The sequence below is a fragment of the Enterococcus malodoratus ATCC 43197 genome (assembly GCF_000407185.1).
Classification (GTDB): domain Bacteria; phylum Bacillota; class Bacilli; order Lactobacillales; family Enterococcaceae; genus Enterococcus_A; species Enterococcus_A malodoratus.
In genome coordinates this window covers 1,076,320-1,190,898 of record NZ_KE136481.1, presented here as the reverse complement: position 1 = coordinate 1,190,898, position 114,579 = coordinate 1,076,320, and the positions used below count along the sequence as shown (strand labels likewise).

At 40.2% G+C, this 114,579-nt stretch carries 132 protein-coding genes, 2 tRNA genes and 2 pseudogenes (2 of these 136 cut by a window edge); 120 read left to right on the top strand and 16 right to left on the bottom strand.

Annotated elements, in window-relative coordinates; genetic code table 11:
* From I585_RS05985 to I585_RS05945, 9 genes are all read left to right on the top strand, one after another.
* Positions 1-250: the end of a branched-chain amino acid ABC transporter permease gene (locus I585_RS05985; RefSeq protein ID WP_010743285.1), read on the top strand. 725 nt of this gene lie to the left of the window's left edge; 250 of the gene's 975 nt are visible here — the last part of the coding sequence; its start codon lies beyond the left edge, outside the window; its stop codon occupies positions 248-250.
* Complete coding sequence (locus I585_RS05980) at positions 231-1,007, top strand: ABC transporter ATP-binding protein (RefSeq protein WP_010743286.1); 777 nt, start codon at positions 231-233, stop codon at positions 1,005-1,007. Before I585_RS05985 ends, I585_RS05980 begins: the two co-directional genes overlap by 20 nt.
* Positions 1,007-1,708, top strand: coding sequence for an ABC transporter ATP-binding protein (locus tag I585_RS05975; protein ID WP_010743287.1), 702 nt, complete (start codon positions 1,007-1,009; stop codon positions 1,706-1,708). The genes I585_RS05980 and I585_RS05975 overlap by 1 nt, the downstream gene beginning before the upstream one ends.
* Positions 1,709-1,711: 3 nt before the next feature.
* A complete protein-coding gene (locus I585_RS05970) occupies positions 1,712-2,356 on the top strand; it encodes a CBS and ACT domain-containing protein (protein ID WP_010743288.1) in 645 nt (214 codons plus the stop codon).
* Positions 2,357-2,431: 75 nt separating this feature from the next.
* The gene (locus tag I585_RS05965) at positions 2,432-2,662 is read left to right on the top strand and encodes a DUF2969 domain-containing protein (protein WP_010743289.1); all 231 of its coding nucleotides are present in this window, start codon (positions 2,432-2,434) and stop codon (positions 2,660-2,662) included.
* Positions 2,663-2,745: 83 nt separating this feature from the next.
* Positions 2,746-2,829: transfer RNA gene (locus tag I585_RS05960), tRNA-Tyr, on the top strand.
* Between the two features lie 4 nt (positions 2,830-2,833).
* Positions 2,834-2,905: transfer RNA gene (locus tag I585_RS05955), tRNA-Gln, on the top strand.
* A 330-nt stretch (positions 2,906-3,235) separates the two neighbouring features.
* Entirely contained in the window at positions 3,236-3,619 is a 384-nt protein-coding gene (locus I585_RS05950) for a hypothetical protein (protein WP_010743290.1), read from the top strand.
* Between the two features lie 48 nt (positions 3,620-3,667).
* Positions 3,668-4,354: a DUF2922 domain-containing protein gene (locus tag I585_RS05945; protein ID WP_010743291.1), complete on the top strand. Its 687-nt coding sequence runs from the start codon at positions 3,668-3,670 to the stop codon at positions 4,352-4,354.
* A gap of 214 nt (positions 4,355-4,568) precedes the next feature.
* Here I585_RS05945 and I585_RS05940 read toward each other — a convergent pair whose 3' ends face one another.
* Positions 4,569-5,444, bottom strand: a complete 876-nt coding sequence (locus tag I585_RS05940; protein WP_010743292.1) for a helix-turn-helix domain-containing protein — start codon at positions 5,442-5,444, stop codon at positions 4,569-4,571.
* A 308-nt stretch (positions 5,445-5,752) separates the two neighbouring features.
* On the opposite strand from I585_RS05940, the gene I585_RS23350 reads away from it, so the two are divergent.
* Complete coding sequence (locus tag I585_RS23350) at positions 5,753-5,923, top strand: hypothetical protein (protein WP_010743293.1); 171 nt, start codon at positions 5,753-5,755, stop codon at positions 5,921-5,923.
* 33 nt (positions 5,924-5,956) lie between these two features.
* Here I585_RS23350 and I585_RS05935 read toward each other — a convergent pair whose 3' ends face one another.
* Entirely contained in the window at positions 5,957-6,565 is a 609-nt protein-coding gene (locus I585_RS05935) for a TetR/AcrR family transcriptional regulator (protein WP_010743294.1), read from the bottom strand.
* A 178-nt stretch (positions 6,566-6,743) separates the two neighbouring features.
* On the opposite strand from I585_RS05935, the gene I585_RS05930 reads away from it, so the two are divergent.
* Both I585_RS05930 and I585_RS05925 read left to right on the top strand, forming a co-directional pair.
* On the top strand, positions 6,744-10,985 hold the full coding sequence (locus I585_RS05930; protein WP_010743295.1) for a 2-hydroxyacyl-CoA dehydratase: 4,242 nt from the start codon (positions 6,744-6,746) through the stop codon (positions 10,983-10,985).
* A 359-nt stretch (positions 10,986-11,344) separates the two neighbouring features.
* A complete protein-coding gene (locus I585_RS05925) occupies positions 11,345-12,049 on the top strand; it encodes a GntR family transcriptional regulator (RefSeq protein ID WP_034708418.1) in 705 nt (234 codons plus the stop codon).
* A gap of 9 nt (positions 12,050-12,058) precedes the next feature.
* Here I585_RS05925 and I585_RS05920 read toward each other — a convergent pair whose 3' ends face one another.
* A complete protein-coding gene (locus tag I585_RS05920; protein WP_010743297.1) occupies positions 12,059-12,700 on the bottom strand; it encodes a YigZ family protein in 642 nt (213 codons plus the stop codon).
* 108 nt (positions 12,701-12,808) lie between these two features.
* Between I585_RS05920 and I585_RS05915 the strand changes: the two genes are divergently transcribed.
* Positions 12,809-13,090: a DUF7662 domain-containing protein gene (locus I585_RS05915; RefSeq protein WP_010743298.1), complete on the top strand. Its 282-nt coding sequence runs from the start codon at positions 12,809-12,811 to the stop codon at positions 13,088-13,090.
* 284 nt (positions 13,091-13,374) lie between these two features.
* Complete coding sequence (locus I585_RS05910; RefSeq protein WP_010743299.1) at positions 13,375-14,454, top strand: DEAD/DEAH box helicase family protein; 1,080 nt, start codon at positions 13,375-13,377, stop codon at positions 14,452-14,454.
* 10 nt (positions 14,455-14,464) lie between these two features.
* On the opposite strand, the gene I585_RS05905 is transcribed toward I585_RS05910, so the two are convergent.
* From I585_RS05905 to I585_RS05895, 3 genes are all read right to left on the bottom strand, one after another.
* A complete protein-coding gene (locus tag I585_RS05905; protein ID WP_010743300.1) occupies positions 14,465-15,838 on the bottom strand; it encodes a recombinase family protein in 1,374 nt (457 codons plus the stop codon).
* Positions 15,839-15,910: 72 nt separating this feature from the next.
* Positions 15,911-16,453 carry a DUF5067 domain-containing protein gene (locus I585_RS05900; RefSeq protein WP_010743301.1) on the bottom strand — a complete coding sequence of 181 codons (543 nt, stop codon included), beginning with the start codon at positions 16,451-16,453 and terminating at the stop codon, positions 15,911-15,913.
* A 73-nt stretch (positions 16,454-16,526) separates the two neighbouring features.
* A complete protein-coding gene (locus I585_RS05895) occupies positions 16,527-17,183 on the bottom strand; it encodes a LexA family protein (protein ID WP_010743302.1) in 657 nt (218 codons plus the stop codon).
* Between the two features lie 184 nt (positions 17,184-17,367).
* Here I585_RS05895 and I585_RS05890 point away from each other — a divergent pair, with 184 nt between their 5' ends.
* From I585_RS05890 to I585_RS05875, 4 genes are read left to right on the top strand one after another with little or no spacing between them, the layout of a single operon-like run.
* A complete protein-coding gene (locus I585_RS05890) occupies positions 17,368-17,598 on the top strand; it encodes a helix-turn-helix transcriptional regulator (RefSeq protein ID WP_034708677.1) in 231 nt (76 codons plus the stop codon).
* Position 17,599: 1 nt separating this feature from the next.
* A complete protein-coding gene (locus I585_RS05885) occupies positions 17,600-18,325 on the top strand; it encodes a phage antirepressor KilAC domain-containing protein (protein ID WP_010743304.1) in 726 nt (241 codons plus the stop codon).
* Positions 18,326-18,337: 12 nt separating this feature from the next.
* Entirely contained in the window at positions 18,338-18,529 is a 192-nt protein-coding gene (locus I585_RS05880; RefSeq protein WP_010743305.1) for a hypothetical protein, read from the top strand.
* 13 nt (positions 18,530-18,542) lie between these two features.
* The gene (locus I585_RS05875) at positions 18,543-18,758 is read left to right on the top strand and encodes a hypothetical protein (RefSeq protein ID WP_010743306.1); all 216 of its coding nucleotides are present in this window, start codon (positions 18,543-18,545) and stop codon (positions 18,756-18,758) included.
* Here the strand turns inward: I585_RS05875 and I585_RS05870 are convergent.
* Positions 18,732-19,118, bottom strand: coding sequence for a hypothetical protein (locus tag I585_RS05870; protein WP_010743307.1), 387 nt, complete (start codon positions 19,116-19,118; stop codon positions 18,732-18,734). The two genes, I585_RS05875 and I585_RS05870, sit on opposite strands and share 27 nt — an antisense overlap.
* 78 nt (positions 19,119-19,196) lie before the next feature.
* Here I585_RS05870 and I585_RS05865 point away from each other — a divergent pair, with 78 nt between their 5' ends.
* From I585_RS05865 to I585_RS05495, 77 genes and pseudogenes are all read left to right on the top strand, one after another.
* Complete coding sequence (locus I585_RS05865) at positions 19,197-19,658, top strand: hypothetical protein (RefSeq protein ID WP_010743308.1); 462 nt, start codon at positions 19,197-19,199, stop codon at positions 19,656-19,658.
* An 11-nt stretch (positions 19,659-19,669) separates the two neighbouring features.
* Positions 19,670-19,852, top strand: a complete 183-nt coding sequence (locus I585_RS05860) for a hypothetical protein (RefSeq protein ID WP_034708415.1) — start codon at positions 19,670-19,672, stop codon at positions 19,850-19,852.
* A gap of 5 nt (positions 19,853-19,857) precedes the next feature.
* A complete protein-coding gene (locus I585_RS05855; RefSeq protein WP_010743310.1) occupies positions 19,858-20,661 on the top strand; it encodes a COG3415 family protein in 804 nt (267 codons plus the stop codon).
* A 30-nt stretch (positions 20,662-20,691) separates the two neighbouring features.
* The gene (locus tag I585_RS05850) at positions 20,692-22,638 is read left to right on the top strand and encodes an AAA family ATPase (protein ID WP_010743311.1); all 1,947 of its coding nucleotides are present in this window, start codon (positions 20,692-20,694) and stop codon (positions 22,636-22,638) included.
* A 2-nt stretch (positions 22,639-22,640) separates the two neighbouring features.
* Complete coding sequence (locus I585_RS05845) at positions 22,641-22,847, top strand: hypothetical protein (RefSeq protein WP_010743312.1); 207 nt, start codon at positions 22,641-22,643, stop codon at positions 22,845-22,847.
* Positions 22,847-23,725 (top strand): recombinase RecT, encoded by an 879-nt coding sequence (locus tag I585_RS05840; RefSeq protein WP_010743313.1) that lies wholly within the window; start codon positions 22,847-22,849, stop codon positions 23,723-23,725. The genes I585_RS05845 and I585_RS05840 overlap by 1 nt, the downstream gene beginning before the upstream one ends.
* Complete coding sequence (locus tag I585_RS05835) at positions 23,718-24,446, top strand: MBL fold metallo-hydrolase (protein ID WP_010743314.1); 729 nt, start codon at positions 23,718-23,720, stop codon at positions 24,444-24,446. Before I585_RS05840 ends, I585_RS05835 begins: the two co-directional genes overlap by 8 nt.
* Positions 24,447-24,457: 11 nt before the next feature.
* A complete protein-coding gene (locus tag I585_RS05830; RefSeq protein WP_010743315.1) occupies positions 24,458-25,216 on the top strand; it encodes a DnaD domain-containing protein in 759 nt (252 codons plus the stop codon).
* Positions 25,213-26,061 (top strand): ATP-binding protein, encoded by an 849-nt coding sequence (locus I585_RS05825; RefSeq protein ID WP_111945227.1) that lies wholly within the window; start codon positions 25,213-25,215, stop codon positions 26,059-26,061. Before I585_RS05830 ends, I585_RS05825 begins: the two co-directional genes overlap by 4 nt.
* Complete coding sequence (locus I585_RS05820) at positions 26,058-26,309, top strand: hypothetical protein (protein WP_010743317.1); 252 nt, start codon at positions 26,058-26,060, stop codon at positions 26,307-26,309. The genes I585_RS05825 and I585_RS05820 overlap by 4 nt, the downstream gene beginning before the upstream one ends.
* Complete coding sequence (locus I585_RS05815) at positions 26,299-26,787, top strand: DUF1064 domain-containing protein (protein WP_010743318.1); 489 nt, start codon at positions 26,299-26,301, stop codon at positions 26,785-26,787. Before I585_RS05820 ends, I585_RS05815 begins: the two co-directional genes overlap by 11 nt.
* Positions 26,780-27,124 (top strand): hypothetical protein, encoded by a 345-nt coding sequence (locus I585_RS05810; protein WP_010743319.1) that lies wholly within the window; start codon positions 26,780-26,782, stop codon positions 27,122-27,124. Before I585_RS05815 ends, I585_RS05810 begins: the two co-directional genes overlap by 8 nt.
* 19 nt (positions 27,125-27,143) lie before the next feature.
* Positions 27,144-27,332 carry a hypothetical protein gene (locus tag I585_RS05805; protein WP_010743320.1) on the top strand — a complete coding sequence of 63 codons (189 nt, stop codon included), beginning with the start codon at positions 27,144-27,146 and terminating at the stop codon, positions 27,330-27,332.
* The gene (locus I585_RS05800) at positions 27,333-28,169 is read left to right on the top strand and encodes a hypothetical protein (protein ID WP_010743321.1); all 837 of its coding nucleotides are present in this window, start codon (positions 27,333-27,335) and stop codon (positions 28,167-28,169) included.
* 194 nt (positions 28,170-28,363) lie between these two features.
* Positions 28,364-28,561, top strand: coding sequence for a hypothetical protein (locus I585_RS05790; RefSeq protein ID WP_010743322.1), 198 nt, complete (start codon positions 28,364-28,366; stop codon positions 28,559-28,561).
* Between the two features lie 40 nt (positions 28,562-28,601).
* Positions 28,602-28,904 carry an NUDIX hydrolase gene (locus tag I585_RS05785; protein WP_445013155.1) on the top strand — a complete coding sequence of 101 codons (303 nt, stop codon included), beginning with the start codon at positions 28,602-28,604 and terminating at the stop codon, positions 28,902-28,904.
* A gap of 23 nt (positions 28,905-28,927) precedes the next feature.
* Positions 28,928-29,236, top strand: coding sequence for a hypothetical protein (locus I585_RS05780; protein ID WP_010743324.1), 309 nt, complete (start codon positions 28,928-28,930; stop codon positions 29,234-29,236).
* A gap of 34 nt (positions 29,237-29,270) precedes the next feature.
* Entirely contained in the window at positions 29,271-29,552 is a 282-nt protein-coding gene (locus tag I585_RS05775; protein WP_010739657.1) for a hypothetical protein, read from the top strand.
* On the top strand, positions 29,549-29,770 hold the full coding sequence (locus tag I585_RS05770) for a hypothetical protein (protein WP_010739656.1): 222 nt from the start codon (positions 29,549-29,551) through the stop codon (positions 29,768-29,770). The genes I585_RS05775 and I585_RS05770 overlap by 4 nt, the downstream gene beginning before the upstream one ends.
* A gap of 143 nt (positions 29,771-29,913) precedes the next feature.
* The gene (locus I585_RS05765) at positions 29,914-30,144 is read left to right on the top strand and encodes a hypothetical protein (RefSeq protein WP_010742530.1); all 231 of its coding nucleotides are present in this window, start codon (positions 29,914-29,916) and stop codon (positions 30,142-30,144) included.
* 10 nt (positions 30,145-30,154) lie between these two features.
* A complete protein-coding gene (locus I585_RS23180) occupies positions 30,155-30,316 on the top strand; it encodes a hypothetical protein (protein WP_010742529.1) in 162 nt (53 codons plus the stop codon).
* An 88-nt stretch (positions 30,317-30,404) separates the two neighbouring features.
* Positions 30,405-30,575, top strand: a complete 171-nt coding sequence (locus I585_RS23935) for a DUF6877 family protein (protein ID WP_010742527.1) — start codon at positions 30,405-30,407, stop codon at positions 30,573-30,575.
* Positions 30,576-30,645: 70 nt separating this feature from the next.
* Complete coding sequence (locus tag I585_RS05760; RefSeq protein ID WP_010742526.1) at positions 30,646-31,116, top strand: ArpU family phage packaging/lysis transcriptional regulator; 471 nt, start codon at positions 30,646-30,648, stop codon at positions 31,114-31,116.
* Positions 31,117-31,734: 618 nt separating this feature from the next.
* Positions 31,735-31,893 (top strand): hypothetical protein, encoded by a 159-nt coding sequence (locus tag I585_RS23175; RefSeq protein WP_010743339.1) that lies wholly within the window; start codon positions 31,735-31,737, stop codon positions 31,891-31,893.
* A 155-nt stretch (positions 31,894-32,048) separates the two neighbouring features.
* Positions 32,049-32,273: a hypothetical protein gene (locus I585_RS05755; protein WP_010743338.1), complete on the top strand. Its 225-nt coding sequence runs from the start codon at positions 32,049-32,051 to the stop codon at positions 32,271-32,273.
* Positions 32,274-32,291: 18 nt separating this feature from the next.
* Positions 32,292-32,828, top strand: coding sequence for a terminase small subunit (locus I585_RS05750; protein WP_010743337.1), 537 nt, complete (start codon positions 32,292-32,294; stop codon positions 32,826-32,828).
* Positions 32,812-34,104 (top strand): PBSX family phage terminase large subunit, encoded by a 1,293-nt coding sequence (locus I585_RS05745; RefSeq protein WP_010743336.1) that lies wholly within the window; start codon positions 32,812-32,814, stop codon positions 34,102-34,104. Before I585_RS05750 ends, I585_RS05745 begins: the two co-directional genes overlap by 17 nt.
* Positions 34,105-34,115: 11 nt before the next feature.
* Complete coding sequence (locus I585_RS05740) at positions 34,116-35,615, top strand: phage portal protein (protein ID WP_010743335.1); 1,500 nt, start codon at positions 34,116-34,118, stop codon at positions 35,613-35,615.
* Positions 35,615-35,875: a hypothetical protein gene (locus I585_RS05735; protein ID WP_010743334.1), complete on the top strand. Its 261-nt coding sequence runs from the start codon at positions 35,615-35,617 to the stop codon at positions 35,873-35,875. The genes I585_RS05740 and I585_RS05735 overlap by 1 nt, the downstream gene beginning before the upstream one ends.
* A gap of 4 nt (positions 35,876-35,879) precedes the next feature.
* Positions 35,880-37,037 carry a phage minor capsid protein gene (locus I585_RS05730; protein ID WP_010743333.1) on the top strand — a complete coding sequence of 386 codons (1,158 nt, stop codon included), beginning with the start codon at positions 35,880-35,882 and terminating at the stop codon, positions 37,035-37,037.
* 85 nt (positions 37,038-37,122) lie between these two features.
* On the top strand, positions 37,123-37,698 hold the full coding sequence (locus tag I585_RS05725) for a phage scaffolding protein (protein WP_010743332.1): 576 nt from the start codon (positions 37,123-37,125) through the stop codon (positions 37,696-37,698).
* A gap of 2 nt (positions 37,699-37,700) precedes the next feature.
* Positions 37,701-38,561 carry a hypothetical protein gene (locus I585_RS05720; RefSeq protein ID WP_010743331.1) on the top strand — a complete coding sequence of 287 codons (861 nt, stop codon included), beginning with the start codon at positions 37,701-37,703 and terminating at the stop codon, positions 38,559-38,561.
* 44 nt (positions 38,562-38,605) lie between these two features.
* Positions 38,606-38,824 carry an Ig-like domain-containing protein gene (locus I585_RS05715; RefSeq protein ID WP_034708405.1) on the top strand — a complete coding sequence of 73 codons (219 nt, stop codon included), beginning with the start codon at positions 38,606-38,608 and terminating at the stop codon, positions 38,822-38,824.
* A 38-nt stretch (positions 38,825-38,862) separates the two neighbouring features.
* Positions 38,863-39,267 carry a head-tail connector protein gene (locus I585_RS05710; RefSeq protein ID WP_010743330.1) on the top strand — a complete coding sequence of 135 codons (405 nt, stop codon included), beginning with the start codon at positions 38,863-38,865 and terminating at the stop codon, positions 39,265-39,267.
* Positions 39,261-39,603 (top strand): annotated as a pseudogene (locus I585_RS05705) (putative minor capsid protein). Before I585_RS05710 ends, I585_RS05705 begins: the two are co-directional and overlap by 7 nt.
* Positions 39,603-39,929, top strand: a complete 327-nt coding sequence (locus I585_RS05700) for a minor capsid protein (RefSeq protein WP_010743328.1) — start codon at positions 39,603-39,605, stop codon at positions 39,927-39,929. Before I585_RS05705 ends, I585_RS05700 begins: the two are co-directional and overlap by 1 nt.
* Entirely contained in the window at positions 39,929-40,327 is a 399-nt protein-coding gene (locus I585_RS05695; RefSeq protein WP_010743327.1) for a minor capsid protein, read from the top strand. Before I585_RS05700 ends, I585_RS05695 begins: the two co-directional genes overlap by 1 nt.
* A complete protein-coding gene (locus I585_RS05690) occupies positions 40,327-40,809 on the top strand; it encodes a phage tail tube protein (RefSeq protein WP_010743326.1) in 483 nt (160 codons plus the stop codon). Before I585_RS05695 ends, I585_RS05690 begins: the two co-directional genes overlap by 1 nt.
* Positions 40,806-41,081 carry a fibronectin type III domain-containing protein gene (locus I585_RS22850; RefSeq protein WP_081631799.1) on the top strand — a complete coding sequence of 92 codons (276 nt, stop codon included), beginning with the start codon at positions 40,806-40,808 and terminating at the stop codon, positions 41,079-41,081. Before I585_RS05690 ends, I585_RS22850 begins: the two co-directional genes overlap by 4 nt.
* 12 nt (positions 41,082-41,093) lie before the next feature.
* On the top strand, positions 41,094-41,483 hold the full coding sequence (locus I585_RS05680) for a hypothetical protein (protein WP_010738977.1): 390 nt from the start codon (positions 41,094-41,096) through the stop codon (positions 41,481-41,483).
* A 5-nt stretch (positions 41,484-41,488) separates the two neighbouring features.
* The gene (locus I585_RS05675; protein ID WP_010738976.1) at positions 41,489-42,058 is read left to right on the top strand and encodes a Gp15 family bacteriophage protein; all 570 of its coding nucleotides are present in this window, start codon (positions 41,489-41,491) and stop codon (positions 42,056-42,058) included.
* Positions 42,051-45,236: a tape measure protein gene (locus I585_RS05670; protein ID WP_010738975.1), complete on the top strand. Its 3,186-nt coding sequence runs from the start codon at positions 42,051-42,053 to the stop codon at positions 45,234-45,236. The genes I585_RS05675 and I585_RS05670 overlap by 8 nt, the downstream gene beginning before the upstream one ends.
* A gap of 74 nt (positions 45,237-45,310) precedes the next feature.
* Entirely contained in the window at positions 45,311-45,994 is a 684-nt protein-coding gene (locus I585_RS05665; protein ID WP_010738974.1) for a hypothetical protein, read from the top strand.
* Positions 45,991-48,192: a phage tail spike protein gene (locus I585_RS05660; RefSeq protein ID WP_010738973.1), complete on the top strand. Its 2,202-nt coding sequence runs from the start codon at positions 45,991-45,993 to the stop codon at positions 48,190-48,192. The genes I585_RS05665 and I585_RS05660 overlap by 4 nt, the downstream gene beginning before the upstream one ends.
* Entirely contained in the window at positions 48,192-50,318 is a 2,127-nt protein-coding gene (locus I585_RS22590) for a BppU family phage baseplate upper protein (protein WP_010738972.1), read from the top strand. The genes I585_RS05660 and I585_RS22590 overlap by 1 nt, the downstream gene beginning before the upstream one ends.
* Before the next feature lie 60 nt (positions 50,319-50,378).
* Positions 50,379-50,765 carry a hypothetical protein gene (locus tag I585_RS05650; RefSeq protein WP_010738971.1) on the top strand — a complete coding sequence of 129 codons (387 nt, stop codon included), beginning with the start codon at positions 50,379-50,381 and terminating at the stop codon, positions 50,763-50,765.
* Positions 50,766-50,767: 2 nt separating this feature from the next.
* Complete coding sequence (locus I585_RS05645; protein ID WP_010738970.1) at positions 50,768-51,037, top strand: phage holin family protein; 270 nt, start codon at positions 50,768-50,770, stop codon at positions 51,035-51,037.
* Positions 51,038-51,142: 105 nt separating this feature from the next.
* Positions 51,143-52,156, top strand: a complete 1,014-nt coding sequence (locus I585_RS05640; protein ID WP_010738968.1) for a peptidoglycan amidohydrolase family protein — start codon at positions 51,143-51,145, stop codon at positions 52,154-52,156.
* A 171-nt stretch (positions 52,157-52,327) separates the two neighbouring features.
* Positions 52,328-52,576 (top strand): annotated as a pseudogene (locus tag I585_RS05635) (hypothetical protein); the annotation flags it as partial.
* On the top strand, positions 52,566-53,231 hold the full coding sequence (locus I585_RS05630; protein ID WP_010738966.1) for a ComF family protein: 666 nt from the start codon (positions 52,566-52,568) through the stop codon (positions 53,229-53,231). The pseudogene I585_RS05635 and the gene I585_RS05630, both read left to right, overlap by 11 nt.
* Positions 53,232-53,371: 140 nt before the next feature.
* The gene (gene hpf, locus I585_RS05625) at positions 53,372-53,917 is read left to right on the top strand and encodes a ribosome hibernation-promoting factor, HPF/YfiA family (RefSeq protein ID WP_010738965.1); all 546 of its coding nucleotides are present in this window, start codon (positions 53,372-53,374) and stop codon (positions 53,915-53,917) included.
* A gap of 266 nt (positions 53,918-54,183) precedes the next feature.
* A complete protein-coding gene (gene secA / locus I585_RS05620; protein WP_010738964.1) occupies positions 54,184-56,715 on the top strand; it encodes a preprotein translocase subunit SecA in 2,532 nt (843 codons plus the stop codon).
* 490 nt (positions 56,716-57,205) lie between these two features.
* A protein-coding gene (gene prfB / locus I585_RS05615; protein ID WP_099050634.1) for a peptide chain release factor 2 occupies positions 57,206-58,316 on the top strand; the annotation gives its coding sequence in 2 pieces (ribosomal slippage) (positions 57,206-57,277 and positions 57,279-58,316; 1,110 coding nt in all).
* A 97-nt stretch (positions 58,317-58,413) separates the two neighbouring features.
* Positions 58,414-59,103, top strand: coding sequence for a cell division ATP-binding protein FtsE (gene ftsE, locus I585_RS05610; protein WP_010738962.1), 690 nt, complete (start codon positions 58,414-58,416; stop codon positions 59,101-59,103).
* The gene (gene ftsX, locus I585_RS05605; RefSeq protein ID WP_010738961.1) at positions 59,096-59,980 is read left to right on the top strand and encodes a permease-like cell division protein FtsX; all 885 of its coding nucleotides are present in this window, start codon (positions 59,096-59,098) and stop codon (positions 59,978-59,980) included. Before ftsE ends, ftsX begins: the two co-directional genes overlap by 8 nt.
* A gap of 204 nt (positions 59,981-60,184) precedes the next feature.
* On the top strand, positions 60,185-60,505 hold the full coding sequence (locus I585_RS05600; protein WP_010738960.1) for a DMT family transporter: 321 nt from the start codon (positions 60,185-60,187) through the stop codon (positions 60,503-60,505).
* A gap of 48 nt (positions 60,506-60,553) precedes the next feature.
* Positions 60,554-60,991 carry a GNAT family N-acetyltransferase gene (locus tag I585_RS05595; protein ID WP_010738959.1) on the top strand — a complete coding sequence of 146 codons (438 nt, stop codon included), beginning with the start codon at positions 60,554-60,556 and terminating at the stop codon, positions 60,989-60,991.
* A 60-nt stretch (positions 60,992-61,051) separates the two neighbouring features.
* Entirely contained in the window at positions 61,052-62,500 is a 1,449-nt protein-coding gene (gene cls / locus I585_RS05590; protein WP_010738958.1) for a cardiolipin synthase, read from the top strand.
* A gap of 91 nt (positions 62,501-62,591) precedes the next feature.
* Complete coding sequence (locus I585_RS05585; RefSeq protein ID WP_010738957.1) at positions 62,592-63,440, top strand: phosphate ABC transporter substrate-binding protein PstS; 849 nt, start codon at positions 62,592-62,594, stop codon at positions 63,438-63,440.
* A 790-nt stretch (positions 63,441-64,230) separates the two neighbouring features.
* Positions 64,231-65,007, top strand: coding sequence for a helix-turn-helix domain-containing protein (locus I585_RS05580; protein WP_010740065.1), 777 nt, complete (start codon positions 64,231-64,233; stop codon positions 65,005-65,007).
* 67 nt (positions 65,008-65,074) lie between these two features.
* On the top strand, positions 65,075-65,467 hold the full coding sequence (locus I585_RS05575) for a VOC family protein (protein WP_010740064.1): 393 nt from the start codon (positions 65,075-65,077) through the stop codon (positions 65,465-65,467).
* Positions 65,468-65,922: 455 nt separating this feature from the next.
* Positions 65,923-66,855, top strand: a complete 933-nt coding sequence (gene pstC, locus I585_RS05570) for a phosphate ABC transporter permease subunit PstC (protein WP_010740063.1) — start codon at positions 65,923-65,925, stop codon at positions 66,853-66,855.
* A complete protein-coding gene (pstA, locus tag I585_RS05565) occupies positions 66,848-67,735 on the top strand; it encodes a phosphate ABC transporter permease PstA (protein ID WP_010740062.1) in 888 nt (295 codons plus the stop codon). The genes pstC and pstA overlap by 8 nt, the downstream gene beginning before the upstream one ends.
* Positions 67,736-67,814: 79 nt before the next feature.
* Positions 67,815-68,615 carry a phosphate ABC transporter ATP-binding protein PstB gene (gene pstB, locus I585_RS05560; RefSeq protein WP_010740061.1) on the top strand — a complete coding sequence of 267 codons (801 nt, stop codon included), beginning with the start codon at positions 67,815-67,817 and terminating at the stop codon, positions 68,613-68,615.
* Positions 68,616-68,632: 17 nt separating this feature from the next.
* A complete protein-coding gene (gene pstB / locus I585_RS05555; RefSeq protein ID WP_010740060.1) occupies positions 68,633-69,388 on the top strand; it encodes a phosphate ABC transporter ATP-binding protein PstB in 756 nt (251 codons plus the stop codon).
* A 92-nt stretch (positions 69,389-69,480) separates the two neighbouring features.
* Positions 69,481-70,158 carry a phosphate signaling complex protein PhoU gene (gene phoU / locus I585_RS05550; protein WP_010740059.1) on the top strand — a complete coding sequence of 226 codons (678 nt, stop codon included), beginning with the start codon at positions 69,481-69,483 and terminating at the stop codon, positions 70,156-70,158.
* Between the two features lie 181 nt (positions 70,159-70,339).
* On the top strand, positions 70,340-71,890 hold the full coding sequence (gene liaX, locus I585_RS05545; RefSeq protein ID WP_010740058.1) for a daptomycin-sensing surface protein LiaX: 1,551 nt from the start codon (positions 70,340-70,342) through the stop codon (positions 71,888-71,890).
* A 25-nt stretch (positions 71,891-71,915) separates the two neighbouring features.
* A complete protein-coding gene (locus I585_RS05540; protein WP_010740057.1) occupies positions 71,916-72,233 on the top strand; it encodes a PspC domain-containing protein in 318 nt (105 codons plus the stop codon).
* Positions 72,233-72,595, top strand: coding sequence for a phage holin family protein (locus I585_RS05535; RefSeq protein WP_010740056.1), 363 nt, complete (start codon positions 72,233-72,235; stop codon positions 72,593-72,595). The genes I585_RS05540 and I585_RS05535 overlap by 1 nt, the downstream gene beginning before the upstream one ends.
* A 203-nt stretch (positions 72,596-72,798) precedes the next feature.
* Entirely contained in the window at positions 72,799-73,734 is a 936-nt protein-coding gene (hprK, locus tag I585_RS05530; RefSeq protein WP_010740055.1) for an HPr(Ser) kinase/phosphatase, read from the top strand.
* A 1-nt stretch (position 73,735) separates the two neighbouring features.
* Positions 73,736-74,566: a prolipoprotein diacylglyceryl transferase gene (lgt, locus tag I585_RS05525; RefSeq protein ID WP_010740054.1), complete on the top strand. Its 831-nt coding sequence runs from the start codon at positions 73,736-73,738 to the stop codon at positions 74,564-74,566.
* A 138-nt stretch (positions 74,567-74,704) separates the two neighbouring features.
* Entirely contained in the window at positions 74,705-75,724 is a 1,020-nt protein-coding gene (locus tag I585_RS05520) for an NAD(P)H-dependent glycerol-3-phosphate dehydrogenase (protein ID WP_010740053.1), read from the top strand.
* A gap of 19 nt (positions 75,725-75,743) precedes the next feature.
* On the top strand, positions 75,744-76,637 hold the full coding sequence (gene galU, locus I585_RS05515; RefSeq protein WP_010740052.1) for a UTP--glucose-1-phosphate uridylyltransferase GalU: 894 nt from the start codon (positions 75,744-75,746) through the stop codon (positions 76,635-76,637).
* Between the two features lie 165 nt (positions 76,638-76,802).
* Entirely contained in the window at positions 76,803-77,369 is a 567-nt protein-coding gene (locus tag I585_RS05510; protein ID WP_010740051.1) for a TetR/AcrR family transcriptional regulator, read from the top strand.
* A 112-nt stretch (positions 77,370-77,481) separates the two neighbouring features.
* Positions 77,482-77,919 carry a DUF948 domain-containing protein gene (locus I585_RS05505; RefSeq protein WP_010740050.1) on the top strand — a complete coding sequence of 146 codons (438 nt, stop codon included), beginning with the start codon at positions 77,482-77,484 and terminating at the stop codon, positions 77,917-77,919.
* Between the two features lie 2 nt (positions 77,920-77,921).
* Entirely contained in the window at positions 77,922-78,488 is a 567-nt protein-coding gene (locus tag I585_RS05500; RefSeq protein WP_010740049.1) for a YtxH domain-containing protein, read from the top strand.
* 108 nt (positions 78,489-78,596) lie between these two features.
* Entirely contained in the window at positions 78,597-79,079 is a 483-nt protein-coding gene (locus I585_RS05495; protein ID WP_010740048.1) for a helix-turn-helix domain-containing protein, read from the top strand.
* Positions 79,080-79,122: 43 nt separating this feature from the next.
* Here I585_RS05495 and I585_RS05490 read toward each other — a convergent pair whose 3' ends face one another.
* Complete coding sequence (locus I585_RS05490; RefSeq protein WP_010740047.1) at positions 79,123-80,223, bottom strand: M24 family metallopeptidase; 1,101 nt, start codon at positions 80,221-80,223, stop codon at positions 79,123-79,125.
* Positions 80,224-80,418: 195 nt separating this feature from the next.
* On the opposite strand from I585_RS05490, the gene ccpA reads away from it, so the two are divergent.
* On the top strand, positions 80,419-81,423 hold the full coding sequence (gene ccpA / locus I585_RS05485; protein WP_010740046.1) for a catabolite control protein A: 1,005 nt from the start codon (positions 80,419-80,421) through the stop codon (positions 81,421-81,423).
* Between the two features lie 55 nt (positions 81,424-81,478).
* Here ccpA and treR read toward each other — a convergent pair whose 3' ends face one another.
* A complete protein-coding gene (gene treR, locus I585_RS05480) occupies positions 81,479-82,201 on the bottom strand; it encodes a trehalose operon repressor (RefSeq protein WP_010740045.1) in 723 nt (240 codons plus the stop codon).
* 422 nt (positions 82,202-82,623) lie between these two features.
* Here treR and treP point away from each other — a divergent pair, with 422 nt between their 5' ends.
* Complete coding sequence (gene treP, locus I585_RS05475; protein ID WP_010740044.1) at positions 82,624-84,570, top strand: PTS system trehalose-specific EIIBC component; 1,947 nt, start codon at positions 82,624-82,626, stop codon at positions 84,568-84,570.
* Between the two features lie 15 nt (positions 84,571-84,585).
* Positions 84,586-86,208 (top strand): alpha,alpha-phosphotrehalase, encoded by a 1,623-nt coding sequence (gene treC, locus I585_RS05470; protein ID WP_010740043.1) that lies wholly within the window; start codon positions 84,586-84,588, stop codon positions 86,206-86,208.
* A 28-nt stretch (positions 86,209-86,236) separates the two neighbouring features.
* Here treC and I585_RS05465 read toward each other — a convergent pair whose 3' ends face one another.
* The 4 genes from I585_RS05465 to I585_RS05450 all read right to left on the bottom strand — a co-directional run bounded on the left by I585_RS05465 (position 86,237) and on the right by I585_RS05450 (position 90,342).
* Complete coding sequence (locus I585_RS05465) at positions 86,237-86,743, bottom strand: QueT transporter family protein (RefSeq protein ID WP_010740042.1); 507 nt, start codon at positions 86,741-86,743, stop codon at positions 86,237-86,239.
* Between the two features lie 117 nt (positions 86,744-86,860).
* Complete coding sequence (locus I585_RS05460; protein ID WP_010740041.1) at positions 86,861-87,613, bottom strand: 3-oxoacyl-ACP reductase; 753 nt, start codon at positions 87,611-87,613, stop codon at positions 86,861-86,863.
* The gene (locus I585_RS05455) at positions 87,610-87,831 is read right to left on the bottom strand and encodes a DUF2829 domain-containing protein (RefSeq protein ID WP_010740040.1); all 222 of its coding nucleotides are present in this window, start codon (positions 87,829-87,831) and stop codon (positions 87,610-87,612) included. Before I585_RS05455 ends, I585_RS05460 begins: the two co-directional genes overlap by 4 nt.
* Before the next feature lie 141 nt (positions 87,832-87,972).
* Positions 87,973-90,342, bottom strand: coding sequence for a transglycosylase domain-containing protein (locus tag I585_RS05450; protein WP_010740039.1), 2,370 nt, complete (start codon positions 90,340-90,342; stop codon positions 87,973-87,975).
* Between the two features lie 331 nt (positions 90,343-90,673).
* Here I585_RS05450 and tyrS point away from each other — a divergent pair, with 331 nt between their 5' ends.
* From tyrS to I585_RS05435, 3 genes are all read left to right on the top strand, one after another.
* Complete coding sequence (tyrS, locus tag I585_RS05445) at positions 90,674-91,936, top strand: tyrosine--tRNA ligase (RefSeq protein ID WP_010740038.1); 1,263 nt, start codon at positions 90,674-90,676, stop codon at positions 91,934-91,936.
* A 96-nt stretch (positions 91,937-92,032) separates the two neighbouring features.
* A complete protein-coding gene (locus tag I585_RS05440) occupies positions 92,033-92,938 on the top strand; it encodes an AEC family transporter (protein WP_010740037.1) in 906 nt (301 codons plus the stop codon).
* A gap of 21 nt (positions 92,939-92,959) precedes the next feature.
* Positions 92,960-93,850, top strand: a complete 891-nt coding sequence (locus I585_RS05435; protein WP_010740036.1) for a deoxyribonuclease IV — start codon at positions 92,960-92,962, stop codon at positions 93,848-93,850.
* A 126-nt stretch (positions 93,851-93,976) separates the two neighbouring features.
* On the opposite strand, the gene I585_RS05430 is transcribed toward I585_RS05435, so the two are convergent.
* Positions 93,977-95,227, bottom strand: a complete 1,251-nt coding sequence (locus I585_RS05430; protein WP_010740035.1) for a glutamate-5-semialdehyde dehydrogenase — start codon at positions 95,225-95,227, stop codon at positions 93,977-93,979.
* Positions 95,220-96,029, bottom strand: coding sequence for a glutamate 5-kinase (gene proB / locus I585_RS05425; protein WP_010740034.1), 810 nt, complete (start codon positions 96,027-96,029; stop codon positions 95,220-95,222). The genes I585_RS05430 and proB overlap by 8 nt, the downstream gene beginning before the upstream one ends.
* 289 nt (positions 96,030-96,318) lie before the next feature.
* Here proB and I585_RS05420 point away from each other — a divergent pair, with 289 nt between their 5' ends.
* The 10 genes from I585_RS05420 (at position 96,319) to I585_RS05375 (ending at position 107,032) form a co-directional block, all read left to right on the top strand.
* Complete coding sequence (locus I585_RS05420) at positions 96,319-96,537, top strand: YneF family protein (RefSeq protein ID WP_010740033.1); 219 nt, start codon at positions 96,319-96,321, stop codon at positions 96,535-96,537.
* A 257-nt stretch (positions 96,538-96,794) separates the two neighbouring features.
* Complete coding sequence (gene trxB / locus I585_RS05415; protein WP_010740032.1) at positions 96,795-97,709, top strand: thioredoxin-disulfide reductase; 915 nt, start codon at positions 96,795-96,797, stop codon at positions 97,707-97,709.
* Positions 97,710-97,963: 254 nt separating this feature from the next.
* Positions 97,964-99,688, top strand: coding sequence for a phospho-sugar mutase (locus I585_RS05410; protein ID WP_010740031.1), 1,725 nt, complete (start codon positions 97,964-97,966; stop codon positions 99,686-99,688).
* A 13-nt stretch (positions 99,689-99,701) separates the two neighbouring features.
* Positions 99,702-99,989, top strand: coding sequence for an ArsR/SmtB family transcription factor (locus I585_RS05405; protein WP_010740030.1), 288 nt, complete (start codon positions 99,702-99,704; stop codon positions 99,987-99,989).
* Positions 99,990-100,116: 127 nt separating this feature from the next.
* Positions 100,117-101,406 (top strand): homoserine dehydrogenase, encoded by a 1,290-nt coding sequence (locus I585_RS05400; protein ID WP_010740029.1) that lies wholly within the window; start codon positions 100,117-100,119, stop codon positions 101,404-101,406.
* Between the two features lie 2 nt (positions 101,407-101,408).
* A complete protein-coding gene (thrC, locus tag I585_RS05395) occupies positions 101,409-102,467 on the top strand; it encodes a threonine synthase (RefSeq protein ID WP_010740028.1) in 1,059 nt (352 codons plus the stop codon).
* Positions 102,464-103,327 carry a homoserine kinase gene (gene thrB, locus I585_RS05390; protein WP_010740027.1) on the top strand — a complete coding sequence of 288 codons (864 nt, stop codon included), beginning with the start codon at positions 102,464-102,466 and terminating at the stop codon, positions 103,325-103,327. Before thrC ends, thrB begins: the two co-directional genes overlap by 4 nt.
* A 412-nt stretch (positions 103,328-103,739) precedes the next feature.
* Positions 103,740-104,699: an IS30 family transposase gene (locus I585_RS05385; RefSeq protein ID WP_002330482.1), complete on the top strand. Its 960-nt coding sequence runs from the start codon at positions 103,740-103,742 to the stop codon at positions 104,697-104,699.
* Between the two features lie 127 nt (positions 104,700-104,826).
* Complete coding sequence (locus I585_RS05380; protein ID WP_010740026.1) at positions 104,827-106,098, top strand: O-acetylhomoserine aminocarboxypropyltransferase/cysteine synthase family protein; 1,272 nt, start codon at positions 104,827-104,829, stop codon at positions 106,096-106,098.
* 4 nt (positions 106,099-106,102) lie between these two features.
* Positions 106,103-107,032 (top strand): homoserine O-succinyltransferase, encoded by a 930-nt coding sequence (locus I585_RS05375; RefSeq protein WP_010740025.1) that lies wholly within the window; start codon positions 106,103-106,105, stop codon positions 107,030-107,032.
* 2 nt (positions 107,033-107,034) lie between these two features.
* Here I585_RS05375 and I585_RS05370 read toward each other — a convergent pair whose 3' ends face one another.
* Entirely contained in the window at positions 107,035-107,889 is an 855-nt protein-coding gene (locus tag I585_RS05370; RefSeq protein ID WP_010740024.1) for a pyruvate, water dikinase regulatory protein, read from the bottom strand.
* 85 nt (positions 107,890-107,974) lie between these two features.
* Here I585_RS05370 and I585_RS05365 point away from each other — a divergent pair, with 85 nt between their 5' ends.
* The 9 genes from I585_RS05365 to recO all read left to right on the top strand — a co-directional run.
* A complete protein-coding gene (locus tag I585_RS05365; protein WP_010740023.1) occupies positions 107,975-108,412 on the top strand; it encodes a Fur family transcriptional regulator in 438 nt (145 codons plus the stop codon).
* 138 nt (positions 108,413-108,550) lie between these two features.
* Positions 108,551-108,727 carry a 30S ribosomal protein S21 gene (rpsU, locus tag I585_RS05360; protein WP_002356740.1) on the top strand — a complete coding sequence of 59 codons (177 nt, stop codon included), beginning with the start codon at positions 108,551-108,553 and terminating at the stop codon, positions 108,725-108,727.
* A 21-nt stretch (positions 108,728-108,748) separates the two neighbouring features.
* Positions 108,749-109,195, top strand: coding sequence for a GatB/YqeY domain-containing protein (locus I585_RS05355; protein ID WP_010740022.1), 447 nt, complete (start codon positions 108,749-108,751; stop codon positions 109,193-109,195).
* A 333-nt stretch (positions 109,196-109,528) separates the two neighbouring features.
* The gene (locus I585_RS05350) at positions 109,529-110,449 is read left to right on the top strand and encodes a PhoH family protein (RefSeq protein ID WP_051104511.1); all 921 of its coding nucleotides are present in this window, start codon (positions 109,529-109,531) and stop codon (positions 110,447-110,449) included.
* A gap of 15 nt (positions 110,450-110,464) precedes the next feature.
* Entirely contained in the window at positions 110,465-112,669 is a 2,205-nt protein-coding gene (locus I585_RS05345) for an HD family phosphohydrolase (protein WP_010740020.1), read from the top strand.
* Entirely contained in the window at positions 112,669-113,142 is a 474-nt protein-coding gene (ybeY, locus tag I585_RS05340) for an rRNA maturation RNase YbeY (protein WP_010740019.1), read from the top strand. The genes I585_RS05345 and ybeY overlap by 1 nt, the downstream gene beginning before the upstream one ends.
* Positions 113,120-113,515, top strand: a complete 396-nt coding sequence (locus I585_RS05335) for a diacylglycerol kinase family protein (RefSeq protein WP_010740018.1) — start codon at positions 113,120-113,122, stop codon at positions 113,513-113,515. The genes ybeY and I585_RS05335 overlap by 23 nt, the downstream gene beginning before the upstream one ends.
* A gap of 61 nt (positions 113,516-113,576) precedes the next feature.
* The gene (gene era, locus I585_RS05330) at positions 113,577-114,476 is read left to right on the top strand and encodes a GTPase Era (protein ID WP_010740017.1); all 900 of its coding nucleotides are present in this window, start codon (positions 113,577-113,579) and stop codon (positions 114,474-114,476) included.
* A 62-nt stretch (positions 114,477-114,538) separates the two neighbouring features.
* Positions 114,539-114,579: the 5' end (the start) of a DNA repair protein RecO gene (gene recO / locus I585_RS05325; protein ID WP_010740016.1), read on the top strand. It continues 739 nt past the right edge of the window; 41 of the gene's 780 nt are visible here — the first part of the coding sequence; the start codon lies at positions 114,539-114,541; its stop codon lies off the right edge, out of view.

Genomic DNA, 114,579 nt, shown 5'->3' with positions numbered 1-114,579 from the left:
TTTGATCTTAGTCGTATTAGGCGGGATCGGCAGTGTTACAGGGACCTTTATCGCAGCGATACTTTTAGGAATCATCAATATGTATCTGCAAGATTTCGGAACCTTACGGATGATTATCTACGCGTTGGCATTGATCATCTTGATGATCTTCAAGCCAGGCGGATTATTAGGAACGAAAGAATTATCTGTGAAGAAAATTGTTGATAAGTTTAAAAAGGGAGATGACCAGAATGCCTCTGTTGGAAATTAAAGAGTTAACCAAAAACTTTGGCGGTTTGGCGGCGGTCTCCAATGTCAATATCGCATTAGAAGAGAATCAATTAGTCGGTCTGATCGGGCCGAATGGTGCCGGAAAAACAACCCTATTCAATTTGATTACCGGTGTTTATGAGCCTAGTGAAGGGGACGTGCTGTTAGAAGTCGATGGGAAAAATCATCGCCTGAATGGTCAGAAACCTTACGCGATCGCTGATTTAGGCCTGAGTAGAACGTTTCAGAATATTCGTTTGTTTAAAGATTTAACGGTTTTGGACAATGTTTTGATCGCTATGAATAGTAAAAACAAAGAGGGCTTCTTTTCCAGTGTTCTGCGTTTACCTGCTTTTTATAGTAAGGAAGCAGAATTAAAGGAAGAAGCGTTGAAATTATTAACGATTTTTGATTTGCAGGACAAAGCGGAAAACTTAGCTCGCAACTTGCCGTATGGCGAACAACGACGTTTAGAAATCGTACGGGCGTTGGCGACAAAACCGAAAATTCTCTTCTTGGACGAACCGGCAGCAGGGATGAACCCGCAAGAAACGGCGGCGTTGACCTTGTTGATCAGAAAGATCCAAAAGGAGTTTCAAATCACGATTCTATTAATTGAACACGATATGAGCTTAGTTATGGATGTCTGCGAACGGATCTATGTTTTAGAATATGGTCGGATTTTAGCAGAAGGTGTTCCTGAAGAAATTAAGAACAATCCAGAAGTTATTAAAGCCTACCTTGGAGGTGACCTATAATGCTGAAAATTGAAAATCTTTCGGTTCATTACGGCATGATCCAAGCGGTACGCGATGTTAGTTTTGAAGTCAATCAAGGCGAGATCGTTTCATTGATCGGGGCGAATGGTGCGGGAAAAACAACCATTTTACGGACGATCTCTGGACTGAATCAGCCCTCAAAAGGGACAATCACCTTTGAAGGGGTACCGATCCAAAAGAAGGCGCCAAGAAAAATTGTTGCTCAAGGAATCTCTCAAGTGCCTGAAGGCCGTCATGTCTTTTCTGGCTTGACTGTTTTAGAAAACTTAGAGATGGGGGCTTATTTACGAAAAGATGACGCCATCAAAAAGGATTATGAACACGTTTATGAAAAATTCCCGATCTTGAAAGAACGCTTAAATCAAGATGCTTCAACGTTATCTGGGGGAGAACAACAGATGCTGGCGATGGGGCGGGCATTGATGTCTAAACCGCGCTTGTTGCTGTTAGATGAACCTTCTATGGGCTTAGCACCAATCTTTATTCAGGAAATTTTCAACATCATTCAAGAAATTCAAAAGCAAGGAACGACGGTTTTATTGATCGAGCAGAATGCCAAAATGGCGTTATCAATCGCGGATCGCGGATACGTATTAGAGACTGGAAAAGTGGTCTTGTCAGGAACGGGTCAAGAGTTGCTAGAAAGTGAAGAAGTGAAGAAAGCTTATCTAGGAGGGTAAAGAATGAGTGTAAAAGATTTTATGACAGAAAAGTTAATCACGGTCACATCTCAAACCAAAATATTTGATGCCGTTGATTTGATGAAAAAATATGATATCCACCGTCTTCCGGTGATTGATAATGATCGATTGGTGGGACTGATCACGGAAGGAACGATTCAAGAGGCGCTGCCTTCAAAAGCAACTAGTCTGAGTGTGCATGAAGTCAATTATCTATTGAACAAAACCGTTGTAGCCGATGTGATGATCAAGGATGTTAAGACTGTCGCTCCCGATGCAGAACTAGAAGACGGTATTTACCTGATGCGTCAAAACAAGATCAATGTGCTTCCAGTACTAGAAGGTGAAAAGCTAGTCGGAATCATCACCAACAATGATATTTTTGATGCCTTCCTTAAATTAACCGGGTACTATGAAGGTGGAACTCGTGTTCAATTGAAGATTTTAGAAGACAAAAAAGGTGTATTGGCTAGAGTAACGAAAATTTTAGCAGATCATGATTTTAGTATTCTAACGGTCATCGTAGACCACAAAACAGAGGCAACGATCGTGGAGATTCAATTATCCAGCAAAGAAACCGAAGAGATTAAGCAGCTGCTGACCGATAATGGCTATGAAGTACTGCGAGCGGTAGTAACACAGCCTTAACCCTAGAGACAACTGAGTGATCAGTTGTCCTTTTCTTTTGGAGTATGATAAACTATTCAGGGTGGAGGGAAATATATGTCTAAAAAAAACAAAGATATCCAAGTTCAGATCAATGAAGAAGAACGTCTGATTAACGGAGAAAAACAAACCGTCACTCAATTAGTGATCGGTAAAAAAAATATCGGTGAGATTATTCCCGAAAATAAAAATTTTCAAGCCTATAATGACGGGCATTTACTAGGGAATTACAAGACCCTAGATGATGGTATTGAGGCGTTAATTCGAAATTGGAATTTACATGAATAATTTTTGAAAAAAGTACTTGCATTTTTTTTGAAGATTAGGTATTATAACTGAGTCGGGTTTTTAAATAATAAAAAAACCTAGCTGGAGGAGTAGCGAAGTGGCTAAACGCGACGGACTGTAAATCCGTTCCTTAGGGTTCAGTGGTTCGAATCCACTCTCCTCCACCATTTTTGGGGTATAGCCAAGCGGTAAGGCAAGGGACTTTGACTCCCTCATGCGTTGGTTCGAATCCAGCTACCCCAGTTGTTAAGTGAGTTGCATAAGCAGCTCACTTTTTTTGTGTTTTGAAAGCGGGAATAAGCCGGACTTAGAACGAACAATCAAGAAAGTGGTCAAAAAAAAAGGATTTCTTCTTTCTGTTTTTAGGATAATTGACTAAAAAATAGAAAACGATTTCATTATTTATTGCCCGACTTTTCGTTGCTGTGATCAGAAAGAGTGTTTGATAATCATTATCTTTAAAATATTATAAAAAAAGCGGAGGGTAATTCCCGGCAAAAAGAGGTATTTTAGTTTTGTAGATGAAAACATCTATCAACAAAGAAAATTATTAATTAGGAGGGAGGCAGTGAGATGGAAGAATATGGCCTAAGCAAACGGCAGATTTTCACTTTAAAGCGTCGAAGTCTTGAAAAAAGAATCAATAAATACTATCAACAAACCAATGATGGCGAGGGCACAATCGAACTGCTGATTACGCTCCAAGTGCGTGATGAACTGTGTGATCTAGACTTTTCATTTATGTTGAGTCAACTGGTCAAAAGAATTTTTACACGGACTCGTTCGACAGCCGCGCTGCGCCGTTATTATGTTTATTTCGCAGAATACTTTGATAAAAAGGAATGGCGTTTGTTATTAGTCAAACTATTTCCTGCTAAAACCTTTATCGCTGAGAAGCTTGAGCAATTATATACGCAATACATTAAAGCACCTTTAGCCAGATTGGCTGGATCATGACGAAGAATGATGACGAGTTAAAAAATGCAGAGGAAAGGAAGAGAGAGCATGTTCACATTAGATGCGGAATTTGAGAAAAGCAATGGAAAACACCATCATTTGCGGTTAAGCGATTTTGATCCGACAAAAACGGCAGAAGAGATCAAATCATCATTAGAGAAGTTAACGAAATTGAATTTGTTTGAAAAGGAAGGCACTGGTCTATTTAAAAAGGTGCTGCACGCAACCGTGATCGAGAAAAAGGTGACAACAATTTTCGATGACAGCAAGAAGAAAAAGAAACGTGGGAAAGATCCATTATCCCAATTAATGGAAGCAGCAAGCCACTCGGTCGTAGAACCAGCAGCAGTAAAAGAAGTACCAGTACTAGAACCAGAGTCTGTAAAAGCAGTGGTTGATTTAGCGACTCTGCGTATCCCGCAAGATTTGCGCATCACAGAGGAAAGAATAGAACCTGATAGACTGATCCAGACGATCGAACTGCCTAGAGGGATCGATCCATGGAAAATGAACGAAAGTCAAGCTTTTGGGCTGGTAGTGGCTTGTATGCCAGCGAAGGCGAAGCTGATAAATGTAGAGGTCGATGATAAATCCATTCCGGCCAGACTGATTGTAACTGAATCAGTCGCGGAATCAGGATTGCCGCCTGAGTTGCCGGTGAATACCAAGTCACCGCCAGAAAAGCCGAAGAAAAAACGAACGCGATTATTAGATCGAATCCGAAAACGAGAATAAGCGACGGTGTTCGTCTCATCAGAAAATCCAACGTTGGTATGAGACTTCTCTGTCACTGATAATAAGAATATACCGCGCAATGATCCCGATTAAGCAGAGGGCTATTTGTCATGGCCTTTGCAGGTATCATTCGCAGGTTTATTTTACCCTGGCGTTCAGAGATGTTCGCTCCCCTATTGAAAAAGCGCCCGTGACGAAATCGCGGACGCTTTTTTTAGTGATTAATTAATCGGCTGCGTAGTTTGAGCGCCCCGTAAAAACCGGCTGCGCAAAAGACGAATACTAGGAAAAGAATGAAGGAGATCAAGGCATAAGGGAAAATTGGTGCAGCAGTGACTGATAAGATTGGTTCGACAATCAGTTGCCGAATAATGGTCGGAACTTCCTGCTGTAGGTCACTCAACGCGCGAGTGATCTCCGGAAGATTGCTGTGTTCAGGTAAAATACTGGCGTGAGGTCCAAAAGCTTTATTCCCAATAGCGAGATAACCTAAGGCAAAGTTGCCTAAACTGAAGAAGCCGACCACCAAATTGCCTAAAGCAAACAATCCGATGGCGAGGTTTCCAAGACCAATCGTTCCCAAGGCTACATTCCCCGCTGAAAAAATCCCCAAAGATAAAAATCCTGCGGAAAGGATTCCTAAAGAAAAGAAGCCCACCGAAAGAAAGCCTTTAGCAAAAACGCCTAAAGCAAAAATTCCTGAGGAGAAAAAGCCGATACTGAAAAAACCGTGTGCTGTCGGAATCAGCTGCTGCTTATGGCGTAATGTACTGAGTGCGAATTGTCGATTGTGCCATAAGAGTTCCGAGAGATTCGGAATAATAATATGCAGCAGCGGCAGGTTGAATAAAAGTGTCGCCGAACGGTATTCAAAATATAATTCCGGCTCGCGTTCATTTAATAAATTGTCTAAAGAAATATCCAGCAATTGCGCAATTTTTTTTAATGTATCGATATCAGGGTACCCAGCCCCGCGCTCCCATTTTGAAACGGTGCGATCCGATACATATAAAATATTTGCCAGTTGTTTTTGTGTCAGTTCATTACGCTGCCGATAGTTTCTTAATTGTACCCCTAAAAAATTATTCATTTGATTTCCTCTTTCTTATTGATACTTTAAGCATAGCGGATTCGCAGTAAGATGAATAGGAAATCCAGTGAAAAAGCGACTCTACTTTGCGTAGAGTCTTGTCAAATCAAGCTTACTGCAAAAATTGGTCGAATCAAGGGTCTCTCACTTGAAGCCATTTAAAATTTAGGCTACATTTAAGAGGAAGATGTGAATGATGTATTTTGCTAATGCAAATGTTTGTGCCGGGGCTAATTTTTTGAAAGGTTGAAGGCCAGACTGCTTAGCAAGGTGCAGCGATAAATGAAATCAGAAGGGAGTCTAAGATCATGAGTAAAGTTGAGGAAGTCAAAGAAATGCTGACCGATACGGTGGCTAAAATTTATACCACGATTAAGGACAATTCAATCGAGGTAACGAAAGAAAAAGGACAAGCGCCGCGTGTACGGAATGTTCGTCCAACTCGTCACACCATTAAATGGAAAGCAAAAAATCATTAAGAAAAGCGCTCAGAAAATCTGGGCGCTTTTTTTTTAATGATCAATTTCAATCCCTAAAATAGTTAAGTGGCCGTTACCGATTAGTTTGACCACAAGTTTTGAGAGGCTGTCGGCACTCATGTCTGTATCGCTGGTGATCCACCAATGCAGGGTACCAACGAAAATCGAGGTCATGTACTCAATAATGAAATCCAAGGGAACTTCGATATCGTTTTCGGTGATTTTCAAGCGTTTGAAGATATGGGCATATTTCTCATCCAAAATCTCCGCAATCTTTTTTCGCAGAATTTCATTGCCGGAAGCATCCATGATCGTTAAAAAGAATTTTCGATTCGCTTGGATTTGTTCGTAAATATTTTTCAATACCATTTCGACTTTCCAAACCTTTAGGCGATTGCCTTGGACAATCTGGTCGGGATCGAGAACGGAGGCAAAGGCATCAATCGCCTGTTTGAAAATGCAATCGTAAAGATCTTGCTTGTCTTTGAAATGGGCATAGAAGGTCGCACGATTAATCATTGCTTCGTCAGCGATCTCTTGTATGGTGATATTATCGTATCCTTTTACTTCTACTAAATGAATAAAAGATTCCATAATCATTTTATTCGTTCGCTTAACCCGCAGGTCAATTTTTTTTGCCATAGGAATTTCCTCTCATTTTCACAACATATTCCAATAAATTGTTGCTTATCACACGAATGAAATGGTTTTGAGTATTGCATAACGTTCGAATTGTTTTTAGAATATACGTGAGTAGTATAACAAACACTTTGTAAGTTAATCAACATGTGTTGTTAAAAATGGAAGGTAGGAAATAAGTATGACATTACGAGCGGGGATTGATGTTGGCTCTACAACCGTCAAGTTGGTCATTTTGAATGAAAAAAACGAAAGCCTATTTGCGAAGTATGAACGGCATTTTTCTGATGTGAAAACTGCCACAGAACGTGTGCTGCGCGAGGCTGAAGCATTAATCGGCAATCAAGAAATGACAATGAGCATCACAGGTTCCGGTGGGATGGGCCTGGCAGATGTTTTAGAGATTCCTTTTGTTCAAGAGGTGATCGCGTGTACACGCACGGTTGAAGAAGTTATTCCAGAAACAGATGTTGCAATTGAACTTGGCGGAGAAGATGCGAAAATCACCTTCTTTGAGGGTTCTTTAGAGCAGCGAATGAACGGAAGCTGTGCCGGTGGAACGGGAGCGTTTATTGACCAGATGGCTGTCTTATTAAAGACCGATGCCAATGGTGTGAATGAACTAGCCCAAAATTATAAAACGATTTATCCGATCGCTTCACGTTGTGGGGTGTTCGCGAAAACAGATGTACAGCCGTTGATCAATGAAGGCGCGGCAAAAGAAGATATCGCGGCGAGTATTTTTCAGGCGGTAGTCAATCAAACGATCGCTGGTTTAGCAGCGGGTCGCAAGATCAAAGGGAAGATCGCTTTTCTAGGCGGCCCTTTATTCTTTATGTCCGAATTGCGCCAGCGTTTTATCGAAACGTTGAACATTACACCGGAAAATGTTGTTTTTCCAGAAAATCCGCAGCTCTTTGTAGCGATGGGAGCGGCTTTTTATTCAGAAGAAGCAGATGCCTCTTCCTTAGAAGAATTGCTGCATCGTTTAACGACGGCAGAAGAGGGGCATCTATCGCCTTCTGATACGTTAGAACCGTTGTTTAAAGACGAGGCGGACTTGGCCGAATTTCGGATGCGCCATGGACAGGCACAAGCTAGTGAAAAGAGTCTATCCGACCATGATGGCGTAGCCTTTTTAGGAATTGATGCTGGATCGACTACAACGAAGGTTGCGTTGATCGATGACAGCGGCAATTTGATGTATTCTTTTTATGGCAATAATCAAGGACAGCCGTTGGAAACAACGATGACTGTGTTAAAAGATCTTTATAAACAATTACCGGAAAACGTGTTTATCGGTAAAGCGGCCGTGACCGGTTATGGCGAACAATTAATCAAAAATGCGTTGAAGGTTGATATTGGTGAAGTGGAAACGATGGCTCACTATAAAGCGGCGAACCATTTTCAACCGGGCGTAGATTTCATTCTGGATATCGGCGGACAAGATATGAAAGCCATGACGATCAAAGACGGTGCTCTGTCTTCGATCCAATTGAATGAAGCCTGTTCTTCAGGCTGCGGTTCATTTATCGAAACCTTCGCGAAATCGTTGAATTATAAAGTAGAGGATTTTGCGCAAGCTGCCTTGAAATCTAAAGGACCTGTCGATTTAGGTTCACGTTGTACCGTCTTTATGAATTCAAAAGTGAAGCAGGTGCAAAAAGAAGGTGCTTCTGTCGGAGATATCTCTGCAGGACTTTCTTATTCAGTTATTAAGAATGCGATTTATAAAGTCATCAAAGTTCGACGGCCAGAAGAGCTTGGCGAAAAAATCGTCTGTCAGGGCGGCACGTTCTATAACGAAGCTGTTTTGCGGGCTTTCGAGCTGGTGGCGGGACGCGAAGTGGTTCGTCCATCGATCGCGGGTCTGATGGGCGCTTTCGGAGCGGCGTTGATCGCTTTGGAAAATTATGAAGTGGGTGAACGGACCGAAACACTTTCGTTAGCTGAAATCGATGCGTTTACCGCTGAAAAAGAATTTACTCACTGCGGCTTATGTGAAAACAACTGTATGCTGACAGTGACCCTATTCTCAGATGGTCGTCAATTCATCACAGGCAATCGTTGTGAACGCGGCGCTCGAATCAAAGTGAAGCGGGAAGATAAAAAAGTCAATCTGGTGGATTACAAATACCGCCGCTTGTTCAAATATCGCCCATTACGTAAAAAAGAAGCCGTTCGCGGTGAGATCGGTATTCCACGGGTCTTGAACATGTATGAAAACTATCCATTGTGGCATACCTTTTTCAGTGATTTAGGCTTTCGCGTGAAATTATCACCGCGCTCAAACAAGGAATTGTATGAACAAGGGATGGAAACAATCCCAAGTGATACGGCTTGTTATCCTGCCAAAATTGTTCACGGCCATATCCAAGCCTTGATCGATGGCGGTGTGCCGATGATCTTTTATCCAGGGGTCGTTTTTGAACGGGAAGAATCAAAAGAGGCGGACAATCACTTCAACTGTCCAATCGTTCAAAGCTATCCTGACGTAATCCGCAACAATGTCGATGACATTCGTGACGGGAAAGTTGACTATCGCAATCCTTATCTAAACTTGGCCAATGAAGCCTCTGTCGCAAAAGTTTTAGGACGCTGCTTCGAGGATTTGGGCATTACCCAAGAAGAAATTAATAATGCGCTGCACCATGCGTATGAAGAATTGGAAACCTTTAAAGATGATATTCGTCAAAAAGGGGAAGAGACGTTATTAATGCTCAACCAAAAGGGCGAACGAGGAGTAGTTCTTTCTGGCCGTCCTTATCATTTGGACCCTGAAATCAATCACGGAATCGCTGAGGTTATTACCCAAGAAGGCTTCCATGTATTAACGGAAGACAGTGTTTCTCATTTAAGCGATGTGGGTAACCTGCGGGTAGTTAACCAATGGGTCTACCATTCTCGTTTGTATGCGGCAGCACGTGTCGTGGCAAAATCGAAAAATCTTGAGCTTGTTCAATTGAACTCATTTGGCTGCGGCCTTGATGCGGTAACTACCGATCAAGTTGAAGAAATCATGGAGCAATATGGCAAAATCTATACGGTCTTGAAAATTGATGAAGGCTCGAATTTAGGCGCTATCCGAATTCGATTGCGGTCATTAAAAGCGGCCGTCAATGAACGGGAAAAATCAAACTTTGAACCCGTTAGACGTTTTGAAGAACCAGAAAAAATCGTCTTCACTAAAGAAATGCGTAAAAAGCACACGTTGCTGTTACCAATGCTTAGTCCGATCCATCAATCTGGTTTGTTTGATATCGCTTTGGAAGCTTCTGGCTACAACGTGGTTTGTTTACCAGCCATGGACCGCGAGGCGATCAATGTTGGTTTGAAATTCGTCAACAATGATTCTTGCTACCCTGCGATTATTTCGATTGGTCAATTAGTCGAGGCTCTGCAAAGCGGCGACTATGACTTAAACAATACAAGTGTAATGATGAGTCAGACCGGCGGCGGCTGTCGTGCGACCAACTATATTCCTTTGTTGCGCAAAGCCTTGAACGATGCCGGGTTCCCGCAAGTTCCTGTTGTTTCTGTTTCACTTGGAAATAAAGGGGTAGAAAGCAACCCAGGCTTCAAATATACCTTGCCGATGCTGAAACGAATTGTTGTCGCCATTCTTTACGGCGATCTTTTCGAACGAATGGTTTATCGGACACGTCCGTACGAATTGGAAAAAGGCCAGATCGATGCTTTACATGAAGAATGGTTGAAAAAGGTGGAGAGCAATGTTCGCAATGGCTCGCTGACGATCTTTAATCGAAACATGAAGAAAATCGTTAAGGACTTTGATACCGTACCGATCTCAAATGAGGTCAAACCAAAAGTCGGTGTCGTAGGCGAAATCTTAGTGAAGTATTCTCCAACCGCCAATAACGATATTGTTCGTCTGCTGGAATCTGAAGGTGCTGAAGCGGTTGTGCCGGACTTGATCGGCTTCATGAACTATTCCTTGTACAACCAGATTTGGAAATATGACAACATGGGCATGCCGAAGAAGAATAAGACTATCGCGGAAATGGCGATCAAATTGATTGAAGTCGTGGAAAAACCAATGGATAAAGCGTTGCGAGCTTCTGAACGTTTCACTGGTATTCATTCGATCTATCAGTTGGCTGAAGATGCGGGCAAGATTCTTTCTATCGGGAATCATACCGGTGAGGGCTGGTTCTTGACTGGTGAAATGATCGATCTATTGAAGACCGGTGTCAATAACATCGTCTGCATGCAGCCATTTGGTTGTTTGCCAAACCATGTGGTTGGTAAAGGTGTGATCAAAGAGCTGCGCCATCAATATCCAAAATCAAATATCGCCGCGATTGATTATGATCCAGGTGTTTCGATCGTTAACCAATTGAATCGAATTCGTCTGATGATGGCAACAGCCAACAAACAGTTAAAAGAAGAAGTGAAAAATTAAGCGGAAGAGTAGACCAATTAAAACCGGTCTGCTCTTTTCTTTTGTCCGGTTTTTGTGAGTGCTTGGTGGAAAAAAACGTGATTTATTTGAAAAAGTAAAGGAATGGTATGTGTAAAAAAATTTGATTCTGCCATTATTTGAACCAGATTTCTAACTTGTATGTAAGTAGTCAGTTTATCTATTCTTGCGGCCATTTTCAAGATGTCTGCAGAATGGTATGTATCAGGAAAAATACGTGATAGTTTAGCGTAATCTTCATTAAAAGGGCGGTTCGAATGAGGGGCAACAAAGGATTATTGTTGTACATTAGGTATATACCAGTTATAATAAGGGTAGAAAATTGAACGGGGTGACGGAACGTGGCGAATCAAGTGCCAGTTTATATTCAAATACATGATCAGTTAAAACATGAAATTGAAAACGGTGTATGGAAGGTCGGGGCGCGCCTGCCTTCTGAGCGAGAGCTATCGCTGAGATTTAATGTCAGCCGAATGACTCTGCGTCAAGCGATCCAAACATTGTCAGATGAAGGGATCTTGGAACGAAAGATCGGTTCAGGAACGTATGTAGCAAGTAAAAAAGTACAAGAAAAAATGAGCGGTACCACAAGCTTTACCGATATTATGGAGTCGTTGGGCAAGGTGCCTTCAAGCAAAACAATTTCTTTCTTCCATTCACGGGCAAGTTCTAGTGAAGCGGAAAAATTGGGCTTGGAAAAAGGCGAGCAGGTCTTGCGGATGGAGCGGATTCGTTATGCGGATGAGGTGCCGATTTGTTTTGAAGTCGCAAGTATTCCAGCAAAATTAGTCGAAGGTTTCAGCAAGGTAGAAATCACTGATTCTTTTTACCACAGCCTGCAAGAAAAAGGCTTTGAAATCGGTCGTGCCAATCAAACAGTATCGGCGATTTTAGCTTCCGAACAAATCGCTGATTATTTAGCGGTGAAACGCGGCGATGCAATTTTACGTTTGCGCCAAATCTCATATTTAGCGGATGAACGCCCATTTGAATATGTGCGGACTCAATATGTCGGCAGCCGCTTTGAATTTTATTTAGAAAAATAATCCAAGAAGTCAGCCTTCTTGGATCAGTTGTTCATGATAGGCAACTTCGCCAGTAGTGAAGCTGGCTTGCCCATTTAATAAATCGGTAACTTGCGCTTCGAAGGTATCCAGCTGGTCTTCATCAACCATGCAGGTCACAACGACCTGATCGGTAAATTGAGTATCTTTGAAAGCTAGATTTTCGGTAGTAATGAAGTTTTCCATTTTTCCCCAATTGGGATAATCCATGCGGACGAAAACTTCTTGCTGCAGCCGGCCTTCAACGATACCGACAGCGGCGACCGCTTGAGCTACAGAACCAGAGTAAGCCCGGATCAATCCGCCAGCACCGAGTTTCGTTCCGCCAAAGTAGCGGGTAACGACAGCACAAACATTGATCAGCTCATTTTTTTTCAATACCTCCAGCATGGGAACGCCGGCTGTACCGCTGGGCTCACCATCATCTGAGGAGCGTTGAATCTCGTTGCGGTCGCCTAGAACGAAGGCGCTGCAATTATGATTGGCTTTCCAATGTTCTTTTTTAAGCTGCTGAATGAAGCTTTTCGCCTCTTCTTCCGATTCGATTCGTTTTAAAAAACAAATGAAACGTGATTTTTTGATCTCGATTTCATGTTGATAGTCTTCTTTGATGGTTCGATAATTTTGCAGCATACTTTTGCCTCACTTTAGTTTTCTCTTTCTAGTATAGGAGAAAAGCGGGGCAGGTTTCAACTAAAGGCTGTTTGTCAGTCTGATTTTGTTTGAAGGTGAGGGATACGCATGACACGTGTAAAAAAATACGATGGGATTACCCATTATTTAAAAAGCAATAATGGCTCCCAAGTGACGCTGACCTTTACGCAATTTGACGAGCTGTTGTTCCCACGCAGTGGCCTGCCGCAAACTGCGCGACAAGATCTAGACTGGTGGGCGAATGATTATCGCCATCCAGAAAAAGGCGCATACGGCTGGTTGAATGCCAACTACGAAGTCGTTCAGGTCAATCTCGATAAAGAATATGTAGTCTTTAATAAATTAGTAAAATCAAGCTGGCTGATCTAGAAAAGACCACAAATTAATAATAACCACAGAAGCACGGCAAAATAATTTGCCGTGCTTATTTTGTCAGTCCAACTTTTCGCAGGTTATTAGGTGAGAAATAAAATCTAAGTGCTTCAGCTAAATATAGCTCAATCAGTTTAGTTGGATGATATGCGTAGAGAAAATAAGACTCATTTTTCATGCACTTTGAAAAATGAATCCCTTGAAGGGAACTAGCTGTCAGTTCCGTAGTAAAATTCTTTACCACCCTTCTGCGTACCTTTCTATAAAAGAGGAGGCCGCAAATGATGATGACAGGTCAGCGTTTATTATGGAAGGAATGGCAGGCTTTTTATCCAGAGGCAGATTTGACGCATGCTGAGAAGATCCCCGCGATGTTGGCTGTTGAAAATGGCTGGTTATGTCAGCGCTGCGGAGAAGTTTCGCAGGAAAAAGTTCCAGCAGATTATTTCTATTGTCCGGCCTGTTTAACATTAGGGCGGGTGGATAGCCGAAGTTATCTTTATTATTTCTCGGCTAAAAGTCTGCATCCTAGAAACGTTCAACTGACTTGGGCGGGGGAACTATCCTCTGCCCAAAGCAAAATTGCTGAGACCCTGCTTGAAGACCAGTCAGTAGCCAACACATTTCTGCTTTGGGCGGTGACCGGGGCTGGAAAAACGGAAATCCTTTTTCCTCTATTGAAGGAATTTTTGGAACAGGGAAAACGTATCTCTGTGACGTCCCCTCGAGTCGATGTTTGCAACGAAATTTTTTTACGGTTTCGACAGGCTTTCCCAAATGAAAAAATCAGTCTTTTTCACGGACAGGAGAGAAAGGACGCGGGGGACACTTTTGTGGTGTGTACGGTTCATCAGCTTTTGCGCTACCACGATTATTTTGATTTAGTGATCGTTGATGAGGTGGATGCCTTTCCTTATGACACAGATCCCTTATTACATCGTGCAGTGGATACTGCGCAGCGGCCAAGGGGCAAGCGCGTGTATTTGAGTGCAACACCGGATGGCAAACTAAAAAAGCTGGTGGACCGATTGTATTATTTGCCGGCTCGTTACCATCGCCGCAGTTTGCCAGTCCCAGAATTGCTTTTTTCATGGCAGTTAGAGAAGGAGTTGTTAGACGGGCGTTTATCTAAAAAAATCTTAGTAAAAATAGCGGCGTTGCTAGCAGAAAATCACGTACTGATTTTTTGCCCAAATATCCCGTTGTTAGAAAAAATGGCCGAGTGTATCCAATGTGAATTTTCAGAAGTTCAATTAACGACTGTCTTTTCGCAAGATCAAGAGCGTTTAGTAAAAGTTGAAAGGATGCGTGCTGGAAAGTATCAGGTACTTCTGACCACGACCATTTTAGAGCGAGGATAATTGTACATACTCAGTCATAAAGAATAACCTCAACGTCTTCATCCTTACATATTACACGCTTTACGAGAGAGTCAATAGCAAGACATTTTTCTTCAAAGCTACTATTATCCCAGTCGAAATTTTTGAGTGATTCCAAAACCTTAATCAAGGCGCGATTCTTCTTAGGAATTTTAGCCGCTAGTTTTTCTTTTTGCTTATTTATGCTTTTTAATCGTTTGTTGTACTCCTCGATCTCTATCATGTCGAATTGATATAAATCTATCAATTTTGATTGTTGTTTTTCTAGTTGCCTCAATTGCTTGTGCGTATCAAGTGAAACGGGTTTAGTTGATTGCAACTTTTTAATCGTTTTATCGAAATCAATATTTTTAAGCTCTTTGATTACTGCCTCATCGATATATTCGGTACGACGATTTTTTTGCGGACAGTTTGGATCTTTTATACCTGATGGTCGTGATTTGCGATGTGAATTACATGTGTAGTAAGCATAGACAGCTTTATTATTCTTGTAATGATTCAGTTTAACGATCGATGCGCCACAGTATCCACAATATAGTTTTCGAGCTAACAGAGCTGATCTATTTGTTTTCGGTGATGAATAACGATCATCTTGATTACTTATTCTTTCTTGTGCAGCTTGAAAAGTATCTTCGCTAACAAGTGGTTCATGTTTTCCTTCATATGTAATCCCGGCAAATGTGTTTTTCCCGATGTACACATCATTTGTAAGGACTCGCTTTACAAAATTAGGGTTATACAAAATTTGGCCAAATCTGGTATGGCAATCCTTAAATATCTCATACATACTTTTTCGTGAGTAAACATAATCATTAAATATAGTTTCAATTATTTCAGCAGTGTTTTCATCCCTAACCAGCTCCCCATTATTATATACGTATCCAACAGGCGTATTGTTACCACCTCTGTAAAGCCCCTTTTTGGCTCTCTCAACACGACCAAGCATTGTTCTTTCTTTAATATTATCCCGTTCCAATTGAGCGAATACGGCAAGAATCCCAATCATTGCACGACCGAAAGATGTGGTTGTATCAAATGATTCTTGTAGACTAATAAAGTCAACGTTGTTTTTTAGAAAGACATCCTCAATTAGATACATGGTATTCTTTTGAGATCGTGACAATCGATCGAGTTTGTAGACAATTACAACATCAAGGCGTTCATCCTCAATATCTTCGATCATTTCTTTAAGGGCAGGGCGATCGACTTTCGCTCCGGAAAAGCCACCATCTATATAAGTTTTGTAAACCTCATAGTCTTTGGCCGTTGCATAAGCAGCTAGTTTCTCCTTTTGAGCCTCAATAGAATAGCCTTCTTTCTCTTGGTGAGGCGTAGAGACTCGAATATAAAGTCCGGCTTTTTTCATAATTAAAATCCTTTCGAATGTATGTTCTTATTCAGCTAAAAGAAGAGCTCCGAACGGAGCCCTTAATACCGTCTATTGAATTGTAATATCTTCAGTTGCAATAGGGTCATTCATTGAGAAAAGTTCGTCAGTAAAGGTGAAAGTTACAGGTTTAGATTCATCAGCAAAATTATATGCATAAGCACCTTGTATAGTTCCTCCGGGGTTTATATCTTTTTGAAGCATATCTAATTTCTCTTGAACTGGCGAATCCATAGTCACGGAAAATTCTAATTTCTCTGTGGTATCGCCAGTATTTTGGCTCGCTTGTACCATCCCCATATACATCGTCTGCACATTTTTAGCCTCATTAGAATTATTTGTTAAATCAAACAACACATAAAACATAGAATTCCCGTCGTAATCTGTACCTTTTTGGAATCCAGTAATTTTTAAGACACCATTTGGAACAGTTAGCGTCCTATTTTCATATGTTCCATCTTTCTTCTTGGTTTCGCTTGTAGCAGTCGCTGAACTTTTTACATGTTTTGTATCACTTGAGTTATTGGATGATCCGCAAGCTCCCAATCCTACCAACGATATTAAAATAGCGCAAGATAAAACAATTTTTTTCATTTTCTAACTCCTCGTTTCAATATATTTAATATATAAACCCTAGCCGGAGCGGCAACTCCGACTGGGGTATTTTTTAGAGGTCGGCACTCATTTTAAGTGCTTTACCTAAAATTCTTGCTGGATTGTCTGGTGTCACTACATAAGGGTCGTACGATTGGTTATCAGGCATCAACATCACTAGGCTTCCTTGACGTTTCACACGCTTTAGAGTAGCTTCCGTATCCCCATTAACCAACACCGCTGCAATCTCTCCGTCTTCTACATCTGGCTGTTGTCTGATTAATACATAAGCGCCGTTAGGAATAGTAGGAGCCATGCTGTTACCTTTACAATGTAAGTAAAATAGATTCCCGGTTGGCAGTGTGTCTGCCACTTCTTCCCGGTATCCTTGGATATTTTCTTCGGCGGTGATGGGGTCTCCGCAAGCGATGTCACCTATGATGGGGACGGAAGCCATTTCTTTAACTTGCATCATATTGACTATTTTAGATTCATACCGAGGGTCTATTGCTGATTTGGGAACGTTAAAAAAATCGGCGAGTTTTTGAATATTCCCTGCATTCGGTGTCGATGTTCCTTTGACATAACCGGTCAGCGTAGACCGCGGAATGCCGGTATGATTATGAATATCTACTTGGGTAACGTTTCTGGTAGATATTAGCTCATTAATATTGCGAGAAATATCTTCTCGTATTTTTAATTCATAAGGTGTCAATTCTCCCCTTGCCATTTTTAAAGCACCTCCTTTTTTCTATACCTATATAATATCGAATTTTTTCGTACTTGTAAATAGATTGATACGAAAAAATATAAAAAATATCGACAAAAACAGTTGAAAGTACGATTTAATTCGTATATAATGAAATCAAGTTAAGGAAAGCGAGGTGAACTTTATGACAGATGTAACGATTCAAATGTCTCTAAAAGCAGCGCGAGTAAACGCAGGTTTCACCAGCAAGGAAGCAGCAGAAGCCGTTGGTGTCCATTATCAAACGCTAACAAAATACGAAAAGGATAGTTCCGATATTTCATTTTCTTTATTGGAAGAACTATCTAATTTGTATCAAGTACCTATCAATAATATTTTTTTGGGCAAAGAGTACGAGTTAATCCGTATTATCGCAAAAAAAAGACAGGAGGCTTAGTATGAACGAACTCATTAAAGTGATAACTAACGAAAATGACGAGCAGTTAGTCAGTGGACGTGATTTACACGAATTTTTGGAAGTTGAAACGCCTTATAAGAAATGGTTTGGGCGAATGTCCGAATACGGATTTGCCGAAAACGTTGATTTTATCGTGATGGACAAATTTGTCCAAGACGAAACGGCATTCGGTGGGCATCGAAGAATTACCGACCACGCTTTAAAACTCGACATGGCAAAAGAAATTTCTATGATTCAACGATCTGAAAAAGGAAAGCAGGCACGTCAATATTTCTTACAAGTTGAAAAAGCCTGGAACAATCCGGAGATGGTTGTACAGCGAGCTTTACAAATTCAAACACGCAAAGTTGAAGCGTTACAACTCGAAAATGCTGAATTGAAACCAAAAGCGCTTTTCGCCGATGCAGTACGAGGGAGTACGAATAGTTGTTTGATTAAGGACTTGGCGTTAATGCTGAATCAAAATGGGATCAACATTGGGCAGAACAGATTGTTTGCTTACATGCGTAAGCATAAGTACCTAGGAAGCGGCAAAGGGCATTATAACAAGCCTACGCAAAAATCAATGGACAAAGACCTGTTCGAATACCGTGAACATTTCCACACAAATAGTTCTGGCGAAGTCGAAGTGAGATTCACACCGCTTGTTACTGGAAAAGGACAAGAATACTTCGTCAATGAGTTTTTAGATTCAGAAACAGCATAGGAGGTGTGAACAATGGCTAAGAAAAAAGAAAACGGCTTGACGGTTACTGTACGTAACGCAAGTGGTACACGTACCCGCTATCCCGACGGACGTGTAGAAGGTGACCATATAACTGTTTCTGCCGAACGACACGCGATCGCCCTTGAAGGTATTAACCGATTGCGAAGAGAAGTAGCGTTAAAAAAAGATAGTGAAGCAATGTAAAGGAGGCAACAGCATGAATGAAGAAAAATCCTTGTCAGAAATATATGGGGAAAACACTAATTTTGGAAAAATTATTCTTTCCTCAGACGGTATAGAAATCCAAGGAAAGAAACTAAAAAATGTAATACCCGATAGTATTGATATCGCTGCTTTTGGCAACAAAACCATGGTTGCATGCTGTTTTGTCTGTGATGAATTCAGTCTAATCCCAAGCGACTCGAGCGATTAATTTGGAAATGTTTTTTGGAGTTGGCTCTAGTCCTTCTTCTATTGCATATTTTTTGATTTTGTCCCAAACACCAACTTTTTTCGTTTGTTCCAGATATAGATAGCCTGAAGTACTAAGCCCTTCTATATCAAAAAGAGTTCCATCCATGTATCCAGTAGTTCTTCCTTTTACAAGGCCATCCTCGATTAAATTAGCAGTGATTTCTTGTAAAAAGTCAATTGAGCTACGATCACCTAAATCTTTTCTGATTTGAGAAACTTCATCAGATGAATCTATTAAATCTAGTAATTCTTGAAAGTTAGAAGGTCGAGAGTTGTTGATAGTATCTAAAATTAGTTTGTATATATTGAAATAGTTCATAATCTTTCACCACCTTATCAGTTATTTCAGCAGACCACTTGCTGATAAGGAAATTATACAACAGAAAGGAAGTACCACATGAAAAATAAAAAAATCGCACTAGGAGTTACCGCTGCATTGTTACTAGGATCAACTGTAGGATTCGCAGCAGGCGCTGGGTTCTTCGATAACGCAACAACTGTTGAACAGAACATCTACAAACTGGCTAACATTGCTACGCAGAACAAGCAGAAGGCAGCAGACGTTCAAAGCAAACTTGATCAAACGACTGGGCAGCAAAAGAACCTGCAAGATCAACTAGACAGTTTGAAACAGCAATTGGCAAACAAACAAAACGAGGTCAATGCGAAGCAGTCTGAAATCGAAGCCAAACAGCGTGAAGTCGAGTCTAAGCAACAGGAAGTCACGCAGAAACAGCAAGAGGCGGATAAGCTGCGTAATGAACTATCTAATGCTCAAAATGATTCAGCACAAAAAGACGCACGGATGGCGGAGTTAGCAAATTTGAGCCAACAAAAAGTAAACGAGTTGGGCCAGTAGGAGGGTTAATGATGAAAAAAATCTATTGGCTACGTCGATTAACACTTCTAATGGCGATGATCGGCGTTGGTGCTGCAACAACTGGATTTATACCAGTATGGATCAAGATTCTACTTATTGCGGGCGTGGGAGGAAATCTCTTATTGACTGAGGAGTTCGAGTTCGATCTTCGAAGTAGAGCTAGCGGGAGGTGATCAATTTGGCGAAAAACTGGACTACTAAAGAAATTCAATATTTAAAGAAGAGTGCTTTACTAGCTGAAACCAATGAAGTCTTAAACATTGCTGATATGGCAAGAAAACTAAATCGCACCGCTCAATCTGTACAGAGTAAAGTTTACTATCTGCAACGATCAGAAGAACTTCCTAGAATAGACCGTTCTAAATCATTCGATATTGCCGGGAAACCCTGGTCAAAGAAAGAAGATAAGCGGCTTATTGCCATGAAGAAAAACGGCTCTACTCACGCGGAAATTGCAGAGCATCTCGGAAGAACCGAAAACTCAGTGGTTAGCCGAGTACATCGATTAAAGAATTCAGGGAAAGTCAAAAATATTCGAAATAGGTGGACAGATGAAGAAATCCAATTGATTCTTGACCACGTGAAATTCGATTCGAATGGATTCGTTTGTAATTACGATGAACTTGCTCGTCTTGTAAGGAAACAGCTCCAACAAGTCTACGCGAAAATTTCAAGGTTAAGAAAAGAAGGTGTAATAACCGAAGCTCCTAAGCAAGGAACTACCAGTGTAAAAGCTAAAGAATCAATGACTAGATTTAACGATGCTCGTTTTGCTCATGTTCCAAAGAAAAAGGAGGAAGTTCCAATGAATGGACCAACTGTGAATCAATCAGATGTCTCTATCGAATCGAAACAAGTTAGTTTGATTTTAACCACAGTTATTGTTAGCGGTCAGCGAACAGATCAATATTTCACACAAGAAGGGGAATTGATTGCAACAAAAAAAGAGCCTACCTCGTCGGCCAACGAAGTAAGCAAATAAATAAGAATACATCTAAAAGGAGTGTAACACATGACCGAAATTCTAATCAACAAAATTAAGTATAAGCACTTCAAGGGGCTAGAAGATTTTGAACTGTCATTGAAAGGATCGTCTGCTGTAATCAGCGGTCGTAACGGTTTAGGTAAAACAACATTATCAGACGGCCTGCAGTGGCTATTCTTTGGAAAGGATTCCACCGGAGCAAAACTAAACCCAAAGCCACGAGACAAACAAAATCAAGAGCTTTTAGGATTAGAACCAACGATTGAAGCCGAAATGATTATCGATGGAAAAGTGACGGTACTCAAACGAATTCAAGAAGAAAAATGGACTGCAAAAAAAGGCGAGCTTGAAAAGACTCGTAGTAGCGACAGTACAAGATATTTTATCGATTCAGTGCCTATCAAAGAGAAGGACTGGAAATCATACCTTGAAAAATTAGGCGGGGAGCCTACATTACAAATGCTTTCGAATTCGGCTTTTTTTATGACACTGAACTGGAAAGAACGGCGTGAGCGTTTGATTACCCTTACTGATTTAACTGATGAACAAATCATCAAAGAAGATGACGAACTCAAAGAAATCAACGAATTTATTGGTGACCATACCATTGATGAAATGAAGAAAATTCTAAAAGGTCAGAAGTCAGATATTAAAGCCGATATTGACGGCATGCCAGCGCGTATTCAAGAAGTCACTGACATGAAAAATCAACTTGGTTTAGCAGACGACAAAGCGAAGCTAGAAAAAAGTATTGCTGATATGAATTCAATGATCAGTGAAAAGGAATCATGGTTGATAGATGCCAAAGCCGGGACAGTAAATCATGAATTAAATGAACTTAAACAGAAGCAGGCCGACCTACGAGCAAAGCTTGTAGACGAAAAGACAAAGTTCCAAACCAGTCTTTTTGCAGCAACGTCTAGCTTACAAGAAGACTTCAATAATCAACGCGCTTTAGTCAATTCGCTCAGAACGGATTTATCAACTCTAGAAAGCAAAGAGTATCGTCTGCAGGAGGCGTTGAAAGAAAAGCGCGAGTTTTTGCAGGATCATCTAGTTAAATACAAGGAAATCAAAGCCGTAGATTTTGATGAGCATCAAAAGACGTGCCCGACTTGTGGCCAAGATTTACCGTCGAATGAGATCGAAAAAATGGTTTCTAAATTTAACAAGAATAAAGCCGATCGCTTAGAAAAAAATGTTGAAGTTGGAAAAGCGACTAAAGAAAATGCAGCCAAATTAGAAGCTGAAATCCTTCCACTTCAAAAGGAGATCACCGAAAAAAGAAAGCAGCTTGAAGCGTCTAATTCACGCTTAGACGAAATCAATAACGATTTGATCTTCCAGAAAAATAAACAAGGCGTTTTTGAAGATTCTCAAATTTATAGAGACATCATTGCAGAAAATACTCAATTAGAAACAGCTATGGAACGAGCAGCCACTAAAGATACAAATGCCGAGGCTGACAAGCTATCCGCCGAGATCCAGTCGGATAAAGAAATACTCGCCGGTCTGAACCATGAACTTCAAAAGTTCGACATGATCAAGACTTATGATGATCGTTTAGCTGAGTTAAAAGACCAAGATAAAGATTTGAAGAATCAAAATCAATTAGTCGAAAAACAATTATGGCTTATCGAGGAATTTACTCGTCGGAAGGTTAAGCGGATCGAGGAATCAATTAATGAACTGTTCTCCATCGTTAAGTGGAAATTGTTCGATGTTCAGAAAAACGAAGGTATCAAAGAAATGTGCGAAGCCACTTATCAAGGTATCGAATACAGCAGCGGTTTAAACAACGGCGCACGGATCAATTGTGATCTGGATATTATCCGCACGTTGTCTAGAGAAATCGGGATCACGATGCCAGTGCTCATTGATAACGCTGAGTCAGTTAATACATTACAACCAATCGAAGGACAAATGATCGAGCTTCAAGTAACCGAAGATGAAAAATTGAAGGTAGAGGTTTAAAAATGGAAATTATTGCTTATGTAAAAGATTATGGAGAGAAAATTTTTATCGGAACGTTTGAATCGATGGAAAATATTCATGATGAAGTTGAGGCCAAAATGGATGATTTAGGACTTAGTTACATGATAACTGGCGGGCAATTGAAGCGGCCTATCTACATTGTTCAAGGTACTAACGAATACAAATTAATTTGGGGGTCGAATAGATAATGACTAATCAAAATACACCAGCATTATTGCAAAAAGATATTACAGATCAAGTTAATGGGAAATTGGTTGCTTTAAAAAATGAAGGATTACATTTACCTCCTGGTTACGCAGCAGCGAATGCGCTAAAGAGTGCTTTCTTTGAACTGCAGGAGGTTCAGGACCGGAATAAAAAACCCGCTCTTGATGTTTGTACGAAAGAATCAATCGCTAATACTTTGCTAGATATGGTAGTGCAAGGTCTTAGTCCTGCGAAAAAGCAATGCTATTTCATTGTATACGGAAATAAGCTGCAATTGAATAGATCATACTTCGGTACACAAGCAGTTTTAAAACGGCTATCCAATGTTAAGGATATTTGGGCAAATGTTATCTATCAAGGAGATACCTTTGATATTGAAATTGTCAACGGTCGTGAAACGCTTAAAGATCACAAGACAGCATTTGAAAATCGCGACAATGAAATTATCGGGGCGTACTGCATTATCGAAAAAACGGACGGTGAACGTGTGCTTACGACGATGACGAAAAACGAGATCGACAAATCTTGGAGTAAAGCAAAAACCAAAAACGTTCAGAATGACTTCCCACAGGAAATGGCGAAACGTACAGTGATCAATCGTGCTGCTAAGGCTTTCGTCAACACTAGTGATGATAGCGATCTACTTATTGAGGCAATTAACAACACGACTGCCAACGAATACCAAGACGAAAACGAACGAAAAGAAGCAGAAATCATTGATGAGATCGATCAAAATGCCAACAGTGAAATACTTGATCCCAAACCTGTAGATGTAATTGATGAACCTCAAGCTAGCGGAGAGGTTGAGGAGCCTTTTATTGAACCAGAACCACAAGAGGATGCTGATCCATATGCTTAAGATAAAAAGCTTTGGATCGGGCAGTTCAGGGAATGGTTACCTGATCGATGACGGCATAACTCAATTAATCATTGAAGCGGGTGTCCAATATAAAAAAGTACAAGAATCAATGAGCTTTGATTTTTCTAGAGTCGCTGGCTGCTTGATCAGCCACGAGCACCGGGATCACTGCAAATATGTTCGGCCGCTGATTGATCAAGCGAGTATCGAAGTATTTGCGACGCACGGGACCATCAACGCAATGTTTGACGATGAATTCTTGAAGTTGAAGCGTCACCACGGTTATCAATTTACAGACCTTGGCTATAAAGCGACTAGAAAAATAGGAACATGGTTCGTCACTCCCTTTGAAACAGAGCATGATGCGGCAGAGCCTTGCGGATTCTTGATTGACAACATTTCTGGTGATCGACTGGTGTTCATTACAGATTCATATTACGTGAAATATAAGTTTCCAAATGTGACTCACATGATGGTGGAGGCCAACTATTCAAAAGATGTGATCGACGAAAAAATGATCAGTGGCTTCGATGTGAAAAGAAAAACTCGCTTACTAGAAAGCCATTTTGATTTTGATCAAACGAAAGAATTTATCAAAGCAAATAAATCCGATCGACTGCAGGAAGTCTGGCTTCTTCATCTATCTGATTCAAATAGTATCGAAAAACAATTTAAAGAAGAGACCCAGCAGCTTGTTGGAGTTCCCGTCTATATAGCTTAGGTGGTGATTTCATGACCGGTGGATGGATTAAGCTTTATCGTCAACTACTAGAAAAACCGATTTGGTTGGAATCATCACCAGAGCAGAAAGTAATTTTGATTACTCTTTTGTCGATGGCCAACCACGAAGAAAAAGAGTGGGAGTGGCAAGGCGTCCCTTATAAAGCTAAACCCGGTCAATTTGTCACATCACTCGAAAGCATTAGAAAAAAATGCGGAAAAGGTATCTCATTGCAGAATGTTCGTACTGCGCTAAAAAGATTTGAAAAGTACGAATTTTTAACAAACCAATCAACAAAGCAGAATAGGTTGATAACTATTGTTAATTGGGGGATTTATCAAGAAAAAAATGCAGAGCTAACAGACCAACCAACAGTCAGCTCACAAACGCCTAACAGTCAGCTAACAACTAACAAGAATGTAAAGAATGATAAGAATGAAAAGAATATACATCATGATGGGGATGAAATCATGAAAGAAATTTTCCAACTCTACGAAAAAACATTTGGAGTTTTGAATTCAGTCAACGCTCAAAGTATTCAGTATTGGTGTGAAGACCTTTCATCTGAATTATTGGTTGAAGCACTCAAAAGATCAAAGGGATCTCGTTCCTTCAAATACACAGAGGGAATCTTGAAGAAATGGGAAGCAAAGGGCGTAAAAAATATGACTGACGTAAAAACTCTAGACGAAGAGTTCGAGAACGGAAAGACGCAAAGTAGATCAAATTCGCAACCGAGCGAATGGAAAGAATCAGGTGATGATTTTTGATCGAAGGAATTACAAGACGATTTGGCGCATTGATCAATGGTGGACCTTGTCCAAAATGTGGAGAGCAAATGCTCAAATGGGAAAATAAAAATAAAGATGGATCAGAACGATGCGCACCTGTTTGTATCGCTCCAGGTTGTGGGCACCGGGAAATGGCTAAGCGCAACAATAATAAAAATCAAGTCATTGTTGATGAATCAGTGAGAAAAGCTGCCGAATTAAAAATGATAAATAATTCCATCGTAACCGATACGAAAGTTTGGCGAAGTAGTTTCGAAAGTTACAAAGTGATGGATCAAGAAACGCAACAAGCAAAATTTAAAGCTCAAAACTGGATGAATAAAATTCTTAACAACGAAAACCTTCATGTGATCTTTACTGGTAATCCCGGAGCGGGCAAAACACATCTAGCAGCAGCGATCATCTTTGAAGTCTTGGAAAAATCAAATTATAAGCGAACTGTAGGGATCATTAATTTTCGAGAATTACTTGAGCAACTGCGTGTGGCCATCAATGACGATGAAGTACGGAAGTCAATCCGCGGGGCTCTGATGACTGAAATCAAAAAGATGGACGTTTGCGTTATTGATGATTTAGGTGCCGAATTAGGAACAGCAGAGAACCCTACAAAGCCGACGCCATTTGTCATTGAAACATTGCAATCGTTGGCTGAAGCTCGTCTGGAAAAAGCGACGATCTTTACCAGTAATTTAAATTCAAAACAGATTTTGACTCTATACGGTGAAAGAATTTATTCCCGGATGATGAATGGAGCAAAAACAGATGATAAATTGAGTGCTTTTCGATTTAAAGAGACATCTGATAAAAGGAGGAATCCGATTTGAGTTTTGTTGTAAAGAAAGAGTGCTATCTAGATGAACATGGTAATGGTAGACCCAGCTCAATACATGCCAAGAAACATGATGATTACGGGATAGCCGAAGCTGTTGCCACAACTTGTGGCGGCAGAGTTGTAGAACTAATTGATAAGACAGATAGACAAGTGGTTAAAACTAAAATCGAACCAAAAAAGAAAAAAGCATCCAAAGCAAATCAAGCTTGGATGCGGAAAGGATATTTTGATGGGGAATAGTCCAACAGCTTTGAATAAGCGAGGAAAGAAAGTGGTCATCGACGGCTACAAATTCGATTCAGAAAAAGAAGCATTGTTTTACCAGCGTTTTGTAAAGGATTGCGGATTGCCGTTTGAGGTGCATCCACGTTTTAAATTGACTGAATTAACTGAACTTCCGGAAGGCGGCAAGATTACGCAAATTGCCTATTCACCAGATTTCATTATTAAGGATCATGATGATAATTGGCTGCACGTAATTGACGTGAAAAACAGTTTTGGAATGTACGGAATTGATCAAGCGAATAAACTGCGTTTCAGATTATTTGCGATTTTCTTCAAGCATCCGGTTGAAGCTGTAGTGATCCGGAAGAATGATTTTAAAGTTATCACTCAGGGCGTTACAAAACCCTTGAATGATAAAAAGCCTTTTATTACCACCAATTTTAATTACCACTGGAAAGATGCAACGAACTATTGGGAGGAGAACAATGATTGATTTTGATGTGAAAAAAGGGTACGCCTTTTCGGGAAACGAAAGAGAAAAATCTAAAGCAGTTCACGAGAGGTTTAGTGAATTGACTAAAAAATACAGTATCGGTAAAACTAACTCGTTTAGTTTAAAAAAAATGACAGAAAAAGAACTTGAAGCTGAAATGGAAAAATTCGACATTTTCATTAGTCGTGAACCAAAGTATCACCATAGCATCCATACAGTATTGAAAAATAATACTGATTTGAGCAATGAAGACATGTTGATAATTTGTGACAGCGGCAATTTATGTTTTGGCGGTTCCTATGAAGGCCACAACCAATACAGAATTTCAGAAGATTAATCAAAAAGGAGTTCTACTAATGAAAATCAGTGATTTAGGAACAATTTTGAATGGCATTTCGAAAATTCACGGTGATGAATCTAGAAAAGTCACGATTGATGCAATCCAATACGAAAAAGGTAAAACGCTGCATGTGTCTACGTCAACGGATTCTGTAGACGTAATAGCGAGCGTCATGATAGACATCAAAAACGAGGAGGACAAATAAATGTCAATTGAATTTAAACCAACAATCAAATCGATCAATATAGCAAGCGAGGATTTGACCAAGATTACTTTAGAGGTGAAGAACGGCTCTTTGGATGGTCAATACGAGGATTTAAGAAAATTATCAGGAAAAACGGTAGTTGTGGCCATGTTGCCTGATCATTATTCTTACACTCAGAAATTTGATCGCAGTACAAATAAACCAGTTCAGGAATGGATCGTCAATCCTGATGGCACTGCAGAAATGAAGGAAACAGAGCAAACTCAATTAGATGTTGATGGAAAAGGCAACATTGATATTCGAGAAATTGAGAAGAAAGTTGATAAAGATTTGATTGATGAATACATCATGAAATCTAATTCGATTGAATTTCCGGGAATCATTAATCCTCGTGATGTCATCTCTCGGTTAGACCAAGGAGACGATTTAGGAGAAGTAGCTGATGCTTATGAAATGTCTGACGCCGCTCTATTGGCTGAGATCGAAAAAGCTCGTAAGTATTTTGCACCGTTTGCTGATGCATGGAATAAAGTTCGAGATGAAGTTGTCTTTCAGGATGCAGATGAAACTGACTCGGAGGTTGATGATGATTCCGATTCGAAAGAAAGCGATAGTGAAGACCCAAAACAAGAAATGAATAATCTGTCGGAAGAAATCCAAAATGTCTCAGAAGACGAAATAGATGCTAATGAAGAGACTCCGGGAGTTGATGTTGAAGCTGAGGGTGATTTACTTGGACAATCAGATCCTTACGGAAATGAACCGCCAGAAAATGAAGATTCTGAATCTGATGATCAAACGGATGATGCAGATCCGGAAGATGATCCCTATAAATAAAGAGGATCGCGTTTTGATTTTAGAAAACGCAAAGTGGATTTGGTCCAAAGAGGAAATAGAGCGTGCTATATCGCTCTTTTCCTTGGGATTGACTCCTAGTAGAGTTGCAGAGGTCATGGATCAAAAATACATTGATACAGGCTTGCTGTATCTCCATTTACTGGATAGCGGAAAAATAAAAATGGAGTGATCCAATGTATCGCATATATCACGATAAGATTGCAGCAATCGTAGCAGACGAAGATAGAAAACTGTTCTGCTATACCAGCATTGAAAAAGCAAAGCAAGTAGCTAAGAGTATTGAATCGAAAACGAGTTATCGAACAGCGTTGAATCAGCGAGAAGAGTTTCTACTCGAAGTTGGATATAAGAAAGAGAAATTTATTAGATAGTCCGCTAACTGGGGCATTAGCAGAGGAAAGGATGACTGTGATGATTAAAGGCAAGAGCAAATTTGATTCAGAAATATTCCACGGCGATTGGACTAATTGGGGTGGATTCAGCAAACAAAAATATACCAAAGAAGAAGCAATCGAAGCATGGCGTAAAGAAATGTTTGGTCTTGATAAAAATGTCCCATGTGTTGTTGAAGATGCTTTTGTTAGATATCGTGTGGGTCAAAATGAAGACCACGAACCATGTGCATGTTGGTGGCTCGAATGGGAAGATTACGGAAGTAAATCTGTTCCTGCTTGGTCAATACGGGAAGCAAGAGATTATGAATTAGTAGGTTAACGGAAGACTTAGAGGAGGAAAAAATGAAGACATTAAAAATTGAAATGACTAGACGAGATAAAGTAAAAGTGGAACTTGATGAATCATATTTTACCGATGAATGGTTTGAAGAATTTAGAGAGTTTTTCTATGACTTTTATGATTTGGAACAGTTAGCCGAACATATCGCTTACAACATTGTCCATAACAATGCGACGTTTATTGAAGGCGTAGGCACACCTCTCAGAGATGGTGAAAAGCCGTATTGGTTGAGCGAGTCAGAGGAGAAACAACTTAATAAGCATGTGAACGTCATTTTTAATCCGTATGACACTGATGTTGAATATGAATAGTTCGGCAAACGACCACTATCAAGGAGGAAAAATAATGAAATATAGAAAGAAACCAGTAGTAATCGAAGCGTTTCAGTATGACGGAGATTTGATTTATTCCGATGGCACACCTTATGCACCAGATTGGGCAATGGAAGCAAACGAGAACGGCGTGTTCGTTTGGGAAGGGCAAGGAGACTTATATATCAAAACGCTCGAAGGAAACATGCTAGTAACACCCGGAGATTATGTGATCAAAGGAGTACAAGGTGAGCTGTACCCATGTAAGCCTGATATTTTTGAAGCAACCTATGAAGCAGTGGAGGACAGCGAATGATTGCAACAACCATAATTTATACCATAGTCGGCTTCATAATAGCTGCTCTGGGATACACCTTATTTAATGCCAGCGAAAGAAGCGAAAAAGGTTGGCGAGTATTTGGGGCTATTCTGTTTGTTATAGGAGCTTTGATAATTTTTGGAGCAGAATTGAATCTCTACTTCAATGGAACGCAGGAAGAATTAATCAAGTGGATGTTTTGGATGAAAGATTAGTTCCGTTAACCACGCCTATCACGTACGAACTATTTAAAGATGCGGTCAGAAAAATGAATTCTAAATATAAGGGGGCGTACAAAGTACCTACCCTTGGTGGGCTTCAAGAAATTACTGATATCACATAGAGAAAGGAAATTGAAATGAAAAAAAGTGAATTCTTAAAAAAACTAGATAAAGCAATAGAAAATGGTTGGGGGATTAAGGTCTATATCGAAATGCCAGACTTGGCCAAACCCGAAATCATTTGTAATCCTCCCGAGAACGTTGAAAAAAAGCGATCATATTACAATGTCACCTATAACAATGATATGGAACTGGAGTCATTCACTCAGATAAAAATTGTTGATGTTAACTTTTTATATCTTAAGTAGGAGGAATCAAATGTTTAATTACGATGATTTTGCTGTATATATAGTAAAAATGCAGAAGGCATTAATGAGGCAGGGACAAGATAGACAAGAAGCATTCAACAACGCTTTAGCAGTTTGGTCATTCGCAAGTTTAATAAAAAATCAGAAAGGACAAAGTGATGGGGAAAACTAAATCAAAGATTAAGAAGAAAAAGCGTCGGTTGCAGCAAAAAGCAGAAGCAAATGGGACGGCCAAAAAGAAACGAGGTCAAAGGTAATTCATGGATACAATAGATGAAATAAACTCGTTGATTGCTAAGTATAATTTTCCATTAGAGGTATTACAAGATGTAAATCATCGTTTGGAGTGCTGTAAAGATGATTTCTATGTAAAACAACAACTGAGATATTTGAATAATTTAGTTAATGCAGGTCTTGTAAGTGAAAAATAAAAAAGCCGGATTCCTCCGGCTGATACTAATTATTCGCATTTTTAGTATATCATAAGGGGGAATCGCGGTCATGGTACTTTTCGATGTTAGCAAATATGAGGTCCCAGATCCAAAAAGTGTAGACATAGAAAAAACAAAATATAACGTGGGTGTATTTTTATCAGCCTATCTGCCAGCAAGAAGCCGTGTCGGGCAACCAAGGGAACCCAAAGTGACAAGCAGCTTTTCGCTCATTCCTCCTAGCACAGCAAACACAAACCAAGGTGAAGCTGAGGAAATTCTCATTCAAAACGAAGAGGCCAAAGAGGAATTTGACTATTTGCACAATCTATTTGAAAAAGGGTTTTCCGTTATCCAGCATCCATTCAAGCCAGAGATAACTACCAGACGAAAAAGAATCTTTTACGATCGTTATATCTTGGGAAATTCAATTTATGTTACAGCACAACGTTTACACATCAGCGAAGATTTAGTATCCCAAGAGTCCACGAAATCAATTATTCAATTTGCCTCAGCACTAGAATTGTTGAAATTCCGGTAAAACATCGGGACTTTGTCGTGAAAAACTACTGATCATATGCTGATAAAACGAGTTATTATGATAGTGTCAAAAAGTTAGTTAATCCGGACAACAACTTGACTACAAACTAAAAACTTATGTAGTTGTCCGATTAATTGGCGGCACGCAAAAAAATAAATGATGAATGGAGTTGAAAAGCTCCATTTCTTTTAAAGTTCACGTGCCGTCTTTATGTCACTGTGGCGGAAGGATTAACGCATAGGTAGCCAATGCTAAAAACGTAGGGCGTTGGAGCTTATTAAGGGATTGACAGGTGACGACTCTTTCCCGATGAGCAAGGTTTGATTCCTTGCCAGTGACTTAGGTGTTTCACCACCGTTAAGCGTGAACGAATGATGCAGCAACCGAGCATTCCCATCTGCCAGGCATGGAGTAACAGTGGGTTCCATAATGGAGTAAGGTTGCTTAATACATATTTGGTTAGATGGTCGGAGTTAGTAATTAAACTAATTCCACGATGACTGGGATAGAATCGGTAACCCTGTCTATCCAATACATATGCAAGATCGCTTCGGTGGTCTTTTTATTTTGGCCGAAAACCTACATTTTCGATGGCCGATTATTGGAGGAAAAATAATTATGGACGATGAATTAATTAGTGAAGCTAGAAAGATAGCAATTGACTTTAACGGGGTTGAACAAAAATTAAAGCCAGTTCATTTACAACACAGAATGCGAATTGGAATTAACAGAGCAACAAAGCTATATGAGCAGTTAAAGAATGAAGGCTTAGTTTAGCAGTCTCCTCGTGAGGCTGTTTTTATTTTGCGTACAAAAATAGACCGCTGTTTCCGCAGCGATCTATCCGTGGAACGTAAACAATTTATTAATGTTGACACAGGAAAATTATATCATTGTAACGCTTACACGACAATTGGAAAAGGAATATACAAATGAGAAACTATTGGTATGTATCATTAAACAATAAATACCCGCTGCCGATGAAAGGACAGCATAAACGTGTAGTGATGTCTATTCAAATGAAGGCGAAGTATTCGGTTGTAGAAATGACCAGGGAAGCAACGCCAGTAGAGGTTGATCAGTGCAAGATGGTCTATTGTGGGTTTGGTTATTGGAAAGAGGATCATATCCAAGAGAACATCAGGAAATACATATAGAGAGGTGGTGGCGTTGATGTGGCAAACTTAACCACAAGACAAAAAGCTTTTGCAGATGAATATATTATTAATGGTGGTAATGCCACACAAGCCGCCATCAAAGCTGGATACAGCAAAAAAACTGCCGAAGCAACAGCAAGTCGACTGTTAAGAAATGTTAAGGTCGTGGAATATATCGCTAACAAGGTAGCTCCTGTCATTGAAAAGCGAAATACGGATGTACAAGAACAATTGAATAGTCTTTTGGATATATACGACGGGAAAACGATGATCAGCCGTAGCAAACAAATAGACCACTTAGAGGGCGATAAAATCGTTAAAGATATGACGTACGAATACACCCCAGATTTAGAGAATAGATTAAAAGCAATTGATCTATTTTTGAAGTATGCTAGTCCGTTGTTAAAAGCGCAGCTTGAAAAAGCTCAAGCAGAAGCAGCGATTCTTCGAGACAAAGCTAATAAATTGTCAGAAGATGCTCAACAAAATGAGTTGCTTGATGCTTTAGTGAATCTTCCAATTGAGGAGAGTGATATAGATGTCGATAGCATTTAGCCCAAAACAGGTGGATAACATCGGATCTGATATCACTGGAGTTGAATTTGAATTGAACGAGGGTACGATCCGATCGGGTAAAACCATGAGTGATATTTTCAAGATGGCTCGTATCTATGCCAAGTCACCAGACAGAGATCATCTAGTATTAGCTTATAACCAAGAGCAGGCTTATCGAATGTTCATTGATGGCGAAGGATTCGGTTTGATGAATATATTCAAAAATAATTCAGAAATTCGGCATAACGAAAATGGTGATCACCTTTGGATTAACTTTGGTAAAGGAAATGAAAAACGAATTTACTATAAAGGTGGAGGGAAAGTAAATGCTGTCGGTAGTATAACTGGTATGTCTTTTGGAACCGTCACTTTTTTAGAGTTTAATTTATTAAACAAAGAAGTGATAGCCGAATCATTCAGGCGAACACTGGCCAGCAAGATGCGGTTTCATTTGGGTGAACAAAACCCACCAGCTCCCAATCATCCGAATTTAGAACTATTGAACCAGTTCGAGAAAACAAACACTTATAGATTCAGACATTGGCGTCCAACTGATAACCCCATATTAACTGGCGAACGTTTAAAGATGTGGAAACAACAATGCGAAACGTCTGATTATCTACTTAAGCGGGATTGGAGAGGCGAACGAGTCATGCCAGAAGGTGTCATCTACTCAATGTTTGATACAGATAAGCATATGAAGAATGCAATTAAAGGCAGACCGATTGAAACGTTCTTTGTTGCTGATGGAGGTCAATCAGATGCTACGACCTGTACTTTCTGTTTAGTGACGTTTGATAGAGGACAGTATTATTTATATCAACTAGCGAACTATTACCACAGTGGAGCAGATACAGGCGTTGTGAAGGCTATGAGCACCTATGCAAAGGATATCAAACTGTTTAAAGAATGGTGTTACTCAAAATGGAACTATCCGCATTATAATTATTTCTTTGTCGATCCAGCTTGTAAGACTTTAAGAGAAGAACTACATCTTATTGGAATTATGACAGATGCTGCAGACAATAACTCCCGTGACAAGATTAGTAGTAACGGTATGAGAATAGAAGTTGGAATCGAGCGAGTGCAGAATCTTTTGACAAAAGAGGTTCTATTTTTATATACCGGCCAAAATGAATACGATTTTTATAATGCAATTAAAGAAATAGGTATGTACGTTAGAAAAGATAACGGGTTGCCTATAGATAAATACAATCACTATCTCGATACATTGAGATATGCAGGAAACTACTTCACGAAAACATATCTCATCTAGGAGGTGGAGGAATGTTCGAAAGATTAAAGACTTTATTCAGAATTGGAGGTGCAAAAGTGGGAGTTGTACAAACGTTAAATGATATTACTGATCATCCTAGAATATCTGTAAACGCTAATGAGTTTGACCGTATTCGTGATAATAAACGAATTTATAAAAATGCATTTCCTAATGTGGAATATATCAACAGCGACGGACTATCTAAAAGCCGTCCATTTCACTCGTTAAACGTTTCTAAAGTCGTCGCAAGGAAACTATCGAAATTAGTTTTTAACGATGGTTGTGACATTAGCGGGGACAATGAGGATGCAGATAAATTTCTTCAAGAAGTATTCAACGATAATAAATTTAGAAAGAACTTTGGGGAAGAGTTAGAAGCTGGGTACGCTATCGGTGGTTTGGCTTTGCGTCCATATGTTGATACGAATACCGGGAAAATAAGGATTTCGTATTGTCGAGCTGACACCTTCTATCCCTTGGAATCGAACACGAATGATATTTCAGAGGCGGCAATCGCTACTGTTACTCAACAAACAGAAGGTCAAAAGACCGTATATTATACGTTGTTAGAATTTCATGAGTGGGAAGATGGTACCTATTGGATTCGCAACGAGTTGTATCGATCAGATGAACAAAATCAAGTAGGCGTTAAGATATCCCTGAAATCATTAGACAAATACAAAGACTTGCAGGAAGAGGTAGCAATGCCTGGCTTTAGTCGACCACTTTTTGTTTATATTAAACTCGCAGGTAAGAATAACTTTGACCTTAACAGCCCGTTAAGTCTGGGTGTCATCGACAACGCAAAACGCCAATTAATTGATATTAACGAAAAGTATGACGAATTCATGTGGGAAATTGAGGAAGCGAAACGAAAGATACTCGCTTCTGATCATTTCTTTAAAGTTCGCTATGACGAAAAGGGAAACCCTGTTAAGCGTTTCGATAGTAAAACAGGAGTATTTCAACGGTTGAAATCGGATGAACCATTTATTGACGAATTCTCACCGTCATTACGGTCGACTGAGTTTATTGCAAGTATAAATTTCATTCTTCGTATCATTGAGTTGCAGACGGGCTTTTCAAGCGGGACATTTAGTTTTGATGGTCAGTCAGTTAAAACAGCGACGGAGATCATAAGTGAGAACTCTGAGACGTTCTCTACTCGTTCAGACAACGTTTTGATCGTTGAGGAAGCATTGAAGGAATTGATTACAACTATCTTCGAGTTAGCAGATGCCTATGGATTATACAGTGGCGCGGCTGAAGTCGGAGTAAATATCGATTTCGATGACGGTGTTTTTCAATCTCAAGATGAGAAAGCCGATTATTATTCAAAATTAATTACTGCTGGTTTAACATCCAAACTGAATGCTATTCAAAAATTAACTGGTGTTACAGAGAAAGAAGCAATAAAGCTCGTTTATGATATTCGTGCGGAAAATCTAGAAATGGATTATTCAAGACAAGAAGAAGTTTCAGCGAGTAAGCAGCTAGGAGATGAAGAATAATGTCAGACCAATTACTTGAGTGTGGTAAATGTGGACAATTAACACGGCTCATTCGCAGAACAGAGAAAATAGGCAATGGAGTTTTTCATGAATTTGCTGAGTGTGAAAAATGTCAGGGCAATACGACGATTTTTTATTCTGACAAAGAAATCCGATCTCTGCTAGTTAAGCAGCAAAATACGAAGCCAGGGAAGTATCGGACAAAACTTGCTGCTGAGATTCAAAATAAAATGAATCGATTGAGGCAGGAAATGGAGTGATAGCATGATCACACCTCATCAATTAGATTTATGGTCTAGCAACATGGCACACCTCTATCAGTCGTTAGAGGGAGAACTGATACGTCTAATCGCAAAGCGTTTGAATTCAGGTCATGAAAATATTCTGGATTGGCAACGTGAAAAGCTTCAAGAACTGCATCTTTTCAATAAGGATGCAATCAAGGCCATTTCTCAAATTACCGGAATTGCCGAATCAGAAATAAAACGAATGTTCGAGGGTTCGGGAGAGAAAATTGTCAAAGATGTTGATGGTCAGCTGCCTTATGAACCATTACCATTTCCGAGTGATCTTGACAACATAATGAAGGCTTACCACGACCAAGTTTGGAGCGATATCAACAATTACGTGAATCAAACACTATTATCAACAAACTTTGGATACGGAACTGCTACGACTAAAATGTACAACGATATAGTGAACAAGACGACTGCTGCATTTAACAGCGGTCTTTTTACATTTGAGGAGGCACTCGAAAGAACAATTCAAGAATGGGCACAAAAAGGAATTCGATCAGCGTTCGTTGATAAAGGCGGGCATTCGTGGAGCCTAGAACGATATGTTAGAACGGTTTTAAAGTCCACGCTTGGAAATACGTATGACAAGTTAAGAAAAGACCGTATGAGCGAATATGGCGTGCATACGGTGCTCGTAACAAGTCACATGGGTGCACGACAAGCTTGTTCGAGAATTCAAGGCCACGTCGTTGATTTAAGAGAGTCTTTGCCCAGTGGGAGTGAATACAAGAGTATTTACGATCCTTATTGGCAAGCAGAGTACGGAACACCAGGAGGGCACCGGGGAGTTAATTGCAATCATTTACACATTCCCTTTATTCCAGGAGTAAATGAGAATAATCAGCCCCGCTATGATGCGAAAGAAAACGAGAAAGTTGCTGAATTAATGAAACGTCAGCGCAACCTAGAAAGACAAATCGTTAAGTTCAAAAAGAATCAAATGGTTTCAGAAGCATTAGGGCACACTGATAATGCGAAAACGTGGGGGCAAAAAGTCAGAGGATCTCAGGCCAAGATGAGAGAGCTTATTGCATCTAATGAGTATCTAAGCCGAAATTATCCACGAGAGAAAGTTTACACGCCTATAAACACATTGCTCAAAGATTTCAGGTACGACGATTTTTAATGTTTTATTAGACCTGCTCGGATGTCTCTAAAAGACGGCTCAAAGTGGGAGTTGCCACTCTAAAAACACTTAGGAGGAAAGCAATATGAATAAAGAAGATTTAATTGCATTAGGAATTGAGGAAGATGTTGCTAAAAGCGTGATGGCATTGCATGGAAAGACGGTCACAAATTTGAATGCGAAGGTAGCTACCGCAGAAAGTGAACGTGACAATGCTAAACAAGAATTAGCGACGAATCAAACAGAATTGAATGCTTTGAAAGAGTCAGCTCAAGGAAATGATGATTTAACTCAAAAATTAGCCGATTTGCAAATAAAATTTGACGAAGCGAAAACCAATTCTGAGAAACAACTATCGGAACAACAAAAGGACTTTGCTATCAAATTGGCCCTTAATGAAGCGCAAGCACTAGATAACGATATCGTTCTAGGTCAGTTAGATAAAGAGACGATCAAAGTAGTCGATGGCAAGTTACAAGGGTTTGAAGAGCAACTGAACGGATTAAAAGAAAACAAAGCATTCTTGTTTCAAAATAGCGACCCAAACCCTGATCCCGAACCAAATCCAAAACCGCAAATCGTTCCTGGTGGCAATCCTTCGGGCAGTCAGAGCGGTGGCAAAACGATTGTACAAAAAATTCAAGAAAGATTAGGTGAATAAATATGGCTTTAGTATTAGATAGTAAAGATTTAGCAACGATTGATAAAGAGTTTCGCGCAGATTCACAGGTATGGGATGTCTTAACTCAAGGAGCAAAAAGTATTACTGCTGCCGATTTTGTGGGAGCAAATGAAGTACGTATCAACAAAATGTCCGGGTTTATGGAAGCGACTGAGTATATTCGTAATGGTGAAAATGCTCGTAACCAGATTAGCATTGCTAAGGAAACGATCAAATTAACACATGAAGACTGGTTTGGTTATGATGTTGACCAATTGGATCAATCAGAAAGCGCAGCATTGACAATCAATAACGTTGTGACAGAACACAAGCGCTTGATCACGGTACCACATCGGGACAAAGTGGCGGTTCAAGTAATGTTTGACAATGCTGGTAATAAAGTTAACGAAACATTAACAGAAGATACGATCCTAGCTGCTTATGATGCCGCAGAAGAATATATGACGGATAATGAAGTTCCAGGCGGATACGTGATGTTTGTTTCTGCAGCAACATATCGCTTGTTGAAAAATGCAAAAGGCGTAAGCAAAACATTCTCTACTAACCAAATGCAAGTCAATGGAATCAACCGTACAGTTGCTCAAATTGATGGTGGAGTACCTATCCTAAAAGTTGCCAAAAACCGCATTAACGGAATTGGCATCAAAGATACAATCAACTTCATTATTACTCCGTTAACTGCAATTGCTCCAATTGTTAAATTTGGTACTGTTGACACAGTTCCAGCTTCACAAGACCGAAGCGGATACCGTGACACTATCAAAGGTTTGGACTACTACGATGCAATTGTATTTGATAATGCTAAGAAAGCAATTTACGTTTCATACGCCCCAAAAGCGTAGACCCATCCGGCGTAACCTTAAATAAAACAACGGCTACGCTTGCGGTGGGAGCCACAGAAACATTATCTGCTACTGTAGCGCCAGAAACGGCAACCGACAAATCGATTCAATTTACTTCAAGTAATGAAACGATCGCAACAGTAACACCTGTTCAAGGGAAAGTGACAGGAGTCAAAGCGGGCACTGCAACAATCACAGCGACAACCACAAATGGAAAAACAGCTACTTGTGAAATCACAGTAACTGCACCAAGCGAAGGATAGTTTAGTAGCTATCCTTTTTTAATTGAAAGGAGGCAACTATGAGCTATCTAACATTTGATGAGTTCAAATCAATTACCGGGAAAACCGATGATTATAAAAAGACATTCGAACAGTTTTACTCAAAAGCTGCATCAGTGATCGATAATATCACAAATCGATTTTATCAGATGAATAAGATCGATGAAGATTCGGTCGCTTTTCGGGTTAATCAGTTCAAATTAGCTCTATGCAGCCAAATTGAATACTTTGGCGAGCTTGGAGCAGATACTTTCGAGAGTATTAACAAAGCACCACAGACGTTCTCGGCTGGTCGTACTAGCGTTTCAAACGGGAGTAGATACAACTCGTCCGGAGCAAATGAGAGTAAATCATTAGTAGCCGAGGACATCTACATTTATTTGGAGGGCACGGGTTTGCTTTATCGAGGTGTTGACTCATGTTAATGCCAAAGCCACCTAAAGAGTTTCTTGTGGATTCATTCATCTATAAAGAATATCTAGGTGAAGGCGATTGGAACAAGCCCATTTATGCAGAAGAGAAGGAGATTTCTTTTTGCCGAATTGATCGTGGCAGCCAGTATACTTTTTCAACTAACGGAAAACAACTACTCTATAATGCAGTGATCTTCTGTTATACAGGATTGACCGATCCAATACTCGATTTTAAAGCACAATCATTGGTTATTTATGATGGAATAGAACACACGATAACTAAGGTTGACCGAGTTGCTGAAGCCTATACAGACGGATACATACTCGTATGAGTTAGAGGTGGTCTAATGGGTGTAGAAGTAAATATAAAAGGCGTCCGTGCAAAAGTTAGTCCTGAAGCAATGAAACGTGGAAGGTATGCAATGGGAAATCAAGCAATGGCTGATATGAATCAGTTTGTACCTAGAAAAAGCAACACTCTTCGAACAACCGCACATCTAAAAAATGACGGGAGCGCAATTCTATACGAAACGAAGTACGCAAAACGACAATTTTATTTGAGAGGCAAGAAATATTCCACTCCAGGGACAGGCCCACGCTGGGATTTAAAAGCGAAGAGTTTATATGGACAGTCGTGGAAAAGAGCATTTCTGAAAGGAGCTGGTGTTAACTAATGGATTTCATTAATCGTATTAAAGAGTCAATTAATTCTATTGATGGGCTACCAATCAAAATCCGAAAAGGATACCTTTCTGCAGATGAAAGCCTAGTAATTTATCCATTGCCTGGTGGTCAGGTGATAACTGAGTTTTATGATGGTATCAAGGACCAACAACTGAATTATGAAATTGCAATGAAGTCAAAAGATGGTGATAAAATTGAAAAAGTTTTGTGGCTAATCTCAGATTATTTGGAGCAATTAGAAGAATTAAAGAGTCAAAATGAAACATTTGAATTTAATGGTTTAACGATAACGAGCAAGCCGTTCATCAATGATGCTGATGAACAAGGTTGGTTCGTTTTTTTGTTGGACTTTCAAGCAAAACTAACAACCTTCAAGGGGGAAAAATAATGCTATTAAAAATGAATTTACAAACTTTTGCTCGTAACAAGAATGCGAAACGTGAACACTATTTAGCTGAATACACACCAGGTCAAGAAGCAGCACCGTTAGCTGACGGAGAGAACTGGCTGAGATTAGCAAAGTACATCAGTTCAATTGGGGATGATACTGACGAACAAACAGATGACACAGGGTTCTACGACGGTGACGGCACGCCAGAAACAACCGTAACGGCCGTATCAGGCGCTTACAGTCCAGAGGGTTCTTATGATCCAGAAGACAAAGCGCAAGCTTTAGTTGCCTCTAAAAAGTACAAAATTGGAGAAGGACGCAAAGTGTGGCATAAAGTCGTAATGACGAATGGTGACACATATATTGGACGCGCTACTTTGACCGACATTATCGCTGGCGCTGGTGACGCAACAGAGTACGAAGATTTTAGCTGCACAATCACCTATGATCGTATCCCAGATGTAACGCCAAAAAAATAGCTCCCGATGCTCCAACTATTGAAGTAACGGCCGGTGACGGAAAGGTAAGTTACAAGCTTACTGATCCGTCCGGTGCGTCGGATATTACTGGCTATAAAATATTGTACAGAACTGGATCAGCTGCTTTCGTTGAAAAAGAAGTATCCGCAAAAACTGGTGATATTAATAGTTTAACGAATGGTTCAGAATATGAATTTAAAGCGCAGGCTAAAAATGAAATGGGTTATGGAAAAGAGAGTGCAGTCGTTAAGGCGACACCAAAAACAGCTTAGGGAGGATCAAAAATGAAAGCATTAAAAATTAACGTTGAACGTACAGGGTTCCCGGTTTCATTGGCTGGATTAGAATTCTTTTTTGATTGTTCTGCAGAACACATCGAAGAGTATGAAGTGAAATATGCAGAAGTTGAAAAAAAACTAAATGAATTAGAAGACGACAATGACATTCAATCGAAGAAAGAAGCTTTGGGACTGGGCTATGACGTCATGCTTGGCGACGGTGCATTTAAGAAATTATACACAGAAATCCCTGATTTAATTGCTTGGATCAATGCATTCTTTGATTTAGCTAGTGGTATTGCTCAAAATATCGATGTGTTCAAAAAAGAGCAGGAGAACAAATCAAAAGATCTAGAAAATGAATATTTAAAGAAAAAAGCTACTAAGAAGGGGTGACAGTTATGCGGTTAAATGATCCGCTTGTTACCTCTTTTTCTTTTGGTGAAAAAGACTATCCAATTGATTTGGCTTTTGACAACGTTCTAGATGTGTTTGATGTCATGGCAGATAAATCTCTTTTTAAAGAACAAAAGATCAATTTGGCTATTCAACTGTTGGTTGGAGACACCGATTTAACTATTTTAGAAAAGCTTGAAATGTGGGAGTTTATTCGATTGGAATTCATCTTTCTAGGTGCTGAAAACCATTCAGAAGTGGATGAATTAGGAAATGAACTACCTGCAAAACCTTCAAAACGAAATTTAGACGTTATTCATGATGCAAAGTATATCTATGCTTCTTTCAGACAAATTGGGATAAATCTCTTTGCAGAACAAGGAAAACTTTCTTGGCAAGAGTTTCAAGCGCTTTTAGAAAGCCTTCCAGACGACACCATTATGCAACGAATCATTCAAATTCGTAACTGGGAGCCACAAAAAGGGATGGATGCCAAAGAAAAGAAAAAAATGCGTGAATTACAACGAAAATATGCGCTTCCGAATACGTTGAGAGAGGAGGAAGACGATGAGTGATGGAACTGTTTCAATAGCTGTCAATGTTGACGGTAAAGATGTCACTGGATTGAATAGGAATTTGGATCAATTAGAGGGGAAATCTACAAAAGCAAATAAAAGTATTAGAGATATGGCCGTTGCTGTCGGAGCTGTGAAGCTTGCCAGCGCGGCTTTTAATGTGCTTAAAAACTCAGTTGGTGATGCAGTAAAGCGTTTTGATACTTTGAGTAATGCAAATAGAGTTTTTGAAAATATGGGTTTCAGTGCGAAAGATACTAAAACCACCATGGACAACTTGAAGAAAAGTATCCAGGGATTACCAACTCCGCTAGATGGAGCTGTGAAATCAGTCCAGTTGCTTGCTTCATCCACTGGTGATTTAGATAAATCTCAGCAAATATTTTCTGCTTTGAACAATGGAATTCTTGGTTTCGGAGGAACAACAGAACAAGTTGAAAATGCAGTGACTCAGTTATCTCAAGCTTTTTCCAATGGGAAAGTAGATGCCGAGACATGGAACTCCATGATTGATAGCGGATTAGGCCCTGCTCTTAATGCTCTGGCTAAGACTATGGGCAAAACTACTGGAGAGTTAAAGGCAGGGTTATCTGACGGATCTATTTCTGTAGAGCAATTTCAAGAGGGATTGATCAAATTAAATAAAGAAGGTGGCGGCGGTCTAAAATCATTAGAAACTATCGCGAAAGATGCGATGGCAGGAATCGGAACGGGTTTTTCGAATATGAAAACAGCTATCGTTCGAGGGCTTGCTAATGTCATGGGGAAGCTAGATGAACTCACAAAAAAACTCACTGGAAAATCTATCGGTGAAAATATTACTGTGATATCTTCTGTAATTGATAAAGCATTCGAAAATATTGTTAAATCTATGGACAATATAATCCCATTGATTCAAAAAGGTACAGCGTTTGTAAAAGAACATGCGACGGCTTTTAAAATACTAGGTGGAATTATCGTTTCTGTCGCGGCAGGATTTATCGCTTTTAAGGCAACGGTTGGAATTATCAACAGTGTGTCTAGTGCTATCAAAGGTGTTAAAACAGCTTTTACACTTATGAAAGCGACTATGATGGCTAATCCATTTGCGTTAGTTATTGCTGGAATTGCTGCGTTAACTGCAGGATTTATTTATTTCTATAAAACAAATGAAGGATTCAGGAATAAGGTAAACGAAATAGGCCAGTCTCTATCTGCGTTAATGGCTCCAATAGGCAAGGTGATAGCTGGTCTGAAATTATTGTGGAGCGGCTTTAAAGCTATATTTACATCTGATTGGAGTGTAAGTGTTGCAGGACTAAAAAATGAATTTACAAAGTTGTTTCCAGAATCATTATGGAATGGAATGACAAAGTTAGCCAACGGGATGAAAGCAGTTGTTGAGGGAACCAAAATGTTGACCAAAGCATTTAAAGCAATTGCGTTTAACGATTGGAGTGTGAGTGTAGCAGAGCTTCATGATCGATTCACTGAAATGTTGCCGGAATCTCTTTGGAATAGTATGACTAAGTTGGCTAATGGTATTAAACCAATTATTGAAGGCTTTAAATCTGGTTCAGGTTCAATTGATATATTTGGAATTGCATTAAAAGTAGTCAAATCAGTGTTTATTGCTTTACTTGGCCCTGTAGGATTGGTTGTTAAAGCGTTTGAACTATTTGCTAAAGTTATAGGCGGCGGCGATATCACAAAGGGAATGGACAGTATCTTCATTTCCATTCAAAGTTTAGCTGAAGGCATTGCCACATATGGCCCACAATTGGGGACTTCTTTCGGAACAGCCTTACAAGGAATATTAGGAGCAATTGCTACAGCACTTCCGGGAATTATTTCCGGAGGACTACAGGTTATCTCTGGTTTTGTTCTTGGAATCGCCCAGGGGTTACCGACACTTGCTTTAGCTGCAGCTCAACTAATCAATTCTTTTACCCAATCAATGTTAATCCTAATTCCAACGATAATCGAATCATCAACTAGAATAATTATCGCATGGATAAGTGGGCTGACTACAGCTTTGCCGCAAATAATAGAAGCTGGTATTGGCTTAATCAATGCTTTATTACAGGGTATCACTCAACAAATGCCAACATTAATAGCTAATGGAGCCAATCTAATAATTACTTGGCTGAATGCTTTAACTCAGCATTTGCCTGATATTGTTGTCGCAGGTATGAATTTATTGATCGCTTTGTTACAGGGGATCGCTTCTAAAATTGGCGATTTAACAAGTGCGGCTATTTCAGTGGTTGTGAACTTTGCCAAAGCGATAGCGTCAAGAATGAAAGACATAGTCAATGTAGCAGTCAATCTGATGGTTAATTTTGTAAATGCACTTGCTTCGAGAATGAATGACATAGTGGGTGCAGCGGCCAATTTGATAGCTAACTTTATTAACGGGATTGCAAATAATCTTGGCAAAATAATAGATGCAGCAGTCAATCTAATTGTCAAATTTTTAGATGGAATTTCTAGAAAAATTCCTGATATTGTAAATGCAGCTATGAATTTAGTAGACGCCCTGGTTAGAGGCATCGTTCAAGCGCAGGGGCGATTAATGGACGCTGCTATCGATTTAGTGAATGGCTTTGCTGACAACATCAGAAACAGACAGGACGACGTGAGGAATGCAGCATGGAATTTGCTGGATGCTATAAGAGGCGTATTTGTACCAGATTCCTTGTGGAATGCTGGGGTATCTATTATAAATGGCTTTCTGGATGGACTGCAATCTGGGTTCGAGAATGTTAAGAATTTTGTCGGAGGCATTGCCGATTGGATCGAAGCAAATAAGGGCCCTATTTCCTACGATAAAAAACTATTAATCCCAGCGGGTCAGTCAATTATGGATGGATTAAATAGAGGATTAAATGAGAGCTTTAGAAATGTTCAAAAGAATATTTCTTCAATGGGCGATCGTTTATCGACGAATTTTGATTTGGGATTTGATGGTTATAGTTTGTCAAACAATAGCCCAGAAACTGCTTTAGGCACTGGACGAATGGGCTTAGCTAGTGCTGGTAATCAAATTATTAATAACTCTAGTGAATCAAAATCTTATTCACCGATCTTCAAGTTCAATATAGAACATGCAGATTTATCGAATGATCGAGCAATTGAAGATACGTCTGAAGGACTAGCCAGATTAACAGAAAGACAATTGAGGGGGCGATTAAAATAGATTTTACAAAGTTACCCTATTTTCAGTTTCGCGGAAGGCGATCTAATGAATTTCTTATGAGGATAAGAAATGACATGGATTTTGTAATACCTCAGGCTTCATTAGATTTTACAGAGGTTGACGGGCGAAGTTCTGACGTTATTCACGATAAAGGAAGGCTAAAAGATATAGAAAAAAGCTTCCCCGTAAGAATATATAAAGAAAAAGATAAAACAATTGCCGCCCAGCTTAGAAATATAGCTGGGTGGCTTTATTTATCGCGTGAATATGAACCGCTACTCTTTAGCGAGTATAACGAATATTTTTACAAAGCACTTGGGTACAGTGGAACTTCTGGAAAGGATTTGAGGCGTGATTGGTTAGATATTGATTTTACACTCAAATGCCAACCATATGTTTTTCGACTGGACGGTGAAGATGAACGAGAGATTCTTAGCGGTCAGTCGATCACAAACCCAGAAATTTTTACGAGCTTACCTAGCATATCTTTCAATAAAACCACCGCTGCCGCTGATAGTAATGTCTATATCAACGGACAACAGTTTAGGATAGCGAAAGAAGCGGGTACAGGAATCATTACAATGGATTGCGAGAATGGTATTGCTTATAAGACAGGCGGTGTAAATGTGTCTAAGTATTGTTTCTTAAATACGGATGGCTATAATCCGATTATCTTACAACCGGGGAAAAATGAAATCTCATATAACAACATCAATCAATTCAAGATCAAGCCTAGATGGAGGAACATAGCCGTATGAGTACAATTATTTTGCACGATAAGAAAAATAATAATTGGTCTTCGTTAGGTATTGGGCCACTAAGTGATGCTATCAACCCTTTAGTACAAAGAGAACGAAATGGCATTTACGATCTTAGTTTTAAGTATCCTGTAGACTCTCCATTGTTTAAAGAACTAAAGGTTGGTAGATGGGTTGTTGCTGATGCAGGGCCAACGATTCAAGCTCAAAGCCAACGTTTTGAAATTGCTGAAATAACCAAACCTATCAACGGAGTAGTGACAGTTTATTGCGAACACTATCGATATCAATTATTGCGGTCTATTGTTAAAGTTGGATCGGCATTCAGTAATATTCCTGCTCAAACTGCATTAAATCAATTAAGAGATCGAATGGAACCAAAAGGCGACTTTACATTTTACAGTGATATTTTAACCAGGTCGTCAATTGATTTCACTGATCCATCTAGGTTCGGAAGTGCTCAAGAGGCTTTAGGCGGAACACGTGGGTCAGTTCTTGATAATTTTGGCGGAGAGTATGTTTTCAATAACAATCAAGTAAGATTAATGTCCCAAGCAGGAACAGAGAAAAATGTAATTATTGCTTACGGCAAAAACCTGACAGATATTAACCAGGAGGAATCTATCGAAAATACCTATACATCGGTTTATGGATGGGCGAAAGTAGGAAACGGCAATGATGAGAAAATAATTACATTACCAGAAACCTATATAGATAGTGAGTACGTAGGGAATTACACTCAGAGACGCATACAAATGGTTGATTTCAGTGATAAAGAACCCAAAGATGTGGCAACGCTAAGGACGTTAATTCAAGCGTATATAAAGAATAATAAAGTAGGCATTCCAAAAGTATCCATCAAAACTAAGTATGTTGATCTTGCTAGTTCTGTTATGGATGAGCAGCTTAAGACTCTTGAAACGATAGATTTATGTGATTGGGTAACAGTAGTTTTCAATGAGCTAGATATTAATACATCTGCACAAATTGTTAAAACATTATGGAATGTTACGCTTGATAAGTACGAGTCTGTCGAATTGGGAGAGGCAAGAACGGACTTTGCTAAGGTTTTGGATGATTCTCAACCTGATGTAGATAAAATTAATGACAAAGTCGATTGGTTAGAAAAAGCACAGCAAGAGGCATCAGATATTATCAAGAACCCTGGGAAAGGGCATGTCGTAATTTATCCATCATTGGCTGATCCACAAGAAATGCTAATTATGGATACTACAGATATTAATACTGCTAAGAATGTCTGGCGTTGGAATGCTGGAGGGTTAGGATTTAGTTCTACTGGATATAACGGAACATATGGCCTTGCTATGACAAATAATGGTGCAATTGTCGCTGACTTAATGACAACAGGGACTTTAAGAGCAATTAATATTATTGGTGTGGCTATAACCGGTAGCACAATTAGTGGAGGAACAATATCCTCAGAATCAGGATCATGGAGATCGGTTCTCAGCTCAGGAACACTAAAGAATTTTGTTTTGGAAAAGCTTATCACATCCTACGATGCTGGGGGATTGAGATTATACAAAGAAAATGGTAAAGATATTTCTGGTACTTATTTTAGGCTTGAAAATGGTGGTACTGTTCTTTCTGCATATCCTGGTAGTGATTTGTGGTTAGGTAGATGGAATGGAAGCGCACATACTCCAGCTGTTGTCATTGGAGGACAATCAGAAAAGGTAGAAATTTATGATGACGCAACTTTTTACCAACGAGTAGATTTTAACAATCAATTGATATCAAATACCCAGTTTGATAAAAAGTTTATGGTGGTGAACAATGTTGTCGTGGATTATTATTCCAGTATTGACATGAACGGTTATAGCATTATGAATAATTCTGACGTGCGTTTAAAAGAGAATATTGAAGATTCAGATGTGGACGGCATAGAAGAGACAAAGAAACTAAATTTTGTTGAATTTGATAGAAAACAAAATTATCAAAGTAACGATCCGAATAAGCAACCTAGTAAGAAGAGGGAATTGGGATTAATTGCCCAGCATTCTCCATTTCTATCCACCGAAGGTGAGAAAGACCACTATTTAAGAATAGATGTCAACAAACAAATTATGTTGAATAGCCTGACTAACAAACAGTTGATTGAAAAAGTGGAGCGTTTAGAAAAGAAACTCGATCAACCAAAGAACAATAAACGAAAATATCACAGAGGAGGGTTTTAATGAGTAATAAAATCTTAAATTTAGATTTATCGAAAGACCCAATCATGCCTGCCATCGTCTATGGTCGCGTAGGGGATGACCGGTTACAAACTGTAACTGTCAACGTAGCTCGAAGAGACGAAGTTGCTGACCTTACAGGGTATGATATAACCTTTGAAGGAACAACATACAATGGACAAACTAAAGTATTTGACTCAAATAACGTAAGTAGTAATGCTTCAGAACTTAAAAAAGGCACGTTTGATTACACTTTTCCAAATATGGCTTTCGCTGTTGCCGGAAAGTATGAACAAGCGTATTTTTCAATTGTAAAGGACGGCAAGAGAGACAGCACAGCTGGCTTTGAAATTTATGTAGACGGTAATGCTGATATTGACGCCCCAGAAGCAGAAACGATCATCACTGAATACAACAAATTAGTAGCAGAATTAAATAAATTACAAAATGAAGCAATTGATGAAATGGATCAAAACTTCACTGTTGCTCAAGAAAGAATTGTAGAGTTAGAGGGTCAAATAAGCGATCTTCGAAGTCAGATCGAACAGGCATTAGCAGACTTTGAAACTGGTAACTTCTGGACAAAAGAGGAAAGTTTTAACAAGGAGCAAAGTTCCGCAAACGTGGTCGATCAGGTAATTGGGAAAGAATCCAATATAGAAGCCACGTCATTAGACTTTAAAGATAAGGTCTCAGGGTCATTAGTAGAAAATGTCAACAAGATCGCAAGTACTCAGTATACTTCTTTGTTACCACCTTCAAATGGAACTTGGTTAGAATTTCCTCAAGCCGATATTGATAAGGTGAAAGCTTTAGATAAAGAATTATTTCTTAGAAATGAAAAAGCCAACGGTTACATGCAACAAGTTTTAATCTGTTATGACGTTCTCGCCTATTTGATCAATAGGCTAGGTGAAAACTTTTTCACTGATCGAGGGGCTAAAGAGGTGTCAAGTCAAGTTACGGTAATTCGATCAATGATCTCTGGTATAGCTGGTAACGTTTGGGGTTACGGTTCGGGCCCCAATGGAAACAAGATGACATTTCAAGTATGGACACCTGTTAGAAACAAATGGGAAGGTTCTTTGACTACAACAAACAGTACAGTGACAAAAATCAAACGGAGCGTTGGTAGTACAAATGAATTTATTGATTCGACTGGTAAAATGTATTTTCTAGTCAATGCTGAACCTGGTGACGGAGTTACAGCATCAACTCTCAACATTGATTATGTTAGTTTACAATTTGACCTGAATGTATCGGCGAATGATTATATTAAGTCAATGATGGCGGCTTATTGCGGAGAAAAAGAATCAGGCACATGGATTCAAAAAGAACAATCTCTAGGTGCCGATGAGGATATGAACGATTTCAATGAGATAGGAACATACACCGTTAGTTATAATCATAGAATTAATCAACCTGCAAATATCGGCTCACAACAAGGTTGGTTGACAGTCTATCAGGCCAGTCCAACCAGTTCGGTTGTTTCTCAGGAAGTTATTTATCCGAACGCCGGGGCTAGTAAGGGTGGTGCTCGTATGTTTGCCAGAAACCTACTTAATAAGAACACTAATCTTTGGGGTGATTGGCAAGAGATTACTAAGCTGTTTGCTTCTCAATTAGAGGTTATTAATGGGACATCAGATGATAAAATGATTTCTCCTAAAACGTTAGCAGACACAATAAAATTCAAAGAAGTTTTTAAAGAAGGGATTGCGTTATCAAATGTAGCAAATGAAGGAACATTAGTACCTCATGGAGATTCTGTTGGTGGATCGCTAAATCATGTGAATAATAGACCCTATACAGTTAATAGCGATGGATCGTTTACATTCAAAAGAGCAACAAATTTATTAGTGACTGGAGGTATGAAGCTAGTTGTTGGTGATACAAATCCAACTGACTATTTACATGTTAATGCATATGTAAATAATGCCTTGAATGAGTTTATTGCTTTGGGTGCTACCGCAGCTACCAACGGAACACTTCGATTGACTTGGTCAGCGATGGGGCAAAGGGTTATTTCTGTCAATAGCGGGGATGTACTATCCTTAAAAATTGGATTAAGATCAGGGAAACAAGCATTTGCAGTGCAATTAACGTCACTAAAAATTGAAGAGGTATAACTTGTTTCAGCACACTTTCGGGTGTGCTTTTTATTTTGATTGGAAGGGGGAGCCAAGTGGATGGAATTAGAAGCACAAGTCAAACAGCATGAGAATAAATTGAAACAACACGATAAAGAGCTTAGTCGTTTGAATGATGTGACATTGGAAATGCAAAAGTCAATGAATGAAGGACTCGCTAGGGTAGATGAGTCGAATCGCTTTCTTCGTGAACAGAATACACGTCAATCAGAACAAAATGCGCAAATTCTGCAAGCAGTATTAAAACGGAACGATGATTCAGAAAGTCGTCAAGCAGAGTTAGAAAAAATGAAGGAACAACAAAATTATGAATTGAAGATTATTGATAAAACCAATCTTTGGAAAATGATTTTTGGTATTGGCGGTTCTGCAGGAGTTGTTTTTGCATTTGTCATGGAGCTACTTAAATATTTAGGAGGAAGATAAACATGGATCTATCTTTTATTACAGAAAACTTTGTACCAGTAATTGTTGTCGCGTGTTTGATCGTAGGCTACGTAATTAAAGCGACACCACTATTTAATAAATTGGCTAATTTATATATTCCATTGATCGTGGCGGTACTAGGAGCTGCATTAGGCGCAGTAATGAATGGCGTCAGTGTGGAATCGATTGTCTATGGTGCAGTGAGCGGGTTAGCCTCTACAGGGTTACATCAAGTCTTTACAAAACTATTGAATTTAGGAGGGAACGACTAACATGGATATGAAAAAAGCAAAAGAAGCTTACGAAAAATCCGATGATAAAAATGTCGGTCTGCAGCCTCAACCGAAAGAGATCGAAGAAAAGAAGGAGGAAAAATAATGGCCATTAATATTGAAACGGGTTTAGCTGTTGTTCAGCGTTTCGTAAACAACTGCAGCTACAGCATGTATGGCTCACGATATTACACAGATGGCACTTGTGATTGCTCAGGGTCTGTCTACCGTATTTTACGTGAATCGGGTGGCTTTGATTATGGATATATTCCGAGTACCGAAACGTTGCACGATTACCTTACGAAGTTAGGGTATGAAAAGATCGCCGAGAACAGTGACTTTCCAATGCAACGCGGAGATATCATCATCTGGGGACAAAAAGGATACTCTGCCGGTGCCGGCGGCCACACAGGGATCGCCTTAGATAATCAAAATTGGATAGAATGCACAGGCTGGAAGGATACAACAATTATTGCCAATCATGATCAACGATGGGTAATGGCTGGGTGTCCTTATTTCTATGCGTATCGTTTGAAGAATCAAGGTGGAAACACTCCCAAGCCTAACCCTGCACCAACGCCACAACCAGCTGGAACTAAAAATGGTATTGCGATCGATAATGTCACCAAGGATCAGGCGGTAAAAATGGTTCAGCGTATTCAAACGAAATACGCCTGGACGTTGCTTCGTGACCAAGTGAAACGAGTATTGCAGCCGAACAAAGTCTATACGCTGGTTATCACTTGCGATTCAAAATGGAAGTATGAGAATGCGATCAACCGATTGAAGCAGGAGCTTAAGACGTATTATCCGAGCTATATGCAACAAAATATTGCAGTTCCTGATATGGATAAACCGATCATTCATATTGAGGCACGGAATTTGAATGATGAGCAAAGCAAGAAGATGGAAGATCATATGCGAAACTTCTTGAAAGATGTACTTCTTGATAAGCAGACTTATGCAGAGAAGAATTCTTATGGAAGCTATGACGTTCGCGTTAAAGGAGAGGGATTCAACAATACTGATGCGCCGATTGTCTTGAAAGAAATTCAAGAGATGGGTAAAGCTAAGGATGTTGGAATTAATCCGGCGCATATCAAAGGATTCAAGTATTAAAAATATATTGACTAGTATTTTAACTAAGTGATATATTCTATATATCGAAGGTAGCACCTCGATATACCGTTAAGACTGGCCGATCTAGCTTCCGGCCAGTCTTTTTTTACGTTCTTTCTTCTATATAAATAGATAAAAATTAGGTATGCTTCTATTTATACGTACAACTATACAACCATTTTAGAGCGAGGAGTGACGTTTGAAAAGGTGTCGGTCATAGTTCTGCAAGCTTCCCACCGTGTGTTTAAAAAATCCGCGCTGGTACAAATTGCCGGACGGGCGGATCGAAAAGGGGAGTTTGCCCGTGCTAAAGTTGTTTTTGTGACTAGCGAAGTAACAACAGCGATTAAGGCGGCGATCAGCGAAATCAAAGGAAATAACCAACAAGCTTTATTGGAGGGCTTGATTGATGCGATGTAGTTGTTGTCAAAAAGAGCTGATCAGTAATCTCACTCTTCGTGAACTGTTTTTCTCGCCCAGTCTAAGATGTTATCATTGTGAAAAATTATTTACGCGCATTGAACAAAGGACAACTTGCCCGGGGTGCGGGCGGGCAGATACGGCCGAATTGTGCCAAGATTGTCGGGCATGGCAAGGAAAGCTTGGTTTTGTTATGGGAAATAAAAGTTTGTTTCGCTATAATGCAGGTTTTCGGCAATGGATCGAGCCGTATAAGTTCACAGGCGATTATCGTTTACGCGGCGCTTTTGCGACAGAACTTGCTCAGTATTTACGAGAGTATCGAAAATATGTGATTTGTCCCTTGCCGCTTTCAACGGAACGTTTTGAGCAAAGAGGGTTTAATCAGGTCAGCAGTTGTTTAGATTCGGCGGGGGTCACATATGAATTGTTGTTGAAGAGAAAAGAGCTGGCTCCGCAATCGGAAAAATCACGGGAAGAACGGCTAAAAATGATTCAGCCTTTTGAACTAAATCGACCAAATGAAAAGATTAGAAATCAAAAAGTTTTATTAGTGGACGATGTTTATACAACGGGGCGCACGCTGTTTCATGGCGCAGAAATACTTTATAGAAATGGCGCGGAAACGGTGAAAAGCTTGACTTTTGCTCGCTGAAATGCATTATTTTTGATTATGAAATTGATAGCGATTTACTTTGCAAAAGGATTAGATTTCGATATAATAGGGATAAGAAGAAGAGGTAAGAGTGGTCCTTCCTCCTATCTTCAGTTGGCAAGACGAAAGGGGCAATACGTATGTTCAAATATAATGTTCGTGGGGAAAACATCGAAGTTACAGAGGCTATCCGCAATTACGTTGAAAAGAAAGTAGGAAAGTTAGAACGCTACTTCACTGATGTTCCGGACGCAACTGCTTATGTCAATTTAAAGGTTTATACAGAAAAAACGGCAAAAGTTGAAGTAACGATTCCATTACCTTACTTGGTTCTTCGTGCGGAAGAAACTTCACCAGATTTATATGCAAGTATTGATTTGGTTGTGGATAAATTAGAACGTCAGATCCGCAAATTTAAAACAAAAATTAATCGCAAAGCTCGTGAAACAGGTGTTCCTGAACGTGCGGTAGAAGTATTGGTGAACGCAGAAGATTCAGAAGAATCTGAATTAGAAATTGTTCGCACAAAACGTCTATCACTTAAACCAATGGGCAGCGAAGAAGCTGTATTACAAATGAACATGCTTGGACATAACTTCTTTATCTTTGAAGATGCTGAAACAAATGGTACAAGTATCGTTTATCGTCGTAAAGATGGTAAATACGGTTTGATCGAAACAGATTAATAGAAATTACAGCCTTCCAGCTCTTGCTGGAAGGTTTTTTTATTTCACTGAAAATAAAGTTTTAGAATGAGCCCCGATTATTTGAAGAAATTATGCCGCTTGAACGTTGCTGCCAAAGAAAATCACAAAAAAAGTTTAATCATTGTATAAGTCGCGCTTTATTCGCCGCGAGAAGTTTCTTTTCTCAAGGACTAATGATAAAATATACTAGCGGGTTTCTATCGTAAAATAGAAAATGAAAAGAAATAAAGGAGTAAGATAAACGAATGGCAAACTTTCTGAGACGAATGATTGAAAACGATAAAAAAGAATTAAAACGATTGAGCGGGATCGCTGACAAGGTCGAAGAATTTTCTGGCGATATGGAGAAATTATCAGACGGACAATTACGCGGCAAAGCCGAAGAATTTAGAGGACGTTATCAAGCAGGAGAAACACTAGATGATCTATTACCTGAAGCTTTTGCGGTTGTTCGCGAAGCGGCGAAACGCGTCTTGGGTTTATATCCATACCACGTTCAATTAATGGGTGGGATCGTACTACATGACGGCAACATCCCTGAAATGAAAACCGGTGAAGGTAAAACGTTGACAGCAACGATGCCGGTTTATTTAAATGCCTTAACAGGCGAAGGGGTACACGTTGTTACCGTCAATGAATATTTGGCGACACGTGACTCGACTGAAATGGGTGAGCTGTACAACTTCTTAGGACTAAGTGTTGGGTTGAACATCAATTCAAAAACAGCCGATGAAAAACGTGAAGCTTATAATTGTGATATCACTTATAGTACCAATAATGAATTAGGGTTTGACTATCTCCGTGACAACATGGTGGTTTATCAAAGCCAAATGGTTCAACGTCCATTAAATTATGCGATTGTCGATGAAGTTGACTCGATCTTAATCGATGAAGCGCGGACACCGTTGATCATCTCTGGTGCCGCTGAAAAATCTACGGCTCTTTATACACGTACAGATAACTTCGTGAAACGTTTGAAAGAAGACGAAGATTTCAAAATCGACATCCAATCAAAAACGATTGGATTAACTGAACAAGGGATCGAAAAAGCGGAAGAGAACTTCGGCTTAGAAAATCTGTATGACTTAGACAACACAGCCTTGACTCACCATTTAGACCAAGCTTTGCGGGCAAACTTCATCATGATCCGTGACATTGACTATGTGGTTCAAGAAGGCAAAGTCTTGATCGTTGACCAATTTACTGGTCGAATCATGGATGGTCGCCGCTACTCAGATGGTTTGCACCAAGCAATTGAAGCAAAAGAAGCGGTAGAGATCGAAGACGAAACGAAGACAATGGCAACGATCACGTTCCAAAACTATTTCCGGATGTACAAAAAACTGTCTGGGATGACCGGTACGGCTAAAACCGAAGAAGAAGAATTCCGTGAAATTTACAATATCGAAGTTGTTCAAATCCCAACCAACCGTCCGATTATTCGGGAAGACCATGCGGATTTGTTATATCCTACGTTAGAGAGCAAGTTCAAAGCAGTCGTTCAAGATATCAAAGAACGTCACCGTAAGGGCCAGCCAATCCTTGTTGGTACAGTAGCGGTTGAAACATCTGAGCTACTTTCCAATATGTTGGATCAAGAAAAAGTTCCGCATGAAGTATTGAATGCGAAGAACCATTTCAAAGAAGCAGAAATTATTATGAGTGCCGGCCAAAAAGGGTCTGTTACGATCGCCACCAACATGGCTGGTCGTGGTACGGATATCAAGTTGGGCTTAGGCGTTATTGAATTAGGCGGACTTGCGGTAATCGGTACCGAACGTCATGAATCTCGTCGTATTGATAATCAGCTGCGTGGACGTTCAGGTCGTCAAGGAGATCCGGGTGTTTCACAATTCTATCTTTCATTGGAAGATGATTTAATGAAACGTTTCGGTTCTGAACGAATCAAAGCCTTCTTAGATCGCATGAAGGTTGAAGATGAAGATGCCGTGATCCAAAGCAAAATGCTGTCACGTCAAGTTGAATCTGCACAAAAACGTGTAGAAGGAAACAACTACGATACTCGTAAAAATGTCTTGCAATACGATGATGTTATGCGCGAACAGCGGGAAGTTATCTACAAACAACGTCAAGATGTTATCATGGGCGAAAAAGATTTGACACCGAATTTGTTGAACATGGTACGCCGGACGATTTCACGCGTAGTCGACAGCCATACACAATTAGATAAAGATAACTGGAACCTTGAAGCTTTGGCTGATTTTGCTGGAGCAACTCTGGTTCATGAAGATTCTATTTCGAAAGCCGATTTTGAAGGCAAGTCACCTGAAGAAATGAAGGACTATTTATATGGTCGCGCCAAAGATGTTTTCGATACAAAAGTGGCACAACTGCAAAGTCCTGAACAATTATTGGAATTTGAAAAAGTTGTAATCTTGCGTGTTGTTGATACGAAATGGACAGACCACATTGATGCAATGGATCAATTACGTCAATCTGTCGGACTTCGTGCTTATGGACAAAACAATCCATTAGTTGAATACCAAACAGAAGGCTACAAGATGTTTGAGGATATGGTTGGAGCCATCGAATTTGAAGTGACTCGTCTCTTCATGAAGGCCGAAATCCGCCAAAACGTTCAACGTGAACAAGTGGCGCAAAACCAGCAAGAGCATCCAGTAGAAGCCGATGGCGATCCAAAGAACCTGACGCAAACAAAACAAAAACCAGTTCAAGTACAAAAAGTTGGACGAAATGATCCATGTCCATGCGGCAGCGGGAAAAAATACAAAAACTGTCATGGCAAAGGACAATAGTTTTTCGATAAGAAAAGAACCTTCAGGACGGGACATAGCTACTATGTCTCGTCTTTTGCCAGTCCAACTTTTCCCAGTTCAATAAACTATGAGAGCCAATAAAATAAATTATTGGAAATAAAATGTACAAGTCGTTTAGTTGGATGGTATGCGTACGAAAATAAAATCATTTTTTCGCTCTTTGAAAAAATGATTACCAAAGCAAAGAGTTAGCTGGCAGTCCGTTTTTTTCGCAGTTCAATAAACTATGAGAGCTAATAAGATAAATTATTGGAAATAAAATGTACAAGCCGTTTAGTTGGATGGTATGTGTAAGAAAATAGACTCTTTTTTTCACAGTTTGATAAGTTATTCATTCAAATTATAGTTACAAGCAATTTAATTGGATGGTTTGCGAGCAAAATACTCTTATTTTTAGTAAAATGTAATAGACTTTTGAATGATTGGTTATACGGGTAATTTTATTATCCGGGAGAAAGAAGGAATAGATTTGGAAAACGCAGAGATACAAAATTTGTTAGACACGATGCAAGAGCAAGTCGCAAGTTTCAGGGGGTCTCTTTGACCTAGAGCAATTAGAAGAAGATATTGCTGAAGCGGAAAATCAAATGACCGCACCCGGTTTTTGGGATGATTCGGAAAAAGCGCAGAATTTGATCAGCCAGAACAACGTGTTGAAGGAAACCTATGATCAGTTTCAAGCAATCGCGAATGAAACCGATGAGCTGACCGTTATGTGGGAAATGCAGCAGGAAGAATTTGATGCCGAGCTGCAAGCTGAATTGGAAGAGCGGTTGGTTCAATTACAGGAAAAAATCGCTGCCTTTGAGCTGTCGTTATTATTGGATGAACCGTATGATAAAAATAATGCGATTGTGGAATTGCATCCTGGGGCTGGCGGAACGGAATCGCAGGATTGGGGTTCGATGCTATTGCGTATGTACACGCGTTGGGCCGAACAGCACGGATTTTCAGTTGAAACGATCGATTACCAATCGGGAGACGAAGCGGGTATCAAAAGTGTGACGCTCATGATCAAAGGAACCAATGCGTATGGCTACTTGAAATCTGAAAAGGGTGTTCATCGCTTAGTGCGGATTTCACCATTTGATTCAGCTAGTCGACGCCATACTTCGTTTTGTTCTGTTGAGGTGATGCCTGAGTTGGATGAAAATATCGAAGTCGAGATCAATCCTGATGATTTAAAGGTCGATGTTTATCGAGCTAGCGGTGCTGGCGGACAGCATATCAATAAAACTTCTTCGGCCGTGCGAATCACGCATTTACCAACGGGGACTGTGGTTGCCAGTCAAGCACAGCGTTCACAATTTCATAACCGCGAGACAGCGATGCAGACGCTGAAGGCAAAACTTTATCAATTAGAGATTGAAAAGAAGGAGCAAGAAGCTGCAGCTTTGCGAGGAGAGCAAAAAGAGATTGGTTGGGGCTCACAAATTCGTTCTTATGTTTTCCATCCTTATTCTATGGTGAAAGATCACCGCACCGAACATGAAACAGGAAATGTACAGGCAGTAATGGACGGCGAATTAGATCCTTTTATCGATGCTTACTTAAAATGGCGCTTAGCACAAAACGATTAAGTGCAAAATGAAATCAAATTGTAAAGTAATGAAAGCCAGTTGCAATGTTGGCATGCTATAATAACAAAGAATTTAAGAGGATTTGGAGAGATAAAGCATGATTGAAATGCAGGATGTAACAAAAAAATATCCTAATAAGACAACTGCTGTACGTGGGATTTCGGTCCGTATCGATCAAGGTGAGTTCGTCTATGTCGTTGGTCCCTCTGGTAGCGGAAAGTCTACCTTCATCAAGTTGATGTATCGTGAAGAAAAAGCGACTTCTGGTAAAGTATTAGATGTTGCGCGTCATGATTTGCTAAAAATTAAGAATAAAGAAGTTCCTTTTCTGCGTCGCGATGTCGGCGTTGTTTTCCAGGACTTCAAATTACTACCCCGTAAGACAGTCTATGAAAATGTTGCTTACGCAATGCAGGTAATTGGACGTAAACCGCGGGACATCAAAAAACGTGTTATGGAAGTTTTGGACCTTGTTGGTTTGAAACATAAAGTCCGCGTTTTTCCAAGTGAGTTATCTGGTGGGGAACAGCAACGTGTATCCATCGCGCGTGCGATCGTGAATACACCGAAAGTACTGATTGCCGATGAACCAACAGGGAATTTGGACCCGGATACTTCTTGGGAAATCATGCGTTTATTAGAACGGATCAATAATCAAGGAACAACGATCGTTATGGCAACACATAACAAAACGATTGTTGATACCATGCGCCATCGTTTGATCGCGATTGAAAATGGCTTGATCGTTCGAGATGAAGCGGAAGGAGAATACGAGTTTGATGATTAGAAATTTCTTCCGACATTTGTTGGAAAGTATCAAGAGTGTCAAACGTAATGGCTGGATGACTTTAGCATCCGTCAGTGCAGTGACGATCACATTAACCATGGCAGGAATTTTCTTGGCAGTGATTATGAATGCGACAAAGTTAGCACAAGATGTTGAAGGAAATGTCGAAGTGACGGTCTTTGTTGATATTGGTACGAAAGAAAAAGAATTAAAAGAATTGAAATCCGAACTGCAAGAAATCAAACATGTAGACAAGGTCACTTATTCTAGTAAGCAAGCTCAGTTGAAAAAGCTTCAATCACAAATGGGCGATGCTTGGGATTTATTCGAAGGAGACAGCAATCCGCTGTACGACGTTTACATTGTTAGTGCAACAGATGCTCAATATATTCGACCTGTAACGCGCGAAGCTAGTCAGCTACACAATGTTTTCCGGGCAAACTACGGCGGAAATTCAGCTGACCGAATCATTCAAATGGCGAAAGTCGTACGTACTTGGGGCTTAGCCGCAGCAGCACTATTAATTTTCGTGGCGATCTTCTTGATCTCGAATACAATTCGAATCACGATTATTTCACGGAAAAACGAAATTCAAATCATGCGTCTTGTAGGTGCAAAAAATGGCTATATTCGTTGGCCGTTCTTCCTTGAAGGAGGTTGGATCGGCTTGATCGGTTCGATCGTACCGATTCTTGTTTTGACTTACGGGTATTCACAAGTGTACGGGATAGCAGCACCTTATCTATTACAATCAAACTTAGCGTTATTACGACCAAGCCAGATTGTTTGGATCTTGGATATCGTCATGGCCGTTGGCGGATATTTGATTGGTTCACTTGGATCAGTTATTTCAATGCGCCGCTTCTTGAAGATTTAATCAAACGAACTTCTCCGATAATTTTCGGAGAAGTTTTTCTTATGCTTGCCATTTTTGCTGGAAAGATTTAGAATAGCAATTAAATAAATTAATACGCTACCGAGCAAGGGAGCCAATTTCGTTAGGTCTTTGAAGAAATTGGACTCCCTTTTTGTGTTCTCAGCAGTATAAATTTATTATTTTAACTGAGGAGGAGTAATTATTATGGCATGGGTATCATTAGTTGTAGCAGGATTATTTGAAATGTTTTGGGCGACGATGATGAAGTTGAGCGAAGGGTTCAGCAAACTGAATTATTCGCTTTTAACGTTGATTGGCATGGTGGCGAGCTTCTACTTTTTAGCAAAAGCATTACACTCGCTGCCAATGAGTTTGGCTTATCCAATCTGGACAGGGATCGGTGCTGTGGGATCAATTTTGATTGGCGTGATTTTCTTTAAGGATCATTTATCTCTTTTAACAAGCTTTTTTGTGCTGCTTTTGATCGCGGGTATCATTGGGATTAAAGTTACTAGCGGACATTAACCTAAAAGTGAGTTACACTATTTCTAATAGAAAATTCAGGAGGTCCCTATGATTAAATCAACCGATGAACTAACGTCACAAGAATTATTGACAATTTTACAAATTCGTACAGCCGTCTTTGTGGTTGAACAGAATTGTCCGTATCAAGAAGTCGACGAGGCAGATCGTCAGGCTTTGCATGTTTGTCTGGAAGAGGATGGCAAGATAAAGGCTTATGCCCGAATTTTGGCGACAGACGATCCGATTCATTTTGGCCGTGTTTTAGTGGTGAAAGAATATCGCGGACAACAATTAGGACGAAAAATCGTGGAGAAAACATTAAAGGAAATTGAAAAACGTTATCCTAATCGAGTAGTTGTTATTTCAGCTCAAGCTCACCTGGCCGAATTTTATGGGTCCTTTGGGTTTAAGCCGAATTCTGAGATTTACTTGGAGGATGATATTCCGCACATTGAGATGCTTTTACAAAAAAACGGGAATCAGTAATGCCCATTGTTTACAATCAGCACCTTCTCGGCTATCCTTTAGTAGAAGGAGTGTGAAAACATGTCTTTTGTGACAGAGCACTTGGGATTGATTTTCCTGGTTATAAACACGATATTATCATTTATTATTGTCTTTCGAGAACGGAAGGATACGGTCAATACATGGGCTTGGTTGTTAGTCTTGACCTTTATTCCAGTTCTCGGTTTTGTTTTATATGTTTTTTTTGGGAAGGGGATTTCCAAAGAACGAATCTTTGATTTGAAGATGCAGACCAAAATCGGTATGAACGTTGAAGTCCAGCAACAGCAACGCGCTTTAACACGGGGACTATTTCCAAAGCCGACAACGAATCAAGTAGATCCGAGGCAGTTGATTTATATGCTGACGATGTTTGAGAGTTCACTATATACAACCAATAATGAAGTGACGCTCTACACTGATGGCCGTGAAAAATTTGACGCTTTGCTTGAGGACATTAAGCGGGCGAAGTTCCATATTCATATGGAGTACTACATTTATCGCGCAGATAATTTGGGACTTGAAGTTCGCGAAGCATTAGTCGATGCTGTTTCTCGAGGCGTGAAAGTTCGCCTGCTGCTGGATGCTTGGGGCTCCACTCAAGTCAATCGACGTTTCCTTACACCGTTAATCGAAGCCGGAGGCGAAGTTGATTTTTTCTTTCCACTATTTTTACCGTATCTAAATCCGCGAATGAACTATCGGAATCACCGGAAAATCGTCGTGATCGATGGTGAGATCGGGTATACCGGTGGGTTCAATGTGGGAGATGAATATCTTGGTTTGGTTGAAAAATTTGGTTATTGGCGAGACAATCATTTGCGCATCCATGGTCATGCCGTTTATACTTTGCAGAATCGCTTTTTGATGGACTGGAATTCCCAGCAAAAACACGAATTGGTTTATCAGCCCGATTATTTTCCTGAAATCGAATCAGATGGTAAATTAGCCCTGCAAATAGTCAGTAGCGGCCCGGATAGTGAACATGAACAGATCAAATTGACCTACTTAAAAATGATCAATCTGGCAAAAAAAGAAATTTTGATCCAGACGCCTTACTATATTCCAGACGCTCCGATTCATGAGGCGCTGAAACTAGCGTTGCTTTCCGGGGTAAAGGTTCGAATGCAGATACCAAATAAGCCCGATCATATTTTGGTTTATTGGGCGACGTATTCTTTTGCGGCAGAGCTGTTGGAATATGGCGCGATCATCGAGACCTATGAGAATGGTTTCATTCATGCTAAAACCATGGTGGTCGATGCTGGGATTGCTTCAGTAGGATCGGCGAATATCGATGTTCGTTCTTTCAAATTGGATTTTGAAGTAAATACACTTGTATATGATGCGGCATTTGCAGAAGAACTAAGAGAAGAATTTTATAAGGATTCGATGAAATCAGAACTTCTGACGCAGGAAAAATACGATCAGCGCGGTACGGTTATCAAGTTTAAAGAGGGAATCGCTCGTTTGATCTCACCACTCTTATAAAAATCATTTGCGCTTTCATGGTTTGATAGTATAAAATGAACTAGCTTGTTTAGTGAATCAAACATCTAGGAAATGATTAAGGAGATTTTTCATGAAGAAATGGTTAATTCCCCTATTAGGTACGCTTTTACTTTTGTCCGGTTGTTCAAAATGGATCGACCGCGGCGAATCAATTACGGCTGTCGGGTCCTCCGCGCTGCAACCTTTAGTTGAGACAGTAGCTGAGGAATATCAAAGTAAGAATCCCGGCAGATTTATTAATGTCCAAGGCGGCGGAAGTGGTACAGGGTTAAGCCAAGTACAGTCCGGTGCTGTTGAAATCGGTAATTCTGATTTGTTTGCTGAGGAAAAAAATGGAATCGACGCGAAAAAATTGGTCGACCATAAAGTTGCGGTCGTCGGGATTACTCCGATCGTTAATAAAGGCGTTGGCGTAAAAAATATTTCGTTGGAAAACTTGCGCAAAATTTTTCTTGGTGAAATCAAGAACTGGAAAGAAGTCGGCGGAAAAGATCAAGAAATCGTGATCTTAAATCGGGCAACCGGCAGCGGAACGCGTTCGACATTTGAGCAATGGGTGCTAGATGGCAAAACTGCGATTCGAGCCCAAGAGCAAGATTCCAGCGGCATGGTTCGACAAATTGTTTCCGATACACCAGGTGCGATTAGTTATACGGCCTTCTCTTATGTAACGAAGGATGTTCAAACATTGAGCATTGATAATATTGAACCGACCGACGAAAATGTTACGACCAATCGTTGGAAAATCTGGGCTTATGAACACATGTACACCAAAGGAAAGCCAACCAAGTTGGTTGAGGATTTTCTTGATTACATGCTTTCAAAAGAAGTTCAAGGAAAAGTCGTTCCACAACTCGGCTATATCCCAATCTCTGATATGAAAGTAGAACGAGATTGGCAAGGCAATGAAATAAAATAAGAATCTCAGAGGGCATAGAAAAAAATTTTCTGTGCCCTTTTTGCCAGTCCAACTTTTCGCAGTTAAATAAACTATGAGAGCTACTCAATTGTTCATTCAAATTATAGGTACAAGCTGTTTAGTTGGATGGTATGCGTACGAAAATAAATTCATTTTTTCGTTCTTTGAAAAAATGATTACCAAAGCAATGAGCTAGCAGCCAGTCCCGATTTTTCCGCAGTTAAATAAACTATGAGAGCCAATAAAATAAATTATTGGAAATAAAATGTACAAGCTGTTTAGTTGGATGGTATGCGTACGAAAATAAATTCATTTTTTCGCTCTTTGAAAAAATGATTACCAAAGTAAAGAGTTAGCTGGCAGTCCGGTTTTTCGCAGTTCAATAAACTATGAGAGCCAATAAAATAAATTATTGGAAATAAAATGTACAAGCCTTTTAGTTGGATGGTATGCGTACGAAAATAAATTCATTTTTTTATTTTTTGAAAAAATGATTACCAAAGCAATGAGCTAGCTGCCAGTCCCGATTTTTTCGCAGTTCAATAAACTATGAGAGCCAATAAAATAAATTATTGAAAATAAAATGTACAAGCCGTTTAGTTGGATGGTATGTGTACGAAAATAAATTCATTTTTTTATTTTTTGAAAAAATGATTACCAAAGCAATGAGCTAGCTGCCAGTCCCGATTTTTTTGCAGTTAAATAAACCATGAGAGCTAATCAATTGTTCATTCAATCAACTTAGATAAATGATAAACACAGAGATGATAAAACAAGGAGGCACTATAAGATGTACTATCCAATTCAACTGCCTTTTCTATTGAACGAGGAATTTACTCGTGTAATGAATTATCAGGAGAAGATTATTCCTGAGTCCAGCGATTTTATTTTGTGCTTTTGGGAGATCTCCTCAAAAATGAACGAGCTGACTCAAGTTAAAAATGTGATCATCGCAGATGGCTGCATTGATTTAATCGTGGACTATGATCAGAAAATGATTTTTTTTACGGGAAATCAGCAAACGGATTTCGATTATGAGATTCAGACACCTGCCCATTTTTTTGGTGCCCGCATGATGCCGGGAGCTTTTCATCAATTAACGGGGATACCTGCCAATGAGGTAATGGATGAATTTCTATTGCTTTCCGATATTTTTGCTGACTTGGATCATGATGAGTTCTTTTCGCTGAGTTTTCCTGAAGCACAAGAAAAATTTCAAACCTATTTGGTCAGGAAATTTGCTGAGAAGCATCCGAATGAATTTACGCATCTTTTCCCGCGAATGTCTGAAACGATTCCTCAGACTACGGAAGACTTGTATGAATTGCTTCACTTTAGTCCGCGGCAATGCCAGCGATTATTTTCAAAAAATTTTGGTCTCACTCCCAAGATGGTACTGAGTATTTTGCGGTTTCAGAAATGTCTGCAAATATTGACTTCTGAACAGGCCAAGCCCGCGGATATTTTGGCGGTGACGAATTATTATGATCAGCCTCATTTCAATCGAGATTTTAAACATCATCTAGGCATCACACCCTTAGATTTAGTCGCGCGGTACAAAAATTGACGCATTTTTACAATAAGTTTCTTTTTCTGCTTGCTAGAATAAGAGTATAAATAAGGAGGCGGTTAATATGTACAAAAATATAACGACGAATTTAATGGTGGCAAGTGTAGATGCATCTGTGGAGTTTTATCAGGAAGTTCTTGGATTAGAGGTAGTCGCTTCGGTTCCAGCTAAAGATCAAACGTTGCAATTTGCGATTCTGGCTAAAGAATCATTAAGCTTGATGCTGCAAGAACAAAGTAATTTGAGCGAAGAATACCCGATTCTGACGACGGAGAAAATCCAACCTTCGATTACGCTATATATTACGATTGATAATTTCGAGGAATTTTATGCAAATGCCAAAACCAAGTATCCAATCTATACTGAACCTCATGCAACTTTTTATGGCGCGAAAGAATTTGCGATCACAGATCCTGATGGTTATGTACTAACGTTCACTGAATATAAAGAGGACTGATCACGATGGCAATCTCCCACCAAAAAAACAAAACTGGTGGGACTGGCAGGACTAAATAAACAGAGAAACAGCATCCGCGGATGCTGTTTTTTTTGCCAGTTTTCCTTCCTGTTTTAGCAGGTTAGTAAAATGGTATGCGTGGTGAAAATAAAACTCATTTTTCTTCAGAGAAAAATGATTACTGTAAAATAAACTAGCTGCCAGTTTTCTTTCCAACATCAGAAGATTTACAAAATGGTGTCATTATATTTTTATTCAAAAAAATTCTGCCTATTCTGAGCCGGCTAGCAAGCAGTTCAGTTGCGAATAGCCTCCGATTTAGTTTACACTTTCTTTACAATTGTCATGGAAGCGTTACAGGAGGTTAAAAGGAAATTGATTTTCAACAGGTAAAATGATTTTGTCGGTTTGTAAAACCGAGTGGATTAGTTTGAAGGAATCAGGAGGAGTAGGCCTTGGAAAATGAAGATGTAAAAAAAGCGCTCACGACGAAATCAAAGCGTGCAAGGATTGAACAGCGAGGACGCTTTATCAGTTTTGTTTGTATCGCATTGATCGTGTTTGTGGTTGGAGCGATTTTCTATTTTGTAGCAAGTAAAGGGTTATCGACCTTTTTTGTAGATAAGATTAATGTATTCGACTTTTTATTTGGCACAGTCTGGAATCCTAGTGCGACAGGACCAGATGGCAAGCCTTTAGTGGGTGCTTTGCCAATGATTCTAGGTTCATTTATGGTGACATTTTTATCCGCAATTGTAGCGACTCCTTTCGCAATCGGTGCGGCGGTCTTTATGACAGAAATCTCGCCGACTAAGGGACAAAAATTTTTACAGCCGGTCATTGAATTATTAGTAGGTATTCCTTCTGTTGTATATGGTTTTATCGGTTTAACAGTGATCGTACCCTTCATCCGGTCCATTTTTGGCGGAACGGGTTTTGGGATCTTATCGGGAACCTTCGTCTTGTTCGTCATGATTTTACCAACGGTGACTACGATGACGGTCGATACATTAAAATCAGTGCCACGTCATTACCGCGAAGCTTCACTGGCTTTGGGAGGAACGCGTTGGCAAACGATTTACAAAGTTGTATTGCGGGCAGCGATCCCGGGAATTCTGACCGCTGTCGTATTCGGAATGGCTCGGGCCTTTGGTGAAGCTCTAGCGATCCAAATGGTGATCGGGAACGCCGCTTTGATGCCGGCGGGTCTAACAACACCAGCATCAACCTTAACTTCGATTTTAACGATGGGAATTGGGAATACGATCATGGGAACAGTAGAAAACAATGTCCTGTGGTCATTAGCCTTGATCCTATTATTCATGTCTTTAGTTTTCAATATTTTAATCCGCTACATTGGAAAGAAAGGGGATATAACGAATGGATAAAGCCAAACGCGCAGATAAAATCGCGACAGTCATTTTGTATACTGTCTCTGCTGTGATCGTTGCGATCCTGGCCTTTCTTTTACTATATATTTTAATCCGCGGCTTGCCGCATGTTTCTTGGGAATTCTTGACCTCTCCATCAAAAGCTTACCAAAAGGGTGGCGGGATCGGGATTCAATTATTCAATTCGATCTACTTGTTACTGATCACGATGATCATCAGTTTACCAATTTCGTTGGGAGCTGGGATTTATCTATCTGAATATGCGAAGAAAAATTGGGTGACCAATGTTATTCGGACATCGATCGAAATTTTAAGCTCACTGCCTTCAGTGGTTGTTGGTTTGTTCGGCTTCTTGATCTTCGTTATCCAGTTTGGATATGGCTTCTCGATTCTTTCAGGGGCTTTGGCATTGACCTTGTTCAATTTGCCCTTGCTGACAAGAAACATTGAAGAGTCGTTAAGAGCGATTCATTACACACAACGTGAGGCGGGATTAGCTCTAGGCTTGTCACGTTGGGAAACTGTTACGAAAATTGTTGTTCCAGACGCCTTGCCAGGAATTTTAACCGGAGTCATTTTGAGTTCGGGCCGGATTTTCGGTGAAGCGGCGGCATTGATTTATACAGCTGGACAAAGTGCGCCGGCTTTGGATTTTACAAATTTCAATCCATTGAGCGTTTCAAGTCCATTAAGTATTTTCCGTCAAGCTGAAACGTTAGCCGTGCACATTTGGAAAATCAATACTGAAGGCACGATGCCAGACGGCAACGCTGTTTCCGCGGGAGCTTCGGCAGTCTTAATTTTAGCAGTCTTGCTATTTAATTTTGGCGCACGGGCGATCGGTAAACGACTGCATAGAAAAATGACTTCAGCATAAGAAGAATAGTTTAATTGTGCGAAAAGAAAAGTGAATGATTTGTAACTAAATTTCCTCAGTACGAACAAGGAGAACGTTGATGAAAGAATACAATTGGGAGGAACGCAACCTCATCAGGATGCCTGGCGAAATTGCGTTGCATACGGAAGATCTGCATGTCTATTATGGAGACAATGAAGCCATAAAAGGTGTCGATCTGGAATTTGAAAAAAATAAAATTACCGCGTTAATCGGCCCTTCAGGCTGTGGGAAATCGACCTATTTGCGGTCTCTGAACCGGATGAACGACGGGATTGCCAGTGCCAGTGTAACTGGGAAAATCATATACAAAGATGTAGATGTCAATGCATCAAACATTGATGTCTATGAAATGCGCAAACGGATCGGAATGGTGTTTCAACGACCAAATCCTTTCAGTAAATCGATTCGCGAAAATATCACATTTGCACTAAAACAACACGGAATGCGTGATAAAAAGCAACTGGAAGAAGCAGTTGAGACCAGTTTGAAACAAGCGGCGCTGTGGGATCAGGTCAAAGACAACTTAGACAAAAGTGCTTTGGCCCTATCTGGTGGACAGCAGCAGCGTTTATGCATTGCGCGAGCAATTGCGATGAAGCCAGATATCTTATTACTAGATGAACCAGCCAGCGCCTTGGACCCGATCTCAACAGGAACGGTCGAAGAAACACTGATTCAATTGAAAGAAAACTATACGATCATCATTGTGACTCACAATATGCAGCAGGCAGCCCGGATCAGTGATTATACGGCTTTCTTCTATTTAGGACATGTTATCGAGTACGATGAAACACCGAAAATCTTCACACGGCCGAAAATTCAGGCTACCGAAGATTATGTATCAGGACACTTTGGTTAAGAGACGGAGGAAATTGAATGTCGAAGATTATTACTTCCAAAGACCTTCATTTGTATTATGGTAAAAAGGAAGCCTTAAAAGGCATTGATATGGATATTGAAAAAGGTGAGATCACCGCGATGATCGGACCTTCAGGCTGCGGAAAATCGACTTACTTGCGCTCATTGAATCGAATGAATGATTTGATTCCAGGTGTGACGATCACCGGCAGTGTGATGTATAAGGACAAAGATATTTACAGCCCTAAGACAGATACGGTGGAATTACGAAAAGAAATCGGGATGGTTTTTCAACAGCCAAATCCTTTTCCATTTTCGATTTACGAGAACGTCATTTATGGGTTAAAATTAAAGGGTGAAAAAGACAAAAGCAGGCTTGATCAAGTGGTGGAAGAAAGTTTGAAAGCTGCTTCGGTTTGGAATGACGTCAAAGATAAATTGCATGAGAGTGCATTATCCTTATCTGGCGGGCAACAACAGCGGGTTTGTATCGCTCGCGTTTTAGCAGTCAATCCAGAAGTTATTCTAATGGATGAACCAACAAGTGCACTGGACCCTGTATCCACGGGGAAGATCGAAAACATGTTGTTAGAGCTGAAAGAAAATTACACGATCATCATTGTGACGCACAATATGTCACAAGCATCGCGGATTTCTGACCGTACGGCGTTCTTCCTGCAAGGAGAATTGATCGAGTTCGACAAGACGAAGAAGATTTTCTTAGATCCAGCAAAACAAGAAACAGAGGATTACATCTCAGGAAAATTTGGTTAGCTTGCAAGAAACTAGTAGAGATAGTCTATGACTCGAATAGAATTAATTTTTCATGGAAAAGTTGATTCGTGATTATGAAAAGGAGGGCAACGATGTTACGTACACAATTTGAAGAAGATTTGCTGAATCTTCACAATCAGTTTTATGAAATGGGTATGATGGTCTCAAGTGCCGTGCACAAATCGGTCCGTTCATATATTGATCATGATAAAAAATTAGCACAAGAGGTTATCGACCATGATGTTGAGATCAATGACATGGAAGTCCGCTTGGAGAAAAAAAGTTTTGAAATGATCGCTTTACAGCAACCCGTCACTACAGACTTGCGGACGATCATTACGATTATGAAAGCCAGCTCTGACTTGGAACGAATGGGGGACCATGCGGTCTCTGTTGCCAAATCGACCATTCGCTTAAAAGGTCTGCCGCGGATTTTAGAAGTCGAAAAAGAAATCAATGAAATGTCCAACTACGTAAAAAAAATGGTGGACAATGTTTTGATCGCTTATGTTAAGACTGACGAAAAAGACGCTCGAATGATTGCATTAATGGATGAACGAGTGAACGACTATTTCCAAAAAATATATGACATGACCACGAATACTATGGAAAAAGAATCCGATACGATCATTAGCGGAACCGATTATCTGCACGTTGCAGGCTACTTGGAACGCGTGGGTGATTATGTAACGAATATTTGTGAATGGATCGTTTACTTAGCGACAGGAAAAATCACTGAGCTTAACAGCAATCGCAACGAAACATTTTAAGACAATCTGCCAGCTAGATAATTCTAGCTGGTTTTTTCTACATATTAATAGGAAGAAACACATTCTTTAAGAAGTCGGATAAAAAGATGGGTCTTTAGTCCTATGACAAATGCTCAAAAACATTGCATAATATGAATGTAAACAAAAGTAAGGTATTTGCTTTTTGAAGGAGGCAATTTCTATGAATGAAAGACAACGAATTATGGAATTAGTTAAAAAAGGTATTTTATCAACTGAAGAAGGTTTGGATTTACTAGAAACTATGGCCAAGGCGAAAGATGAAGCGCAGATCAAACAAGCTGCTGATAAAGTGGATTCTTACCACCGCGACCAAGCAACCAATTTAGTTGATGAATGGGAAAAAGGAAAAGACACAGAAGAAGCAGATCGTTCTGAAGAACAGGACTTGGAAGAACTTGAAGCTTATTTTGATGACTTAGCCACCGAAGCCAACCAAATTTCTGCTCATATTGATGAAATCAATCAAAAGAAAAAAGAGCTGAAAGCGGCACTTCATGAAAAAGAAGAAGTTTTGATGGAGTTAGACACGAAAGAAGAGTTGGATACATTATCTGAAGAAGACGATGACATTCGTGAAGCTGTGGAAGAGGCGATTGATAATCTTAAAGAAAAAATCGCTGAGTTAGAAGAAGAAGCTGAAGAAAAAGAAGAAGAATTGAAGAACGTGCAGGACAACCAAAACGAAACGCGTAAAGAACGCAATCGTGCACGCTTTGATATTCCAGATGATTTAAAAGATCAAGCAAGCGAAACATTCTCACAAGTTGGTGAAAAGCTAGGAGAAGCCGGTGTTCAATTAGGACGCTTGATGAAGAAGACTTGGAAAACAGTTTCTGACACAGTGGAAGAAAATGTTGATTGGAAAGACTTCAACGTAAAAGTTCCTGGTCTTGTAACTTCGAAATTTGAACATCAATTCTTATACACTGATGTTGAACCAACCTTGATCGACATCAAGTTGGCAAATGGTAAAGTAACCTTAAAGGCTTGGGACGATGCAGCTATCAAAGTAGATGCGAAAATCAAACTTTATGGTAAAATGAACGAAGCAACTCCATTACAATCATTAATGGAACGCAGTCAAATCGAAGTGAATGATGAACACATCTCATTCCAAATACCAAACAAACGGGTTCAAGCGGAGTTAGTATTCTATTTGCCGAAACGCACTTACGATCACGTAGCAGTTAAATTGTTAAATGGTGATTTGAATGTTGAAGAGATGGATGCCAAAGACGTTTATGCTAAATCAACGAACGGTAACATCAGCTTCAAACAGATCGACGCTACAATGCTTGAAATCCAAGGCGTCAACGGCAACATTGAAATCCGCGAAGGCGCGATTTTAGATTCAATCATCGAAACGGTTAACGGCAATATTACTTCTAAAGCGGCCGTTCAAAATTATGGCATCTCATTAGTAAACGGTGATGTGAAGTTAACGGCTGGACATGACAGCTTACAAAAAATTAAAGCAAGCTCAGTTAACGGAAACGTCAAAGTTTCTTTAGGCAAAAATATTGGTTTGGAAGGTCTAGCTAAAACAAGCTTAGGCAGCATCAATGACCGCCTGTCAAACTATGAAGTAATCAGAGAAAAGAAAGAAAAAACAAATCGCTTGTTGCAATTCCGTCGTGTAGCCGATAAAATGGCAAAAATCGATGTATCTACAACAACAGGCAGCATTTTCTTGAAAGATTTCGACAATTAGGAAATAATAAGGAAGGAAGATTCATATGCAAAAGAGATTACAAAAGTCACGAACTAATGTGGTACTGACAGGTACCTTAGCCGGGATCGCCGAATACTTCGGGATCGATCCGACAATCGTGCGTGTGATTTATGTTTTCTTAAGTTTCGGCTTAATCGGCGCACCGGTTGTACTATATGTCTTGTTAGCATTAGTGATTCCTGCGGGTCAAAAAGGCCGGGATTCTTATGGACACAACAATCCATACTATGGAAACAATGATTACAACAACTACGAGAAAAAAACGTCCCGCCAACGTAAGAAAGCGGATAAAATCGACGATGATGACTGGAGCGACTTTTAATGACTTACCTACAGCGCTTAATAGCTAACTCACTGATTTTCATTTCACTATCGGTGCTCTTTCCCAACCAAGTTTATGTGGAGAGTTTGACGATGGCTATTGCTGCAAGCTTTGTCCTGTCAATTTTGAATACATTAGTGAAACCGATTCTGATTCTGCTTTCACTTCCGTTGAACATTTTGACCTTGGGGCTCTTTAGCTTTGTGATCAGCGCTGGTATGTTGCAATTGACTTCCAACTTATTAGGAAATTATCGTTTTGGCTTTTCCAGCTTTGCCATCTCAATCTTGGTGGCGATCGTCATGGCGATTGTCAATGCGATCGTTTCAGATCATAATATCGACAAATATGCGGATAGGTAATCACCTATCCGTTTTTTTTTGACAATTTTTCTGGTTCAACCGATAAATTAGTAACTGGCAAGACCAAATTAAATATTTTTTTATGCGGTTTCATTAACTTTTTATGAAGGCTTTTTGATTCTTATCTGAGAAGGTTATCTGAACCTAGTCACTCCAATGATAAAATGATAAAATAGAGCGGAAGTGTAGAAAAGAGGGATTATATGGCTGAAACAGTAAAAGTAAAAGAACTAGTTAATAAACTTTCATTGGAAGTAGTAACTGGCGATGAAGAAAGTCTTGAGCGGGTCATTACCACCGGCGATATTTCTCGTCCAGGTTTGGAATTGACCGGTTATTTTAATTATTATTCACATGATCGTTTACAACTTTTTGGAAATAAAGAAATTACCTTCGCGGAGCGTATGATGCCAGAAGAACGCTTGATGGTTTTACGTCGTATGTGCAGCGATGATACTCCGGCTTTTATCGTTTCTCGTGGCTTAACGCCGCCAAAGGAAATGATCGAAGCAGCTAGTGAACGCAATATTCCAGTATTAAGTTCACCGATCTCGACTTCGCGTTTATTAGGCGAAATCTCAAGTTTTCTAAATGGCGGATTAGCATTAAGGACCAGTGTTCACGGCGTATTGGTGGACGTTTATGGTTTAGGAGTACTGATTCAAGGTGACAGCGGAATTGGTAAGAGTGAAACTGCGCTGGAACTAGTCAAACGTGGACATCGTTTAATCGCAGATGATCGTGTCGATGTTTATCAACAAGACGAATTGACATTAGTCGGCGAACCGCCTAGAATTTTGCAGCATTTAATCGAAATTCGCGGAATCGGTATCATTGATGTGATGAACTTATTTGGCGCCAGTGCTGTTCGCGGATCGATGCCGGTTCAGCTAGTAGTTTATTTAGAAAGCTGGTCGAAAGATAAAAAATACGACCGTTTAGGCAGCGGCAATACCGAAGTGGAGATTGCAGAAGTAAAAATTCCGCAGGTGAAGATTCCAGTGAAAACTGGTCGAAATGTCGCAATCATCATCGAAGTAGCAGCAATGAATTTCCGTGCTCGTACAATGGGTTACGATGCGACGAAGACCTTTGAAGATCGTTTAACCCAATTAATCGAAGAGAATTCAGGACAATAAGATGGTTGGACAAATAAATCGCACCGCCTTTGAATTGTTTGGTCTTCAAATTTATTGGTACGCGATCATTATTGTTTCAGGAATAGCAATTGCTTTGTGGCTCGCCAACCGTGAGGCATTGAGAGTTGGTTTAAAAGAAGATGATATGACGAACTTTCTTCTATGGGCATTGCCGATTGCGATTATAGGCGCTCGTTTGTATTATGTCTTGTTCGATCTGCCGATGTATCTTGCCGATCCAATCCAGATTTTTAATACACGCAGCGGCGGATTAGCTATTTATGGTGGATTGATCGCCGCGGTACTTGTTTTGATCGTCTATACACGTCACCATTTTATTGATCCATGGTTATTTTTGGATGTAGTATCGCCAGGGGTAATGCTGGCTCAAGCGATGGGCCGCTGGGGTAATTTTACGAATCATGAGGCTTTTGGCGGTGAAACGACAAGGCAGTTTTTGGAAAGCATCCATTTACCGCAGTTTATCATCAATAATATGTACATTGATGGCGCCTTTCGCCAACCTACCTTTTTCTATGAATCCATGTGGAGCCTGGCAGGTTTTATCTTGATTCTGTTCATCAGAAAAAACGTATCGCTCAAACGTGGCGAGCTATTTTTAGGCTACGTGACTTGGTACAGCTTCGGCCGTTTCTTTATCGAAGGAATGCGGACGGACAGTCTGTATGCATTTGGCGGAATTCGAGTCTCCCAATTATTGTCAGTCGTTCTTTTTGTCGGGGGAATCGCACTACTGTATTATCGTCGCAAAAAGAGTACAAATATCAAATTGTACGAACGTGACAAGGGTGCTAATCAGGCTTTAATATAAGAACGTGGTATCAGTTATCTATGCTATGATAATATAGTAGATTAAAAAAATAGCAGTACGAGTTAGGATACCAGCCATACTATTTACTGGTATATTGATGAAAAGAAGTACTTTAATACGAACTAGGAGGAAATCTCTGTGAAGCAAAAAGTTGCAGTTTTAGGACCAGGTTCTTGGGGAACAGCATTAGCTCAAGTCTTGGCCGAAAATGGACATGAAGTAAGAATTTGGGGAAATCATGAGGCGCAAATTGATGAAATCAACACGTACCACACGAATCGCCACTACTTACCGGATTTAAAAATTCCCGACAGTATTAAAGGGGAAAAGGATCTGAAAGAAGCTGTAAAAGATGCGGATGCTGTTTTGTTCGTAGTTCCAACAAAAGCGATTCGCTCCGTAGCACAGGAATTTGCTAAAGTAGCTGAAAATAAACCCGTAATTATCCATGCAAGTAAAGGATTAGAGCAAGATACGCACAAACGAATCTCAGAAGTTTTGATTGAAGAAATTCCTGAAGAACATCGTCAAGGTGTGGTTGTATTATCGGGACCAAGTCACGCAGAAGAAGTGGCAGTTCACGATATTACTACGATCACAGCAGCTTGTAAAGATCAAAAATTAGCCGAATATGTGCAAAAACTATTCATGAATGAATATCTTAGAATTTACACCAACCCAGATGTCATCGGTGTTGAAATGGGTGCAGCTTTAAAAAATATCATTGCTCTAGGGGCGGGTGCCTTGGCAGGACTTTCTTACGGAGACGATGCTAAAGCGGCTATTATGACTCGTGGATTGGCGGAGATCAGTCGTCTAGGTGTAGAGATGGGCGCAAATCCATTGACTTTTATTGGTTTGAGCGGTGTCGGCGACTTGATCGTAACATGTACTTCGGTTCATTCACGAAACTGGCGTGCAGGGAATTTATTAGGCAAAGGACACAAACTAGATGAAGTTTTAGATAATATGGGCATGATCGTCGAAGGTGTTTCAACGACGAAAGCTGCTAAGGAATTAGCTGACAGTATGAATGTCAGCATGCCGATTACTGAAACGATTTATGATGTTTTATACAATGACAAAGACGTGCGTCAGGCTTGTCGCGATTTGATGATGCGTGAAGGTACGTTTGAAAATGAATTTACTTTAGAATAGAAAGAGTGGGACAGTATTCATGCGAGTAAAAAAAGCAGTTATTCCAGCCGCTGGTTTGGGAACAAGATTTCTACCAGCTACTAAAGCGATGGCCAAAGAAATGTTGCCAATCGTTGACAAACCAACGATCCAATTCATCGTTGAGGAAGCATTAAAATCTGGGATCGAAGATATTTTAATCGTGACCGGAAAAGCCAAACGCCCAATCGAAGATCATTTCGACTCAAATATTGAATTAGAAATGAATCTGCAAGAAAAAGGCAAAACAGATTTATTGAAATTAGTCGAAGAGACGACCGATGTTAATCTGCATTTCATTCGTCAATCACATCCAAAGGGCTTGGGGCATGCTGTCTTGCAAGCACGTGCCTTTGTTGGCAACGAACCATTTGTCGTGATGTTGGGTGATGATCTGATGGAAGACCGTGTTCCGTTGACTAAACAATTGATGAACGATTACGAACAAACGCATGCATCAACGATCGCCGTTATGCGTGTTCCTGAAAAGGAAACATCAAAATACGGCATCATCAATCCAGGTGAAGAAGTATCTAAAGGCTTGTTCAATGTGAAGAACTTTGTCGAAAAACCAAAACCTGAAGAAGCACCAAGTAATTTAGCGATTATTGGCCGTTACTTACTGACACCTGAAATTTTTGATGTATTAGCGACACAAAAACCAGGGGCAGGCAATGAGATCCAATTAACGGATGCGATTGACACTTTGAATCGGACACAACGCGTATTTGCACAAGAGTTTACAGGCAAACGCTACGATGTGGGTGATAAATTCGGCTTTATGACAACGAGTATCGAGTATGGATTGAAACATCCTGAGATCAAAGATAAATTGCATGACTATATCATTGCTTTAGGAAAAGAGTTAAGTGGTCAAAATAAAGTAAAAAAATAATTAACTAAGCGCAGATTTGATTCTGCGCTTTTTATATTGTTAGTTATTTTAATTTATTAAATCATTGGTTTTTCAAATGTAAATCATCATAATAATTAATAGAAAAAATTGGTTATTTTGTTATATAATGTTTTTTGAAAATAACGAATTAAAAAAGGAGACTGAATGAAAACTTCCCGATTAAATAGAGAAATAGTCATCGAATGTGCGATGGCCTTGGTCTCTGAGTCTGGTATCAGCGGACTAAGACTCAATAAGATCGCTGATCGCCTAGAGGTCAAATCTCCTTCGTTGTATACGCATACAGGGAGCGTGACAGAATTACGGCAAGCGGTAGTCAGAAAGGCAATGGAGGAGTTTCGCGAGCAACTGGTGGATGCTATCTTAGGCAGAGCCAATCTTTGCGCTTTTCTAGAGTTAGGAAAAACATGGACAGCCTACGCAAAAAATAAAAATGCCTTTTATACTGTTTTTTATGAAAAAGAGTACATACGCTCTTATGAAAAAAACATCTCTGTTTTTTTAAGAGCTGCATTTGATCGTATCTTCATAGACTGTGAACTAACTGATAAAGAAATTATTCAAGTTGAACGTGTGATGACGAATTATTTTCGTGGACATGCTGATCGTTTTACTGAGCAGAATTTCGATGAAACAGATTTAATCAGTGATCTAGAAATCATTTACAATGGCATTCGTCAAAACTTCAGGAAAGTACCTCAAGAAATTTAATTGAGGTACTTTTCTATTAGATTTAATTATAATTCTTTCTCTTTCATTAATTTCCATGAGAATGGTATAATTTAAGTTAGCATAATGAGTGAAAAATGAGAGGAGCGATTGAATGAGTTTAGGTGGAATCGCAGCAATTATTGCGGCACTAGCATTTGTTGTTTTGGTTATCTTTTTAGTGCGTGTCTTGAGTCAAGTTTCAAAAACGGTTGAAAAAGTTGAAACGACAGTGACCGAGGCGAATACGACGATTGATGTTCTTACTAAGGACGTAGATTTACTCATGCAGCAGGTCGAAGGATTGCTGGTTAAAGGCAATCACTTGTTGAATGATATTAATGGGAAAGTTGAAACAATTGATCCATTGTTTACAGCGGTGGCTGATTTGAGTCAGAGTGTCTCTGATTTGAATACCACAAGCCGAAATTTGGCGGGAAAAGTCGGTGGTGTCAGTAAGAATGCAGCGAAAGCTAGTGTTGCAGGAAAAGTTGGTGCTACGACGATGAGATTCTTTAGAGATCGCAAAACAACAACGAAAACGGAGGGGTAAGAATGGCAAAACGCGGAAAATTTTTAGCAGGTGCTTTGATCGGCGGAACGGCTGCAGCAGTCGTTGCTTTATTATTAGCACCAAAATCAGGAAAAGAATTGCGTGAAGACTTAGCAAAGAAAACAGATGATTGGTTAGACTTAGCGTCTGATTATACAGATGATTTTGTTGCAAAGACCAGCGAGATGGGATCGATTGTAAAAGATCGCGCCTCTGATTTAAGTGATCAAGCAAGTGATCTGGCTTCAAATGTGAAGGACAAAGTAAATGATTCAATGGACGATATGGATGACATTACGTCGGATACTTTGGAAGATTTGAAACGTCAAAGCTCTGATTTGTCTGACCGTTTTCGTAAAGCAGCCAGCGATACGAAAGATGTCGCTGAGGATGCTTCAGAAGATATCGTGATCGATGCGAAAGTGGCCAAAGAGGATGCGAAAGAAACCGTTTCTGAAGGTGCTGAAGCTTTAGCTGATAAAACGAAAGAGTTAAATAAAGAAAAACCCGATTTCTCCGAAGTCAAAGAAGAACTAAAGGAAGAAGTCGAAAAAAATAATCCAGAATAAATGATGCAGCCCTCACTTTTGAGGGCTATTTTTTTACCATTGCGTGCGCAACGCCTGCTATTGCTGTAATCTTGAGTCATAGTAATCAATCATTAAGGGGAGACGAAGATGGAAATTGGAAAACAAATTCGCTCAAGAAGAGAAGAAGTGAAGATGACTCAACAGCAATTGGCAGATCAAATCTACGTGACGAGACAAACTATTTCAAAATGGGAGTTAGGAAAAAGTGAACCAGATCCGATTTCTCGAAGTAGTCTAGAAAGGATTTTGGCTGTTCAATTAACGGAAGGGTCTTCTTCACAAAAAGCTGAGGAGGCAGATGTTATGAAAAAAATTCAGTGGTTCGCAGGTTTGTTGTTGTTTGGGATTCTATTTTTACCGTTGCGTTTTCTGTGGGTGATGATCAGGAGGTATTGGGAGCGGCCATGGAATCGATTCATTTTGATTCCCGCTGTTTTGGTCTTCGTTTTGTGGTATCTGCATTCACTTAAGGATCATGTCTTTTATTTCTTTTTAGCAGTGATTCTATTGGCTTATCTGGTCACGAGCTACTATTTTTTCAATGATCAGAAAATGTTGCAGGATAACTAAAAAAGAAACACCATTTTTCGGATGGTGTTTCTTTTTTCTTCTATTATAAGATAGTTAATTCTTTTGAAGTTTTGGTGAATGGGATGCAGCCGTCTTTCGTTACGAATAGACAGTCTTCAATCCGAACACCAACATCATTTGGCAAATAAATTCCTGGTTCGATTGAGAAGCACATGCCTTCTTTGACCTCTAAATCATTGCCGCCAACAATTTGCGGGAATTCATGAATCGTTGTGCCGATTCCGTGACCTAGACGATGGTTAAAGTATTCACCGTAGCCATGGCTTTCAATAACATCACGTGCCAGCTTATCTAGCTGTCCGCAGGTAACACCCGGTTTTACAGCGTTTAAAGCAGCCATATGAGCATCTAGCACGATATTGTAGATGTCTTTTTGGTGATCTGTCGGTTTCCCACACGCCACAGTTCGAGTAGCATCACTGCAATAACCATTGACGATTGTACCAAGGTCGAATAAAACCAGTTCATTTTCTTTACAGGTATTTTTACCAGGAGTACCGTGAGGGCTGGCAGCATTTGGTCCAGCTAATACTTCGGTTGGGAATGACATTTGTTTAATGCCTTTTTTCTTCAATTCATATTCAATCTCAGCCACGATTTCTTCTTCAGAGACACCTGGTTTCACATGTCTAAAACCAATCTCGAAAGCTAAATCAGCTGTTGAGCCAGCTTCGATCAAACGTTGGCATTCTTCTTCTGTTTTATATAATTGCAATTCTTGAACTAGTGGAGTTAAGTCGGTCGAAAAATCAGCTGATGGGAAAGCTTGGCTCAAACGAAGGTAACGATCCAAAACCAATTGATTTTTTTCTAACGCGATTTTTTTAGGAGAACCATAGCGTTTTTTGATTTCGTCTACGATCAAAGCAAAAGGATCTTGACTATCTAAATAGCCCACCACATCGTACTCAAAACTGCTGGCTTTTGCATCTTCAACTTCTAAGCCTGGTGCAAAAAGAAATGGGTCTTTTTCAAGTGGAATGAAAAGCGCCAATACACGTTCCATTGGGTTACTGTCAAAGCCGGAGAAGTAACCAATGTGACTTGCATCAGAGACATACGCCAAATCCACATCGTTTTTTTCCATCCATTTGCGTAATTCTAAAACTTTTTCTTGGTTCATTAAAGCATCCTTCTTTCTATTAGCGTTATATTGATTGTAACACTAATAAAATTTATTGAAAAATGATTCTGATAAAACGCTTACAAAAAAATAAGGAAAAATGTGTAAAACGGTTGCAATCGATGAAACAACGTGCTATTATCTTTTAGAAATGTAAATGATATTTTCTGAAAACAATATAAAAGGAGCATATCCATGGAAAAGCAAACAATTACGATTTATGATGTTGCCCGCGAAGCAAACGTTTCAATGGCAACCGTTTCTCGTGTGGTCAACGGCAACCCAAATGTAAAACCAACAACACGTAAAAAGGTGTTAGAAGTTATTGAGCGTTTAGATTATCGTCCCAATGCAGTCGCACGAGGACTAGCAAGTAAGAAAACAACAACAGTTGGTGTGATTATCCCTGATGTCAGCAATATGTTTTTTGCTTCATTAGCACGCGGGATCGACGACATCGCAACGATGTACAAATACAATATTATCTTAGCCAACTCTGACGGCGAGGCACAAAAAGAAGTCAACGTGCTGAATAACCTATTAGCGAAACAAGTTGATGGTGTGATTTTCATGGGACATCGCATTACAGATGAAATCCGTGCTGAATTTTCTCGTTCAAAAACACCAATCGTTTTAGCTGGTTCAATTGATCCAGACGAACAAGTCGGCAGTGTAAACATCGACTACAAAGCAGCAACAAAAGAATCAATCGACTTATTAGCAAAACACGGCAATAAGAAAATTGCATTCATCAGCGGTGCGTTAATCGATGCAATCAACGGACAAGCTCGTATGGGCGGTTACAAAGAAGCATTGGCTGAAAATGGTTTGGATTACAACGAAGGCTTAATCTTTGAAGCACCTTATAACTTCAAAGAAGGATTGGCTTTGACTGATCGTATCTTAAACAGTGGTGCAACAGCTGCTTATGTGACCGATGATGAATTGGCTATCGGTTTATTAGATGGTTTGATCGACAAAGGCATGAAAGTCCCTGAAGACTTCGAAATCATTACAAGCAATGATTCATTGCTAACAGAAGTGGCTCGTCCACGTCTAAGCAGCGTGACACAACCATTGTATGATATCGGTGCTGTCGCTATGCGTCTATTAACGAAAATGATGAACAAAGAAGAGATCGAACAAAAAACGATCGAATTGCCACACGGCATCTTCGAAAAAGGTTCAACAAAACAATAATAGTGAAAAGGCTGTGCCGATTTCGGCGCAGCCTTTCTTTTTATCTGAAGGAAGACTACATCGTCGAAGGATGCCGCCGTGCAAAATCAAAGAAACGAAACTTATCAACTTGATGGCGACTTTCAGTGTATTGAAATTGCCTAGCATCACTGGTGAAAACACGGCTTTTTACAGAGACAATGTTGATATCATGTTGATTTAGATCCAGAAGCTCACGATCCTCCTCAGTCAGAGCATCGATCGTGATTTCTTTTTCAGCAAAGGCGATATTCAATGCCAATTGATTCTCAAAATAGCGATAAATCGAGTCCTTTGCAATCTCAGTATCTAGCTCCGGAACAATCGTCGTTAAGAGTAGATCCTTATCTAAGATCACTTTCTTCTGATCAATGGCACGAGTTCGAATCAAATCCCAACAAATCTCCCCGACCTCAAAACCAGTCACCTGTGCAGCCTTTTCATCAATGACGATTTTTTTCAAGCTGACAACATCAGTGCTGCTTTCATACCCATAAGAATTTTGCAGCTCCTTATAGCTGGTCAAGCCAGAAACTGGAAAACGCAATTGCTCACGCTTCAAGACAAGGGAACCTTTGCCCTGAATTTTTTGAATGTAGCCATTGGCCATCAGAAGGGAAAGCGATTTGCGAATCGTGTCCCGCGATACGTGATACGTTTGCCGAAGTTTATTCTCACTAGGCAAATAAGAACCTGCCTCATAAACACCCTTTAAAATCCCACGTTCAATTGCTTGATAGATTACCTCATAATTTTTCATCGAATCCTCCTTTCAAGTTGCAGCGCAGCGAAACGAAACAAAACAAAACAAAACAATCCAATCCAATCCAATCCAATGGGTGATTCATGTTTCATTGAAAAGTTTCGCAACTTGTCCGTATATGTATTTTCATTATACAAATAGCGAATTCAAAAGTAAAACGCTTTCTAATGATTGTTGAAAAATAAAATGAGTAAATTCTTATTTTTACTCAAACTTGTTGGGTTAGTTGCCAACTTGTTTGGAACTGAAAGACCAATATTTAGTTAATAAAACTTGTTATCCTTTATTAAAATTAGAGAGTTCTAATAAAAGGCGACATCCCACAAATGTAAGCGATTTACAAATATCTTCAAAGCACTTATAGTAAATGTATCAGCTGAACTTATCCATACAAGTTAAATTATTCGGAGGGAAAAAAGATGGGAAAATATGAAAAGGATACGAAGGACCTGCTGGCGGCCATTGGCGGCAAGAAAAATATTTCCGCGGTTACTCATTGTGCCACTCGGATGCGTTTTGTATTAAACGATCCAAAGAAGGCAGATGAGGAACGAATCGAAGATATTCCTAGCGTCAAAGGGATGTTTACGAATGCAGGTCAGTTTCAAGTAATTATCGGAAATGATGTAGCAGTATTCTACAATGAATTCGCAGCCGTTTCAGGAATTGAAGGAGTTTCAAAAGAAGCAGCGAAATCTGCTGCCAAACAAAATCAAAATCCAGTTCAACGCGCCATTACTGTTTTAGCAGAAATTTTCACGCCATTATTACCAGCAATTATTGTCGGCGGTTTGATTTTAGGATTTCGAAATATTTTGGAAGCCGTACCAATGGGCTGGCTGAATGGTCAAACGATTGTAGAAGCTTCAACCTTTTGGAGCGGTGTCAATGGCTTTTTATGGCTGCCGGGTGAAGCGATCTTCCATTTCTTGCCAGTAGGGATCACATGGAGTATTGCCAGAAAAATGGGAGCTACAGAAATCCTTGGAATTGTCCTAGGGATCACCCTAGTTTCACCGCAATTGTTAAATGCTTATGCCGTGAACGGTACAACAGCTGCAGAAATTGCAAAGAATTGGACATGGGATTTCGGCTTCTTCACCGTTGACAAAATCGGTTACCAAGCGCAAGTTATTCCAGCAATGCTGGCAGGGTTCTTACTCGTTTATTTAGAACGTTTCTTCCGAAAACATATTCCAGAAGCGGTCTCAATGATTTTCGTTCCATTTTTCTCATTGCTTCCAACGATTTTAGCGGCACATATTATTTTAGGGCCAATCGGATGGAAAATCGGAACTGCCATTTCAGCCGTTGTGAATGCTGGCTTAACTTCTAGCTTTAGCTGGTTGTTCGGCGGTATCTTCGGAGCATTATACTCGCCTCTGGTCATCACCGGTCTGCATCATACGACCTTGGCGATTGATTCGCAATTGATTGCCGATTTTGGTTCAACTAATTTATGGCCGATGATCTGTTTATCAAATATTGCTCAAGGGGCGGCTGTTTTAGCTGTTGTGTTCGCTCATCGCGGCAATAAAAAAGAGGAACAGGTTTCAATTCCATCAGTTATTTCTGCTTGGTTGGGTGTTACGGAACCGGCGATGTTTGGGATCAACTTGAAATATACGTATCCCTTTATCGCGGCTATGATCGGCAGCGGGATCGCAGGGTTATTCGTTACCTTGTTCAAAGTTCGGGCACTGTCGATTGGGGTCGGCGGCTTACCAGGGATTTTAGCGATTCGTCCGCAAGACTATTTGATCTTTGCTATCGGTATGGTAATTGCAGTTGCCGTTCCATTCCTTTTGACCCTAACTTTCCGTCGAATCGGTTTGTTTAATAAAATCGACCGCGTCGAAGAAGAAAATGTTCCAACTTTAGGCAGCGAAACACCAAAAAAAGCCGGTTCGGTTGTTGAATTATTTGCGCCGATCGCTGGTATGCTGCATCCTTTGAGCAGTGCGAAAGATCCAGTTTTTGCAGAAGGGATGATGGGGCAAGGCGTCGTGATCGATCCAAGTGAAGGAAAACTTATTGCTCCATTCGACGGGCAAATCAGCTTATTATTCCCAACAAAACATGCCATCGGCTTAGTGAGCACCGAAGGAACAGAAGTATTGATTCATATTGGAATCGACACGGTTCAGCTAGATGGAAAATATTTTACTAGCCATGTGAAGCAAGGGGACAGTGTGAAAAAAGGGCAGCTATTGATGGAGTTCGATGTTGAAGCAATCAAAGCGGCCGGTTACGAAGTACAAACCCCCATTATTGTGACAAACTCGATAGACTTCCAAGTTGATCCACTGATTGAGGAAGCAGCTGTCACAAGCAATGAAAAAATCTTAATCGCAACAGAATTGTAGAAGCTGGAGGACAAAATGAGTTTTAAAGAGAAAGTAATCTATCAGATTTATCCCAAATCATTTTTAGATACAAATCAAGACGGTGTAGGAGATCTATTAGGAATTCAACAAAAATTACCCTACTTGAAACGATTAGGGGTTGATATGATTTGGTTAAGTCCAATCTATCCGAGTCCGCAAAATGATAATGGCTATGATGTCGCAGATTATACGGCGATCAATCCAATGTTTGGGACAATGACTGATTTTGAAGCCTTAATGGCAACTGCAAAGAAACACAATATCGAAGTAATGCTGGACATGGTTTTTAATCATGTTTCAACGGAACATGAATGGTTCCAAAAGGCATTGGCTGGAGATAAAAAATATCAGGACTACTTTATTTTGCGAGATGAGCCGACGGATTGGGTGTCCAAATTTGGTGGAAATGCATGGGCACCATTTGGCGATACCGGAAAATATTACTTGCATCTGTTTGACAAAACACAGGCGGATCTAAACTGGCGCAATCCAGAAGTGCGGGAAGAATTATTTGAAGTTGTCCGCTTTTGGACAGACAAAGGAGTGAAAGGCTTCCGCTTTGATGTGATCAATTTGATTGGTAAAGATGAGTTCTTAAACGATTGTGCTGAAAATGACGGCAAGCCAGCTTACACCGATCGTCCGATCAATCATGACTATCTTCGCATGATGAATCAAGCGACGTTCGGAAAAGAATCCGAGATGATCACAGTTGGTGAAATGAGTTTTACAACAGTTGAGGAATGTATCTTATACACGAAACCCGACCGTGAGGAATTGGATATGACCTTCAATTTCCATCACCTGAAAGTGGACTACAAAGATGGAAAAAAATGGACACAGATGCCATTTGATTTTGCGAAACTTAAAGAATTGTTTCATACTTGGGGAACGCAGATGAGTGCCGAAAGTGGCTGGAACGCACTTTTCTGGAATAACCATGATCAGCCGCGGGCATTGAATCGTTTTGTTGATGTGGATAACTATCGCGTAGCAGGCGCTAAAATGCTGGCTGGTGCGATCCACTTGAATCGAGGAACACCGTATATTTATATGGGGGAAGAGATCGGGATGATCGATCCCGATTTTGATTCGATGGAACAATACGTTGACGTGGAAAGTCTAAACGCGTATCAAGAACTATTGACAGAAGGCAAGTCCGAGCAAGAGGCCTTCGAAATCGTCAAGGCCAAGTCTCGTGACAATTCTCGAACACCAATACAATGGGACAGTGGGGATTACAATGGTTTTTCACAGGTTGCGCCGTGGTTAGCACTAGGAAAATCTGCCGACGAGATCAACGTAGCAAAGGAACTACAGGAAGGGTCGATATTTAGCTACTATCAGGAATTGATCAAGTTGAGAAAGGAATATCCGGTAATTGCTGAAGGAAGTTATGAAGCCTTTCTACCTGATCATCCACAGATTTATGGCTACATTCGCCGCCGTAAAGAGGAGTCGCTGCTGGTACTCAATAACTTTTTCCCGCAAGAATCGACGATCGAGATACCGGAAGAGTTTGTATCAGGAAAAGTTCTGATCGATAATTATGGTACGGAAACGATTCAGAGGGAAATTACACTAAAACCGTATCAATCCATCGCGATTTATCGCTAAAAAAGCGTGAGCAATTTGCTCACGTTTTTCATTTTTTTAAATCAATGCGTCTATTTATCAAATAGATCAGTCCACCGCCCAGCGACATAGAAAGCAGTTCGCCTAAACCAATGATCAGCCAATTGAAGAAAAACGGTGCTTGATAGAAAAAGGTCAGTTGCCCAGCGACCGTAAACATCGAAAAGGCAAAAATCAAAGCGGTAATGATCATCTTTTTCTTAAGGCTTATGATATTTTTGGTAACTGCTCGGCAGATCAATAAAACGATCAAAGTAGAGATACTACCGAAGAGCACATCCACGATTCCAAGCGGGGATGCTAGGTTGGCAATCGCCACACCTAAAGTTACTGCGACAGTGTAGCGTTTGTTGAAGAGTGGCAAGTAATTGAACATTTCCGCGATGCGGAATTGGATCGCGCCGAAACTTACGGCGGATAATACGATCGTGACAGCGACATAGAGCCCCGTCACAACGGCCATTTTTGCCGTGTCGGTGGTTGTCCAACGTTGTGTTGAACTTTTTTCAAGGTGCATTTTATCATTCTCCTTTACAAGACCAAGTCTCGTTAATAACTGCGACCAAAGGATTGAAGTGCCGCAGTGCGAAATCTCGCTATTATTTATCTTAGTTGTTTTCGTAAAAAATGCAAGCTATTTTAAAAGCCAGCCGCCATCGATAGGCAGGATATTGCCTTGCATATAGCGGGATTCATCGCTGGCTAAAAACAATGTTGCGTAAGCCACTTCTTCAGGCTTCGCCCAACGTTTAACTGGGGTTTCCTCAGCTACCCATTTGGCCATCTGACCATCTCCGGCAAAGTCCGCTTGATTCATAGGAGTATTGATTGCGCCGGGTGCGAGGGCATTGACATGAAGACCTTTAGCAGCGTAATCCAGCGCTAATTGCTTAGTAAACCCAACAATCGCATGCTTGCTCGTAGTATAAGCAATACCGCCGCCGCCCGCCACAAGTCCCGCGATAGAGGCCATATTGATAACGGTCCCTTGATTGTTCAATAATTCGGGCAGCAACAGCTTTGTCAGGAGGAACATCCCTTGTATGTTGGTAGTTAAAATCCGTTCCCATAAGTCTTCGTCTGTTTCCGCCAACGCTAAATAATCATCCAAGACTCCAGCAGTATTCAGCAAAATGTTTACCGTGCCAAAAGTTTCATGGCAGTTTTGGATAGCTTCCTGTAGTTGCGTTTTCTCTCGAACATCGCCGATGAAAAAAGCAAAATGTTTAGGAAAATCTTTTTCTATTTCTAGTAGATTTTGTTCCTGCTGATCGAAAGCAAAAACACGTGCACCTGCTGTTAGAAAAGCCTGTACTTGAGCCGCACCGATACCTGAAGCAGCTCCAGTAATGAAAACAATCTTGCCCGAAAAATCAACGGTCATCATTCGACGATTTTCCAGTCTTCTGCCAAGATATCGCAAACAGTTGGGGCAAAACTTGAGAAGCCTTCGTCCGCTGTCTTGATTAAAAAGTAGGGCGTCACTGGTGAACCGTCAAACACTTCGCCTTCAACTAGCGTCACATATAATTCAAAACCGCCCCAGCCTTCACGGATAATTTTTGCCCCTTTTTTTAATTCAGGTAAGATTTCTTCAAATGTCATTTATTTTTCCTCCGTTCAAAAAATGATTTTCTGTTGGTAGAATACCAAAAAGCATGTGCCGCTACAAGCAGCATGAGTGAAACTTTGACGAATGTACTGACAAAAACAAAGACCTCTCTGCAATAGAGAAGTCTTTGCTAATTAATCGTCATCTTTATCGTCTTTGTTCTTTGCATTGACCTTGTTACGGGTATTCCAATAGGATTTATAGTCATCGTCGTTTCCGCCGATACCAAACTCGTAAGTATTATCTGCTGGACCATCTTTGGCCCAAAGAGAAGTTGTTTCACCACTTGGAACTTGGTAGTTTGTACCATCGTGATTGACTTTTCCAGGTTTCAATCCAGTGAAGTCAGAAACTTTGATTTGTTTCACTTCGTCAGCCAGCTCGAATTTCTCATCTTCACCAAAGACAGTTGGATTGACCTGATAGATCCGTCCAGCAAGGTAGGCCATATAAGTTGCAGTCCGATTTCCAGCACCATCATTCATTGGTTTGTTGTCGTCTCGACCGGTCCATGTTCCTAATGTGATAGTAGGAGTAGAGACGATCAGCCAGTTATCGGCATAGTTATCAGTCGTCCCAGTTTTACCAACCCAATCAGCAGTACTCAATGGATAATTCACACCGCTTAAGATCGATTTGAATGGCGTCGTATGCTGTTCATTGATAACACTGCGCATCAAGTCATTCATGATCGAAGCCGTGGCTTTTGAATACACTTGAACGGGTGCCTCTTTATGTTTGTATATTTCTTTACCAGTGCTGTCAGTGATTGATTCAATCAAATAACCCTGTTGATAAGAACCGCCATTGGCCAACGTTTGGAACCCGTTGACTTCTGTTAAGGTCGAAACCCCAGTGGTACCTAATGGCGCGGATTCCACACCCCAAGCATTTGAAGTCGGATAATTCATTTTCTTCAAGTAATTATCATAAGCAAATTGATCAGAGCCTTTATTTGTCAGCATATCTTGATAAACATGATAGGCCGTGATATTCGTTGATTCAACGAGGGCTTCTCGTGTTGTTTGGAAAGTCTTAGAACCTTTATTTTCAGCATTTTCCAATTCTTTGCCTGCGTGTTCGCCATGCTGATATTTCATTGGGAAATCGGCAATTCGCGACGCGCTTCCTAATAGTCCTTGATCAATTGCCGGCCCGTATACTAAAACTGGTTTAATTGATGAACCCGCTTGCCGCACGGTGTCAAACGCATGGTTATTTTGGTTCGTATTGTAATCACGACTGCCAACGAAGCCGTAGATTCGGCCCGTTTTATTATTCATCATGACAGTTCCGGGCTCAACCGTTGCCCCTGATCCATCGTCTAAATATTGTCCGTACTCGGCGACACCTAACTGCATCGCATCGTAAATATTTTTGTCGATGGTTGATTTCACCACCAACCCTTGATTTTGCATTTTGACTTTGGCTTGTTCAATATAACGATTTTGAACTTCTTCTTTTCCGTAATCGGCATCACTGATCCCATCTTCTTTAGCCTGCTGTTTGGCTACAATGCTGATAGCTTCATTATAAACAGTGTAATACAAGAAGCCGTGTTGTTGAACTTCCACGTCTTGGCGTCCTTGGAAGTCTTTTGCAAGATCATATTTTTTGGCGTCTTCGTATTCTTTTTTAGAAATCATTTGTTCACGGTACATATTGAAAAGGACATCGTCTTTTCGGTTCATTCCGATCGAGTAGTCTTGTTTTAAATCCCCAGTATTGGTGTAAGGACTATAGACAATTGGACTTTGCGGCAGACCGGCAATAAAAGCGGATTGCGGTAAGCTTAAGTCCTTTGCATGAACTCCGAAGATACCGATCGCAGCTTCTTCAACACCCGCGATATTTTGTCCTTTATTATTCCGACCAAAAGGAGAGACATTCAAGTACGCCGTTAAAATTTCGTCTTTGCTCAGGTATTTTTCCAGATCCAAGGCCAGAACGATTTCATTGGCCTTTCGTTTGAAAGAAGTCTCATTAGTCAAAACTTGCTGTTTGACCAGCTGCTGTGTCAGGGTTGAACCACCTGAACCAGCACCAAAACCAACCATCTCACCTAGTAGGGCACGTACAACGGCTTTGGGAACGACACCATGGTGTTCATAAAAGTTTTCATCTTCAGTAGCGACTAGGGCCTTTTTTACCCATGGCGAGATTTCATCAGAATTTATTTTCTCACGAATCGGATCCGCTTGGATTGTTGCCAGCTCTCGGTCATCTGAATAAAGTAATTTTGATGACTCAGCGATGTCGCCAACTTTTTGCTTCATTTCGGATTTTGTAGGCGTCGGCGTCCCTTCAACAAGATGCGCAAAATACCCAGCACCGATCCCAACGACGAGCATGCCGCCTAGGAAGAGCACGACGATTAAGCCAAGCAATAAAGACTTGACCACTCGCAATGAAACATTGAGTGCAAAAGGACCTCCAAGAGAAGTTCTTGTTTTACCTTTGCTGCTCTTTTTCGGTTGCTTATTTATTTTTTTCTTGTGAGCCAAAAAGTCCACCTCGTTAGATTCTATTCATTTTAATTATCTGTTGAATTATAGCAAAGTTTTACTTCTATTAACAAGCGGATGCAATGTTTGTAATCAAAACTTCAACTAATTGTTAACTAAAACAAAACAAAGATTATTACATTATTTGGCTTTTTTTCTTCAAGCGCCGTTTTATTGATGCAGAACTTCGATTAAATCTAGCGAATAGCTTTTATTTCCTTGTTTTTTCAGTTACTATGGGAAAGTATAAATCATTGAGGAATGATATGCGTAATGAGCATCTGTTTAACTTTTTAGAGTTAGGCAGCAACAAAAATTAGGAGGATAAAACATGCATTCAGACTTTTTTCAAGAATTAAAAGCCCGTGGCTTAATTTTTCAAGTAACAGATGAAGCAGCTTTAGAAAAACAATTAAACGAAGAGTCTGTTAAACTATATATCGGCTTTGACCCAACCGCAGACAGTCTGCACATTGGTCATTTATTACCGATTTTGACGTTGCGTCGTTTCCAACAAAACGGACACGTGCCAATTGCTTTAGTTGGCGGCGGTACCGGAATGATTGGAGACCCTTCATTTAAGGATGCAGAACGTCAATTAAATACTTTGGACACTGTACAAAACTGGTCACAAAGTATTAAAAACCAGCTGTCTGGAATCATTGACTTTGAAAATAAAGAAAATCCAGCGATCGTCGCCAATAACTATGAATGGTTAGGCGAATTAAAACTGATCGACTTTTTGCGTGATGTAGGTAAGAACTTCACGATCAACTACATGATGAGTAAAGAAAGTGTCAAACGCCGGATCGAATCTGGTATCTCATACACTGAATTCGCCTACCAATTATTACAGGCTTACGACTTCTACGAATTAAATCGACGCTACGGTTGTTTATTACAATTAGGGGGAAGCGACCAGTGGGGAAACATCACATCAGGAATTGAATTGATTCGTCGCGAAGAAGGCAAACAGGCCTTTGGGTTAACGATGCCATTGATTACGAAAGCCGATGGTACAAAATTTGGTAAAACTGAAGGCAATGCTGTTTGGCTGGACCCAGAAAAAACGTCGCCGTATGAATTTTACCAATTCTGGATCAATACCGATGACCGTGATGCGGTTAAATTCTTGAAATACTTTACTTTCTTAAGCTTAGAAGAAATTGCTGCGATTGAAGAAGAATTTACTGCTGCTCCTGAACAACGCGCGGCTCAAAAAGCTTTGGCTAAAGAAGTAACGGTATTAGTTCATGGAGAAGAAGCCTATGATCAAGCGGTGCATATTTCTGAGGCTTTATTCAGCGGAAACGTAAAAAACTTGAATGCAGAAGAAATTAAGCAAGGCTTTAAAAACGTGCCAAGCTACCAAGTTCAAGTGGAAGATGATTTGAATTTAGTAGAAATTCTGCTAACCTCAGGGATTGAGAAATCGAAGCGTCAAGCGCGTGAAGATATTACGAATGGTGCGATTTACATCAATGGTGATCGCGTACAGGATGTCGCATACACGCTAAGCGATCAAGATAAATTGGTTGATGAATACATTGTTGTTCGTCGCGGTAAGAAAAAATATTTTGTTTTACAATTTTAATTACATTCACGAAAGGGATTGTACCAATTACTTTGGAGCAATCCTCTTTCTATATAGTAACGAGTAAGCGTTTTATAGGTTGGATGGGGTGAAAGTGTGAGAGCAGTTTTATTAAACTCGCTAGGATTATTTGTTATTATCTTGATAGGCTATTTAACGAAACGGTTCAACTTGCTGCTGAAATCGGATGGCTCGATGATCTCCAAAATGGTCGTCAACGTAACTTTGCCAGCGGCGATCATTGTGAATCTGCAATCCTTGGCAGTAAAGAATCAATTATTATTATTGATTCTAGCAGGGCTTTTATTGAACTTGGTCATGATCATAGCCGGTCATTTTTTGTCAAAAAAACAGGATCAAGTGGAACGAGAGTTTTTGATGTATAGCGTTTCTGGCTATAATATTGGAAATTTTGCTATTCCATTTGTCCAAAGTTTTATGCCGCAGGCGATCCCGATTTTATCTTTCTTTGATATCGGAAACAGCGTCATGCTGGCGGGCGGATCAAATGTTGTGATTGAAGGCATCAGCGGCAGTAATGAAGAACGTCCCAGTGTCAAAAAGGTTATCGGTCGTTTGGGACGTTCAGTTCCATTTTTCTGCTATTTGTTTATGCTGTTCTTTCGGGTGCTGAAGATTGATTTACCGCAGGCCGTTTTTCAGATCGCACAGCCGATCGCCAATGCGAATACGTTCTTATCGATGTTTATGATTGGTCTTTTTTTGGAATTACGTTTGCCGAAAAAAGATTTAGCATTAGTTTTACGCGTCTTGGTAATTAAGTATGGGATAGGAATACTGTTAGCAGGTCTGTTTATGCTGCTGCCAATCTCACCGATGATCAAAATCGTTTTATGCCTTGTCTCAGTAGGGCCGATTCCGACTTTTGGTGTGATCAATAGTGTAGCCGCTGGAATGCGGGCAGAAGTGGTGGGGTTCACCTCATCACTAAGTTTCTTGATCAGTTTGCCATTGATGACAAGTTTGTTGTTGTTTCTATAAATAAAAAATCTGGAGGTTTTTATGTTAATTGGTTCTCATGTAAGTATGAAGGGAAAAGAAATGTTATTAGGTGCTGCGCAAGAAGCAGCAAGTTACGAAGCTTCGACTTTTATGATCTATAGCGGTGCGCCGCAAAATACTCGCCGCAAACCAGTGGAAGAGATGAATATTCCGGCTGGAGAAGCGTTCATGAAAGAACATGGTCTGTCGAATATTGTGATGCATGCTCCTTACATCATTAATTTAGGAAATACGAAGAAACCGGAAATGTTCCCGTTTGCGGTTCAGTTTTTACGTGAAGAAATCATGCGAGCGGAGGCTTTAGGTGCGATGCAGATTACATTGCATCCAGGAGCTCACGTAGGTGCAGGTGAAAAAGCTGGCTTGGATCAAATCATCAAAGGATTGAACGAAGTATTGACCAAAGATCAGCGAGCACAAATCGCATTGGAAACGATGGCTGGTAAAGGAACTGAATTAGGGAAAACCTTTGAAGAGTTGGCCTACATCATTGATGGTGTAACATTGAATGAAAAGCTTTCTGTTACTTTCGATACGTGTCATACGAATGATGCAGGTTACAATGTTAAGGAAGATTTTGATGGGGTATTAGACGAATTCGATCGTGTTATCGGTTTAGATCGTTTGAAAGTGATTCACGTGAATGATTCGAAAAATCCGATGGGCTCTCACAAGGACCGTCATGCGAACATCGGTTTTGGAACGATCGGTTTTGATGCGTTGAATGCGATTGTTCATCATGAAAAATTGAAAGAGTTACCGAAAATTTTAGAAACACCTTATGTTGGAGAGGATAAAAAGAACCAGCATGCACCATACGGTTTTGAAATCGCTATGTTGAAAGCAGGCAAATTCGATCCAAATTTGTTAGAAAAAATTCAGGCACAATAAGATCAAAGGCACACACTCAAAAAAAGAGTGTGTGCCTTTTTGTCAGATAAATGTTAATTCAGATATACACAGTAAGAGGACCAAAAGAACGATCTGCATAGAATAGATTTTTGACTTATGCAAGTTCTATTCGCGAATCTGCCCATCTCCGTAGATAATGTATTTAGTAGAAGTCAGATGCTCTAAACCCATCGGTCCACGAGCGTGTAATTTTTGCGTAGAGATTCCTATCTCGGCTCCAAAGCCGAATTTAAAGCCGTCAGTAAAGCGAGTAGAGGCATTGATGTAGACCGCTGCCGCATCGACTTCTTTTAGGAATCTTTGCCCATTATGGTAACTATCAGTGATGATTGCTTCAGAATGTTTGGAGTTGAAGCGATTAATGTGTTCGATCGCTTCATCAATGGAAGCAACCACTTTGATCGCTAAAATGTAATCTAAAAACTCAGTGGCCCAATCCGCTTCAGTAGCTAAGTCTGCTTGCTTTAAATAGGACATAGCTCTGGAATCCGCCCGCAGAGCCACTTGATGTGGAGTCAAGGCTTCTTCAATCATTGGTAAAAATTCAGAAGCAATGTCCTCATGAACTAATAATGTCTCTATCGCGTTACAAACAGAGGGACGTTGAGCTTTTGCATTGGCAACAATACTGATTGCCATATCTAATTGTGCCGCGTGATCAACATAAACGTGATTGTTTCCAGTTCCTGTTTCGATCACAGGGACAGTTGCGCTATTTTTGACCCGTTGGATCAAACCAGCACCGCCACGGGGAATCAAAACATCTAAATACTCGTTCAGACGCATCATTTCATTGGCCACATCGTGAGAAGTATCGTTGACGAATTGGATCATTGCTGGGTCCAATTGACTATGACGCAGTGTCTGCTGCATAAGTTCTACTAATGCTTGATTTGAGTAGAAGGCTTCTTTGCCTCCGCGTAAAATTACGGTGTTGCCGGATTTAAAACACAGGCTAGCGGCATCGGTGGTCACATTTGGACGCGATTCAAAGATGATGCCGATCACGCCTAAAGGAACGCGTTGCTGCCCGACCATCAGTTGATCTTCTGTGCGCCACATTTTTTCCACTACACCGATTGGGTCAGGCAGTGAAGCAACTTGGCGAATGCCTTCAGCCATCTCTTTGATTCTTTCACCAGTTAAGCGCAAGCGGTCGATCATCGGATTAGGAATCCCATTCTCTTTCGCCCGGCTCAAATCCTGTTGATTCGCTGCTAGAATAGTATTGCTGCTGTTTTCTAAATCTTGTGCCATTTGCATTAAGCAGTCATTTTTTTCTGCGGATTCTAGTTGGCTCAATTGTTGGGCCGCTCGCTTACTTTGCTGCCCTAAAGTATTCATTAGATCACTCATGTTTTTCCTCCTTGAATAACGTTCCGACTTCTGCACCAGACAAGATATCAAAAATTATTCTTGGGGGTTTGCCATTTGCCAGTACCATCGCACTTTTGGCATCGAGCACTCTTTGAGCAGCTTTCAACTTGCTGACCATTCCGCCAGTACCAAATCGGCTGCCTTCACCGCCTGCTTGGTCCATCAGGGTTTGATTAATTGTTGAGATAGTAGAATAAAGAATAGCTTGTTTATTTTTTGACGGATTATCCGAATAAAATCCATCAATGTCGCTTAACATAATCAGCAAATCAGCATCCATTAATTGCGCAACGATCGCGGACAACTCGTCATTGTCTCCGAACTTTCTTGTATGATCCATTTCGTCGACAGCGACCGTATCATTTTCATTGATGATAGGAATAATTCCCATTGAAATCAGCTGCTGCAATGTATTGATAACATTTTTGCGGCTTTCAGGGAAATCGACCACGTCGCGGGTCAGCAAAACTTGCGCCGTTTGTTGACTGTAGCCTAAGAAACGCTGATTGTAGATATGCATCAATTCTGATTGACCGACAGCTGCGACGGCCTGTTGAACAGGAATCTCATGCGGCCGTTCTGCAATCCTAAGTTTGTCCATACCGACACCAATCGCGCCAGATGAAACTAATATTATTTCTTTGCCTTGATTACGAAGGTCAGTTAATACAAAAGCCAATTGATCAATTCCAGAAAGATTGATCTTGCCATTTGGATGGATCAAGGAACTGGTCCCGATCTTTACCACGATCCGATTCACGGATCTCAAAAAATCTCTCATGCTTGCACCTCTTCACTAGCCACCAGTGAGGAAGATATTGTTTTGCATTTTATCATATTCTAATCAATAATTCATCAATTATTTATAAATGATTGAAAATTTTTGATAAAAACATACATATAGACTAGAAATTTTTTTAGTCGAAGATAAAAAAGGGGCTTTCTGGGGCAATTGACAGGAATCAACTAAGAATTTCGCATTAGGTTTTGAAGTTTCTTTAAAACGTCTTTTCTTTTATAGGAACTTTTAGTAAAATGTATAAGAATGTGTCAGGAAAGGAGCGGTGAAAATGGTATCAACTGGAATCGTAGTATTGATCGCAGTAATCGCTGCACTATTAGGTGCTGTCGGCGGTTTCTTCTTAGCTCGTAAATATATGCAAGACTATTTCAAAAAGAATCCTCCAATCAACGAGGATATGTTACGTCAAATGATGATGTCGATGGGGCAAAAACCTTCAGAGAAAAAAGTTCGTCAAATGATGCAGCAAATGAAAAACCAACAATAATCTAGAAAGGACAATCGTCGCAGGATGATTGCCCTTCTTTTTGTCTGTTCTGCTTTTCGCAGTATTAAAGCTCGAAGTTTGTTAGTAATTAAAATAAATACCTGAAGTGTGATGTCTAGCAGAAAGATATGCGTACGAAAATGAATTTCCTTATTACTGAGTTAGCTGCGAATTTGCAAAACTGACAATTAGTAAGCAGATTTGTCGACAGAATAAATTCTTGGATGTAAAGTAAAGCCGAATGGGGGAATGTCTGAATGTATGATGTAATAATTATCGGCGCGGGTCCAGCAGGGATGACCGCTGCCTTATATGCTTCACGATCAAATTTGAAAGTTCTCTTGATCGAACGTGGCGCACCCGGCGGACAAATGAACAATACTGCCGAGGTAGAAAATTATCCAGGGTTTGAATCAATTATGGGTCCAGAACTTGCGATGAAAATGTATGATGGTGTCACCAAATTCGGTACTGAAAATGCATATGGAATTGTTCAAGATATTAAGGATCATGGAGATTATAAAGAAGTCATTACGGAAGATAAAAGTTACCAAGCTAAAACAATTATCGTTGCGACGGGCTGTGTCCATCGTAAACTAGGCGTACCAGGTGAAGAATCGTTTGCAGGGCGCGGAGTATCTTATTGTGCGGTTTGTGATGGCGCCTTTTTCCGCAATAAACGCTTGATCGTTGTCGGCGGCGGTGATTCAGCGGTAGAAGAAGCGATCTATTTAACTCGTTTTGCTTCTGAAGTTGTGATCGTTCATCGTCGTGATGAATTGCGGGCACAAAAAATTATCCAAGATCGTGCATTTGCAAATGAAAAAATTTCATTTATCTGGGATAGTGTTGTTGATGAGATCGTTGGAAATGAAATGGTCGTGACAGGCGCGAAGATTCGCAACGTCAATACAGGGGAAGTTCACACGGAACCAGCGGACGGAGCATTTATCTATGTTGGTCTAGAACCATTGACGGAACCATTTAAAAACAGCGGAATCACAAATGCTGCCGGTTGGATTGAAACCGATTATGAAATGAAAACAAAAATTCCTGGTGTCTTTGCTATTGGTGATGCACGGGAAAAAGACTTGCGCCAAATTACTACAGCAGTTGGTGAAGGCGGAATCGCAGGTCAGCAAGTGTATAAATATATTGAAGAACAAAACTAGCATTTTGAGGAAGACAGAGATTGTCTTCCTTTTTTTCAGCTATACTTTGCGCAGTTTATTTGAACCTATAGCGTTTTTTACTGTTAAGCGCCCCATACTCGTGAGTTTTCTATTTGGTGGAAAAATCCATCCTGATCAAGGAAAAAATATCGTCCTCTTTTTTTGAGAAGCGAATCAGGTACAAGTTTTCTTTGCTGAATATAACAGTAATGGTATACTTAAATGGTAAGAAAATATTGAAAGAGGTGTGTTTCATGTCTTGGGAACAAGTTTATGAACAATGGATTGATTCAGATAAATTAGATGAAAAAATGCGTAAAGAATTAGAAGACTTAGGCAAAGACCCAGAGTTGAAAAAGGATGCGTTTTATAAACAATTAGAATTTGGAACAGCAGGTATGCGCGGAGTTTTAGGGCCTGGTGTCAACCGGATGAATATTTTCACCATTCGTCAAGCGACAGAAGGATTGGCTCGCTTCATGGACACACAAGATCCAGAAACTAAGCGTCGTGGAGTAGCGATTGCATATGATTCACGACATATGTCACCAGAATTTGCGATGGAAGCTGCGAAAACTTTGGCGAAACATGATATTCCTTCATTTGTATTCGAGAGTTTACGTCCGACTCCTGAATTATCGTTTGCCGTTCGTTTTGAAAATGCCTTCACAGGAATTATGATTACGGCTTCTCACAATCCAGCGGAATATAACGGTTATAAAGTATACGGCGAAGATGGCGGGCAAATGCCGCCAGAAGATGCAGATGCATTAACGAAGTTCGTACGCGATGTGGAAAATCCTTTAGAGGTTGAAGTTTTATCCGATGAAGAAGTGGAACACAGCGGATTGATCAATATTATTGGCGACGAAGTTGATTCGGAGTATTTGAAAGAAATTAAAGCTGTAACAATCAATCAAGACTTGATCAATGAAATGGGAAAAGAGCTAAAATTAGTTTACACACCATTACACGGTACAGGTAAAATGTTAGGCGAAAAAGCTTTGAAACAAGCTGGTTTCGAAAAATTTGTTCTTGTACCTGAACAAGCAATTGCTGATCCAGACTTTTCAACTGTAAAATCACCAAATCCAGAAGAACATTCTGCTTTTGAATATGCTATTAAACTAGGCGAACAAGAAGGAGCAGATTTGTTGATTGCTACTGATCCTGATGCCGATCGTTTGGGTGCGGCTGTTCGTTTACCAGACGGGCGCTATGAAGTATTGACCGGAAATCAAATCGGTGCCATCATGATTCGTTACATTTTGGAAGCACATAAACAAGCGGGAACATTGCCTGCTAATGCAGTTGTGTTAAAATCAATCGTATCAAGCGAATTGGCTACGACGATTGCAAGTTCTTATGACGTGAAGATGGTTGATGTATTGACTGGATTCAAATTTATCGCTGAAAAAATTCAACAATACGAGGATGACCATTCACAAACATTCATGTTTGGTTTTGAAGAAAGTTATGGCTATTTGATCAAATCTTTTGTTCGTGACAAAGATGCGATCCAAGCGCTAGTTTTATTAGCAGAAGTTGCAGCCTACTACAAGAAACAAGGCAAAACATTGTATGATGGTTTGCAAGATATTCTTGAAGAGTACGGTTACTATGCTGAAAAAACCATCTCAGTTACCTTGAGCGGTGAAAAAGGCGCAGAAGAGATCAAGACGATCATGGGCAACCTGCGCAAGGAAGCGCCAAAAGCGTTTGCGGATGTAGCCGTTACTTTGACCGAAGACTTTAAGACCTCTAAATCAATTGATGCTGAAGGAACCGAAAAAGCGATCGATATGCCGGCTTCAGATGTGTTGAAATATACGTTAGCTGATGAAACATGGTTAGCCATTCGACCTTCTGGGACAGAACCAAAAATCAAATTCTATATCGGTGTGAAAGGCGATTCTCATGCTGCTGCCGCAGAAAAAATTGCGACATATGAAGAAGCGATCCGTAAAATTGCCGAGTAAATGAGGGCTATAAATGAAGGAACACGAGGAATTTCAAGCGGTCAGTCAATTTTTTAAAATCTTGAGTGACCCGACACGTTTAAAAATTTTGATGTTTCTAAAAGAAGGGGAACGTAATGTGTCAGCAATTAGCGACACATTAGCGATGGAACAATCGGCCGTTTCTCATCAATTAAAATTATTGCGTGACAACCGCTTAGTCAAAGCACGTCGTGACGGGAAGGCGATGCTCTATAGTTTAGACGATCAACATGTTCTAGATGTTTTGGAGCAAACCTTCCGTCATGTCTTGCACCAATAAAAAGCGGCTTTTCCAAATTTTTTGGAAAAGCTCTTTTTTTTTACAGAAATTTTGTTATACTGATAGCTAACTATTAGAATATGATGAAATTAGTTTTAATACGAATGTAATTTACTGGAGGCGGATTATGGAAAAAGCAGTCAAGGTGGGTCTATTAGGTTTAGGTGTAGTAGGTACCGGTGTTTTAGAAATTTTAACAGATCATCAAGATAAAATTGAAAAAAGTATTGGCGGTCCCTTGGTTGTTACGAAAGCATTGATCCGACCAGAGGAAGATAAAAGTGCAATAGCAGAAAAATATAATTTGGACTTAGTCACAGAGTTAGATGCAATTTTAAATGACCCAGAGATCTCAATCGTTGTAGAAGTGATGGGGCGGATCGAACCGGCTAAAACGTTTATCAAAAAAGCGTTAATGGCAGGTAAAAATGTGGTGACTGCGAACAAAGATTTATTGGCGCAGCATGGCAGTGAACTAGTCAATCTGGCACGTGAGCAGCAACGCAATTTGTATTACGAAGCCAGCGTGGCGGGCGGTATTCCGATTTTACGAACGATTGCTAATAGTTTAGCGGCAGATGATATTACCGAAGTTTTGGGAATCGTCAACGGAACGACAAATTACATGTTAACCAAAATGGTGCAGGAACATCGGACATACGATGAAACCCTGAAAGAAGCTCAAGAACTAGGCTTTGCGGAAAGTGATCCGACAAATGATGTTGACGGAATTGACGCGGCTTATAAGATGGTCATTTTAAGTAAGTTCGCTTTTGGAATGTCCATCACGATGGACCAAGTCAAGATCAAAGGAATTCGTGGATTAGCAGGTGAAGATGTGACAATAGCTGATCAGCTTGGGTACACTGTAAAACTAATCGGCTCTACAGTTAAGAAGGACGATACGATTTCGGTAGAAGTTGGTCCAATCTTAGTTCCCCACGAGCATCCACTAGCATCAATTCATAATGAAATGAATGCTGTTTTTGTTAAAAGCTCAGGTATTGGTGAATCGATGTATTATGGGCCAGGTGCAGGTGCACGTCCTACAGCGACAAGCATCGTAGCGGATCTAATGACGATCGTCAACAAGATGAAGAAGAATACGGTCGGTCATCGCTTTACTGGATACACTCAACCAACAAAGCTGACATCTCCAGAGGACAATATCAGCAAATATTTCTTGTCATTAGAAATGCCGGATGAACCAGGTCAATTTTTGAAACTCGCTGAAATCATGACTCAAACAAAAGTTGGGTTTGAACAAGTGGTTCAAGAAAAGGGTGATGGTGAGAGCGCACGAGTGGTCTTGATCACACATGAAACATCGGAAACGAAGATGGCGACAATCCAACAAGAAATCAAAGAAAAGACTAGTTATAAATTATTGTCATTGATGAAAGTTATGGGGGAATAAACATGTACGAAGGATTATTAAAACAATATCAAGAATATTTGCCAATCACTGAAAAAACACCTCAGATTGCTTTAGCTGAAGGTAATACACCGTTGATTCCCTTGAAAAATTTATCTAAAGAGTTAGGCATTAACCTGTATGGAAAATATGAAGGCCTGAATCCGACCGGTTCTTTCAAAGACCGCGGAATGGTCATGGCTGTTGCGAAAGCTGTAGAGGACGGTGCGAAAGCAATTATTTGTGCATCAACTGGTAATACGAGTGCGGCTGCGGCTGCCTACGCAACGCGTGCTGGGATCAAAGCATATGTCGTGATCCCTGATGGAAAAATCGCAATGGGTAAACTGGCTCAAGCCATTGCTTATGGGGCGGACATTATTTCGATCCCAGGAAACTTTGATGAGGCGTTAAAAGCAGTTCGTGACATTGCAGAGACTGAAGCAGTAGCTTTAGTAAACTCAGTAAATCCGTATCGATTAGAAGGGCAAAAAACAGCGGCCTTTGAAATTTGTGAACAATTAGAAAAAGCGCCCGATGTTTTAGCGATCCCTGTCGGTAACGCGGGAAATATCTCCGCTTATTGGAAAGGCTTCAAAGAATGGCACGAGAAAAAAGGAACTGATTTACCGCGCATGCACGGCTTCGAGGCCGAAGGAGCAGCTGCGATTGTGAAGGGTGAAGTCATTGAAGAACCGGAAACTGTTGCCACAGCTATCCGCATCGGAAATCCAGCAAGCTGGAAATTGGCTGAAGCTGCCCGTGATGAATCGAATGGATACATTGATTCGGTGACAGATGAAGAAATCTTGAATGCGTATCGTAAAGTTGCCGCTCAAGAAGGTGTCTTTGTTGAACCTGGCTCAGCCGCTTCTTTAGCGGGAGTTATCCAACATGTGGAAAATGGCCGTATCAAACCGGGTGAAACAGTTGTTACAGTTTTTACCGGAAATGGATTGAAAGATCCTGATACAGCAATTAATGAAACAGATATTAAGATCAACAAGATGAGTGATTTGGAGGATATGCGCCGACACTTACGTGAAGGAGTGGCGTCTCTATGAAAATCCGCGTCCCAGCAACTAGCGCCAATTTAGGTCCTGGATTTGATTCGTGCGGGATTGCGTTATCCCAGTACTTAACGATTGATATAGGACCAGAAACACAAAAATGGCAAATCAAACATCAACTAGGCAGCAATATTCCTTCGGATGAAAAGAATTTGTTGATTCAAACGGCTTTAGATTTGGCACCGAATTTAACACCGCATCAAATCACGATGACTTCAGACATTCCAATCGCTCGCGGGCTCGGAAGCAGCTCATCTGTCGTAGTGGCAGGGATTGAATTGGCCAATCGTTTGGGAAATCTAGGAATGACGCCACAAAAGAAAGTGTCGTATGCAACAAAAATCGAAGGACACCCTGACAATGTTGCGCCAGCGATTTGTGGTGATTTTGTGGTGGCAAGCTACAATAACAATGAAGTGAACTTCGTGAAGCATACGTTTCCTGATTGTGATGTGATTGCGTTCATTCCAAACCATGAACTATTAACTTCAGAAAGTCGCGCTGTCTTGCCGAAAGAAATGTCGTACCGCGATGCAGTAAAGGCCAGTTCGATCGGCAATGTGATGATAGCGGCGGTTTTGAATGGCAACTTGCCATTAGCTGGAAAAATGATGGAGAAAGACATTTTACATGAAAGCCATCGCCAGCATCTTGTTCCGCATCTGAAAAAAATTCGAGAATTTTGTAAAGCTTATGGGGGCTATGGCAGTTTTTTAAGTGGCGCAGGCCCGACTGTTTTGGTTTTAACCCCGCCAGAGAATACAGAGAAATTAGTTACTGCCTTAAAAGCTTTCGACCATGAAGCAGAGATCGATGTGCTTTCCGTCGAAAAAGAAGGCGTGCAAATATTTTAGTTGCGTTGAAGAGAAGAGTACAACGAATCGGACTTGACAGAGAGCTTCGGTAATTGAGAAGAAGCAGCAGCGATTAGTTGGAAGATGGCCTCGGAGCGATTGTCGTTGAGACACGGGAATGCCCGTTACAGCAGTTCGTAACAATACGACAAAAGATCAGTCTTGCGAAAGGCTGATAAACTAAGGTGGTACCACGGAACTCCCGTCCTTTCATAAGTGAAAAGACGGGAGTTTTTTGCGAGTTCCACTTCCTGCTTTAGCAGGTTAGTGGAATCGTATGCGTGACGAAAATCAAATTCATTTTTCGATTTTGGAAAAACGCCGATTGTAAAATTAAGCTAGACAACTAAAAAAGCCATTTGTGCTACACTCAAAATAGTTCTGACCAAAGAATTATAAGGAGTGAGTACAAATGACCTATACCCATCTTACAACGGATGAACTTGTAATGATAGAGTCTTATTTCAAAATAAATCAATCTGTTGCGAAAACTGCGCATTGCTTGAATCGTTCAAGACAAACGATCCATAAAGTATACCTATTCTTCAAGCAAGGAAAATCAGCCTTAGAATACTATCAACAGTATAAGAAAAACAAATCAAACTGTGGTAGACGCCCGCTTGTTTTACCCGAGGAACAATCAGAATATATTCAAAGAAAGGTTGTTCAAGGATGGACACCCGATGTGATTGTTGGTCGTGCAGCGTTTCCTATTCGTTGTTCTGCTCGTACCATTTATCGTATGTTCAAAAAGGGGCTATTTAATCCTTCTGACTTACCGATGAAAGGCAAGCGTAAACCGAATGGACATCAAGAAAGGCGTGGAAAACAAGCTTTCCGCCGCTCTATTCATGAACGTGAAAAAGATTATAGCCAATTCTCAAATGAGTTTGGTCACCTTGAAGGTGACACTATCGTAGGTCTGAAACATAAAAGTGCTGTAATTACCTTAGTTGAACGATTATCAAAAGTTATCATCACATTGAAACCGTGTGGTAGACAAGCGATTGATATTGAAAAAAAATTAAATCATTGGTTTGAATCTGTACCGAAAAATCTATTCAAATCCATCACTTTTGATTGTGGAAAGGAATTTTCAAATTGGAAACAAATCAGTAATGCCAATGATATTGCCATTTATTTCGCTGATCCAGGAACGCCGTCTCAAAGAGGCCTAAACGAGAATTCTAACGGATTGTTACGTAGAGATGGTTTATTGAAATCTATGGATTTCAATTCAGTAGATGAATCTTTTATTCAATCTGTCACATCTAAACGAAATAATATTCCTAGAAAATCACTGGATTATCGAACACCTTTGGAAGTATTTTTGAGTTACGTAAGTATTGATGATTTGTCTAACTTAATTTGACAATTAAGAAAATGATTTCTCAAAAAAGAAATTAGCTGTCAGGTAGTAAATCTAAATCCAATCACTAAAGCAATTTACGATTTTTTGCTTAAAACAAATACATGAATACAAAATAGGAGGAAGAATTATGGAATTTGAAACAAAATGTTTACACGCAGGTTATCAACCGGAGAATGGCGGACCACGAGTGTTGCCAATCGTTCAAAGTACGACTTATGCCTATGAATCAACAGATGAGATTGGAAAATTATTTGATCTGGAAGCAGCGGGTTACTTTTATACGCGATTAGCTAATCCAACGACTGGTGCAGTGGAAGAAAAGATTGCTGCGCTAGAAGGCGGAGTCGGCGCATTATGTACGTCATCAGGTCAAGCGGCAACTTTTTATGCAGTATTAAATATTTTGGAGGCTGGTGATCATTTGATTTCTTCCAGCTATATCTATGGCGGTACCTATAATTTATTTGCCCATACATTCAGAAAAATGGGAATTGAAGTAACTTTTGTTGATCAAGATGCTTCACAGGAAGAAATACTGCAAGCAGTAAAACCAAATACTAAAGCGATTTTTGGTGAAACGATCGCCAATCCTGCGGTTAAGGTTTTAGATATTGAAAAATTTTCTGCAGTTGCTAAAGAATTAGATATTCCTTTCATCATTGACAACACTTTTGCGACACCATACTTTTGTCGGCCAATCGAGTTTGGTGCAGACATCGTTATTCACAGTACAACCAAGTATTTGGATGGTCACGCTGTCCAAACGGGTGGTGTGATTGTAGACGGCGGAACGTTTGATTGGAATAACGGAAAATTCCCGCAGCTTTCTGAGCCGGATGAAACTTATCATGGCATCGTTTATACGGAAAAATTTGGTCAAGCGGCCTATATCACAAAAGCCCGTGTTCAATTAATGCGTGATTTGGGTGCGACGCCTTCTCCGCAGAATTCATTTTTGCTTAATCTGGGCATGGAGACATTACCTGTACGGATGGATCGTCATTATCAAAATGCATTGACTGTAGCAAAATTCTTAACTGAGCAAAAAGCAATTAAGCACGTGTATTATCCTGGTTTAGAGAGCGATGATAATTACGCCTTGGCCCAAAAATACGTGCCAAATGGTTTATGTGGAGTAATCTCTGTGGAATTTGCGGAAGGAAAGGAAACAGCAGCAAAATGGTTGGATGCACTGGAGCTTGTTTCTTTAGAGGTTCATGTGGCGGATATTCGCACATGTGCTTTACATCCAGCGACATCGACTCATCGTCAACTAACCGATGAAGAGCTGCATCAAGCAGGAATTTCACCAGGCTTAGTCCGTTTGTCTTGCGGGATTGAAAACGTCACAGATATTCTTGCTGACTTGCAACAGGCCTTTGATAAATTGGAGGGATAAAACCATGCCGATTCGCTTAGAGCCTGATTTTCCGGCGAAATCTATCTTGGAGTCTGAGGATATCTTTGCGATTGATAATTCGCGCGCAGAGCATCAGGATATTCGCCCGTTGAAACTATTGATTCTAAATTTGATGCCGAACAAAATCGATACCGAGATCCATTTGCTGCGATTGATTAGTCAAAGCCCGCTGCAAATCGATGTAGATTTTTTGAAAGTGGCTAGTCATGAACATAAGCACACGAGCAAAAATCATTTGGATAAGTTTTATTTGGACTTCTCACAGGTAAAAGAGACTTGTTATGATGGCTTGATTATTACGGGGGCACCTGTAGAACAGTTGGCGTTTGAAGAAGTCGATTACTGGCCGGAATTGGTAGAAATCATGGAGTGGAGCCAAACTTCTGTGACCTCAGTGGTACACATTTGTTGGGGAGCACAAGCTGGGTTATATTATCATTTTGGAATAGACAAGGTACCCTTCGAGAAGAAACTTTTTGGGATTTACAAACAAGATATCGAACATCAATTTCGTTTATTTAGAGGGTTCGATGATCGCTTTTGGATGCCTCAATCCCGTTATACCGGAATTAATGAGGAGCAAGTACGACAAAAGAAGATTAAAGTGATTGCTAAAGATGAAAAAGAGCGCTCGGCTATTTTAATTTCTGAAGACGAACACGATGTCTTTTTGATGGGGCATTTTGAATACGCCGCGGATACTTTGGAAAAAGAATATCTGCGGGATCATGATCGTGGCGTAGAAACAGCCAAACCAGAGAATTATTATGAGGACGGGAAAATCTATAACTATTGGCGTGCACAGGCCCATTTGTTTTATCACAATTGGTTAAACGATGTGTATCAAATAACTCCTTATCGACTAGAAACGATTCGTCAATTACAAAAAGAAAGAAAGCTGAGATCAATTTGATCTCAGCTTTCTTCTTCCATAAAGTAGTAACTATGGTCTTCTAAATCCAGCGCGCTCATGATCATAGCTGCCGTTTCCTCTATTGAAAGAGTGGCAACGTTGATGATCTCACAGCCTAGTTTGTGGTACAAATCGTTAGCAAATTTTAGTTCTGCCTGAATTTTTTCACGGTCTGAATAGGCCGTTTCAGGGTTTAAGCCATAAGCACGCATCCGTTCTTTGCGGATGCCGATCAATACTTCGGGATCATTGGTTAAACCAACAATTTTCTTAGGATCGATTTCAAATAATTGTTTTGGAATATGCGCTTGCGGGATCAGCGGCAAGTTGGCCACCTTCAGGTTTTTATTGGCAAGATACAGACTCAATGGTGTTTTTGATGTCCGTGAAACGCCGAGTAAAACAATGTCGGCTTCTAAAAATCCGCGAGGGTCTTTCCCATCATCGTATTTTACGGCAAATTCCATTGCTTTGATTCGCTTGAAATAGTTCTCGTTTAAGTGATGCAATGCACCTCGTTCACCGGTTGGTTCCAGATGTGCGCGTTGTCCTATCTCAGCAACGACGGGGTTCAACAAGTCCATCGTGAACAAGTCTTCGTTGTCGCAGAACTCTTTCGCAATTTTAGAAAGTGTTGGATTAATCAATGTATAAATGATCATGCCATTTTCGGCTTTGGCATCGTTTAAGGCTTTCATCAATAATTCTTCCGTGTGGACAAAAGTCCGGCGGAAGAGACAAAATTCCACGGTAGGGTACTGCGCCATCGAGGCTTGTGCCAATTTTGAAGCAGTTTCTCCAGCAGAATCGGAGATGATGAAAATAGTGACTAACTCATTTTGTTTTTCGCTATCCATAAAGAAGATCTCCCTTGCAATCAGTAATAATTTATTATACCATATTGTTTATTCGGAATCATTACACTTTGGAATGAGGGATACGATGACACAGATGACTTTATTAGAAAAAGCCTTGGCAAAAGTAAAAGAAAATGGCTTTAAGTATACAAAAAAACGTGAAACATTATTGGATTATTTGATTAAATGCAATCGTTACGTTTCTGCCCGTGAAGTTTATGACTATTTGAATGGACAATTTCCAGGATTGAGCTATGATACCGTTTATCGAAATCTAAGAGAGTTTTGCGAGATTGGATTGATTGAGGATACTGAGCTGCAAGGGGAAATGAAGTTTCGGTTTAGCTGCAGCGAAAACTTTGAACATCACCACCACTTTATCTGTACGGTTTGCGGCATGACCAAAGAGATCCACATGTGTCCGATGAACTTTTTTAAAGAACAACTGGATGATTGTGAAATCGAAGGACATCGGTTTGAATTGTACGGTCGTTGCGAAAAATGTCAAAAACTAAATGAATAAATTAAGAATTAAAATTCTTCAGTACCTTGACTCAAAATAGCCCATTGGATATAATGACTTATGGACGGTCTTGTTTATTGGAAGCACATTTCAATAACAAAAACGGTTACATTTCAAGCCCGGAGGGAGGGAATTTATATGTCAAAAACAGTGGTTCGAAAAAATGAATCTCTTGACGATGCTCTTCGTCGCTTCAAACGTTCCGTTTCAAAAGCAGGGACTCTGCAAGAATCTCGCAAACGTGAATTTTATGAAAAACCAAGCGTGAAACGTAAGAAAAAATCAGAAGCAGCTAGAAAACGTAAGAAATTCTAGTCTGTGAACGGAGTGATTCTATTGTCACTACTTACTACCTTGAATGAAGACATGAAGCAAGCGATGCGAGCAAAAGACAAAGAGACTTTGCAAGTGATCCGGATGCTTAAAGCTTCGATTCAAAATGAGCAAATTAAAAAAGGTCAGGATTTAAATGACGAAGAAGAATTGACCGTTTTATCTCGCGAGATGAAACAACGTCGTGATTCTCTAACCGAGTTTGAAAAAGCTGATCGCACCGATTTGGCCGAAAAAGTCAAAAAGGAAATCGTAATTGTTGAAAACTATTTGCCGGCTCAACTTTCCGAAGAAGAGATTCGTGCAATCGTTCAAGAAGCAGTTACAAGCACAGGAGCGACTTCACCAAAGGAATTTGGTAAAGTGATGGGCGCAGTGATGCCGAAAGTCAAAGGCAAGGCCGATGGCAATCAAGTCAACGCAATCGTCAAAGAACTTCTGAACAATTAAGCAATAACGAAAGTCGAGAGAATTTTCTCTCGGCTTTTTTTGTGTCTTAGCAGATTCGTTTGGTAAATTTCTATGAATCAAAGTATCACTACTAGCGATTTGCAGTACTTAATATTACTTGAAATTTTATGTTATCCGTGATAAAAAAGAGTTCTTCATTTTCAGCGGAATGTTAGCTTTCTACATTCTTTTTAATGGAAGATTAGACAATTTTTCTTTTATTTAGAGTGTGGTATTATAAGAAGGAATGATTTATGAAGGGATGAGCGCTTGTTGAATAGCAACGATTTTGAGTCGTTAGAGATAAAGCTTGATGGAAAAGATGACATCAGTATGCTTTTAGGAACCCACGATAAACATATAAAATTTTTAGAAGAGAATACAGATACCACGATTAATACACGAGGCGAAATGATCCAGATTGTTGGACCGAAAGAAGAAGCTAAATTAGTAGCGGATATTATTCGGACACTGCAAATTTTGATCGATCGTGGAATCAAAGTAGCGACACCGGATGTAATGACTGCTCTACGCTTAGGACGCGAGAATCATTTAGATGAGTTTGTCATGATGTATGAAGAAGAATTATTAAAGGATCGTAACGGAAAACCAATTCGTCCTAAAAACATTGGTCAGAGCCGCTATATTGCAGCGATCCGCAAATCTGATGTAGTTTTTGGTGTCGGACCAGCAGGGACAGGGAAAACATATTTAGCGATTGTTATGGCGATCGCTGCATTGAAAAAAGGTGAAGTGCAGCGGATTATTTTGACGCGCCCAGCAGTAGAGGCTGGCGAAAGCTTAGGTTTCTTACCAGGGGATTTGAAGGAAAAAGTAGATCCTTATTTGCGCCCAATGTATGATGCCTTGCATCAGATTTTTGGGGTGGAACATACGAATCGCTTATTAGAACGCGGAGTCATTGAAATTGCGCCGCTTGCTTATATGCGCGGTCGTACACTGGATGATGCTTTTGTCATTTTAGATGAAGCTCAGAATACGACGATTTCACAAATGAAAATGTTTTTGACACGTCTTGGATTCAATTCAAAGATGATCGTCAATGGGGATACTTCCCAGGTGGATTTGCCGAGAGGTCAGGTCAGCGGTCTGATTCATGCTGGGAGAACATTAAAAGGGATCAAAAAGATTCGCTTTGTCACCTTTGAAGCAGGCGATGTGGTAAGACATCCCGTAGTTGCTGAAATCATTGAAGCATATGAACACGAGAACCTACGACACCAAGAAAAGTAGTCAGGAGGGAATTGGATGTTAAATCGACCCATCAATAACTTGCTGAAAAAGTTAGGTTCAAAATTTATTCCGATCATACTAGGTGTCTTTTCGACTATTTTAGTTTTGTCGATGCTCACCAGTGTGATGCAAAAAAGTGTGGACTATAAAGAAGGTCAAGTGGCAACAGAAAGTATCCGTGCTAACAAGACCATTGAAAATAAGACTGAAACGAATCAGAAGCGGCAGCTTGCCTCTGAGGCAGTTACACCAGAGTATACTTATCAAGCTGATTTAGCCCAGACACAACACGATCGGGTCAGTCAGTTGATCACGTTGATCCAAAAGGCGAATAGTGAATTAGATAAAAACTATCAAACCAAAGTGTCGCAGGCGAAAGATGGAGAAAAAGTTCCGCAGCCTACAGTAGATGAGCGTGTTGCAGCAGTTAAAAAGAATTTTGAAGGCTTGGATCAAGACACGGTCACATTCTACCAACAGCTTCCGGAAGAGTTTTATCAATCAGTCGTACAACTTAGCTCAGCTGATTTGACAAAAGTTGGGACTGAAAGTCTGAAACTATTAGATGAACAAATGGCGAAGCGGATTCGCCAAAGCGATCTTGCTGAATATAAACAGCAGGCGGTCGATAAAGTTCAAGGATTAGGATTATCTGACGAGGCTGCGCAAACAATGCGCTACTTGTTAGAAAAGGGAATCATTATTAATGACTCTCTTAATCAAAAACGAACGGATGAATTAAAGGAACAGGCCAGTGACTCTGTTCAGCCAGTCATGATCTTCCAAGGTGAAGTGATCGTTCGTGAAGGTAGTCAAATCGACGCAAATGCGATTAATAAATTAAAATTATTGGGACTAACCAGCTCAAGTACCTCGGTATTCCCATTGATTGCGATGTGTTTGGCTGTAATCTTACAAGGCGTTTTGTTATGGTTCTACAGTCGCCAATTCGAAATTGAATTCCAACGCGTACGTTTCATTTTGTTCTACTGTGCAACGATGACTATCGGTGTCCTTATTATGAAGATATTGCAGTCTTTCCAAGGCAGCACGTCTAATAGTCTGGCACTATTCTTCCCAGCAGCCTTTATGCCGCTGATCTTAACGGTCTTTGTTAATCGACGTGCAGGTGCGCTATCGGCTGTCTTCCAAACGGTTTTTGCTTTGTTTATTTACTACAAGGCAATTGGAACGAATATGCTGCCGGTTATTTTGATGACGTATCTTTTCTCTGGAACATTAGCCGTTATGGTAAAACAAAAACGGTTATCTGATCAGGTTAAACAAGCCTTGCTATGGATTGTGGCATTTCCAATTATTTGGTCGATTATTTTAAGCATCTACCAAGGAATGTCCTTTACCGATTCACAAACATGGGGCTTGCTGCTTGGAGCTTTCGCGGCCAGCATCTTGTCCTTTATTATGGGAATGGGGCTGCAGCCATATATTGAGATTTTAGTAACGGATAGCGGTGTGATCACTTTAAATGAGTTAAGTAATCCCAACCACCCGCTGCTAAAAGAGCTACTAGAAAAAGCACCTGGGACCTATCATCATTCGATGATGGTGGCGAACTTGAGTGCAAATGCGGTGGCCGAAATCGGCGGCCGTTCACTCTTGACCCGAGTCGCTTGTTACTATCATGATATCGGTAAGATTCGACATGCGAACTTCTTCGTTGAAAATCTCCCGACCGGGGCAGAAAATCCCCACAACTTCCTATTGCCGGAAGACAGTAAGCAAATTATCTTCGGTCATGTCATTGAAGGCGCGAAGATTTTGAAAGAATACAAGATGCCGCAGATGGTGATCGATATTTGTTATCAGCACCATGGAACGACGTTGATGAAATTCTTCTATTTTAAAGCAAAAGAACGGAATCCAGATACGACAGAAGCAGATTTTCGTTATCCTGGACCTAAGCCTCAGACACGTGAAGCTGGGGTCGTGAATATTGCCGACAGTTGTGAAGCAGCCGTCAGAGCGATGGATCATCCATCCATTGATAAGATTACAGAGTTTGTCCATAATTTGATCGAAGAACGAATCAGTGATGGACAGCTAGATGATTCTGGCTTGACGCTAAAAGAGATTCGGATGGTTGAAAAATCATTGATTAACGGATTAAGCTCAACCTTCCATTCACGGATCAAATATCCGAGAATGCAATCAGAGGCGGAGAAGATGAAAGAAGAGCAAGAGAAAAAAGGGGAAGAGTAATGGATATTACCTTTATTGATGAAACAGAGCAGGTCTCTGAAGAAAAAATCCAAGAAATCGATGGTGTGCTGCAATTTGCGGCGGATTATTTAAAGCTGCCGGAAGATACAGAAATGTCCGTTACGTTTATGGATAATGCAGCGATTCAAGTCATCAATCGCGATTATCGCGGAAAAGATGCGCCGACAGATGTTATCAGTTTTGCATTGGAAGAAGAAGGCGAGGATGAAATTCCGATCATCATGGATGAGGAAGATCCGATGCCGCGTAATTTAGGTGATATTATGATTTCGACGGAGCGTGCTCGTGAACAAGCAGCAGAATATGGGCATAGTTTTGACCGCGAATTAGGGTTTCTAGCCGTACATGGCTTTTTGCATATCAATGGGTACGACCATATAACACCTGAGGATGAAAAAGAGATGTTTGGTCTACAGAAAGAGATATTAGATGCCTATGGACTTAAAAGATAAAACGGAAAAAAATAAGCATTTTATCACGTCTTTAGAATTTGCGATTCAAGGAATCAAGACGGTTTTTCAAGAAGAGCGCAATATGCGTGCCCACGTCGTTTTTGGATTGATGGCGATTCTCGTGGCCTTCTTACTGGGCGTATCCGTACTTGAATGGCTCTGGATTTTTCTGGCCGTTTTCCTAGTCTGGATCGTGGAGATCATCAATACAGTATTTGAAAATGTGGTGGATATGGTGACGGATTGCCATTTTCATCCAATCGGGAAAAAAATCAAAGATATGGCTGCCGGTGCAGTCTTAGTGACTTCGATATTTGCTGTCATCGTAGGTGTGATTATCTTTTTACCCAAAATTATTGAGCTCTTTCTTTAGTGAAAAGCTGCAAAACTCGAAAGTATCAACAATTTTCTTGCTATAAGAAAGGAACGTTTACATGACAGAACATAAATCAGGGTTTGTAGCAATCGTTGGACGACCGAATGTAGGCAAATCAACATTGCTAAATCGCATTGTGGGGCAAAAAATTGCCATCATGAGCGATAAAGCGCAAACCACCAGAAATAAAATCCAAGGTGTTTACACGACACCTGAAGCACAAGTTGTCTTTATTGACACTCCCGGTATCCATAAGCCAAGACATCGTTTGGGCGATTACATGGTTGAAATGGCCTACAGCGCTTTAAGAGAAGTTGATGCGATCATGTTTATGGTTAGCGCCGATCAAAAGCGCGGCCGCGGGGATGACTTCATTTTAGAACGTTTAAGCAAACAAGAGGTTCCAGTTTACTTGGTCATCAACAAGATCGATACGATCCATCCAGATGAGCTTCTGGTGATTATCGATGATTATCGTAAGATTATGGACTTTAAAGAGATCATTCCAATCTCAGCGACCGAAGGAAATAATGTTGAACATTTATTGGATACGATAGTCGATCAAATGGACGAAGGGCCACAGTATTTCCCAGATGATCAAATTACCGACCATCCGGAATACTTTATCGTGTCGGAATTAATCCGTGAAAAAGTTTTAAGCTTAACCCGTGATGAAGTTCCACATTCTGTAGCGGTCGTGACAGAAACAATGAAGCGCGACGAGAACGACAAGGTTCGTATTCAAGCAACGATCATTGTGGAACGAACGAGTCAAAAGGGAATCATTATCGGCAAAGGCGGCAAGATGTTGAAAAATATTGGCACGCAGGCTCGTAAAGATATCGAGACGCTTTTGGCTGACAAAGTTTATTTAGAGCTTTGGGTTAAAGTCCAAAAAGATTGGCGCGATAAACAAACCTATCTGAAAGATTATGGATATCGTAAAGACGATTATTAAAATGGATACAGAGCTTCACGATTCTATCGTGGAGCTTTTGTCATCGAAGTGGAGATGAATCTATGGCACAGATTGGCGAAACAAAGGGGATCATTTTATTCAG

Excerpts from the sequence above, each read along its gene's own strand:
- I585_RS05980 (WP_010743286.1), top strand. The coding sequence starts at position 231 with ATGCCTCTGTTGGAAATTAAAGAGTTAACCAAAAACTTTGGCGGTTTG.
- I585_RS05975 (WP_010743287.1), top strand. The coding sequence starts at position 1,007 with ATGCTGAAAATTGAAAATCTTTCGGTTCATTACGGCATGATCCAAGCG.
- I585_RS05970 (WP_010743288.1), top strand. The coding sequence starts at position 1,712 with ATGAGTGTAAAAGATTTTATGACAGAAAAGTTAATCACGGTCACATCT.
- I585_RS05965 (WP_010743289.1), top strand. The coding sequence starts at position 2,432 with ATGTCTAAAAAAAACAAAGATATCCAAGTTCAGATCAATGAAGAAGAA.
- I585_RS05950 (WP_010743290.1), top strand. The coding sequence starts at position 3,236 with ATGGAAGAATATGGCCTAAGCAAACGGCAGATTTTCACTTTAAAGCGT.
- I585_RS05945 (WP_010743291.1), top strand. The coding sequence starts at position 3,668 with ATGTTCACATTAGATGCGGAATTTGAGAAAAGCAATGGAAAACACCAT.
- I585_RS05940 (WP_010743292.1), bottom strand. The coding sequence starts at position 5,444 with ATGAATAATTTTTTAGGGGTACAATTAAGAAACTATCGGCAGCGTAAT.
- I585_RS23350 (WP_010743293.1), top strand. The coding sequence starts at position 5,753 with ATGAGTAAAGTTGAGGAAGTCAAAGAAATGCTGACCGATACGGTGGCT.
- I585_RS05935 (WP_010743294.1), bottom strand. The coding sequence starts at position 6,565 with ATGGCAAAAAAAATTGACCTGCGGGTTAAGCGAACGAATAAAATGATT.
- I585_RS05930 (WP_010743295.1), top strand. The coding sequence starts at position 6,744 with ATGACATTACGAGCGGGGATTGATGTTGGCTCTACAACCGTCAAGTTG.
- I585_RS05920 (WP_010743297.1), bottom strand. The coding sequence starts at position 12,700 with ATGCTGCAAAATTATCGAACCATCAAAGAAGACTATCAACATGAAATC.
- I585_RS05915 (WP_010743298.1), top strand. The coding sequence starts at position 12,809 with ATGACACGTGTAAAAAAATACGATGGGATTACCCATTATTTAAAAAGC.
- I585_RS05910 (WP_010743299.1), top strand. The coding sequence starts at position 13,375 with ATGATGATGACAGGTCAGCGTTTATTATGGAAGGAATGGCAGGCTTTT.
- I585_RS05905 (WP_010743300.1), bottom strand. The coding sequence starts at position 15,838 with ATGAAAAAAGCCGGACTTTATATTCGAGTCTCTACGCCTCACCAAGAG.
- I585_RS05900 (WP_010743301.1), bottom strand. The coding sequence starts at position 16,453 with ATGAAAAAAATTGTTTTATCTTGCGCTATTTTAATATCGTTGGTAGGA.
- I585_RS05895 (WP_010743302.1), bottom strand. The coding sequence starts at position 17,183 with ATGGCAAGGGGAGAATTGACACCTTATGAATTAAAAATACGAGAAGAT.
- I585_RS05890 (WP_034708677.1), top strand. The coding sequence starts at position 17,368 with ATGTCTCTAAAAGCAGCGCGAGTAAACGCAGGTTTCACCAGCAAGGAA.
- I585_RS05885 (WP_010743304.1), top strand. The coding sequence starts at position 17,600 with ATGAACGAACTCATTAAAGTGATAACTAACGAAAATGACGAGCAGTTA.
- I585_RS05880 (WP_010743305.1), top strand. The coding sequence starts at position 18,338 with ATGGCTAAGAAAAAAGAAAACGGCTTGACGGTTACTGTACGTAACGCA.
- I585_RS05875 (WP_010743306.1), top strand. The coding sequence starts at position 18,543 with ATGAATGAAGAAAAATCCTTGTCAGAAATATATGGGGAAAACACTAAT.
- I585_RS05870 (WP_010743307.1), bottom strand. The coding sequence starts at position 19,118 with ATGAACTATTTCAATATATACAAACTAATTTTAGATACTATCAACAAC.
- I585_RS05865 (WP_010743308.1), top strand. The coding sequence starts at position 19,197 with ATGAAAAATAAAAAAATCGCACTAGGAGTTACCGCTGCATTGTTACTA.
- I585_RS05860 (WP_034708415.1), top strand. The coding sequence starts at position 19,670 with ATGAAAAAAATCTATTGGCTACGTCGATTAACACTTCTAATGGCGATG.
- I585_RS05850 (WP_010743311.1), top strand. The coding sequence starts at position 20,692 with ATGACCGAAATTCTAATCAACAAAATTAAGTATAAGCACTTCAAGGGG.
- I585_RS05845 (WP_010743312.1), top strand. The coding sequence starts at position 22,641 with ATGGAAATTATTGCTTATGTAAAAGATTATGGAGAGAAAATTTTTATC.
- I585_RS05840 (WP_010743313.1), top strand. The coding sequence starts at position 22,847 with ATGACTAATCAAAATACACCAGCATTATTGCAAAAAGATATTACAGAT.
- I585_RS05835 (WP_010743314.1), top strand. The coding sequence starts at position 23,718 with ATGCTTAAGATAAAAAGCTTTGGATCGGGCAGTTCAGGGAATGGTTAC.
- I585_RS05830 (WP_010743315.1), top strand. The coding sequence starts at position 24,458 with ATGACCGGTGGATGGATTAAGCTTTATCGTCAACTACTAGAAAAACCG.
- I585_RS05815 (WP_010743318.1), top strand. The coding sequence starts at position 26,299 with ATGGGGAATAGTCCAACAGCTTTGAATAAGCGAGGAAAGAAAGTGGTC.
- I585_RS05810 (WP_010743319.1), top strand. The coding sequence starts at position 26,780 with ATGATTGATTTTGATGTGAAAAAAGGGTACGCCTTTTCGGGAAACGAA.
- I585_RS05805 (WP_010743320.1), top strand. The coding sequence starts at position 27,144 with ATGAAAATCAGTGATTTAGGAACAATTTTGAATGGCATTTCGAAAATT.
- I585_RS05800 (WP_010743321.1), top strand. The coding sequence starts at position 27,333 with ATGTCAATTGAATTTAAACCAACAATCAAATCGATCAATATAGCAAGC.
- I585_RS05790 (WP_010743322.1), top strand. The coding sequence starts at position 28,364 with ATGTATCGCATATATCACGATAAGATTGCAGCAATCGTAGCAGACGAA.
- I585_RS05785 (WP_445013155.1), top strand. The coding sequence starts at position 28,602 with ATGATTAAAGGCAAGAGCAAATTTGATTCAGAAATATTCCACGGCGAT.
- I585_RS05780 (WP_010743324.1), top strand. The coding sequence starts at position 28,928 with ATGAAGACATTAAAAATTGAAATGACTAGACGAGATAAAGTAAAAGTG.
- I585_RS05775 (WP_010739657.1), top strand. The coding sequence starts at position 29,271 with ATGAAATATAGAAAGAAACCAGTAGTAATCGAAGCGTTTCAGTATGAC.
- I585_RS05770 (WP_010739656.1), top strand. The coding sequence starts at position 29,549 with ATGATTGCAACAACCATAATTTATACCATAGTCGGCTTCATAATAGCT.
- I585_RS05765 (WP_010742530.1), top strand. The coding sequence starts at position 29,914 with ATGAAAAAAAGTGAATTCTTAAAAAAACTAGATAAAGCAATAGAAAAT.
- I585_RS23180 (WP_010742529.1), top strand. The coding sequence starts at position 30,155 with ATGTTTAATTACGATGATTTTGCTGTATATATAGTAAAAATGCAGAAG.
- I585_RS23935 (WP_010742527.1), top strand. The coding sequence starts at position 30,405 with ATGGATACAATAGATGAAATAAACTCGTTGATTGCTAAGTATAATTTT.
- I585_RS05760 (WP_010742526.1), top strand. The coding sequence starts at position 30,646 with ATGGTACTTTTCGATGTTAGCAAATATGAGGTCCCAGATCCAAAAAGT.
- I585_RS23175 (WP_010743339.1), top strand. The coding sequence starts at position 31,735 with ATGGACGATGAATTAATTAGTGAAGCTAGAAAGATAGCAATTGACTTT.
- I585_RS05755 (WP_010743338.1), top strand. The coding sequence starts at position 32,049 with ATGAGAAACTATTGGTATGTATCATTAAACAATAAATACCCGCTGCCG.
- I585_RS05745 (WP_010743336.1), top strand. The coding sequence starts at position 32,812 with ATGTCGATAGCATTTAGCCCAAAACAGGTGGATAACATCGGATCTGAT.
- I585_RS05740 (WP_010743335.1), top strand. The coding sequence starts at position 34,116 with ATGTTCGAAAGATTAAAGACTTTATTCAGAATTGGAGGTGCAAAAGTG.
- I585_RS05735 (WP_010743334.1), top strand. The coding sequence starts at position 35,615 with ATGTCAGACCAATTACTTGAGTGTGGTAAATGTGGACAATTAACACGG.
- I585_RS05730 (WP_010743333.1), top strand. The coding sequence starts at position 35,880 with ATGATCACACCTCATCAATTAGATTTATGGTCTAGCAACATGGCACAC.
- I585_RS05725 (WP_010743332.1), top strand. The coding sequence starts at position 37,123 with ATGAATAAAGAAGATTTAATTGCATTAGGAATTGAGGAAGATGTTGCT.
- I585_RS05720 (WP_010743331.1), top strand. The coding sequence starts at position 37,701 with ATGGCTTTAGTATTAGATAGTAAAGATTTAGCAACGATTGATAAAGAG.
- I585_RS05710 (WP_010743330.1), top strand. The coding sequence starts at position 38,863 with ATGAGCTATCTAACATTTGATGAGTTCAAATCAATTACCGGGAAAACC.
- I585_RS05700 (WP_010743328.1), top strand. The coding sequence starts at position 39,603 with ATGGGTGTAGAAGTAAATATAAAAGGCGTCCGTGCAAAAGTTAGTCCT.
- I585_RS05695 (WP_010743327.1), top strand. The coding sequence starts at position 39,929 with ATGGATTTCATTAATCGTATTAAAGAGTCAATTAATTCTATTGATGGG.
- I585_RS05690 (WP_010743326.1), top strand. The coding sequence starts at position 40,327 with ATGCTATTAAAAATGAATTTACAAACTTTTGCTCGTAACAAGAATGCG.
- I585_RS05680 (WP_010738977.1), top strand. The coding sequence starts at position 41,094 with ATGAAAGCATTAAAAATTAACGTTGAACGTACAGGGTTCCCGGTTTCA.
- I585_RS05675 (WP_010738976.1), top strand. The coding sequence starts at position 41,489 with ATGCGGTTAAATGATCCGCTTGTTACCTCTTTTTCTTTTGGTGAAAAA.
- I585_RS05670 (WP_010738975.1), top strand. The coding sequence starts at position 42,051 with ATGAGTGATGGAACTGTTTCAATAGCTGTCAATGTTGACGGTAAAGAT.
- I585_RS05665 (WP_010738974.1), top strand. The coding sequence starts at position 45,311 with ATGGATTTTGTAATACCTCAGGCTTCATTAGATTTTACAGAGGTTGAC.
- I585_RS05660 (WP_010738973.1), top strand. The coding sequence starts at position 45,991 with ATGAGTACAATTATTTTGCACGATAAGAAAAATAATAATTGGTCTTCG.
- I585_RS22590 (WP_010738972.1), top strand. The coding sequence starts at position 48,192 with ATGAGTAATAAAATCTTAAATTTAGATTTATCGAAAGACCCAATCATG.
- I585_RS05650 (WP_010738971.1), top strand. The coding sequence starts at position 50,379 with ATGGAATTAGAAGCACAAGTCAAACAGCATGAGAATAAATTGAAACAA.
- I585_RS05645 (WP_010738970.1), top strand. The coding sequence starts at position 50,768 with ATGGATCTATCTTTTATTACAGAAAACTTTGTACCAGTAATTGTTGTC.
- I585_RS05640 (WP_010738968.1), top strand. The coding sequence starts at position 51,143 with ATGGCCATTAATATTGAAACGGGTTTAGCTGTTGTTCAGCGTTTCGTA.
- I585_RS05630 (WP_010738966.1), top strand. The coding sequence starts at position 52,566 with ATGCGATGTAGTTGTTGTCAAAAAGAGCTGATCAGTAATCTCACTCTT.
- hpf (WP_010738965.1), top strand. The coding sequence starts at position 53,372 with ATGTTCAAATATAATGTTCGTGGGGAAAACATCGAAGTTACAGAGGCT.
- secA (WP_010738964.1), top strand. The coding sequence starts at position 54,184 with ATGGCAAACTTTCTGAGACGAATGATTGAAAACGATAAAAAAGAATTA.
- ftsE (WP_010738962.1), top strand. The coding sequence starts at position 58,414 with ATGATTGAAATGCAGGATGTAACAAAAAAATATCCTAATAAGACAACT.
- ftsX (WP_010738961.1), top strand. The coding sequence starts at position 59,096 with ATGATTAGAAATTTCTTCCGACATTTGTTGGAAAGTATCAAGAGTGTC.
- I585_RS05600 (WP_010738960.1), top strand. The coding sequence starts at position 60,185 with ATGGCATGGGTATCATTAGTTGTAGCAGGATTATTTGAAATGTTTTGG.
- I585_RS05595 (WP_010738959.1), top strand. The coding sequence starts at position 60,554 with ATGATTAAATCAACCGATGAACTAACGTCACAAGAATTATTGACAATT.
- cls (WP_010738958.1), top strand. The coding sequence starts at position 61,052 with ATGTCTTTTGTGACAGAGCACTTGGGATTGATTTTCCTGGTTATAAAC.
- I585_RS05585 (WP_010738957.1), top strand. The coding sequence starts at position 62,592 with ATGAAGAAATGGTTAATTCCCCTATTAGGTACGCTTTTACTTTTGTCC.
- I585_RS05580 (WP_010740065.1), top strand. The coding sequence starts at position 64,231 with ATGTACTATCCAATTCAACTGCCTTTTCTATTGAACGAGGAATTTACT.
- I585_RS05575 (WP_010740064.1), top strand. The coding sequence starts at position 65,075 with ATGTACAAAAATATAACGACGAATTTAATGGTGGCAAGTGTAGATGCA.
- pstA (WP_010740062.1), top strand. The coding sequence starts at position 66,848 with ATGGATAAAGCCAAACGCGCAGATAAAATCGCGACAGTCATTTTGTAT.
- pstB (WP_010740061.1), top strand. The coding sequence starts at position 67,815 with ATGAAAGAATACAATTGGGAGGAACGCAACCTCATCAGGATGCCTGGC.
- pstB (WP_010740060.1), top strand. The coding sequence starts at position 68,633 with ATGTCGAAGATTATTACTTCCAAAGACCTTCATTTGTATTATGGTAAA.
- phoU (WP_010740059.1), top strand. The coding sequence starts at position 69,481 with ATGTTACGTACACAATTTGAAGAAGATTTGCTGAATCTTCACAATCAG.
- liaX (WP_010740058.1), top strand. The coding sequence starts at position 70,340 with ATGAATGAAAGACAACGAATTATGGAATTAGTTAAAAAAGGTATTTTA.
- I585_RS05540 (WP_010740057.1), top strand. The coding sequence starts at position 71,916 with ATGCAAAAGAGATTACAAAAGTCACGAACTAATGTGGTACTGACAGGT.
- I585_RS05535 (WP_010740056.1), top strand. The coding sequence starts at position 72,233 with ATGACTTACCTACAGCGCTTAATAGCTAACTCACTGATTTTCATTTCA.
- hprK (WP_010740055.1), top strand. The coding sequence starts at position 72,799 with ATGGCTGAAACAGTAAAAGTAAAAGAACTAGTTAATAAACTTTCATTG.
- lgt (WP_010740054.1), top strand. The coding sequence starts at position 73,736 with ATGGTTGGACAAATAAATCGCACCGCCTTTGAATTGTTTGGTCTTCAA.
- galU (WP_010740052.1), top strand. The coding sequence starts at position 75,744 with ATGCGAGTAAAAAAAGCAGTTATTCCAGCCGCTGGTTTGGGAACAAGA.
- I585_RS05510 (WP_010740051.1), top strand. The coding sequence starts at position 76,803 with ATGAAAACTTCCCGATTAAATAGAGAAATAGTCATCGAATGTGCGATG.
- I585_RS05505 (WP_010740050.1), top strand. The coding sequence starts at position 77,482 with ATGAGTTTAGGTGGAATCGCAGCAATTATTGCGGCACTAGCATTTGTT.
- I585_RS05500 (WP_010740049.1), top strand. The coding sequence starts at position 77,922 with ATGGCAAAACGCGGAAAATTTTTAGCAGGTGCTTTGATCGGCGGAACG.
- I585_RS05495 (WP_010740048.1), top strand. The coding sequence starts at position 78,597 with ATGGAAATTGGAAAACAAATTCGCTCAAGAAGAGAAGAAGTGAAGATG.
- I585_RS05490 (WP_010740047.1), bottom strand. The coding sequence starts at position 80,223 with ATGAACCAAGAAAAAGTTTTAGAATTACGCAAATGGATGGAAAAAAAC.
- ccpA (WP_010740046.1), top strand. The coding sequence starts at position 80,419 with ATGGAAAAGCAAACAATTACGATTTATGATGTTGCCCGCGAAGCAAAC.
- treR (WP_010740045.1), bottom strand. The coding sequence starts at position 82,201 with ATGAAAAATTATGAGGTAATCTATCAAGCAATTGAACGTGGGATTTTA.
- treP (WP_010740044.1), top strand. The coding sequence starts at position 82,624 with ATGGGAAAATATGAAAAGGATACGAAGGACCTGCTGGCGGCCATTGGC.
- treC (WP_010740043.1), top strand. The coding sequence starts at position 84,586 with ATGAGTTTTAAAGAGAAAGTAATCTATCAGATTTATCCCAAATCATTT.
- I585_RS05465 (WP_010740042.1), bottom strand. The coding sequence starts at position 86,743 with ATGCACCTTGAAAAAAGTTCAACACAACGTTGGACAACCACCGACACG.
- I585_RS05460 (WP_010740041.1), bottom strand. The coding sequence starts at position 87,613 with ATGATGACCGTTGATTTTTCGGGCAAGATTGTTTTCATTACTGGAGCT.
- I585_RS05455 (WP_010740040.1), bottom strand. The coding sequence starts at position 87,831 with ATGACATTTGAAGAAATCTTACCTGAATTAAAAAAAGGGGCAAAAATT.
- tyrS (WP_010740038.1), top strand. The coding sequence starts at position 90,674 with ATGCATTCAGACTTTTTTCAAGAATTAAAAGCCCGTGGCTTAATTTTT.
- I585_RS05435 (WP_010740036.1), top strand. The coding sequence starts at position 92,960 with ATGTTAATTGGTTCTCATGTAAGTATGAAGGGAAAAGAAATGTTATTA.
- I585_RS05430 (WP_010740035.1), bottom strand. The coding sequence starts at position 95,227 with ATGAGTGATCTAATGAATACTTTAGGGCAGCAAAGTAAGCGAGCGGCC.
- proB (WP_010740034.1), bottom strand. The coding sequence starts at position 96,029 with ATGAGAGATTTTTTGAGATCCGTGAATCGGATCGTGGTAAAGATCGGG.
- I585_RS05420 (WP_010740033.1), top strand. The coding sequence starts at position 96,319 with ATGGTATCAACTGGAATCGTAGTATTGATCGCAGTAATCGCTGCACTA.
- trxB (WP_010740032.1), top strand. The coding sequence starts at position 96,795 with ATGTATGATGTAATAATTATCGGCGCGGGTCCAGCAGGGATGACCGCT.
- I585_RS05410 (WP_010740031.1), top strand. The coding sequence starts at position 97,964 with ATGTCTTGGGAACAAGTTTATGAACAATGGATTGATTCAGATAAATTA.
- I585_RS05405 (WP_010740030.1), top strand. The coding sequence starts at position 99,702 with ATGAAGGAACACGAGGAATTTCAAGCGGTCAGTCAATTTTTTAAAATC.
- I585_RS05400 (WP_010740029.1), top strand. The coding sequence starts at position 100,117 with ATGGAAAAAGCAGTCAAGGTGGGTCTATTAGGTTTAGGTGTAGTAGGT.
- thrC (WP_010740028.1), top strand. The coding sequence starts at position 101,409 with ATGTACGAAGGATTATTAAAACAATATCAAGAATATTTGCCAATCACT.
- thrB (WP_010740027.1), top strand. The coding sequence starts at position 102,464 with ATGAAAATCCGCGTCCCAGCAACTAGCGCCAATTTAGGTCCTGGATTT.
- I585_RS05385 (WP_002330482.1), top strand. The coding sequence starts at position 103,740 with ATGACCTATACCCATCTTACAACGGATGAACTTGTAATGATAGAGTCT.
- I585_RS05380 (WP_010740026.1), top strand. The coding sequence starts at position 104,827 with ATGGAATTTGAAACAAAATGTTTACACGCAGGTTATCAACCGGAGAAT.
- I585_RS05375 (WP_010740025.1), top strand. The coding sequence starts at position 106,103 with ATGCCGATTCGCTTAGAGCCTGATTTTCCGGCGAAATCTATCTTGGAG.
- I585_RS05370 (WP_010740024.1), bottom strand. The coding sequence starts at position 107,889 with ATGGATAGCGAAAAACAAAATGAGTTAGTCACTATTTTCATCATCTCC.
- I585_RS05365 (WP_010740023.1), top strand. The coding sequence starts at position 107,975 with ATGACACAGATGACTTTATTAGAAAAAGCCTTGGCAAAAGTAAAAGAA.
- rpsU (WP_002356740.1), top strand. The coding sequence starts at position 108,551 with ATGTCAAAAACAGTGGTTCGAAAAAATGAATCTCTTGACGATGCTCTT.
- I585_RS05350 (WP_051104511.1), top strand. The coding sequence starts at position 109,529 with ATGCTTTTAGGAACCCACGATAAACATATAAAATTTTTAGAAGAGAAT.
- I585_RS05345 (WP_010740020.1), top strand. The coding sequence starts at position 110,465 with ATGTTAAATCGACCCATCAATAACTTGCTGAAAAAGTTAGGTTCAAAA.
- ybeY (WP_010740019.1), top strand. The coding sequence starts at position 112,669 with ATGGATATTACCTTTATTGATGAAACAGAGCAGGTCTCTGAAGAAAAA.
- I585_RS05335 (WP_010740018.1), top strand. The coding sequence starts at position 113,120 with ATGCCTATGGACTTAAAAGATAAAACGGAAAAAAATAAGCATTTTATC.
- era (WP_010740017.1), top strand. The coding sequence starts at position 113,577 with ATGACAGAACATAAATCAGGGTTTGTAGCAATCGTTGGACGACCGAAT.